Source organism: Flexilinea flocculi (genome assembly GCF_001192795.1).
In the GTDB taxonomy this organism is placed as follows: domain Bacteria; phylum Chloroflexota; class Anaerolineae; order Anaerolineales; family Anaerolineaceae; genus Flexilinea; species Flexilinea flocculi.
Genome location: NZ_DF968181.1, coordinates 337,475 through 452,817, shown reverse-complemented (window position 1 = coordinate 452,817; position 115,343 = coordinate 337,475). Strand labels below are relative to the sequence as shown.

Below are 115,343 nucleotides of genomic sequence, written 5' to 3'. Positions count from 1 at the left end.
CTGCCGGTTGTTCCGAAAGAAGGCATTGTCACTGCAACGACATCCGTCATCGGACGTCCCAATTCTTTCATCACGCGAACGCTGACCAGAAGCGCTAATGTAGAATCCAATCCTCCGGAGACTCCGACTACAGCGGATTTTGCCTGAACATGCGTCAAACGCTGTTTTAATCCGGCGCTTTGAATTGAAAAAATTAATTCGCACCGCTCCCGTAAATGAGCGGTATCTTCAGGGACAAAGGGATTCATACGAATCTTCTTCGTCAGCGGGGTCTGACGCAGCGGCATGGAAAATGGAATTACTGCATAATTCTCTGTTGAAAGCGGATGAACTGTATTGATTTTTCTGCGTTCAAAAATGATTTCTTGAAGATCGATCTCGCTGACAGCCTGAGCTCCTTCAAATGGTTTTGCTTCAGCCAGTATAACGCCGTTACCAGCAATCAGGTTGTGCCCGGAAAAAACCAGATCTGTTGAAGATTCACCCATTCCGGCATCCGCATAAATATAACCGCTGATTAGTTTTGCGGATTGTCCCTTGACCAACTGACGGCGAAATTCAGCTTTACCGATGACTTCATCGCTGGCAGAAAGATTTGCGATGAGCGTGGCGCCAGCTTGTGCATGTCGGTTTGAAGGCGGTTGATTCACCCATAAATCTTCACATATCTCTACACCCAATACAAATTCCGGCATCTCAAGACAGCGAAAAATCAATTGATTTCCAAACGGGACTTCTTCATTGTCAATAAACAATATACCATTTTTTACCGGAGCGGGAGAAAAATGACGCAGCTCGTAGAATTCCGAATAATTAGGTATTTCGGTTTTCGGTATAATTCCTAAAATCTTCCCTTGATATAGGACTGCTGCGCAATTGAATAATTTGGATTCATAAATCAGTGGAAGTCCTATGATGGTGATCATCGAAAATTTTTTACTTTGTCTGCTGAGTTCCACAAGCATTTTCTTCGCAGAATCCAGCAGTACATTCTGTAGAAATAAATCTCCGCAGGTATATCCGGTTAGACACAACTCAGGAAAGACCAAAACATGTACTCCATCCGACGCCGCTTTCTCCATCAAAGATAGAATCTGTCCGGCATTATAGCGGCAATCTGCCGTCTTGATTTCCGGAGTATAGGCAGCTGCTTTTATAAATCCATTTTGCATAGGGTTTCCCTCCATGTGGAAAATGCGGTTTCATTATACGCAAAAAACAGGATTTCTGAAAAGTTTTTTCAAGGTTTCTAATGATTGGAAAAAATTTTTCAGAAAAGGGAGAAAAATTCTAATTGTGGTATTTTTATGCAAAGTGCAAAAATACCACAACAACAATTTTTCTTTCTTTGTGCAATAGGTGTTACCGAATATAAAATGCTGTCAAATGCTGTATCCTTGTATTTGAATTAAAATTGAATGCATTCACAAATATTCTTCTGATGAAGAACCTGACAGGTACACACCAATGATTCTTAATAAAAATTCCAAGATCGCTGCAGCAAATCAGAAAAAAAATGGATTAATGTTTAAAGAATGGCTGTTGTGTCTCTGGTTCAGCCTTGCAATCAGTTTCTTCTCCTTTCTATATGTTACCAGAAAAGATGGTATCTTCAGCAGAAGAGAACAAATCCTGCTGTTCGTTGTATGGCTTGCGCTTCTCATGTTCTTTCGATTCGGTCTGTTGAATCGTCTTCATCCGGCATATCGTTATAAAGAAATATTCCTTTTTTCAATCCTTGTCAGCGCGTATGTCGTTTTACGGTTTTCGGATTCATTGCATCCGGTCCTTTACGCAATCAAGAATCTGGAAGTTACTGTGTCCGATTTGGAGGATCAATCCGTCATCGAAATGGATTGGGCTTATTGGGCAACAGAACCGCAGAAAATGACAATGGATCCAAAAGATTATCGGCATGCACAGGATATTCGTCTCGATCAGCTCTCAACCAATGAATTGTGGAATCTTTCCGAGAATGGTACGCTGATCACGCGATCCAATCGTGCAAAAATTCATTATCACGGTGATTTTATTCGTCTTTTTGTGCCCGTCTTTCATTTTAAGGTGACGAATGGCAGCGGAACAGTATCTGTCCGTTACAACGGTACGAGCAAAGATTTCATCCTTTCAAGCGATCATAACGAATCCATGCTGATTCTCGGATATACAAGCACGATTCTGTCACGTGTTATTTCTTCCCTTGTATTCCTGTTTGCCCTCACAGGATTATTGGCTTGTATTTCATTTTTTATCCAACGGATATACGCTCCAAAAATCATTCGCAAAGAATGGTGGATAGGCTTCGCCTCATTTGCGCTGCCGATTGTTATCTTGCTTGGCATTTGCGGGGTTCAAAAGATGTATCCTTTCGGTGAAAAGACGTTTTTTGTTGTCGACATGAATCAGATGTATTCCGACATGCTGGCGTATTTGAAATCGTTTTTTTCCGAAAAGAATAATTTACTGTACACATTCAGTAAAAACTTAGGCGGCGATATGCTGACTCCCTATGCTTTTTATTTAGGGAATCCGCTTAATTTTATCGTTTGTCTATTCTCTGCCGCAGATCTTCCAAAGGTTGTCTCGTTTCTGATAATTTTCCAGTTTGGCATCTGTGGTTTAACTTCTCATCTCTATTTTCGAAGAAGATTGCCCGCCAGTTTCTCTTCGCTGCTCTTTTCGACCAGTTATGCGCTAATGGCTTATAACCTTGTAAATGCCGAAAATATGCACTTTATCGCAGGTGTAGTCTGGCTCCCCCTCACTGCACTTGGGATCGAGTTGATTGTCGAAAAGAATCGGCCTTTCCTTTATATCAGCTCGTTATGGATCATCTTGCTGAGTAATTTCTATTTTGGCTATATGATCTGCATATTTTCTTTATTCTTCTTCTTGTTCACCATGCTCAGCGCTTCGGATCGAAAATCATTCAAGCAGAAAGCCATTATTCAGTTTTTCTCGGGAAGTATCCTGTCTGCAGCAGGTGCTTCCTGTCTGCTGCTGCCATCCTTTTTCAAACTGATGGAAGGAACGAAAGAGTTTAATCTGTCCAGGCTAAGTCTTTCACCGAATTTCTTCTTTCCGGATTTATTTTCAAAGCTTTTTACCGGAGCCCACAACGAATTTGAAATAGACAGCGGCTTGCCAGTCATCTTCTGCGGTATTTTCATCAATGCATTGGCTTTTCTTTTCTTCCTGAACAAACGAATCTCTGCGAAAGAAAAGCTCCTGGTTTTTTTCCTGTCAGCCATAATGATAATCAGTTTTGTTATCAGTGGTGTAAATCTTGTCTGGCATGGATTGAACAAACCAGTTTGGTGGCCATATCGTTATGCATTCATTTTCAGTTTTCTATGGATTATGACCGCATACCGCTGTTTCCTTCAACTGAAAGGAATTCATATCTGGTCGATTTTAATCTCCATTGCAGGATTCGCATCTCTTTCAGTTTTCATCATGAACCGCAGTTTTCCCTATTTATCATGGGAAAAAATCTTGTTGGATAACCTTCTGCTGTCTTTATTTTGTCTTCTTTTCTTTGTTTATCAGGGGGAAAGACCGTTTAAGAACAAGATATTTTCAAAAGATCTGATCCTTTCACTGATCATGATCCTCACTTTGATGAATCTGACAGAAAATGCAGATCAAATTTGGGAAATCAATTATGCCGATTCCGTTAAGACTCATGAGTATCGAGATTTCATCAACTCCGTCACACCGGTGATCCAGCGAATTAAGGAAGAAGATCAAAGTTTTTATCGGACTGAAAAGACTTTTCAAAGAGGATTGAATGATGCGCTGCAATTCAGTTATAACGGATTAACACATTATTCTTCGACAACAAATAGAAAAGTATTCGATCTTCTAACTCGTCTGGGTTTTGCTCATTATCATTATTGGACAAGATATGGGCAGGGATCAACCGCTGCGATTGACAGTTTGCTGGGTGTAAAATATGTTCTTACGCATCAAAAACCGATTACAAAGAATTTCGATCTGTTTTTTTCAGATCATGAGTATGCGGTTTACAGAAATCCGACAGCACTTCCGCTGGGTTTTTCGGTATCCGATCAAGTCAAAAATTGCCGTATTCCATCTGGAATCGATCTTTTTGAAGTTCAAAATCACATTTTCCATTGTCTGACTGATGATGATTCAGCGAATCTATTTACAATTCCGCAAACGATAAGATATTCACAAAACGGCAAGGATGAAAAGATCGATCAATCGGGCAAGATAGCCGATAATTCCGGCGATCCTGCCGAATCTTACGCCGAATGGATAATTACAGTCGAAAGAACCGATCCGCTATATGTTCATATACCCAATGCTCCGGATGTGACATCTGTTTATGAAGTCTATTTAAATGATCAATTCCTCATCCGAAATGAAAGCGTGATTGAAAGCGGAATTCTACCCCTTGGCAAATTTTCTCCCGGTGAGATAATCAAGTTGCGATTGAAATGGCTTGGTCCACAATTTTCCCTGAAAGATACTTTGTTCCGATATGAAAATCAGTCTGTTCTGGAATATTATGCTGCCGCGCTGAATCAGAATCCTGCATCCCTGGAGAAATTGAGCAGCTCACATTTGAAAGGTTCCTTTTCAATTCCCGATAAACATCATGTTTTGTTTCTCTCCATCCCATTTGAACGTGATTGGCAGATTTTTGTTGACGGAGAAAAAGTGAGCCCAATCGAAGTGATGGATGGGATGATCAGCATCAACGCCGAACCAGGATTGCATACGCTTGAAATGAACTATATCCCGACCGGATTGATTGCCGGATCAGGGTTGTCATTCTTAGCTTTGATCATATTCATTTTCTGGTTTCTTCAGGAAACCGCTAACGGGAATGAAAGAAGTCAACGGAAGCGGTAATTGGTAATTTAGAAAAGCCTAAAACGAATTTGTTGTGTTGTTATTGTGCAGAGCGCAATAACAACACAACGATAAAGCGTTCTTCCCTTATTTCGAATCGCCGAGAATCAGACCCCAGCACATCATAATATTATGCAAGTTCAAACATACCGGTATACAACTGGTAGTATCGCCCTTGTTCAAGCAGCAGTGATTCATGATCGCCGCGTTCAATGATCTCGCCTTTTTCAAGCACCATGATCGCATTCGAGTTTCGGACTGTCGAGAGGCGGTGGGCAATCACGAAGACAGTTCTGCCTTCCATCAGCTTGTCCATTCCTTTTTCGATCAAAGACTCAGTCCGGGTATCAATCGAACTGGTAGCTTCATCCAGGATTAATACTGGCGGATCTTTAATGGCAGCTCGAGCGATTGCAATTAATTGGCGTTGCCCTTGGCTCAAATTCGCACCATCAGCCGTAAGAACCGTCTGATAACCTTCGGGTAAATGCCGGATAAAGAAATCGGCATTCGCCAATTTTGCAGCTTTCACAACTTCTTCATCTGTAGCCGTCAAATTCCCGTATCGTATATTATCGGCCACAGTTCCTGTAAACAGGTGAGTGTCCTGTAAAACCATGGATATCGATCTGCGGAGATCATCCTTCCTGATTTTCTTGATGTCAATCCCGTCAAACGTGATCTTGCCATCGTTGATATCGTAAAATCGGTTTATGAGGTTGGTAATCGTTGTTTTTCCGGCGCCAGTTGATCCGACAAACGCGATCTTCTGTCCTGGTTTTGCATATAAACTGATCCGATTTAGCACATTCTGTTCCGTGTTGTACCCAAAATCGACATTTTCAAACCGGACATCCCCTTTGAGTTCCGTATACGTCAGATCTCCTGCACGATGTGGGTATTTCCATGCCCATTTGCCGGTGTGTTCTGACGTTTCTGTGATTTTTCCTTCCTCATCGATAATCGCATTCACCAATGTCACATATCCATCGTCAACTTCCGATGGTTCATCAATTAAAGCAAAAATTCGTTCAGCGCCTGCCAGCGCAGTCAGAATCGCATTGAATTGCTGCGACAATTGATTGATCGGCATTGTAAAACTGCGCGTATATTGAAGAAAAGAACCGATGGTACCGACATCCAGAATTCCGCGCAAAACCAGCGTTCCGCCTACAGCCGCAGCTAAAGCATACTGAACATAAGACAGATTACCCAGAATCGGCATGAGAATATTGGCAAAAGTGCTCGCATTGCTGGCAACTTCAAATAAACGATGATTCAGTTCAGTGAAGTCATTTTTTACTTTCTCCTCATGATTGAACACTTTGACCACTTTTTGTCCTTCGATCATTTCCTCAATATAACCGTTTACTGCGCCCAACTCCCGTTGCTGTTTAATGAAAAAATTAGCGCTGTTACCTCCGATTTTTCGAATGATCAGGAACATCACAAAAAGATGAATGATAACCAGAATCATCAATTGCCAACTCAGGATGGTCATCATGATAAAAATTCCGACCACAGTAATGATGGAAGTAAAAAATTGCGGGATACTCATCGAAATCATTTCACGCAGCGTATCCACATCATTCGTGAAGCGGCTCATGATTTCGCCGTGTGTATGCGAATCAAAATATTTGATCGGCAACGACTGCATATGGGTGAACATGTCAATTCGAATTTTTCGTAAGGTTCCGGTGCTGATATTTACGATCAAGCGGGAACTGAGATAGTTTGCCACAATACCAATGAGATAGATCCCTGCCATCAAAAAAAGTATGGAGATAAATCCGGAAAAATCAGGATTTTTATTCCCGATGAATGGAACAATATAGTTGTTAACGATCGGTTTAATAAAATAGGTTCCGCTGACCGATGACAATGAACTTATCAGAATACAAATACCGATCAGAATTAGCTGTAACTTATATTCAGCGATGTATTTGAGGATTCGGTAGATTGTCTTCCGTACATTCTTCGGTTTTTCTTTCGGTTTATTTCCACCACCCATTTTTCCGGACGGCGGATTCTTTGGTTGAAATTTTCTTTCCTCGTCAGACATTAATCCACCCCTTTCTGCTGTGATTCGAATACTTCGCGATAGATCGAATTTGAGGATAATAATTCAGCGTGTGTCCCCACTGCTTCAATTCTTCCATCATTCATCACGACGATTTTATCCGCCTCCATCACCGATGCCACCCGCTGTGCGATAATAATGGTAGTGATGTTAGCATGATATTTTCGAAACGCTTCTCGAATCCGTGAATCGGTCGCCATATCAACTGCACTGGTACTGTCATCAAGAATCAGCACTTTCGGATTTTTTAATAACGCTCTGGCGATGCACAACCGTTGTTTCTGTCCACCCGATACATTGACACCTCCCTGTCCGAGATCAGTATCATATCCTTTGGGAAATGACATCACAAATTCATGCGCTTGTGCTGCTTTGCATGCTTCAATGATTTGTTCATCAGTGGCATTTTGATTGCCCCACTTCAAATTATCGCGGATCGTACCCGAAAACAAGACATTCTTCTGCAGTACCATTGCAACCGCATTTCGCAGTGTTTCAAATGTATATTCCCGCACATCATGTCCGCCTACCAGAATTCTTCCGGAATAGACATCGTATAAACGAGGGATCAAACTGACTAATGTCGTTTTCGCTGAGCCTGTACCACCAATAATGCCTACTGTTTCTCCTGATTGAATTTCCAGATTGATGTTGGTCAGCGTCAGATTATCCGCATTTTTCACATAGCTGAAAGACACATTTTCAAATTTTACGGAACCATCCTGGACTTGCAATTTTTTATCCGCGTTCGCGTCGGATAAATCAAGTTTTTCATTTAATACCGCAAAGATCCTGTCTGCAGAAGCCTGTGATATAACAACCATCACTAAAACCATTGAAATGAACATTAACGACATCAAAATTTGAGTGTTATATGTGATGAAACTGAATAACTCACCGGTCTTCATGCCGCCGGCAATAACCTGTTTTCCCCCGAACCATGCAATTGCGATCACACTCATATTCATCGTAAGCATCATCATCGGCGAATTCAGTATTACGATTTTTTCCGCCTTTTTCTGAGCATTTTGTACATCAGTCGCTGAAAACTCAAATTTCTCATTCTCATATTGATGACGGACAAATGCTTTCACAACCCGGATTCCGATCAGATTTTCCTGGACAGATGCATTTAATGCATCATATTTCTTGAACATCTTAACAAAATAAGGATGCACTTTTATTGAAATGAACGCCAGGACAGATGCTAAAAACGGGATTGCAATCAGGAAAACAATTGCCAGGTCTTTATTGATGGAGATTGCCATAATCGTGGCACTGATCATCATGACAGGAGCGCGAACTAATGTGCGGATGATCATCATAAAAGAATTTTGCACGAATGTGATATCAGTCGTCAATCGTGTGATCAGCGAAGCCGTGCTGAAATGATCAACATTTCCAAAAGAAAAATCCTGGATTTTTTCAAACAACGCCTGACGAATATTCATAGCAAAACCCGTTGCGCCAACTGCTGCAAAGCGGGAGGATATGGCACCAAAAAACAGCGAAATTAGAGCAGAGCCGATCATTAACAAGCCCATTTTTACGATATACTGCAAATCTGAATTCGCAATTCCGATATCGATGATCTTAGACATCAATAAAGGAATAAAAATTTCAATCAGAACTTCACAGGCAACGGAAAGCGGAGCCAAAATCGCATATTTTTTAAATTGTCTGATATACGGAAAAAGTTTTATGAAATTCAATTTTTTTCCTTTCCTTCCTTTTCTGTTTTCATCTCTAAATGGATCAACGAGAATAAATCTACAGAAGAATCTTTTCCGGCGACATTATGAATCATTCTGTCAAGAAATTGCCCCAGTAATTCTAATTCGTTCTCCGAAAATCCTTGAAAAAACGATAGGTGAAATTCATCCATCATTTTGCAGGTTTTTTCTGTTGTTTTTTCACCTTCTTCCGTAAGATAAAGCATGTTTTGTCTCAGGTTGGTTTCATCAATTTTTTTACGGATCATTCCAGCACGCTGCAGGCGTTTGGTCGATGAAGCAACCGATGCAGCGGACACCCCCAATTGATTTGCCACTTCCTTCTGTGTACAACCTTCATTTTTTTGGATAAAAGCTAATACAGGCAGCTGACCTTGATAGAGACCGCTGCGGTGTGCAATCTTATAAAGAGAAATTCGATGCCACAGGAATAATTTGTTTAATTTTTCGGTGATCGAAAAATAATCTGGTTTCACCATACCTCCCTAAAGAAATAAATGCTAAATAATTAATCGATTACCTATTTTAGTCAAAACAGAATAATGTACCGATCCATGTCATAAAATCATGACATATTTAATAAAAAATTAAGAAAGGATCCTGAATTGTTCACATTCAGTAATTCGAAATATAGACTTGCTATTCAAACAATCGGGAATAACTTGTGTTGTGATATTTTACGCTGTGTTCAACCAATAAATCATAAAATCCACCAATATTTCGCACCGCCGATAATTATCCTGATGCTTTTCGATATAATGAAACCAGAAAATATTAACAGGAGCAGGTATGCCAAAAATTGAAATCATCCCGGTCCATTCCATTAACGAATTGTCGATTCTTCTATCTGAAAATGATTGCCGGATCATTGCCGGTGGGATAGCAATTCGCGACGAGATGGGCACAGTTGATTCAAAAATCAGAAAATTAATCGACATCAGCCCGCTGCATGAGCAACTTTCGTTCATAAGATTCAAGGGGAATCGTATTGAAATCGGCGCCCTTACCTCAGTTGAAGAAATCTTTGTCTCACCAATTCTTCAAACCTTTTCCCCTGCTCTGATTCGGGCTATCGCTTCCTGGGAGAGCCGCGCGTCATGCAGTCAGGCAACCATTGGCGGAAGCTTGGCATATCGATCATTATTCGATGCGTCAATTCCGGTAATGATTATCCATAATGCCAAAATCAGAATAAAAACCATAAATGATTTTCATGAAATAGAAATGGATCATTTTCTTAGTCAATCGCCAAAATACAGATTAAAAGAGGATGAATTCATATTTTCGGTTTCATTTCGAAAACCGCAAGGATTTTGGGGGTCTTCATGGTCATCCATCGTTGATGAAAGAGACAATTCATCGATTCAAGCTGCAGCCATGATTTCGCTTGACGAAGAACAGAAAATATCCGCAGCGCGGATTGCCGTTCAACAAAAAGGCCGAATGGTGTTCCGTGCCAGAGCTGTTGAGAAATTTATCATCGAGAATCATGTTGACGAACTGCAAATCGAAAATGCCGTTTCAAATGTAAAAAAAGATATCCCTTCTTCAGCTGTGAATCCACCCCTGAATATCATGGAAAGCGTCCTGAAAACTGTTCTCGCTGATTCTTTAAAGCAAGCGAACACTTTCCAAAAAGAATTATGACATGTAAGATAAGATTGCTTCGTCAGGCTGCCCCCTTGCAATGACAGATTTTCATGTTTTTTTAACCACCTGCTAATTTTTGTATATAATTGTATAAATCATTAAAAAGCGATGACAGCGAAAAGTAGATTGTTCGGAAGCCGACAGGGACGCACAGGCAAGGACTGAGACCGGTGCGCGGGAGAAGAAAATCGAAGTTCACGCTCGAGCTTCCCGGGGGAACCAGTTAATGCAGTAGTTCGGGACGCAAATCCGGCGTTATTGGAAGAATAAGTGGGTATATCGGTTGAATAAGCCTATATATCAAGCAGGGTGGTACCACGGAAATTGCTCCCGTCCCTTTCAGGGCGGGAGTTTTTATTATTGACATCGTGAGGGATTATGGCAGAAAATGAATTACTTCAACAAATGGAGAAATTTCAAGAGGAAGCAATTGCTGCTTTGGAAAAAGTCAAGGATGAGTCATCCTTGGCACAATGGCGCGTAATGCATCTGGGGAAATCAGCATTCATTTCACAAATCTTTACCCGATTGGCAGAAATCTCAAAAGAAGATCGTCCGAAAATTGGACAGGCTGCAAATCTGGTTCGGAATAAACTGGAAGCGGCGATTAATCAGCGCACAGAGGAATTAAAAGCAAAAGCACTTGCTGAAAGCCTTGAAAATGAAAAAATTGACGTCACTTTGCCTGGACGCCAACCGCATCCCGGACGTCTTCACCCGGCTACTCAAAATATGCGTGAAATCCTCGCAGTTTTATCACAGATCGGATTTGAGATTTTTCGTTCTCCGGAAGTTGAGTCAGACGAGTATAACTTTGAATTATTGAATATCCCGGCTTATCATCCTGCCCGTGATATGTGGGATACATTCTACACAACCGATCCAAACGTTCTTTTAAGAACCCACACTTCACCCGGACAGATTCACGCCATGCATTTGTTTGCTCCGGAATCCATCCGTGTCGCTTTACCGGGAATGTGTTACCGCTATGAACAGGTCAGCGCCCGTTCTGAAATTCAGTTTAACCAGATCGAATTGCTTGCCGTAGGGAAAAATATCACCTTTGGTGATTTAAAAGGAACACTGCAGGAATTTGCTTTCCGCATGTTCGGAAACAACGTTCGGACACGTTTTCGTCCATCCTATTTCCCATTCACGGAACCAAGCGCTGAAATGGATGTGGAATGCTTCCTCTGCGGCGGTAAAGGCTGCCCGATGTGTAAAAACTCAGGATGGCTGGAAATTTTGGGCTGCGGAATGGTTCATCCGACTGTTCTCCGTAATGGCGGTTATGATCCGGATGTATATTCCGGCTATGCAGCCGGTATGGGACCTGAAAGAATTACCATTCTGCGTCATTATGTGGAAGATATTCGCTATTTCTGGGGAAATGATATTCGATTCTTGGAGCAATTCTAATGAACATACCTCTTTCTTGGTTAAAAGATTTCATTGATATCGATCTTCCGTTGGAAGAACTTGCACGTGTCATGACAATGGCCGGTTTGGAAGTCGATGAAGTTGAACTTCGCGGATTAATGGGACCTGAAAACGATCACCACGGTTTCAAATTCACGGGGTTATCCTGGCCGGCAGACAAATTTGTGACAGCTGAAATTCTTGAAGTCAATCAACATCCGGATGCTGATCGTCTGGTTTTGTGCCAATTGAATGATGGCACAGGCGAACGAACAATTCTGACCGGAGCGCCGAACTTATTTCCATATATCGGAAAAGGCCGCCTGAATCCTTCTGTGAAAGTAGCTTATGTGCGTGAAGGCGCCATCTTGTATGATGGACATAAACCGGGGTTTGAACTTACAAAATTGAAAAAAACAAAAATCCGCGGTTTTGAGACAAATTCCATGGTCTGCTCCGAAAAAGAACTGGGGATTTCCGAAGAGCATGAAGGAATTATCATTTTTGAAGCGGATGCCCCGGTCGGAATTCCTTTAGCTGACTATATCGGAGATGCGGTTTTCGTGATTGACATTCTGCCAAATATGGCTCGAAACGCCTGTATCAAGGGTGTCGCCAGAGAAGTCGCCGCTCAATTGAATATTCCGATGAAAAAACCTCAGCGCCATGTGAAACCTGAGGGAAAATCCATCGAGGGCATGTGCAGAATCCAGATCAATGAACCTGAATTAAACAACCGGTTTATGGTTGGTTATGCGGAAGGGTTAAAATCGCAGCCCAGCCCGGCATGGGTTCAACGCAGACTGCGGGCAGCGGGAATGCGACCGATCAACAGTATTGTCGATGCAACCAATTACGTCATGCTGGAAACCGGGCAGCCGCTTCACGCTTTTGATTATGACACGTTATTAAAGCGCGCCGGGAATCAGCCTCCGACAATCATCACACGCCGGGCGTATCAGGGTGAGAAATTAGTCACCCTGGACAACATTGAGCGCGATTTGGATGAAAACATGATGCTGGTAACCGATCAGACTGGATCCTTGTCCATCGCCGGAATCATGGGTGGTTTGGAAAGCGAGATCGTGCCTGAAACTACAAACGTTTTACTGGAATCGGCTGTTTGGAATTTTATTAATATCCGAAAAACCGCCAGCAAGCTACGACTAAGTTCAGAGGCTGGATATCGCAACAGCCGTGGAGTTCATCCCGCCATTGCACAGGAAGCTTGTGAACAGTGTTTAGCCTTGATGGTGGAATGGAGCGGAGGACGCGTGGCTCCGGGATTCATCGATAATTATGCAAAAAAAGTAATCGATCCTGTGAATCGCATCACACTTCAGGACATTCAACGTGTGTTGGGAGTTGAAATTCCTCTGGAAAAAGCAGCAGAGCTGCTGCAACGGCTGGAATTTGAATGTACGCTGGAAAATGACGGAAACGTTCTGAAAGTGAAGACCCCTCCGCACCGCCTGGATATCGGTGAAGGCGTCATCGGCCGTGCCGACATTCTGGAAGAAATCGCTCGTCTGTTCGGTTACGATCACATTCCAACAACCCGTATGGAAGATGAACTCCCTCCTGCTTATGCCAATAAGATGATCTCTTTTGAAGAGAAACTCAAAGATGTGCTGGTCTCTCTGGGATTAAATGAAATAATTACCTATCGGCTGACATCGCCGGAACGAGAAGAACGATTGCTTGGAAAACCTGCTCCCGCCTATGTGCGGCTGGCAAATCCAATTTCACCAGAGCGGTGTGTAATGCGGACGAATTTGAATGTCTGCATGATGGAGATCATTGAAAAGAACATCCGACTGAGCGACCATCTGGAATTTTTTGAAGTCGGTCCGGTTTTTCTGCCCAGAGAAGGACAGCAGCTTCCTGATGAAGCATATCACCTCGCCATTGGAATTACCGGGAAACGCTATTCAGAAAGCTGGGATACCCATAATAAAATTTGTATGGATTATTTCGATCTGAAAGGCATCATTGAAGCCGTATTCGAAGGACTTCATGTCCCGAATATCAGTTATAGCCCATATGTCTGCGATTATCTCCATCCAGGCAAATGCGCAGCGATCTATTCAGGTGAAGAATTGTTGGGAGTGTTCGGTGAACTGCATCCTGCCGTCCGTCAAAAATATGACCTTCTTGCTGCCCCGATTCTCCTTCTGGATTTAGATCTTGGCAAAGTAGAGCCGCTGGCAGAACGAATCTACAAAGTCCAGTCCATCTCGCCTTTCCCCTCCATCCTTGAGGACATTGCAGTCGTTGTGGATGAGACTGTCACAGCGGATGAAGTGCTGGCTGTCATCAAACAGGCTGGCGGGAAAACCTTGAAAAGCGCTGAATTGTTTGATATTTTCCGCAGCGCGCAATTAGGTTCGGGCAAGAAAAGTCTGGCATATAATCTCGTCTACCAATCCTCTGAAAAGACATTGACCGATAAAGATGCCTCTGCCATCCGAAGCAAGATCATTAAACGGCTGGAACAAGTCCTGAACGCAAAATTAAGAAGCTGAAAAGCTGAATTAAATGAATCGAAAAAATCCTCTGGTAATGATTTGCCAGAGGATTTTTTTGTGGAAATGCACAAATTACTGAATCAATAATACCAAATATGGAAAGAATGTTTATATTTCGAATCGCCGCTGACGAGCAAAAATAATCATCCAGCAGTAAAATTTATATACTATGGACACCATCACCAGAAAAACTATGCTCTACAAAACACAGGTTCCGGGTCTGGATTACGCAATGAATCCGGTTCAAGGCTGCTCGCATGGCTGCCGATATCCTTGTTATGCCTATTTGATGGCGATGCGATTTGGAAAAGTCCATTCCTACGCTGAATGGATCAGACCCGTCATAGTGGAAAACACGCTGGATCTTATTAAAAAAGAATTAAAAAAATGGCAAAGCAAAATCCACTGTGTCCATTTTTGTTTTTCAACCGATCCATTTATGTATCAGCAACCTGAAATTCAGGCACTGACTCTGGAATCAATTCGGCTCATTAATGCCGCCGGAATTCCCTGCAGCATTTTAACCAAAGGGATCCTTCCATCGGATCTGAAAAATTTGGATCAGCGCAATCGATATGGAATTTCGCTGGTTTCATTGGACGAAGATTTTCGCAAACGTTGGGAGCCCGGCGCAGCACCGTATGCAGATAGAATTCGAGCGCTCAAAGAGCTCCATGCTGATGGAGCCATGACCTGGGTACACATGGAACCATATCCGACACCGAATCTGATTGCGCAGGATATCGATGGAATATTAAACACAATCGATTTCGTTGATCATATCGATTTCAGCGGGCTAAACTATAATCCAGTCGTCCAGAAATATCCTGATCCATCCGGATTTTACAGCAGTATGAAATCGCATGTTATTCATTTCTGCAAAGAACACCATATCCAATTTCAATAATTCCGCGCCAGTTGAATACGAGTACAGCAAGTAGAGACCAATCCTCCATCGGACAGTATTGGCACAGATATTGCACGAAAAACCATAGGATTATTTTTTTGGGTGGATTCAGAAGATCAAAAAAGGCAAAAAAACATGAAAAGAACATTCCGATTCGTAATCTGGTTAGTTTTAATTCTGACAGCGATCTTATTGTCCGTTTATCCGGCAGCAGCCAGTGCCAGTGATGTCCAGCTTGCCAAACCGGTAATGCGAGAGAACTATATCCCTTATGGCGAATATCTGAAATGCGGAGAAACGGCTGAAGCTTTTGTGATTCTTTATAATCCGACCGATGAGTCTTATCCAATCACCCTTCCATCTTCTGTTCGACTATCCGGCGGAGAAAGTCATCCTTTCACAAATTATTCGGCAGACCAGTTAACCGATACATCGGAATACTTTCGTAACAAATGGAAAAAAAGTGTGCAGTTTACCAATCCTTTTATCCTTCCGCCAAGATCGACCTGGCTTTTATCCGGGACAATCAGCAACATGGATCGATATAACATCCAGTGGACGGTTGATATCTTTATGACGATAAAAATCGGTGATTTGACTAAAAATCTGCAAGGAATGCTGTGGCAGCGCGGAAATGGCTGCGGCGCAGATGCCATTGTTCACAGCACTATCACAGAAGCTTATTATGACGATGATGGAAATAACGGGTCCGTCACGATGAGATTAGTCAATAAAATGCCGGATGTTGCATATATCACAATGTCCGACAAAATTCAATTTACTGCTGTCAACGCTACAGGTACTGCATCGAATGTGACCTGGAATCAGACTCATATCAATCTCGCACCAGAAGCGGCACAGGTTGTCAGGGCTTCTTTTTCACTTGAAAAAGGTGTTGCAGCTTCCAATGAGAGTTTATCCATCAAGACAATTTTAGATTACCCAACCAGCTTATTCTTCGGACATCTGGAAACTGACGGCACTGCTTTAAAAAGAGGAGATCTCAGCGGTGTTATCAACGCCAATTACCAGAGTGACGGGAGTTCCGGAAATGTGGAAGCGGTATTTTCCAATAAATCAGCAAATGCATTTACCCTTACACTTCCGGAAACCGGCGTCGTTTCGATTCCCGAAGCTGAAATCCTGCCAAAATCGGGAGGAATGAATGTTCAAATAACATGGAGAGATGGTTCCACCTTGACTGTTCCTGCCAATGGATCAACCACTATTTCCGGTACTTTTACATTTTCAGACCCCGTAATTACCGGCACAAATAAATATCTGTGGTTAGCGTTGGACATTCGTGCAACCGATGCCTCAGGCGCCAATTCTTCCATACACGCAGCCGGTGTAGCTGAAAGGAATCCTGATCCCAATCCGACGATCACTCCGGTCAGCTTTTGCCGTGATTATGCACTGACCTCGGCGAACACGTCCAGCACAACCATTACGTTTCAATATACAATACAAAATAACGCCCACATCAATATGATGGCGCAATTAGCGAAATCCATGGCGGTTCAAGGCGTCAAGAACCATGCTGCCATCCAATACAAAGCCTGTTCCAGCGGTTCCGCCAATTGTATTAATCGGATCGATGAAAACTATTATCTGACCTTGAATCCTTTGGAAATTGTTACCGTCACTGGTTCGATTTCAGTCCCGGGATCGATAACCGTGGACAATAAATGGATTTGGACTTCGATGATTTATTACTCTGAGGAATCCGAAGTAGAAGCATTTTCGTTGGGATATGCGACGAATTCCTGTCAAACGCCAATCGTAACCCCGACTCCAGGGGGTGATGATCCGAATCCGACAATATCCGCAATCAGTTTTTGCCGTTCGTATCAAACTGCAGCCGAGTCAGCATCCAGTACAGAAATCGTATTCCAATACGCAATTAAGAATAATTCCAAGTATGAGATGGCTGCACAACTGGCATCCACGATGGCTATTCAGGGAATCAGCACCTATCCGGTTGTCAGTTATACCGCATGCCTCAGCGATGAGACTGACTGCATCAAACGCATTGACCGCAGAAACAATATCACGCTAAACGGTTATGAAACGATCCTGGTCAAAGGGAAGGTGACCGCACCCATTGCTTTGACAACGCCTCATCAATGGATTTGGACATCCATGCTGTATTTTCCAAGCGGATCGGAAAAGAAAGCAATTGCCTTAGGCTATGCAAGAAATACGTGCGAGTCGGGCGGCGGAGGTACAGATCAGCCGGATTCGTCTGTATCTGCGCTCATTTTTTGCAGGGATTATCAGGTCGCAGCAGATGGAGACACAAAAACAGACGTCACCTTTCAATATACTATTCAAAATAATGCGCAAACAGAAATGCGCACTCAGTTAGCCACGACGATGGCGATTCAAGGGAATAAGGGCTATCCGCTGATTACATATACCTCTTGCGTCAGCGGTGAAAACAGTTGCAAGGATAGAATTGATGACAGATATTACATCACTTTGAACGCTACAGAAAAAATTACGCTTTCCGGAACTGTTACCGTCCCAATTGCATTGAAGAAATCCGACCAATGGATCTGGACTTCAATGGTATATTTTCCTGAGGGCGCCGGTACGAAAGCATTCTCGTTAGGTTATGCGAAAAGCGGGTGTGCTGGCATTTTCCAATGAGAATTTCAAAAACGAGTAAAGCCATGATTAAATCTGAAAAAACGTTGTTCGGTAGAGCATGAAAGAACAAAATAATGTCCCGGATTATTCCATTTTACGGGAAAAAGCCGGCTGTATATATGATCGTCTGGTTCAACATTTTGGTATCCCAGAATGGCCTGAATTGGCTCCGCTGGATGAATTGATTAACACGATACTTTCGCAAAATACGAATGATCGGAATCGTGATGTCGCATATGGAAATCTGCGGGATCGATTTTCATCCTGGGACGAAGTACGGGAAGCTCCGATAGCAGAGGTGATCGATTGTATTCGATCGGCTGGATTGGCAAATCAGAAGGGTCCCAGAATTCAAGCGGTTCTGAACCGGATTTATGCTGAAAATGGAAGTCTTTCATTGGATTTTCTGAGGACGTGGGAACCGGCAAAAATTCGAGAATGGCTGACAAGCCTGCATGGTGTAGGCATGAAAACCGCATCCATTGTCATGCTCTTTTCACTCGGAATTCCGGCATTTCCGGTAGATACGCATATTTTCCGCGTGACCGGCAGATTGGGTTTGCGCCCTTCCGATCTGAAGATGACAGCAGATCAGGCGCATGATCATCTTGCTTTGCTTTTCTCTCCTGAAAATTACCGCACAGCCCATATCAATCTCATCCTTCTGGGAAGAAGAATTTGCGCTGCACGAAATCCAAATTGCAGCGAATGTTTTCTAAATGATGTATGTGACTACTTTTTTTCAAATAAACATGAATAGAGAAGCCAGTAATTCGGACAGCAGATGAAAGAAATTACACATCCCATAATGAAAATTGAATTCTATTTTCATAGGAATTGCTATAAGGAACCTGTCATTGCGAGCCCCGAAGAGGGGCGTGGCAATCTCCCCGCCAAATGTAGGGCAGAGCGCCATCCGGAAAGAGATTGCTTCGTCGGGCTGACGCCCTCCTCGCAATGACAGGTCAATCAATATTTCGGACAGCAGATGAAAGAAATTACACATCCGATAATGAAAATTGAATTCTATTTGCATAGGAATTGCTGCAGAGAAGGAGACAGCCATTGACAATTCCACTCTTTTTGATCCTTGTTTGCGCATTAATCGTGATTGGTTTAAATAATCTCCGACCACTTACCTTAAAAAAATGGACCATTTCGCCATCAATCGAAACAGGGATGACACTTTTAATCTGCATCGTTTTTGTCGGATTTGTTTTTTTCTTGCTCTATTTTTTGATTTTTGGTTTAATCTCCTGGATTCCTGCAAAAACTGCAGAAAAAATCTGGCTGATTGCCACAATTCTCATGCTGCTTTCCGGAATGATCGGTGTTCTCTTGTTGCGCGAAAAACGGAAAGGTAACTTGTCCATGATCTGTTTTCTGACAGGATACCTCTCTTTATTCTTTTTTATTATGGGAAATTACATTTCGGAAGTTTAATCAACAAGAGCATCAGTAATTCGAAATATAAGAACAACAATTTATCTTGATTGATTCGAAAAGCTAATCCATATTTTGAATTACTGGCATGGATCAGCAAGGGTATTTCCAGTGTATAATCGAAACTTGATAAAGAGTTACTCAATAAAAACGATTGTCTGTTTTCATTCTTTGTACCTTGGCATATGTTCTTGATTGAGTTACTCTGATTTTAAAATTTTAATATTTTTTCATGCCTTTAGAAGGCATGCCTGATCGTCAGGAGGAAATCATGCAGCCAAGAGCTATCGCTGAAAACATTTACTGGGTAGGTTTAAATGACCGTCAGACAGAACTTTTTGAAGGTCTTTGGCCCATCAAACAATCCGGTGTGTCATTAAACAGTTACCTGATATTGGACAAAAAAAATGCTTTAATCGACCTTTCCAGTGATCTGATGAGTGAACGATATATTCATATGCTTGAACAGTTGATCGATCTGGCAAAAATCGATTACATCGTTCTTAATCATCTTGAACCGGATCACACAGGCGCTCTTCTGGAAATCAACCGTATGGCTCCTAACGCAATTTTTCTGGGGACAGCCAAAGCGCGTGAAATTGTAGCTAATTTCTATGATCTGAAGGAAAAATTCAGAATAGTCGCTGACGGGGAAGAAATCAGTCTTGGCAGCCGGACGCTGAAATTTGCTGCAATTCCATTTGTTCATTGGCCTGAAACAATGGTTACCTACGCAATGGAAGATCAAATCTTGTTTTCCTGCGATGCATTTGGCGGCTATGGATCGCTGCCGGGAGTCATTTTCGACGATCAGTGTCCCGATATGCCATATATGGAAAAGGAAGCTCTGCGGTATTACGCAAATATTGTCGCGGCGCATAGTTCCCATACAAAAAAAGCAATCGAAAAGTTAGCCAATGTTCCGATTAAAATGATCGCTCCTTCGCATGGCTTGATCTGGCGAAAAGAACCGGGGAGGATTCTCAGTTTATATAACAAATGGGCAGATTATGCCAATGGAAATCGCGAAAAAGCCGTCACGCTGGCTTTTGGATCTATGTACGGCAATACACGCCAATATGCAGAAGTCGTGATGCAGGCTGTTGCGGAACAGGGATTATCGGTCGAAGTATTTGATATCAATACCGTTCATATCAGCTACATTCTGCCTTCGATGTGGAAGAATCAGGGCATCATTCTTTGCGCTCCAACGTATGAGGGATCATTATTCCCGATCATGTCAAATGTAATGAATATGGCCAAAATCAAAAAAATAACGAATCGGACCACAGCTTATTTTGGCAGTTATGCCTGGGGCAGTATGGCAAAAAAGCAATTTGAAACGTATTGTGCCGAACAAAATTGGACTGTGATCGAGAATCTCCAGTTCTTCGGAAAGCCAAAGGAACCGGAATTTTCAGTAATTCCGGATTTTGCAAAAAGATTTGCCGAAGCAGTCCGAAACGCTGCATAGGATCTCATCAAATGTCAGCGGTTTTTATTCGCAAAAAAGAAGACTTTATTTGTGAAAATTGCGGGAAAAGTGTAAAGGGCAACGGGTACACCAACCATTGCCCTTTTTGTCTGTACAGTAAACATGTGGATATTCATCCCGGGGATCGTTCGGCGGATTGCGGCGGATTAATGAAACCCATCCGCATTGAAATCCATAAAGGAGAGAAGATCATTTATCATCAATGTCTGAAATGCGGATATGTCAAAGCAAACAAATCAGCTCCGGATGATGATTTTGATCGAATTATTGAAATTATGTCAACAGGCAGATAGAGAAACGAAATAACAATATATATTTCTTTTTCTAACTTAAAAGCTAGTTGATATTTTGAATTGCCGATAGAAAATGGATTTCGTGGTTAAAAGACGATTGAATTAAGACAGGCAATTTTTTTATTACAACATCCGCTTCATCAAATCCTGCATGAATTTTTCATGGTCAACGGCAAAATTACCGGTTACTGTTTGATCCGGTCTTACGCTGCCGATCACAACAGAACCGAGACTGATGCGTGCACGGTCTCCTACGCTCACTTCACTGGAAATTGTTGCATTCGGACCTACCCATACGTCATCTCCAAGAATTGCGGACCCTGCAATACAGGCTGAAGCTGCGACCAGATTTCGTTTCCCCATATGAACGCCATGCGCAATATGGACAAGGCTTTCAATTTTGCATTCATCACCGATGATCGTTGCATGCCACGGGAATAATGATTTTGAGACATTGCAATTATATTGAATCTCGACATCTCTTCCGATGATCAATTTCCCGCAATGAGTCACAGGTAAAATTCCTTCCTTGCCGTTGCGGATAAATTCCAGTCCGTCGCCGCCTAAGATGGATCCGGATCGGATGATACAATGATCGCCAATTGTTGTATTCTCTTTAATGCTGACAAATGGTTCGATAATTACTCCGTCACCGATAACGACATTCTTTTCTGCTATCTCACAAAGCGAACTGATGGAACACCCTTTGCCAATTCGGGTAGGAAACGAACTCCGCAGATAAGCGTCCCATTTTCCTTCTGCTGCCAACCGGTTATGCAAAGAGAAAAATGCAATCCGTAAATCCGGCACAGCACAGATTCCCCGATTTGAACTTTTAACTTCTTCTGTGTCCAGCAATTCGGTTGATATAAGGATACAGGAGACATCCGGATTTCGGAGAGCCCGTTTCAGATATTTTATATTCCCGGCAAAAGTCAGTATGGGGAAACCTGGTTCTGCATCACATAGTCCCAAAGCCTGAAATTCCCCATCTCGAACCAAAGTCCAGTGATCTTGAAGAATATGCAAAAGTCTCATAGTTGTTCAACCTGTCCAAACCTGTATCCATGCTCTTTTGCGCAACGTATGACACGTTTGAGAAAAGCTCTGGCGCCATTTTCAGGATCAGAATTCACAAATGCTTTTAATGCATGATCATCCTGACTGAATGCACGGGCATCATTATAGCGCTCGATTTTTTCCGTATTTAAGAATAAATGAATTGGATGAAAATTAAAAACCTTGATTCCGCAAATGGACGACAAGACATGCTCTTCCGGTGTCCGTTGATTTTTTTCAAAACAAAAAGCATCGTCCTCGTAAAAATAGGGGATTCTCTGAATGCCGCTGAAATGTTCAAATGGCGTCATCGGAATTCCGGAGCTGAAGGGAATAAAAAGATTCAAATCCGAACGGATTCCAAGCGCAAAAAATGCCAGCAAAATCGATGTCGAATCGATAAGTCCATGCGATCGTGCGCAGATCGCTTCAGGGACAATCGCTTTAATCTCCTCAATCACTGCCCGATAATCCTTATCGGATGTGCCATTCAACAGTGGATTGAAATTTGGATGAATACCCAGGGAGATCAATGGATCTTTTCGCATTCTGTTTAACAATTCTGTTTGATGCGTGACAAAGATGGTAACCGGTATCTCCAGTTCATCAATGAGATCCAACGTATCCGTGAGGACCGCATCACAAGCCCAATCAATATCCATCGTTATGAATACTTTTCTTGAAAAAGCATCAATCACGGAAGCTCCACAAAAGTTTCATCTAATCCGCGCATGATATAACCTTCTTTATAAGGAAAATGCGGTTCGATTGTCTCATGCAGTAAATATTTCCGAATCATAATATCCGGTTCATTATATCCAACCATTGCGCGGAAAGAGGATGTACCGGAATATCGCGGATTAATCTCAAAGACAAAACATTTTCCGTCAACAAAGCGAAGCTGAATATTCACTGCACTCCGACTGCCAATTTTTTGTGCGATCACCTCACATTGGCTGGTTACTTCCGGAAAGCGTCCAATCTGCCCTTGTGAGATTCCATTGCTGATTACCAGTAATTCATCGGAATAGCGGCTGCGGATCTTCAGTCGGTTGCTTAATGCTGACAATATATTTTTCTTGACCGCAATGGAATTGATCAAAACACCTTCCATATCCGATAAAACGCCAACCGTATACTCACAATCTGCATTACCAACATACTCCTGAATAATAAAGCGTGGATAGATATTCAACATCCAGTTTCCAAACAGCTCTAATTCTTTCTGATCCTGCGCAATAAATGTGTTGGCAGATCCTCCACCGCCAATCGACGGTTTCAGCACCACAGGAAACGTCGTTATTTCCCGTAAATCTTCCTGTTTTGTAACTGTTTTCGTTTTTGGGAATGAAAACCCGTTAGATTGCAGAAAATCCATGGTTTTTGATTTATCCATGCAGATATCGATCACCGATTTTGGGTTCATCGGTAAAAAAATGCCTTCGTTTCGTATCTGATCCTGCACATCGCTGACTCGTTTTAGTTCCGGCTCTGAACCTGTGAAAAGAACATCTGCCTTTGCTTTTTTACAGACTTCGACCAACGATTCAACATAATTAGGATCACTGGCAGGCGGAAGCACATATTTATCATGAACGAATGAAAATCCTCGTGAAACCGGAGTAATATCTGCTCCAATCAAATAATAAGGATTCTGGGAGAGCTTTAATGCTTTAATAAGCTGTTCCCCGTTTCCACCTCCTCCGATTCCAGTGATCATAACGCGTATTTGATCCATTTTTTATTCCCTTCTAAGGCAATCCAGGACGACCGGATGAATCTTCCCCGGCGCCTGCAGGATCGGCAGCGGATTAACCGTCAACCGAATAATTTCTGCTTGTCGTGTTATTGTATCAAGAACTGCATAGGACGGTCTGCTGCCATGATCACGCGGCAATCCGATGGATCCGACATTGACAACCGTTGTATGAAAATTTTTCCGAATCCAGGGACGATGGGTTTGTCCGATAAATAGAAAATCAATATCTGGCTGGTCAAATCCTGCCATTGCAGAATCTTCATATCCATACCCTTCCAACGGAGAATCCGGTGTTCCATGGACAAAGAAAAGATTGATATTGTCAAATTTTTCTTCAATTTTATCAGGCCACGACTGAATAAAATCCAGATTTTTCTTCCTTATATGCTGGCAAGTATCTTCGATCTGATACACTTCATCTTTATTCGCTGCGATCGGCATTGCACCTGTCAGCATCGCATCATGGTTTCCGCGGATACAACGAATATCATTCTCTTGCAGCCAATCCAACACCCAAACTCCATCTGGAAAATATCCAACGGCATCGCCAAGAAATATACATCGATCAAATTCGCTATTTTTCCATGTCTGCAAGACTGCTTGGAAATAATGGCGATTTCCGTGAATATCAGAAAAAACGCACAACTTCATGATTTTTGATATTTATTCTGGTACCAGTCCAAAGTCCGCCGCAATCCTGTTTTAAAATCAATCTCCGGTTCAAAGCCAAGAATACCTTTGGCAAGATTGGCGCTGGCACACAGGCGCTGAACATCTGCTGGACGACCAGGACGATATTCAATTTCACCTTTGTATCCGAAGAAATCACTGATGGCTTCAATCACAGCCTTCATGGAGATTTCCTTGCCGGAACCCAGATTAATCGTCTTTCCACGAGTTTCTTCATTTTCGTATGCCATCACAAATGCGCGGGCAGTATCGTCAACATAAATAAAATCACGGGTCTGTTCCCCTGTCCCTTCCAAGATTGGTGGCAGCCCATTCAGAATGCGCCGGGCATTTAACGGAATAATCGCTGCCAAAGCCAAATCATTTTGACGAGGTCCGTAATTGTTAAATGGACGAATGATCGATACATCCAATTTCAGAACGTTATAAAAAGAGGTGATCAACATGTCTGCAGACGCTTTACCGGCAGCATACGGGGTTGTCGGATGCATCGGATGATTCTCGTCCATCGGAGAATACTGCGCAGTTCCATAAGCTTCTGATGATGATGAATGGATCAATGTCTGATAGGCGCCATCTTGCAGCAAGTGCAGGAGTGTTTCCGCAATATCCACATTCACACGATAGGCGCCGTATGGATTAAAAAAAGAATAATTTAGAGCGATGGTTGCCAGATTGAAAACAACATCGATTTGTTCTTTATGAATGATCGCTTTCATTGTTCCAAGATCGCGCGCATCATCCCGATAGATGAAGATATTATCAAATGCTTGTCTGGCTTCTTCTAAATTTTCTTCTTTTCCAAGAAAAAAATTGTCAACCACAATGACTTTTCCTGCTCCTTTTTGCAGCAAGATGTCTGTCAGATGGCTTCCGATAAAACCCGCTCCGCCTGTTATTAATACGTTCTTCCCTTTGATGTCAGCCATTTCTAATTCTCCATAGATATTCCAGCAGCATTGAATATAAAATTCGTTGTCAGACATTTTTACTGAGTTCTGCCAGGTTCTCAATCACGTAATCCTGATCTTCATCACTCAATTCGACATATAAAGGCAACGCAATACTCAATCGATCACAGGCATACGCATTGGGCAAATCCATATTCTGATACCCATATTTCTTCCGATAATAACCCAGCGTGTGCGTTGCATGCGTCCCTTGTCGAGTGGCAATTCCATGATTCTCAAGCCGATCCATCCATTCGTTCCGGAACCGGTTCCCTTCTTCGATGGTGCCAAATCCGAGTTTTTCCAAGTCAATCATACAGGCATAAGTCTGATAAATGTGCGTATATCCCTGCGGAACAAAGGGAGTTTTCAGAAACGATACTGCATTCGGCAGCAAACGGTCATATCGAGCAGCTAATTCCGCCCGTTTCTGAGTGATGAAATCAATTTTTCGCATCTGAGCGACACCGACAGCGCCTTGAATATCTGTCATGCGGTAATTAAAACCAATTTCATTATATTCCGGCAGCAGATATCCTTTGGAATGATGACGCTGAATTTCTGAAAGGGAAGCTGCGTGACTCCGTAATTTACGGACATGATCGGCAAAATCCGGATCATTGGTCAGAATCATGCCTCCTTCACCCGTGGAAATAGATTTGCGCGGATGGAAACTGAGCGTGGACGGATTACCAAATCCGCCTTCATGTCGATTCCCAATCTTTGCACCAAAAGCACACGCGCTGTCTTCAATCACGCGCAGATGGTAATCGTTCGCAATTGCATTAACAGCAGGAATATCAGCACACAAGCCAAATTCGTTGACAGGTACTATCCCGGCTAATCGATTGCCAGTCGACCGGTTTCGATAGATGTCGCCTTGTCGTATATATTTTTTCTCAATCAAGGATCTGGTTTTCTCTATATCAATGTTATATGTCAGCAAATCCACATCGGTAAAGACTGCAGTAGCACCCGTATATTCAACCGCATTGGGCGTTGCGACAAACGTATAGGATGGAACAATCACATCATCACCTGTGCCAAAACCCATAGCAATCATACATAAATGCAGTGCAGTTGTGCAATTGGATGTGGCAATCCCAAAAGCCGCTCCTTCGTGAGCAGCTACTGCTTTTTCAAATTCTGCGACACGAGGACCCTGAGCGACCCAGCCGGATGCCAACGCCGCGGCGACTTCTTTCGCTTCATCATCATCAAAATAGGGTTTCATGATCGGAATATTTTTCATAACTGCCTCTGTCTGTTTGTTTATCAGTTTCTTTGAGGATTGTATCACGGAGAATTCGTTTTTCTTGATTTTTGATTTTATTTTGCAACGCGAAATATGGATTGACTTTTCGAATAAAGAAAGAAAATTGATAGCTCCCATGATTTTGCGCGGAGCGTAAAACCATAGGAACTATAAAGAATTCGATTCATATTTTGAATTACGGTTGAATTTATACATCAATTTTCATGAAGCAGTCAGTTAGTTGTAACTTTGAAAATTATCGAAAAACAGGGAACATTGTTATCATGTTGTTCTTTTCAAAAAGCGCGACAATGACATAATAACAAAAAACCCTTCGAATATTTCGAATCGCTGGAAATAAATCAATGCAAAGATACTTTCATTTTTCTGATACACTCATTGGTAAAAAAAGCCGAAAAAAATCGGCTTTCAATACCAGACCTCTCAATCAACAATTAAACGTAGGGAGACGATGGATTAAAATTTGCGTGATTATCAACGCAACAGAATTTGATCAAATCTTGCTTAAAATATTGATTCTAATCATTGATGATCAGTTTGCGTTTCGCTTCATCAAGAATGCGGATCACTTTCACGCCATGATCGCCATTCGAAATGGATTGCAGATTGTTTTCAACGCAATATGCAAAGTATTCTATGCTGTTCCTGAGGGCATCTTCCTGAGGAATATAGGGTATCGTGATATCACCTGAGCGAGCCTTAAACTCATATTGACCATATTCTTCAGAGGCATCCACGATTCCTTGATCGTAAATTGTCAATTTATCCACGGTTTTCATGTCATCAAAAATCACCATCTTTTTTGTTCCGCCGATCATTGTCCGCCGTTCCTTGATCGGGGAAATCCAACTGGATTTCACATGAGCCAAAAAGCCGTCATATTTGAGTGTCAGATAGGTCAGGGTTTCTTGATTTCCGTAATGCTTTTCCCCGATGGCCTCCACGTGATAAGGTTCTTTGCCACCCGAAATATAATCAATGACTGCCAGATCATGAACCGCCAAATCCAGCATGGCATTGACATCGAGCCGAATCGGTCCCAGATTCATGCGCGAAATGTCAAAATAAATCAGATCGCCTAATTCACCGGAATCATACATCTGTTTGATTTTCCGGATGATCGGATGATAAAGCATAATGTGATCCACATGCAATACAACATGTTTCTGTTTTGAAAGCTCATTGAGCGCAACTGCATTCTGAACATTGGAAGCCATTGGCTTTTCAATGAATAAATGCTTACCGGCATTCATGATTTTTTCAGCAATTTCAAATGATGGTTCGGTTTGAATAGCGAGAGCGAATGCGTCCACATTTGGATCGTTCAAATATGGCGTAAAGTCAGTTTGATATTCAACAAGATTCCGAAAATTCCGTTCAGCCAGTTGAAGACGGTCTTTTCGAGTGTCCACTAATGCACATAAATTGGTTTTTTCGGACGCAGCAATATTTCGGGCAACATTTGCACCCCAATATCCGTATCCGATTTGGACGATATTGACCATGAAACAAGCCTTTGATTTAGTTTAGATTTTCAATTGAATCGATGATATAAACGGGACGTTTTCTGGATGAATCCAATGTGCGCCACAAATATTCAGCAATCACGCCTAACGATATATTTGTGATTCCGAATCCAATCATCAGCACGCTGATCAACGATGGCCAACCCAGCGTGACTTCTTTAATTTGGAAAATTTTCAGAATAATCAGATAAAGCGCAGTAAGGAATCCGGCAAAAGCAAACAGAATTCCGATCAAGCTGACGAGACGAATGGGAAAAAATGAAAACGATACGATCGAATCAATCAGCAATTTCAATTTCTTCCGAAAAGACCATTTCGATTCACCGTGTTTCCGCTCATTATAGTCGACATTGATCACTGCTTTTCGAAAGCCCTGATTGAGCACTTGAAGCACAACCGATGAGTTGAGTTCCACATTCTGATTCAGTTGATTTTTCACCTTTTCATTAAAAAAGATCGTATTAACGCCTTTGCGCGGATATCCGGGAATTGCATACTTCCGAATCAAATTGGAATAAATTCGTGAAAAGCATTCTTCCGATTTTGATACCTTCACACTGTTCTTCTGAATGCAAATCAGGTCATAACCCTCTTTCATCTTCTCATAGGCTTTCCCGATGATTTCCAGAGGCTCCTGAAGATCCGCTCCCAGCCAGATACAATTAGGGGCAGTCGCATGCTGAAAACCCGCCCGGACAGCAGGATGGGAACCATAATTCTTTGAAAGAACAACAATTTTCGCTGCAAAACTACTGAATTTTTTTTGCCGTAACCATGCGACTGAACCATCCGTTGAACCGTCATCCACAAAGATCACTTCAACAGGAACCGGAAAGGTTTTCAAATATTCTTCCAAAGCGTTGGTCAGCTCCGGTAAATTTTCTTCTTCATTCAAAAAGGGAATTACGACAGAGATCTCAGGTTGTTGCATTTTGCATCTTTCCACGGGAAAAAATTTTACATCATTTTAATTATAGCATATTTGAAGATGGATCCGATGAAACCAAAAAAATTCGAATTATTGTTTTCGAATGGAATGAATTCCATGTAGTATAATTGCTGCAGTTTCATTTGGAGAGGTGCCGGAGCGGTTGAACGGGGCGGTCTCGAAAACCGTTACAGCCTCATGGCTGTCGTGGGTTCGAATCCCACCTTCTCCGCAAAACACAAACCACTTTTTGGCCAGAAATCTTGAGTCAACAGGTGGTTTTTTGTTACCTAAAACCTCCTCGCAGACGATAATCCAACTGATTCCAAGATACTTCTTCAGTTTTTTTAAAAGTTGTTCAATCTTGCGAATTACAGCGATTCATAACGCTGAGTACGAGAAAATTTGCTTGCAAAGTCTTCCCGACCTGTTTACAATATCCTAAAGAAGCACTGAGCAGTCATTTCACCATATTGATTAAAAATTGAACTAGTCAGTGGAATTTGAGTATTTCGACGATTTTTTTAATCATGCATTGACCTTTTATCCAAAATTTCAGCAGGAATTTGGAGTCCGCTATGCCCTTTACAATCATCCGTCAGGATATCACAAAAATGAAAGTTGACGCCATTGTCAACGCTGCTAACACCGATTTACAAATGGGAGGTGGTGTTTGCGGAGCGATCTTCAAGGCAGCAGGAGCCTATGAACTCCAGGCAGCGTGTGACAAGATCGCACCCATTAAAACCGGTGAAGCAGTGATTACACCGGGATTTGCATTGCCGGCAAAATATATCATTCATACTGCCGGTCCCATTTATCACCAATGGAAAGCGGATCAATGCCGTCAGGATCTGCGTTCTGCCTACCTGAATGCGCTCCGGATAGCCGAGGAAAATCATTGTGAAAGTATCGCCTTCCCGCTTATATCCAGCGGGATCTATGGCTATCCCAAAGAGGAAGCTTTAAAAGTAGCATCCGCAGCCATTCAAGAATATCTTGCTGATCAGGAACTGGAAGTGTATCTTGCTGTTTTTGATATGGCTTCTTTCGCAATCAGTGAGAAACTGCTGGGTGATGTGAGAAGCTATATTGATGAGCATTATGTCATAACGAATCACATGACAAGGCAGAAATTGACGGATTCAGAGCGGGTTGAACTCCTTGAGAGTGCTCAGTCTTTTAAATCCCTCGCGCCCTTGATACAAGCGCCGCCATGCGATCAAAATCTGGACTCTCTGATCAATGAGCTCGATGCATCGTTTTCTACCATGCTGCTGCGACTTATCGATGCGAAAGGCATGACGGATGTGGAGGTTTACAAACGCGCTAACATTGATCGGAAACTATTCTCTAAAATCAGAACCGGAAAAGGATATATGCCCAGCAAGCGAACGGCACTTGCACTGGCTGCAGCACTGAAACTCAATCTCAACGAAACCAACGATCTTCTGAATCGAGCTGGTTATTCACTCTCCCGTAGCCAGAAATTCGATGTGATTGTAGAGTATTTCATTATCAACGGACGATATGACATTTTCGAAATCAATGAAGTTTTATTCCAATATCAGCAACCGTTATTAGGCAGGTAACCCAATGGATATTTTTGAGATTTTCAGAAATGCAGCAGATCCCGTAAAAGCTGCACCAATGAGCGCGTATATGCGGAACCAGTTTTCTTACCTGGGTATATCGACTCCGGAACGAAAGAAATTGAGCCAAGAATTTTTGAAAACGTTGAAACAGAATGATATAGATTGGGCTTTTGTATTCTCGTGCTGGGAAATGCCGGAACGAGAATTCCAGTATTTGGCAGTGGAATACCTGACCAGACAAAAAGCAAAGCTAACCGACAGCGATATACCGAATCTAAGAATATTAATCATCACAAAATCCTGGTGGGATACGGTAGACGGCCTTGATGTGATTGTCGGAGATATTGCACTGCGGCATCCTGAAGTCAGCCAAATCCTGCTGACTTGGAGTACGGATGAAAATATCTGGCTCCGGCGCGCTGCAATTGATCACCAGCTCGGACGCAGAGAGAAGACCGATATCCGATTGCTTGAAAAGATCATTATCAATAATTTAGGACAGAAGGAGTTTTTCATTAATAAGGCAATCGGCTGGAGTCTGCGAGAATACAGCAAAACGAACCCCGAATGGGTTCGGGAGTTTATTGAACGCCATCGAGAAGCGTTGTCCTAATTAAGTATTCGCGAAGCCAGCAAGTATATCTGATTTGTCGCTTTGCAAGCGACCACGAACAGAATCACAGATGTTATTCTTGAGTCAATAAAGAAATTAAGGAGGACATCGTGATGAAAAAAGAATTAACCGAACTGGTATTTATACTGGATAAAAGCGGATCCATGAGCGGATTGGAAGCAGACACGATTGGAGGTTTCAACGCCATGCTGGAAAAGCAGAAAGCCGTTGAAGGTGAATGTCGGATTACAACGGTTCTATTTGATGATCGATATTATATTCTACATGATCGCATCAATATCCAAACCGTGAGCCCGATCACAGGAGAAGAGTATTTTGTCGGCGGTTCGACAGCACTGCTTGATGCAATCGGCAAGACCATTCATAAAATTGGCAATGCTCAAAAATACACGACCAGCGATTTGCGTGCAGACAAGGTGATGTTTGTCATCATTACGGATGGAGCTGAAAATGCAAGCCGTGAATATTCAGCCGAAAAAGTCAAGGCACAAATCAAACGGCAGAAAGAAAAATATGGATGGGAGTTTATCTTTCTGGGAGCCAATATCGACGCAGTTGAAACGGCCGACCGTTTCGGAATCAGTGCAAACAGAGCTGTCAAATATTGCGCTGACAGCAGCGGAACAAACCTTAATTTTACAGTAATCAACGCTGCCGCAGCAGAATTTCGAGAGAAAAGCACGATATCAGATAATCATCTGGAAGAAATCCGCAGAGATATGAGAAATCGCGGGAAGTAAAAAAAAGCGCCAGCCTCTGCGATTGGTCATCCTTAGCATCAGCGATTTAAAATAAGGGAGAATGAATTCTCCCTTATTTTAAAAGGTCATACAAATTTCGGATTAATTGTTTTCATCGTTAACAAACATCAAATTAATTCGAATTGCAAGTCAATATTTCAAATTGCTACATCACAGGTTCTTTAACTTCACTTTTATCTTTGCGCAGCAGTAATCGGATACCGAAATATATCAGGAAGACACCGACGAGTATATTCAAAATTTGAACAAACAGCAATGGCAAAAAGTCATTTAAGAAGCTTCCCAGTAGTGCAACACAGGATAGAAAGAATAACGTGGACAGCACACAACCGACAGCAAAGAATAACAATTGTTTCTGACTCCAATGATTTTCAATCATTTGTGCAGAAAACATACCGCTCCAGAACAGAATTGTCAACGGATTCGATGCTGTCAACAGCAAACCCTGAACAAAGAGATTTTGACTGGTGACTTCGGAAAACAATCCGATATTCGGCAGAAATGAAATCTTGAAAACGCCAGAGATCGTATTCAGTCCAAACAGAATCAGTACAATACATCCCCCAATTTTTATAAAAGTCTTAATCTCTGTTTTATCAATAATAGAAGCCGTTCCAATACAGGATAGTCCGATATACAATGCATCAATCAGTGCAATTGCAACAATCAGGCTGATACTATAGATAAAGCCGTAGGTTGCTGAAGTATTAAATACCATCAGACACATAGGTCCCACCGCAAGCTGTAACAACATTCCAAATCGAAACCCTTTTAGAATCATTCCAACACCTTTGCTTTTCTGATTTTTCAGCAATTCGAAGTATGGGGAGGATTCCTTGTTTTTCCTCTTTATCCGTATAACAAGTCTATATTTCGAATTATTGCTGATTTTTATTATTCATTTTGCACTTCAAGAAAGAAATGTATTTATTTCATTTTCGTTTTAACGTATCTGAATTCCCCGACATTGAATATCCAGTCGCTTTTAACAACTGACATCCTCTTTCAGTGTCATCAATGTAATGAAAGTATTTGAACTGGCAACACCGGGAATGTTTTTCAACTTTTTGGATAAAAAGACTTCTAATGCCTGCGTATCTTCCAGAACAACTTTTAATAAATAATCATAAGCACCCGCTACATGATGACATTCCAGCACACACCGTTCCTGAATGATTCTCTCCCGAAACTGATCAATCGTGTCGGTCTTTTCAATATTAATCAGAATGAATGCCAGCAGTTTCTGGCCGGTTTTTTGCCGATTGATACGAATGGTGTATTGCTGAATGATTTCTGATTGTTCCAATTTACGGATTCGCTCCGCTGCAGCTGGTATCGAAAGATGTATTTTTTTGCTGATTTCCGAAGCAGTCGCTCTGCCATTAGCTTTCAATTCATTCAGAATGGTGATATCAATTTCATCCATTTGCATCCTCTCTTTCAATAAATTTTCAAAGCACCTTTAATATTGCAGATAGATTCTATCATATGCTTAACTATTTTAATTTTATTTTTATATATTCAATATTTTATTAATATTTTCAAAATATTTATTAATTTTTTTTATTTTTAATAGCAAAATAAACAATAAAAATTTAAATCATTAAGCAAAATTCAGATCCCTGTCATATGAGAAATTGAATTTACTTCCTTCATGAAATAAATCCATCCGAAAAAAAAGGATTTTCATTTGATTGAAAATTCCTCGATTATTTTCCCAGCCCAGTGTAAAAGTACAGCCGAAAAAGCATGATAAATGCCTTCATCCAGATGATTCCAGGATTTTTGGGATAACAGGATCTCCAAAATTTGGTGATCATCCGGAGATAAGTGTGGCAGCAGATCTGTTTTCTTCTGCACATAGGAACCGGTTTGGTCGAAATATTTGGCTTGTAGGACAAAGGAAGCAGATTTATAACAAGATTTGAGGATTTCCCCGCTTTTTTCATGGACGAAATTATGCCCACACGAATGATAAATATTGCAGGCGCCAATCAATACAGCCCTCCGCACATCCATTTTTGAAAGCATCGATTTGATAAAATCGATACTCCCAAAAATTGGCTGGGAATCATAATAAAACTGGAACAGGTCGGACTTCTCCCAATGATATAGCTCATTCACTCCGGAAATGAAACCACACATTCTTCCAGGTTCCGGCGTCTGATCAATCAGATTCCGGTATTGAACCAGATCTTCGATTTCCAATTGATCCAGAATGACTACAAGGTCAATATCACTTGTATCGACACTTTCTCCGCGTCCAACACTGCCTTGCAATCCTAAAAAGACTACACGTTCCTGGAATATTTCCTTTACTTTCTGACAAAAATCCTGGATAAAGTTTTCCATAATTTCGTTCATAATATTCTCCCGTTTTGATACTTGTTTTCAGAAAATGAATAATTCGTAAAACTTTATGTTTTTAATCAGAAATAATACCTCTTGATCCAGCGATTCAAAATGTGCATTGACTTTTCGAATAAAGAAAGAATTATTTCTATATTTCGAACAGCAGATGAAATAAATTACACATCCGATAATGAAAATTGAATTCTATTTTCATAGGAATTGCTATAAGGAACCTGTCATTGCGAGCCCCGAAGGGGTGTGGCAATCTCCCCACCACATGTAGGGCGGAGCGCCATCCGGAAAGAGATTGCTTCGTCGGGCTGACCCCCTCCTCGCAATGACAGATCAATCAATATTTCGAACAGCAGATGAAAGAAATTATTCATCCGATAATGAAAATTGGATTCTATTTTTATAGGAATCACTGATGGATATTTCCCATGGAAAAATTTTATTAGGATTATGATATGGAAACAAGAAAATATCACAATTCGAGGGGAAACGCAATATGTACCATCCAAGACTGAAGGGCAACCATTATTCGATGGGTTTAAAAATGGGAGCAATGTTTCATAAAGGTAATGTCCATTTTCCAATTCATCTGGATTCATTCCAAAAAGATTTTGGCATAAAAAGCGGTAAAATCCTTCAAGAATTCTTTCCTGAAGCAGAAAAAGAAATCCGTGGTGTTACAGACAGCATAGGCGTTAACCATGAATTATTTACAGCCTGGATGATGTGTATGGGATGTTGTCTGTCGCCTGAAGAAGGTGATTCGATGGAAGCCAGAGGATGTACTGGTTTTGCTTTTTCTCACAACGGGCAAATATTTTATGGAAGAAATAACGATTTGCCGCCATATATGGAGAAAATCAGTAAAAGCATTTATTACCAGCCTGAAAATCAGGCAAAGTTTCTCTTGAATACATCCTCGTTCATCAATGGGGAGGAAGGCATCAATGAACATGGATTGGCTGTCGCGATGACTTTTGTCGTTCCAAAAATTGAGGAAATTCTACCTGGATTGAATTCGGTTTTTCTGGTCCGCTATCTTCTTGAAAAATGCGAATCGGTTCAATCCGGTATTAAAGCGCTTCACAGACTGCCGATCGCCTCCAACTGCAATATTCTATTAGCAGATCAAAGCGGAGATATGGCTGTTGTCGAATGCAATCCGAAAGATTTGAAGGTGAGAACACCAGAGACCAATCATTTTGGAGAGCGGTTCGTCCTCATCACCAACCATTTTACAAAACCCGAAATGAAAGCACATCATTCGGTGGATTATGACATTTTTTCATCGGAGATCCGATATCAGACAGTTTTGCATGCTTTAAGAACGTTGACCTTTGATAACGCAATTGCGTTCTCGAAAGACTTGTTGAGCGGGGAATTTGGATTTATTTGTCAGTACGATGAAACTTTAAATTTCACAACGATCTGGTCATCTATTTTTAACGTATCGCAAAACGTTGTTTTTCGTGCCGAAGGGAATCCGATGAAAACGAAATTTTTGCAGGATACGCGCCTGAAATGCTGAGTAAATTCAAGAAATATTTGCTGAAAAACTACCAGGATCCAGGGAAACGCAGCATTTCCGTATGTAATAATTCCACATCTTTTACTTCCGGAAGACAGGCATAAACGGAAATTGGATGGAAAAGGTACAGCCAGGGAGGTTGTTGATTTAGATGATTCAAGACTGCAGAATATTTGCGTTCGCGATTGGTTATGTCATCTTCTGTATTCGCTGCCAGTATTAATGATTGCGTCTTCTCATCCGTGTAGCCTTGCCACCATCTACCTTTTTCAGTTGACGATACACATTCCGATAAAATCCGATAGGTACTGTTGGAAGCAGAATGGAAAAGAGCGATATGGCCTGCCTGTTTTTTCTCAATCAGACGTAGATAATCCGTCTCATCCTCAATGATATGAAGGCAGGTTTGAATATGAATCTTTTCAAGCTGTTCCGCGATGAACGCCGCAATCTCCCTCGAACGCGGCGGGAATCCTTCGGAAGCAAAAATTTCCAATTGAGACGGCATTGCCACCTTTTCAAATAACTGTTTCGCCTTCTCCGGATCATAACCGACCGGTTTGATGGAATTGTCATAACCGCAATGAAAAGGGCTGCCAATCGTCGCTGCCGGAATTGCCAGATCGGAAAAAACTTCATGAATGATTTGATCGACATCAACTGCGTAATTAATCCCGATTCTTGCCCGCGGATCATTAAATGGCGGTTCAAAAGCGTTCAACAGCCCGACAGTTGATTTACTGCTTACACATTTCCACCAGGTAAAGTCCGGATCCTGTTTTTGTCTGGGAAGTTGTTCCAAATTGGCAGCAAAATGTATTTTTCCTTCTTTCAGCGCTGCAAGTCGTTCTTCCGGATCCGGAATGATATGAAACGTAATCTGATCATAAGCGGACAGATGTTTTAGTCCGGATCGTTTTTCCAGACGAACCGTTTTTCCGGCATAAAATTTAGCAAAAGTATAGTTACCTGTTCCGATTACAGGTTTTTCATTATGTTTGGTTCTGCGAATGTTGATACCGCTGAGAATTTCTGCTACATCGCCGCAAGGAGTTTCGCAAGTAACTTCCAAAGTTAAGCGGTTGATAATTCGGAAATTTAACGCAGAGAAATATCGTTCATACGGGCTTGGCATACCTGTCTTTGTGCTTTGTGATTTAATCTCCTCAAAGGAATCAATCACATCGACAACAGAACAGGGAGTGCTGTCATGAAACATAATATTTGGCCGCAAGTAAAATAACCAGCGATGGCCATCGTCAAAAGACTGCCAGCTTTGCGCAAGAGCAGGCCAAATTTTTCCGTCATACAGACGGATCAGAGGTTCAGAATAGAGATTCATCACAGTCAATGTACTGTGAGAATCAGAGATATCCCCGTACGAGGATTCCTCATAATCAGATATTCCAACACGTATCTTATCCATAGGCTTGTCTTAATATTATATATATTTTTTGTAAGAAATAATAAAATGACGCATCCTTCGATGATACGTGACTATTCGAACCGCAAATAGAAAAACAAACAGAAATATTTTCTTCCCAGAAAAAGCATATTCAAGAGGATTCAAAATACTTGGATATAGGAAAATTGAATCCTCAAACAAATTTTTCAGCAAGTAATCGTCAATTTGACAGTGATCGGAAATATGAGGAGAATTATTTATCGTTGTGTTATTTTTGTGCAGAGCGCAAAAATAACACAACAACAAGTTTGCTCGATTGACTTAAAAGGTTTGTTTCCATGAAGAATTATTGGCAATTCGAAAGATGGATTGACTTTCCAAATTCAGAAAAATTGAGAATCCTCCCCATATTTCGAATTGCTGGTGATTGATTGGCAATACGATCAATCATGGAATGGGATGTATGATTAAATTATTCCCATTTAAAATACCGTACAGCGATCACTATACAAAGTATTGCGATCACGATCATTACGATCAGAGAAAAAGAGACATTCACCAATGGCAATCCCAATGATGAGGCTTTCAGCAGTTTGATGCCATGTGTCAGCGGCATTAAATCGGCAATTCGCTGTAAAGAAACCGGCATTACCTCATAAGGCAGTGTTGAACCGGAAAAAATCAACATCGGGAAATAAAGGATGCTAGCGATGATGCCAGCGCTTTTTGTGTTTTTCGCAATTCCTCCGGTCATCAATCCGATGCTGAATATGGATAACAAGACGATGAAATAAAAGCCCAAAAATTGCAGCCATGAGCCTCGCATCTGAAATTCAAAGAAGAATACTGCTACGATTAAAAGAAGAATTAAGGAACACAACGCATACAACGTGTAGATCACAAGTTGTACAAACAAAATCATAGTCGGGCTGACAGGTGTTACTTGAAACCGCTTTAATATTTTTTTCTGCCGGTAATCTGAAATGACAAGCGGCAGTCCCATCACACCACCGCCACAAATTGCTATGGTAGCGACTGCTGCGAAAGACTGCTCAAAGAATGAGTATGCTGCCCCTTCAAAAGCAGGCTTATTCCCATAGATTATTCCCAATAAGATGAGAATAACCACCGGCATGCAAATTGCGAAAATCAACATATCAATTCCGCGTAGAGAAAGTTTTGTCTCAATTTTCAACATGGTCCTAAATGCTTTCATTTTCTGAACCCTCCTCATCTGTCAACCAAAGATAAGCATCTTCGAATCTCTGAAATGGACTGGCTGTAACCGCTTCCTGTACTGTCCCCATAAATACCGTCTTGCCCTTCTTCAGGATGCAGATTCGATCACACAACGTTTCAACTTCATCCATATAATGTGACGTCATCAGAATAGTCATCCCTTTTTGTTTCAAATCGGATAAACCATTCCAGACAGTCCTTCTGGCTCTGGAATCGAGACCGGTTGTCAATTCATCCAGAAAAACGACCTCCGGATTCGGCAGTAATGCCAGCACAACAAACAGCCGCTGTTTTTGTCCCCCGGACAACTCTGCTACAGCAGCTTTTTTCATTTCAGCCAATCCAAATTGCTTTAATAGTGCTTGATAATCTCCCGGATTTTTATATAACGCCTGTGTTTCCTCGCATAGTTCAACAACTTTAATTTGTTCCTGAAAACTTGATTCCTGAAACTGGACTCCCACTTTTTCGAAAAGTTTCTTGCGGTCTGAGGAAGGATTCATCCCCATGACAGAAATCGCCCCCTGGTCGGGTTTTCGGACGCCCAGAATACATTCAATGGACGTTGTTTTCCCTGCGCCATTTGCTCCCAGCAACCCAAAAACTTCTCCGCTGTGGATGGATATAGACAGATTTTCAACAGCGTTTACGCCATGATAGGACTTATAAAGTCCATCGACTTGGATCATTGAATCCATTTAATCAATCCTCCTCTGCATTTGTTTCGCAAAAGAATAGCACAAACAAATAAGTTGGTGATTAAGTGGAGGGTTTCAATATTAATTCGAAATTTGGTGAGGATTCTTTGTTGTTGTGATGGTTTTGCGTGAAACTTAAAACCATCATAATAACAAGTTTTTCTCAATTTATTCAAATAGCAAGTCTATATTTTGAATTAATAGGATTTTCATTTTTAATAGGATATCTGTAACAAACCATGAAAAAAGAGAGAATCCGATAAACTGGCATTTAGTATGAAAACATACTACTGATTTCAACGCATTTCGATAACGTTTACGATTTAGAAGAACTTTCAGAATGGAGAAGGGTACGGATCGTATGAAGCTGACCAAGCATGGACCGGGCATTTTCTTCTGCAGTTTGAAGTGACGTAATCAATTTATCGCAGACCGAGATAATTTCGTCATTCGGATCTGGTGTATCCAACAAATCCCTGATATTTTCGTCAGGAAAGTATGACAATCTGCGCACCATATTAAAAATTGCTTTATGAGAATAATTGGCGCAACGTAGAACCCGGATTATTTTAAGGCGTTTGATGTCGCTTTCAGTATAAATACAATAACCCCTGTGTTTTTTCCGTTCTGCGAGCAAACCGTTCCGTTCCCAATTTCTCAATGTATCCTCAGAAACTTGAAGCGCTTTGGCTGCCTGCCGGCGGGAAAAATATAACGATTCATTTTGATCTGTTTCGGATACCAGTTGTCTTACGATTCGTATTGCTTGTTCCGCCTTATTTTTTTCCTGGATGATTTGGTTTATATACTCTCCGGTCAGGTTGATCGCTTCATCGATCAAACCGCTGCCGGAAAGCAGGAGGATACGAATTATTTTTTTTCGCAGACCACTCTGCAGGATTTCGATTTGGAAACCCGTCCGCACGAGCCGGATCTGCGCTATATGAGCATCGGTGTATATCCGATATCCATTCTCCTGCCGATTCGGCTTTTGAATAAAACCGAGACTTTCATACAGTCGAACTGTATTTGGATGGATGCCGATAATTTTTGCTACTGTGGCAGTTCGGTAAACATGCACGATGATAAAAATCTCTCTTGAAATTGAATACGAACTTTGATATTTCCTAAAAATCAGCAGTATATGCCTGCGATGCGATTAACGGGATATCATTGATTTTTTGAAAAAAGTTAATTAATCCAATAATCAGTCAGCAATTCGAAATATTAACCAACCTGAAAAATCAAACGAGAAAACGTGGTGTCATGTTTTTTATTATAATCGCTCAATGATGAAGCACGAGACCAGTAATTTAAAATATAAGAATTAAGAAAAACAAATAAAAATTGTCGAAGAATATCAAAGACTAATATCTTCTTGCATGTTGATCCATATGAAATTATTTGAAAACAAGCCAAATGGAATAAATGAAACCTGTCATTGTTATTAACCTGTGGGGCCGAGTCCCATAGGGACTAAGCAATCTCCTGATAAATGAGAAAAGGTTGATACGCGAAAAAAAATAGCTTTGTCGGGCTAACGCAATTCTTGCAATGACAGATCGATCCATGAATCATTCTTCATATAAATCTTTAGCGTGGAGCGGAAAACCATAAGAACAACAAAGAATTCTATTGATGTTTCGAATTACTGTCATGAGACTAACAGTAATCATTAATTCGAAATCTGTATTTACTTTTTGTATTAATAATCGACAATTTAATAGATGATCTCTCGCTTCTCTATTGGTCTTCATATTTTTCGTATCACGGCCTGCGAACGTTAAAGCCGTCCTTCATGCTTCAGCCAGTCAACCGTATCACGTACGGTTTCTGAAAAAGGTCGAACATGATAATCCAGGTCACGTACCGCTTTTTCATGGGAATATATGGAATTTACAGAAATCGTATGGAGAGAATAGGCATTAAAAATCGGCGGCTGATTTCTGATTCGATAATACACCTCACAAAATGGAACCATCGCTTTTGCCAGCCACATCGGAACATATGTTTTTGTCTGCTTTTTTCCGGTAAATTGATGAAACAGATCCAGCATTTCAGGAATTGAAACATAGCGATTAGTCAGAATATACCCTTCTCCGGGTTTTCCTTTATCGCAACAAGAAATTACTCCGGCTGCGACATCCCGAACATCAACGAAGTCAAATCCACCTTCTATGCCTATCTGCATTCGTCCCTGATAAAAATCAATCAGAAGTTGTGTCATGTGACTTTTCCCAAAATCATAGGGACCGCAGATTCCGCCGGGGAAAACAATGGACGCATCCAAACCATTACTGGCAGCTTCCTGAACATAGGAGGTCGCCTCAGCTTTGGATTTTGCATAGGGCCCAACTACAGTTTCCGGTGAAAAATGGTTCACTTCCGCCATGGTTTCGCCTGCGGGTAACACCGGTATCGCATGCACGGAACTGATATAGACCAGTTTCCGAATACGGAAAGATTTACACAAATCCACAATATTCTTTGTACCGGTAACATTAACATTTCGAATGATCGGAAGAAACTTTGAGGAGGTTGTGACAATTCCTGCACAATGGATTACAGCAGCAATTTGATCCGATCCAGTATCTAAAAATTTTTTTAGCGATTCCGGCTCTAACAAATTCCCATAGAATTTTTCGACCTCCGCAGGGAGTCTGTCAGCGGCTTTATCTCCTGGCAAAACCAAAGCGCGCACTCGTTTCCCCTGTCTGATCAATTGGCGAGTAATCGTATTTCCGAGGTGACCTGCTGCACCGGTTACCAGATAAATTTCTCCCATTTTCCCTTTCATCAGTAGTAATTCGAAATATGAAAAAATTTCATTGCTATTGAAATGCTTTTACACATATTAAGAAAAACATCACATCAATAAGTTATTTCCTCTATAGTATGGATGGCAAGTTTATATTTCGAATTACTGACGCATTGATTTTTATCGAACAGAGTGTTGTTTTATCGAGTAAAATTATTATGATATAGAAGACAGAAATATTCAATGGTCAGTTTCTCGTTGTTTGATAATTTGCAAACTTTTTTTGAAAAAATGTATGTTATCGAACAAATGCGAAAAAATTATCCGATTGCGAAAATAGCATTCCAGGTAATTATCCTGGATACGATCATCAATTCGGAATGTGGATTGACTTACCAAATAATAAAAAACTCCATTCTAAATTTCAAATTGCCTGGATATAAAAGGAAAACACATCATGATGATCGAAAAAAAGACAGATAGAAGAATCAAAATAACCAAAATGTTACTCCGACAAAGCCTTCTGGAATTGATGAAAGAAAAACCGATCAATAAAATCACGATTACAGAAATATGCAGTCATGCTGATATCAATCGAAACACTTTTTATACATATTATTCAACTCCGGATGAATTACTCCATCAAATTGAAAATGATCTATATGATGAAATCCGGCATTCTGTTGAAAGTTCGCTCCAAATCAGTACCGTTTCTTCATCATTGCTTGAAATTTTTACTGCAATTTCGAAAAATGAAGATCTCTGTAAAATATTATTCAGTGAATTCGGAGATAAAGTATTCTTGCGAAAGATTATGGACATTGCTTATGACCGCTGCATTACAGAATGGAGCGAAATTGCTCCGGATCTGCCGAAAAGACAATTGGATTTAGTTTATACGTTTATTGCGAACGGATGTGCCGGTATTATTGAGTCCTGGATTCAAAGCGGATTTAAGGAAAGTCCGGAGGAAATTGCTCAGATTATTAACACAATCAGCAGCAACGGCCTGCAAACTTTTCTGATGAAATAACCAATGAAACATTTTTTTCTTGTAATTCGAAACATGAAAACGCCTTTTCAAAAAAAGACAAGATTCTTAAATCTTTCCCCTTTGGATATGTAAATCAATAATTCCAGATCAAAATTCAAAAAGGACTGCATCGTCAGAGACGTAGCAGTCTTTTTTGAATTTTACGAAAGGTCGATCAAGTAATCAAATACAGATTTCTATTCCAATGATAAAGGTATTCCGTCAAATGTTATGCTTTCAATATCGGCCGGATCCAATGGAACGCGGAATGTATACACAAAACGGATCCGATCCACCCATTGAGCAGCAATTGCTCCAGTAAAATGACCGCGCCAGTCAATGATTTTATTGTTCTTCAATTGGATTACCAGCAGATCGCCTATTCCGTTGTCCATAATTTTACGGCCGGTAATTTCATCAAATTCCAGTGTGCAGGATAACGGAGAAATTAATACCTGATGCAACATTCCGTCTCTAAAAGTTTGATTTTCTACCACAATTTTTGATTTACCAGTGAAAGTCAATGGAATTGAAAGCTCATAGCCATAGTTGAACAACTTTTCTGCTTTGTCAGTATCTACCGACGGCTGACGAAGACCTCGCAGCCGAAGTGTTAACGTCTTTCCTGATATTTGATCTGTACTAAGCAATTCAAACATAATTCGCTGACAATTTGAAGGCATATTTTCTGTTTCAACGGGAATTAAATCACTCATTCCTTGAAGCAGGACGCCATCCAACAACAGCGTATATTGATAATTCGGGAAGCTTAGATCTTTCAATTGTTTAAAAGTGATATCCAGCATGACATCGGCAACATTCTCGTTTCCGATGATACCCACGACATCGATTGCAATTTCATCATCATCAATGAGGCGGCCTGTCGGAGTACTTTGATAAACAGCCAATTGATCAAAATCCATATAAGTGAACAATTGCGGCATTTCGACAACTGCCGAATCCTTTGAAAAATAATTTCGGAAAACTTCATATCCTCCCAAGACGTAAGCGGCAAATCCTAAAATCATAATAATCAAAACGCCAAATCCAATCGACACAACTGTCCGCCGAATGGGAGAAACTTGATTTTTCCCGGATTCTCTCATCATCCGGTCAAGAATTTCGTTCGTGCATTCATCAGACATACGGATCTTATCCATCGCCTGCCGATAACTATTTAGATTCATCTTCAAATTCCTCTCTTATTTTTTTCCGAAGCATCATTCTTGCTCTCTGCAACTGCGTTTGAATAGCAGTCTCGCTGGTTCCAAGGATTTCAGCAATTTCTCTGATGGAATAATCCTCGTAATAATATAAATGGATTGGCATCCGATATTTGATAGGCAAGGAAAAAACTGCTTCTACGACTTCTGATTGATTTTCAGATTCATATCCGGCAATACAATCTTTTCCCCGAAAAAATGAAATCACCCATTTTCTGCGCAGAAAATCTTTGCATTGATTGATTGCAACACGGATCAGCCAGGCTTTTTCATGGTCCTGATCATTGAACCGTGATCCATGACGATAAAGCTTCAAAAATACTTCTTGACAAATATCTTCTGCATCGAAATGATTCCTGCAATATGCGTATGCTATACGAAAGATTGTATCTTTATAGAGCATTACTGCTTTTTGAAAATCATCATTTTCAGACACCCTTGAGTCCTTCTTTCATTATTTTTTTACGTTTCATAATGAACACGATTGAACGGATAAAAATATCACATACGCGTTGAAAATTTATTTCGATAAAAGAAAAACGATTGCGTATCCGCCTATAAGAAAAACCAGTAATTCGAAATATGAAAATAATTCTTTGTTGATTGATTCGAAAAGTCAATCGATATTTCGAATTGCTGAAGGGGGGAAAAAAACAGGCAAAATACACAAACGCAAATCCCGAACGAGACCTATCCATTTACTACGAGAAGCAGACTCAGGGAAAATAAAACCAGCAATTCGAAAAATGAGCGGGATTATTATGCCGCGGTATTGCTTAGAGCACAAAAACTGCAGAACATTAAGTTTTCTCGCTTGACTCGAATGTCCGGTGGTTATTTTGAATTGATGAAGAAAATCCGATCATTCTCCGATTCGGTGATATAGACGAATCAAGGATAAATCCGCAACCAGTGTATAGTTCTGTTCCAGAAGATCTCTCAATTCGATAAAAGGTACTTCATCAGATGAATTTTTGGCTATCCATTTGGGCGGATGTTCCGACAACATATCCACAATTTCCTGTTTCATCTGCGGATCGATTAAAAGATGCTGTTCCTGATTAATAAAGTATTTAAAGCAAGGCAGAATATCAGCCACATAATACCAGGCAGGGTTAATGTTATAACCCCATACACTATCCCGATCTTCCATTGGAATCATTTCAGCCAACTCGAGGTAGTCCTTTACAGAACCGAGATAAATCGGTTTTGTCTTATCATAGTACATACGGATCATGTATGCCTTTACCGGAGAAAAGTTCTGATAAACGGATAAAGCAATTCCTGTCAGAGCAAAAATATAGGCAATGGCAGATTTTTTTCTTTCAGGCTGTTTTTTACTGATTATTTCCAGCGTCATAGATAACGCAACCAAAAACAAAGGTGTTAATATCATGTAATAATGAGGATAATTCATCCCAACCAGCAATGAACCAATGGTAATCAAGATAGCAAATCCAAGCATTTTTCCCAAATTTCGATTCATATAACGGCTGTAGATCAGCGTAACTATCAGAAATCCGACAGCTGGGGAGATATTGTATAAAGCCATATTCCATTTCCATGCAGGACGCGCCAGGACACCCGCTTGTGCATAGGAAAACAGAAAAGTAAACGTTCCATAAAACATTTCTTTCAGCGAACCCTGCATCCAAAACAATACGATGATCGGGACGGAAATCATCAGCAGACCGATCTGGAAAAAAAGCAGGTTTTTTACAAACAGCTTCATATTTCCAGTAAAAACAATCGTCAGATAAATATAAAATGTAATCGCCATGACTGTAGCGCCGTTATTGATGCGCGTCCAGAGAAGAAGCCCCATGGATAATCCGTAGATCAGGCTGTAAATTGAAGGATGGAATTTTTTACCTTCCTTCCAGTATCGGCAGGCGCAAAACAGAGACGGGAAGATAAATGTCAGGCAGTATTCTTCCGTTAAATTTCCTCGTTCATATGTGGCTGTCATCACGATCAATGAGAGGAAAACGGCTGCCACTGATTTCATCCGGCTGATGAAGAGTCTGGCTGTTTTATACATACCCAGAACAGTTCCAGTCATAAACATAACCTGGACGAGAAATGTGCCAAATCGACCGTTATAAATGAACTGCCCCAAAGCATTGATGAAAAAGATCAACGGTCCCTTGATATCAAAGATTTCCTTATATAGGAGTTTCCCTTGTACGACAGCTCGTCCCATTGTCATAAAAATGGCAGAATCCGCTCCGTGAAATCCAGGATAAAACGGGCTGGTATATGCAGAAAAGAAAAATGGGAAAAAGAAACTCATCAACAGAAGCATGATGATCACGACATATTGGCTAAAGCTGATTTTATGAAATATCCGATTCATTGGTTTGCTAATCAAAAAATATTTTTCCTTTTCTTCATAAGAATATCATCGGTTCGAAATATAAAAAAAATTTCATATTGTTCTACAGCTCGATATGAACCACAGCTTTATTTTCAATAAATGTTGAAGAGACCTTTCTGGCAGAAGCCCGAATGATTTTCACACCAAATTCATCAATATTCGAACTTAATAAAATATCTTCTGACGCATTTTCATCGGCAATAAAGATTTCCATTTTCTCACCGGCAGATGTTGACCGTAATTTAAAATTGATTTCCTTTTGTGATCCCCGGTTCTTAATGAGTGGAAAAATCAATTCCTCATAGATCAGATTGATCGTATTCAGTTGCTTTGAGGTAAAACCATATTGGGAACAATAACTGCGTACTTCTGACATGAAAGAATAAATATCCGCATTGTATTCGTTAATATTTTTCTCAAACACATGCAGTTTATGAATAAATGCCTGTGTTTTTTCCCGACATGGGGATAAGAAGATCTGATCCGGAGTGCCCGTCTCATAAATTCCCATTTCATCCATATATACAACCTTATTGGATACTTTCCGTGCAAATTCCATTTCATGCGTCACAATGACGCACGTCATTTTTTCACGAATCAGTCTTTGGATGACACCTAAAACCTCATCAACCATCGTCGGATCGAGTGCAGATGTGGGTTCATCAAACAAGATCACGTCCGGGTGCATTGCGAGACAGCGAGCTATAGCAATCCTTTGTTTTTGTCCTCCTGAAAGTTGATTGGGCATATGAAAACTGCGATTTTGCAGCCCAACCAGCTTTAGGTATTCTAATGCTTCCTGAGCAGCCTTTTGTTTAGGTATATGATTAACGACCATGGGAGCCATCATAACGTTTTCAAGCACATTCAGATGGCTGAACAGATTGAAAGATTGATAGACCATACCCATTCTGCTGCGAATTTTTTCTAGTGAAGCTTTTGAATTTGTCAGATTCATTCCATCAAACCATACTTCGCCTTCCGTTGGCCGTTCCAATCCATTAATACATCGAAGCAGCGTACTCTTTCCGCACCCCGAGGGTCCAATTATGGCAACCGCATCTCCTCGATCGATTTCAAGATTCACATTTTGAAAAATGATCAGGTTTTGATAACGTTTGGAGAGATTCCGAATACTGATCATCGCGCCTCCTCAACTGTAAAATGTTTCTCTTTTTCAAAAAAAGAGAGCAAAAAGGAAGCCGTCCATCCGATCAAGAAATAGCTGACTGTAATAATGAACAATGAAATCAATGGATCTAAGGTACGACTTGCAATAATACTACTGGCACGCGTTAAATCCTGAATCGCGAGAAAACCAACAATCGAGGTCTCTTGCAACGTTGCAATAAATTGGTTTTTATAAAGCGGAAGCGCTGCCTTAACCGCTTGTGGAAAAATCACATGCATAAATGTCTGCATCCGGGATAATCCCAGGGAACGCGCTGCTTCTCCTTCACCGGGATTAACGGTGATGATGGCTGTGTAGAATAAATCGCTCATGGATGAAGAAGCTTTTAGAGAAAAAACGATTACAGCGACTACAACAGCGCTCATCGGTACATCTGCAAAAATCACATAACTAAAAACCATCAGCAGGACCAGGCAAGGGATTCGGATAAAAAATTGAGTCATGCCGGACAGAAATTTTTTTAATGCTCGTTTTCCACGAATTTTGCCATAACAAATAACCACAGCGGCAGTTGTTCCTAATAAAAAAGCCAAAACTGTAATCAGGAGTGTCATTCCAAGTCCTTCCAACAGAAATTGGTATCGATTTTCAAAAATCAAACTTGTATAAATCATTTTTTGTAAATAGGAAATAAATTCAGACATCATTCAATTCCTTTTCTAAAAAAAATCTGATCAGGACTCTAAAAAGCACAAATCCAATTAGTTTTCCGGAACAATCAGGACAATCGGCATCTCGGTATAGGTACGGCTGACTAGATAATCATTAGAAAGCTGTGCATATTTCTGATAAATTTCCGACAATGCTGTAATCATAATGTCAGCCTTTCCGGATTTAAGATTCATGATTTGTCCATCATAAGTGCTGGGAATAAATTCTGTCCGAAAACCATATTGATCTGCAAACAACCGAATCATATCCACATCACAGCCTTCAATCTCATGAGTAAGAAGGTCATAACCTGAATAAGGAGGCGATAATGGATCCACAGCAATTTTAATAACAGGCGCATCCTGTTGATGCGGAAAGACATACGATTCATAATTACCATCTTTCATCTGCATGATCTTTTTATAAATTTCTCGATACGCTTGCGACTTTTGGAAATCTGATGCAAATTGGTTAAACAGGTTCAGTAAATCCTTTCGGTTGCGATTCACAAAGATCACGAAATGATCATAGCCAATAGGTGTTTCAAAATAACGGAATCCGGGTTGAATACTGCAATAATAATTTGCAAAGAAGAGATCCATTGCCAATGCATCAATTTTTTTGTATTTCAAAGCAAGAATCGCATCAGCCATTTTATCGTATCGAAAAATATTGAGATCATCTCTTTTATCAAGCACATAATCGGAACTCCAGGCTAAAACGACACCAATTCTTTTCCCATTGAGATGGTGAATATCCAAAGATGACCCATGGTTATTTTGTCGGCACGAAGACAATGCCAGGAAACAAATAAGGATCACGATTGTCTTCGCAAATTTTCGATACATAATTAATTCCTTCGAAACATTTCGATTCATTATCATAGTCTTCGCATGCAAATCATCAAGAGCACATTCATCCAGAAATTCGAAATTTGGAAAAACCCTTTGAGAAAAGAGAGAAAATTTATTGACGTGTTGTTTTTTACGCTTCTCGTAAAAACAACACATCAATAAATAATTCTTTCAATATTTCGAATTGCTGACATGGAAAGAATTGTTAAGAGATAAATATTCTGAATAATTTAGCATATTATAACCGCGGGCAAAGAAAATTTCACCGGTTCCATTTCAGCAATTCGAAATTTGGAAAAGCCTTTAAGAAAAAAGGGAGATCTTGTTGTTGTGTTGTTGTTGCGCAAAGCGCAACAACAACACAACAACACTTATTCTTTTCTCTATTAAGAAATAAAAATTTATTTCCTGTTTTTTAAATCATTTATTCATTAAGCAGTAATTCGAAATATAGACTTGCTATTCGAATCAATCGGGAAAAACTTGTTGCTGTGATGTTTTTCGCGAAGCGCAAAAGCTATCACAACAACAAAGAATCCTCCCTATATTTTGAATTGCTGTTCATTAAGTCATGTGCGTACACAAATCGACAATTATCGTCTATAATTATATATAGTTGAATCCGTTCAAAAAAAAATTATTTCATTAGCATATTGAAAAATTTTTTATCTATATCTGTTTCCATCCTGTGCCATAACGGCCGAGTGGATCATTAGAACTTTTAAAACAGCAGAATAATGAAAGTTGATGCTGTCTATAGTTGCAGTAGCAATATCGAAAGGCTTGATCCGTTATTATCTGAAGTAAATTTTTTTCTCCTTGTCCAATTCAATATCCAAAAATCATTCCTGAATCATATAAGGTTTATGCAAAATAACACAATGAATTTCAAGAATCAATCTCGCTTTTTTCAATCTCCATTGAATGTGTTGGTTATCGATGATGATCCGTCAGATGCTGAGAATATGATCCAAATTCTCAGGGAACAAGGGATTGAGGTCCATTGGGTACGAGTAGAAGACGAAACAGGTTATGTGCAAGCTTTGGAATCCCCGAAGGACATCATTCTATCAAAATGGGTATTACCGCGTTTTAATGGAGCAACTGCTCTGCATCTCTTACGCAGCTACCAATCCGAAATTCCGATCATTTTTATCGTTGCAGATGATATCGATTTTCAAAAATCGCCAGAAGTGCTTCAGGATGGCGCTGTTGATTTTCTATTAAAGGATTGTCTGCGATTTCTTGGCCAGACCGTAATAAAATCATTGATTCTTTCCCAAATGAAACTGGAAAACGAGAAAACAGCCGAGGAATTGGCAATCTCCGAAGCAGAATTGCGCGCTCTGTTTTTATCCATGCGGGATGTCATTTTAGTGTTAAGCAGAGACGGTATCTATCTGCAGATTCCGCAGACAAATCCCGATTTATTATTTCGGCCGGCCGATGAACTTTTAGGCTGTCATCTGAGCGACGTTTTTCCGAGAGATCAAGCAGAAGAATACCTTCAAAAAATTCAAAATGCATTGGATTCACAGCAAACGCAATATATCGAATACGCTTTGTTAATCGGTAATAAAAAAATCTGGTTCGAAGCGTCAATTTCACCAATTTCAAATGAAAAAGCGATCTGGGTTGCAAGGGACGTTAGCTATCGAAAACTGACTGAAAACCAATTACAGCTTCAATCAGCAGCAATTTCATCTGCAGCCAATGCCATTCTGATCACAGATCAGAACGGTTCAATTGAATGGGTTAATGCGGCATTTACAAAATTAACCGGATATACGTTTGATGAAGCATATGGTAAGAAACCCGGTGATTTGGTGAAATCGGGTGTTCAGGACTCGCACTTCTATCAGAAAATGTGGGAGGATATTCTTTCCGGAAAGAGTTGGCAGGGTGAAGTTATTAATCGCAGGAAAGATGGTCAGCTTTATTCTGAAAAACTGACCATCACTCCGGTGATCCATGAAAATGGTGAAATCCGGCAATTTGTCGCAATCAAAGAAGATGTCACAGAACAACGGCAAAATGAAAACATTATGCAATCGCGGTTGCGTTTGCATGATTTTTCCATCAACCACAGTCTTCAGGAACTGCTTCAGGAAACATTGGATGAAATCGAAAAATTAACAGGAAGCCAGGTTGGTTTTTTCCATTTTCTTTCAGATAATCAGGAAAACATATCACTGAGAGCCTGGTCAAAACGTACGATCGAACAATATTGCCATGTTCAGAATTATCAACCTCGTTACAAAATCAGTCAGGCAGGTGTTTGGGTCGATTGTGTTTGGGAACGAAAACCAGTTATCCATAATCATTTTTCCGATCTGCCCCATAAAAAGGGCATGCCGGAAGGTCATGTAAATATCGAGCGCGAATTAGTTGTGCCAGTTATAAGGAATAATAAAATCGTTGCGATTATCGGCGTTGGCAATAAACCGGTTGATTATTCAGAGCGTGATGTTCAAATTGTCTCACGTCTCGCAGATTTGGCCTGGGACATCACTGAGATCAAAGCCTCCACGGAATCTCTAAAAGTTCACTTAAAACGTCAGGAACAGATCGCAGCATTAGGGCGAGAGCTTGCAAATTATCGGGAATTATCTCGAATCTGTAGTATCGCCGAGAATTTCTTTGTGAATATACTTGGCTGCAGGACTTTTTCAGTGGCATTAATTGATAAAGAGAATCAGAAACTGGAAATCATCCACACATCTGATCAACAAATTTTACTGAATCCGGAATTTTCCGCATCGACCGAATTTCATCAATCATCACCTGAATATCAACTGGCAATTGGTATGAGAAGTCCTATTGTTTTGGCCAGTCCGGAACAGATTCATAACGGAGTCTATTTTTTCAAAAATCCTGAAATTCATAATATTAAAATCATTTGCCAGCTGCCTTTGGTCATTGATGATCAACCGATCGGTATTATTGAACTGCAATGTCATCAGGAACGTGATTTTCAGTCTGAAGACATAGAATGGCTAAGTGTGGTTGCAAACCAGGTTGGCCTCAGTATTCAAAATGGGAAACTCTTTTCCGAAACGCAACAGAGGATTTTTGAATTGACGACACTGGCAACAATTGACACAGCCGTTATTGAACATATGGAAGCTCAAAACACGTACAGCATGATCATTAATCAGGTCGTTACTGGTTTAAAAGTGGATGCCGCAGTTCTCTTCCTGTACCGTTCGGAAGAAGAAATTCTGGAATGTGCCTGTCAAACGGGTTATTATGACGAATCGCACTTACCAAGAAGAATTCTCCTCGGAGAAAGCCTGGCGGGGAATACAGCCCTCAATCGTCAAATATTACACGTCAACTTTGATGAACCCGGCATTAACGAATTTCTATTAGACACAATGAATGAGGAAGGATTTCGAGAGTACTTCGGAATACCGCTGATAGCGGATTCGCAGTTAATTGGTGTTTTGGAATTATTACACCGCAGTCCACTACAGCCGGATACCAACTGGGTCCGATTTTTGAAAATTATCGCCAATCAAACTGCTATTGCAGTAAAAACTTACCAGCTTTACAACAGTGTTCAGCAAGCCAATCAGGAGTTGCTGAAGGCTTATGATTTGACAATTGAAGGCTGGTCAAAAGCAATGGACATGCGCGATGAAGAGACAGAGAACCATACGAAACGAGTAACCAATCTGGCAATTCACCTGGCAAATCGGCTTGGTTTTAAAAACGAACAACTGCTTTTCATTCAAAGAGGAGCCATGTTACATGACATCGGAAAACTTGGCGTTCCGGACAGAATTTTATCGAAACCGGGGCACCTTACGGAGGATGAATGGAGAATCATGCAGAGGCATCCACAATTTGCCTTTAATATGCTGGTACCCATTGAATACCTTCATACCTGCCTTGACATTCCTTACTGCCATCATGAAAAATGGGATGGCACCGGATATCCGCGTAAATTGAAAGGGGATCAGATCCCGCTGGCAGCCCGTCTGTTTGCGATCGTCGATGTCTATGATGCGTTAACCTCAGACCGACCTTATCGGAAAGCCTGGACACCTGAAAAAGCAAAAGAGTATATCCGAGAACAATCCGGGAAACATTTCGATCCGAATATTGTCGAGGTTTTTTTGGAATTATTGGAGGAATACTAACAGCAACTCGAAAAATGAGTAAAATCAAATCTTGTTATATACATGTATTTATGCTTTACATCAATACATGCATATAATAAGATCTCTTTTTTTGATTTGAAAAAACAATCTAAATATCAGAGTATTGGAATACGAATTATGTGGATTTTATTTGCTTTTGGATCAGCCCTGTTTGCAGGGATTACTGCAATTCTTGCAAAAATTGGAATCAGAAACACGGATTCAAATGTCGCAACAGCCATTCGCACCGTTGTCGTTTTACTTTTTTCATGGCTGATGGTTTTCCTGGTCGGTTCACACACCACAATACAAGACATTAATGGAAAAACCTATCTTTTCCTGGGTTTGTCCGGATTGGCAACCGGGGCTTCCTGGCTATGCTATTTTCGCGCTCTGCAGCTCGGAGATGTCAATAAAGTCACACCCGTTGATAAGTCCAGTATCATTCTGACAATGCTCCTGGCATTTGTTATCCTGGGAGAAAAAATCACGCTTATTAAATTGATCGGAATGATCGTCATTGGAATTGGAACCTACTTGATGATTACCAAAAAACAAAGCGAAGTAAAAGCCACAGATAAACGATGGCTGATTTATGCAGCACTCTCAGCGGTGTTTGCCAGTTTGACCTCCATCTTAGGGAAAATTGGTATCCAGGGAGTTGAATCCAATTTAGGAACAGCTTTGCGAACCATTGTCGTTGTGATTATGGCCTGGTTAATCGTTTTCATCACAGGAAAGCAGCATACCATTAAAACCATTGAAAAAAGAGGATGGATCTTTCTTTGTCTTTCCGGTATTGCGACCGGAGCATCCTGGCTATGTTATTATCGTGCACTTAAAGATGGACAGGCAAGTATCGTTGTGCCCATTGACAAGCTGAGTATTCTTTTAACAGTAATTTTTGCGTATATCTTCCTGAAAGAAAAATTAAATCGAAAAAGCACCATTGGTTTATTTTTGATCGTTGCAGGAACGCTTTCTCTTTTATTAACGATTTAATTTTTGAGAATCCCACTGCACAAAAAAGCGTATCGATAAAAGATAGAAAGAAATAAGGCAATTCGAAATATGATTGACTTTTCGAAATAATCAAGAAAATTTTTCTTTCTTATGATTTTGCGCTTCTCTCAGAATCATAAGAACAACAATGAATTTTTTTAATTTTCGAATTACTGCAAAAATAGAGGCAGACATGATTGAAATTCCGGAAGCAGTAACCCTATCGAAACAAATTGAAGCAACTGTCCTTCAAAAGACAATCACCAACGTGATTGTCAATACATCTCCGCACAAATTTGCTTTTTTCTTTGACGATCCAGCCAGATACCCGGATCGGCTTTTCCATAAAAAATTTTTAAAAGCGGAAGCGATTGCCGGATTTGTTCAGATTTCCTGTGATAATTTACGTTTGCTTTTCAATGACGGCGTGAATATACGTTACCTTGCAGAAGGGAATCCAGTTCCGCAAAAGCACCAATTGCATATCCAATTAGAGGATCATTCGAGCATTGTCTGTACCGTTCAGATGTACGGCGGATTATGGCTCTTTCAAGATGGAGAAAACGAGAGTCCTTATTACATTACGGCGATGGAAAAACCTTCACCGCTCTCGGATGCTTTTAATTTTATATATTTTCAGAAAATTCTTCACAACACAAAACAAACATTAAGCGCCAAAGCGTTTCTGGCAACAGAACAACGGATTCCGGGACTTGGTAATGGTTGTCTTCAGGATATTCTCTTCAATGCGCAAGTCAATCCGCGAACAAAAATAGAAAACCTGTCTGCTGCTGACATCGAACGTCTATACACCTCATTAAAAACCACGCTAAGAGAAATGACTGAGCTGGGTGGAAGAAACACTGAGAAGGATTTGTTTGGGCAATCAGGCAGATATCAGACACGCTTGTCCAGCTTGACCTTTCAGAATCCGTGTCCAAATTGCGGCAATCAGATTATTAAGCAAGCATATTTAGGCGGATCGGTTTATTTTTGTCCAACCTGCCAACCGGAAGTCTGAACATTTAAAAACATATCAGCACTCTCACAAGACTGTTGGAAAATTTGAAAAAATAAAATCGAGGCTGTTCCCTATATTTCATAGAAGTCCACATGTTACAAACGAATAGTCCGCCGCATAAAAAAAACGGCGGACTATTCGTTGTTTTCTCGAAATCCGAAATGGATGATTATTTAAAGATCAAATAGGGATAATCCTGACACACTGCTGACATTATCGCCATAATCGCAGAAGGTACTGAAGGATCACCTGCAACCATATCACGCTCAGTTCCATCCAGACGCAATTTGAACCGGGTTCCGGCAGGATCCAGCACGATAAAACCTTCATTGGTGCTGTTCTTCATATCCGCGTCATTCGCAAAAAGCGTGAACTTGTCTTTATAGGGAGCGCTGTCATATGGACAAAAAGTTCCGCAATTGCCGCACTCGTTGCACATTGAATCGATATGAACAATTTGAGCCATTTCCATTCCCGGAACAACAACAGAAATGTTCGCCCGATTCGGACAAACATCCACACAACGTTCACAAACGGTAGAACAGGACAGACAACGATCACTTTCCGGATGATCAGGTTTTGATTCTGTAATGACGCCTTTTTTCTGGAAAACCAATGCTTTTGTATTTTTCTGTGCACAATTTGAAGACGCCTTGTATCCGATGATCGCTTCGGCCGCCTTCATACTATCCCGAATGCCTTCCACAATCGTTGCAGGCCCATACAGTCCATCTCCCACAACATAAACATCGGACAAATTCGTTTCCAGTGTATCGGAATTTACCAACGGCTTCCCTTTTTGATCGACAGCAATACCATTCATCGTGTAAAATTCTGTCGGAACTTGCTCTCCAATAGCCGCAATGACAGAATCTGCAGGAATAGTAACCGTCTCAGTAGTTTCTATAACGCTCCTGCGCCCTGAGGCATCCAGCTCGCCTAAGGTCATTTTACGGCAAATTAATGCTCCTTGTTCCCATTTTGAAGGCGCCAGCAATTCCTTAAATTGGACACCATCTTCAACCGCCATCAACAATTCCTCTTCATCCGCGGGCATGTAGCGTTTGGTTCTCCGATAGACCAGATACACATTTTCGACTCCATGCGTTCTCTTTGCAGCCCGTGCGGTATCCATTGCCGTATTACCACCACCAATCACGACGACATTTTTACCCAAAGAAATTTTTCCCTGTGTTTGATTAAATTCTTCCATAAAAGTCAATGCATTCAGCGGTTCGCAGCCTTCAATTTTCAATAATCCCGGTTTGTAAGCCCCGACAGCGATGATAACCGCGTCAAATCCCTGTTTTTTCAAATCATCAATCGACCGGATTTCTGTATCGGTTTGAATTTTTACACCCAGTTTTTCAATGAACGCTACATCTTTTTCAACCACATGATAGTCAATACGGAAATCGGGTACTGTCCAAGTCACTATTCCGCCCAGTGTTTTTCGCTTTTCAAATATTGTAACGTTGACGCCTGCCCTTGCGAGATAGAAAGCTGCAGCTATACCGGCAGGACCACCGCCGACAATGGCAGCTTTTTTGTTGATTTTCCCAACTGGAGTCAATGCTTCTAAAACTTGTTGATAAGCTTTTTGTGCACATTCCAGCTTGACGTTTCGAATATGTACCGGAGATTCATAGAAATTTCGCGTACACATAGTCATACAGTTATGAGCACATACAGTGCCCGTAATAAAAGGCAGCGGATTTTTGTCCAGGATAACTTTCAACGCACCAGTATAGTCCTTTTCACTGGCCAGCTTCATATAAGTGGCAACATCCTGATGAATTGGACATCCCTGTTCACAGGGAGCGAAAAAACAGTCAACCAATGGAACTTGCGTCTTTGTTTTTCTGACAGGAGGGATCTTAATAGATTTTGTGTAATGCGGATCCGAAACAGACGCTTTTGCAATCTTCGTGATCGCCTCGACATCAATTCCCTGAAACGGCTGATATCCCTGATCTCTCAGAAGTTCAGCCAATTGTTTTAATCGCTGATATCCACCTGGCTTGAGCAAAGTTGTAGCCATCGTAACCGGCCATACACCCGCTTTGACGATTTTCGCAAGATTGAAAAAGTCGGCACCACCGGAATAAGATATCCGAAGTTTGCCATCCAAATCCTGAGAGAGTTTCGCTGCCAAAGAAATTGAAAGCGGGAATAGGGCTTTCCCGGACATATACATTTCATTACCCGGAAGTTCATTTTGCTTAATTTCTACAGGGAATGTATTCGTGATCTTAACACCGAATGATAGTCCTTGGCTGTCTGCCAAAGCCATCAGCCGCTTAAACATCGGGATGGCATCTTTGTATTGTAGATCATCGTTAAAATGGAATTCACCGAATACCAGATAATCGTATCCCATTGAATCCAATGTATTCCTGGCAAATTCATATCCCAGTAATGTCGGATTGCATTTCACAAAAGTGTTTAAATGTTTTTCAAGAATTAAATAATTCGCAATGCTTTCAATCTCCTGCGGAGGGCAGCCATGCAGTGTGGAAATAGTTGCAGAATTACAGATCGCTGAAGGAATAGCATCGATATCTTTTTCGGTTACCCGTGAGAATTTTTCCAGATTGTTTTTTGCATACGCAATTGCGTTTTTAAAACTGTCAGTGTCCTTGGCTTCCATCATGGAGTCGATGAACGTATTGATTTTTTCGGTTTTTATACCTGCCAAATCATATCCGACACTCATATTAAATTGAAAACCGTCCTGAGCCCCAAGCTGGAATTCCTTCGCGATTAGGTGAAGTATCACCCACGCTTTTATATATTCATCTTGAGCCTGAGGAACATATAATTCTGTAGACCATTCGACATTATAGCCTTCGTCATCGGCTTTAATACAAGGTTTCGACACCGGTAAATCATCGCCGTCTAATTTTTGTACTGTTTTAACCTCAAAGAAACGACCACCGGCAAAATAGGATGCAATGATATTTTGCGCTAATTGTGTATGAGGACCGGCAGCAGGTCCAATGGGTGTTTCCAATTTTCTGCCGAAAATTTCCAAGGGAGTTTCGCTGCCTGTCGTATACGGAGTATGAACACCAAAAACAGTTTCCTTTGTTCGAAATTCATCCAATACCCAGTTAAGTAACTGTGGAAAGGGTATGCAAGTCATTCGATCACTCATTGTATCTTCTCCTTTTTTTCTTTTTCAAGAATTCAGAACAGGGTTGGAGCAAATGCTCTCACCTGCGATTTGGAACTTACGAAATGATTTGTGTATGCGATATTAAAAAGGTATTTCACATTTTTCCGGACAACATCAAGAATTGAATTTATGAAAGATTATCAAACTCAGTTTATCATTACAAGATCGAAAATGCAATGTTTTTGGCTATTGTCTTACAATTAAAACACCTGCTTATAATTCCCAAAATCCTGATCCTCAACCAACAGTAAATCGAAATATCGATATGAAATTTATAATTTGATATATAGAAAGCTCAACACTGAAAAATATGAAAAGAATTTATTTATTGTCCTTTTGATTTTGCGCAAAGCGCAAAATCATTTCAACATCAACTTTTTCCCGATTGATTCGAATAGCAAGTCTATAAACCGAATTACTGGTTTAGAATTAAGCCTGAATAAATTACAGAATGAGGAGTATGGATGAATACGGTACTATTCGACCTGGACGGGACATTGCTCCCGATTGAAAATAAGGTCTTTTTCCATGAATACATGTCGAAGATCGCAAAAAAATTTGCACAATTGGGTTATGAACCTGATCGTTTTACCAAAGCGCTGCTTGCCGGAACGGACGCTATGATTTCAAATGACGGGCAAATGAAAAATGAAGAACGCTTCTGGCAAGTGTTCAGCACTTTATTAGATAACAAAATTCGTGATTATGAATCAGAATTCAACGCTTTCTATCAAAACGAATTTAATGAGATCCGCAAAGCAGCAAAACCGAATCCATTTGCACAAAAATGTATTCAAATTCTGAAAAAAAAGGGATATTCCATCGTAGCAGCAACAAATCCAGTTTTTCCATCCATTGCGACAAAACAAAGAATCAATTGGGCTGAACTGAATGCGGATGACTTTACGCTCATTACAACCTATGAAAACTCAAATTTTTGCAAACCGAATTTATACTATTATCGGATGATTCTCAGCCAATTAGGAAGAGACGCTTCAGATTGTCTGATGGTTGGCAATGATGTTGACGAAGATATGTGTGCAGCAGAAATCGGTATGCAGACCTATTTATTGTCAGACTTTGTCATCAATCCCTCTATGAAAGATATATCGAGAGTTCCTCAGGGAAGTTTTGATGACTTGTATCAATATTTTTTGACACTTCCAAAAGCAGAACCTGTCATTTAAAATAACTACAAAATATTTACAAAAATGAGAACCTGACAAAAGCGTTCCCACTTAGCCAACAGAAAGAAGAAGCATATGGATTACGCAAAAGAATCTTTAAGACTGCACAAGGAATGGAAGGGCAAGATTGAAGTTGTATCGAAAGTCCCTGTTAAAACCAAAGAGGATCTGTCTTTGGCATATACGCCGGGCGTCGCTCAGCCGTGCCTTGAAATTCAGAAGGATGTCAATCTAAGTTATGACTTAACCCGCCGTCATAATTTATGTCTGGTCGTCACAGATGGCACAGCAGTTCTGGGTTTGGGGGATATAGGCCCGGAAGCCGGTATGCCGGTTATGGAAGGCAAATGTGTTTTATTTAAATCGTTCGGTGATGTCGACGCATTTCCGCTCTGCATTAAAAGCAAAGATGTAGATGAGATCGTCAATACGATTTATCTGATTTCCGGCAGTTTCGGAGGAGTCAATCTGGAAGACATTTCAGCTCCGCGTTGTTTTGAAATCGAAAAGAAACTGAAAGAAAAATGTGACATTCCCATTTTTCATGATGACCAGCATGGAACCGCTGTCATCACACTGGCGGGTTTGATCAATGCGCTCAAAGTCGTCGGGAAAAAGAAAGAAGACGTCAACATCGTCGTCAGCGGCGCAGGCGCAGCAGCGATTTCCATAAGTCGGTTGCTGTTGGAATATGGTTTTCACAACCTGGTTTTATGTGATCGGAAAGGTATCATCTATGAGGGCAGGAAAGATGGCATGAATCCGATCAAAGAAGAAATGGCACTGGAGACCAATCGCGGCAAAAAAACCGGAAGTCTGGCGGATGCGCTGGTCGGTGCGGATATCTTTATTGGTGTATCAGCTCCCGGCGTTGTATCCACAGAGATGGTCAGAACCATGGCAAAAGACGCAATCATTTTTGCCTGCGCCAATCCGACACCGGAAATCTTCCCGGATGATGCAAAAGCTGGCGGTGCAAAAATCGTAGCAACAGGCCGCTCCGATTATCCCAATCAGATCAATAACGTTCTGGCATTCCCGGGAATTTTCCGCGGGACTTTTGATGTGCGCGCATCGGATATCAATGAAGAAATGAAATTTGCTGCTGCACACGCGCTGGCAGACTTGATCAGCGAAGAGGAACTGTCACCCGAATATATCATTCCGCGTGCGTTTGATCCACGAGTCGGTAAAGCCGTAGCAGCTGCAGTAGCCGAAGCTGCCAGAAGAACCGGTGTCGCCAGAATCTGAGGTTATCCATTCGGAATCATTTCCATCAGGCTGAGTAAGCAATCTCAATAAAAAGCTTACTCAGCCTGATAGATTAATAATACAAAAGCGGTGTCTATAATTATGTGATTTACAGTCACAGGCTTTGTGTTCCCTTATCATTCACTTCTTCCATAAGATTGTTGTGGCAAAATAAATCCATGATTTTTTCACCTTGCAATTCCAACCATGCTGAACCATTAATCTGCCATCCAAAGAATTCTCTGCGGGATGCCGCGATATTATTCTTGTTATTTCTGTCTGTGTTTTCATATTTTCTTCAGGATGGTTACTGGAATGCGAATTCCCGTTTCGGGTTGATCTTTTCAGTCGTTGAACAGGGTCACTTCTATATCGACAACTATTGCAACGAACCTGACACCTATACGGAAGACAGGTCCTATTACAACGGCCATTATTATTCGGATAAAGCTATCGGGCCGGCAATCCTGGGAATTATTCTTTATTATCCGTTATTCTGGATGCGCCAATTATTCGGTTTTCCCGATCCATTTACCGCCAAGGCGATTTTAACAATACTTCTTGTTGGTCTGCCATCGGCTTTTACAGGAAGTTTAATATATCTTTTCTGTCTGTACGTGTCGAAGAACCGTTTCCGGTCATTTCTAACGGCAGTTTCCATCGAACTCGGAACCATGATTTTTCCATATTCGATCGTTTTATTCAGCCATTCGTTTTCAGCAGCCCTTCTGTTCACATCTTTCTATTTGATTTTTTTCCTAAAAGAAAAACCTCAAAAAAAAGAAAAAGGATATTTCTTCCTGATCGGGTTACTTTCTGGATGGGCTTTGATCAGCGAATACCCAACTGCAATCATCATCGCTTTTTTGTGCCTGTATACCATTATCGTGATCAGGCAGCAAGAGCGATTCAGCCATTGGGAACCCATCGTCTTCCCGATGATAGGATTTTTGATTCCGCTTTTGCTGCAACTTTCTTATAACCGGTATTGTTTTGGAAGTTTTTTTTCAATGGGGTACGCTCATTTGGAAAATGAATTTTTTCAGACTTCCATGAGCCAGGGTCTGGCAGGGATTGGCTGGCCTGATTTTCAGGTTCTTTTCTATACAACTTTTCACCCGCTGATGGGTATTTTCTGGCAATCCCCCGTTTTGTTTGCCGCATTCAGTGGTATCCGGCATTTTTTTCGCACAAGACAATACCGTTTTGAAGCCACTCTGGCAGTCTCAATGATCATTTTTTACCTTGTCATCCTGTCAGGTTATTATATGTGGTGGGGCGGATACTCACTCGGGCCTCGACACCTGATCCCGGTCCTGCCGTTCTTCAGCCTGTTGATGATCTTTGTGCCTGAACGGTTTAAAGTCCCCTGGATTATCCTATGCATGATCTCATGCGGGCAGATGCTGGTTGCAGCAGCGAGCAATATGCTGGTTCCGGATGACATGGTCGCAAATATTGCATCCTCCGGTTTTTTTGCATATTCCAATATTTATAGCTATTGCCTTCAACAACTCCTGTCCGGGAAATTCAATCCAAATCTCGGCAAGCTATGGTTCAACCTGGACTCCTGGATGAGTCTGATTCCGCTGTTCATCATTATGGCAGGATGTCTGATTATTTTTTTCTGCGATGGGTGGAAAGTGACCTCTGAGTGCAAAGGGGAGAAATGCTGAAATCTGTCAATCGAAATGAATTTATCGCAACCATTTCTTATTGTGCTTTGCAATTTTCCGGTGCATTAGTATATGGATGTATTCCTCCCGTTGTTAATCGCCTTGCAGATCAAACCGGCGCATCCCTTTCGATGATCGCTGCAGCATTATCAATCCGCTATCTGATTTACGTGATCACTACACTATTTCTGGGAAAGCTTTTTGACAGATTCGCAGGCAATAAAATTTTGGCGCTCAATTGCCTTTTGCTGGTATTTTTTGCGTTTTTGTTTCCAAGAGTCGAGTTTTTTCCGTTTTTAGTAATTGCTCTGATTTTATCCGGATTTCTCAGCGCGATTATGGACATTGGATGCAATACCGGAATTCTATGGACTCTGAAAGATCGTGCCGGTCAGGCAATGAATCTAATGTTTGCCTGCTGCAGTCTCGGATTAATGATTGCACCAATACTGGTTGGATATTCGATCCGGAAATACGACCGTTTTTCCGAAATTGTTCTGATTTTTGGATTGATATCAATACCTTTTGGATTGATGATCGTCCGATTGAAAAATCCGACAAAAAACAATAGGATGTCCGTCGAATCGGTACCGGATGTCAATCCATCTTTGAAAAGAACAATCTTCAATCCGATTTTATTATCAGCAGCGATTTTTCTGTTTTTTGAAGTCGGCAGTGAATGCGGATTTTCAAATTGGGGACCTTCCCTGGTTTTTCGATCCGGAATATCGGATGAAGCTACTGCAGCGAGTATATCAACGGCATTTGGCGCCGGATCATTCTTTGGAAGATTGATCAATATTTACCTCATTCGAAAAATCAAAGCAGAAAAGATCCTTATCGGGGCTGTCATGTTAACATTCATCAGCAGCTTGTGCATTCCGATAATCCCGAATCTGATGATATTCCTGATTACAGCATTTCTGATCGGTTTCGGGACAGCGCCCGTTTATGCGACAATCTTAGTCTTTGTCGAAAACAAGTTACCGCTGACTGGATTGTCAACCGGATTTTTATTGGGGATGCTGGGCAGTGGAGCCATGGTGATCCCGCTGATTGCTGGCACTGCGTTTGATCGAGCCGGAATTGGCGCATATACGATCTTTTTATCCGGTTTTTTATTGCTTTCACTTTTCTTTCTATTACGAATGAAAAAAATTTAACGGGTTCAAACAAAGAGAATGATCTGTCGATTTACCAATGATCTCAGGAGAAAACCGATTCATGAACACTCAGACTTTATTACTGCAGATATCCAGCCTTCTTGAAGGTGAAACCGATCAAACCGCAGCGCTGGCCAATGCTTCCGCATTTATCATGGAAAATTTCCAGGATTTAAATTGGGTTGGATTCTACTTATTCAAAAATCAGGAGTTGGTACTTGGACCTTTTCAGGGGAGACCAGCATGCAGCCATATCCAGATTGGATCAGGCGTTTGCGGTAATGCGTTTTTGCGACAACAAACGATCAATGTGCCGGATGTCCATCAGTTTGAAGGCCATATCGCCTGTGACAATGCATCCAATTCGGAACTGGTGATCCCTCTGTATAACAAAAGCCATCGAATCATTGGTGTTCTGGATCTTGATAGTACACAATTTAATCGGTTTTCAGCAGAAGATGAGCGCACATTAGAAGAAATTGGGAAAATCATTACTGCCAATATTTTTTAATATATTCAAGGACAAATAACTGTTTCGGACAACTAAAAAGCCTACAAATCAGGTTTTCTGCAAAATAGAAACGACATGTACCCTGATAAATAGGCTATCAATGATTGAATCTCATGGCTGATCTGAACGTTTACTTTTCATTTCCTCCCTTCATGAGCTCAAACAACGCCTGTGCTTCATCAATGGTCTGCGTGCCATCAGGAAGAATAAAAAACGGAATTCCTATTTTATTGGTCAAACGGGCTTTATCAAAAACAGGATTTCCTTCCCGCAAATTGATAAAAGCTTTCAGATGGGCAATATCTGCAGTAATATCGCGGAAATCTACCATAATATCATTTTTCTCGAAAAGTTCCAGCATATTTCGGCTGTCAGGACATATCTTGCTGCCATACATGATCGTTCTCATTGTCTCATCTCCTTATTTTCTCTTGCAGCTTTTTCTGATTTGTATTTTTTATTATACAAAAGGATGGATTAATTTTAAATCAGAATATCCTTTTTTATGGAATAAATTCAGAGGAATTCTGATAAATCTGCAAACAAATGTGGTTTATAAGTATATTTCAAAATCTGGAAAAGGCTTTTTTTAAATATCGGATGACCGGGTAAAAAGAAAAAAAAAGCCTGTTTGTTTTCCGTCAAAACGGAATCCAAAAGCACTCACGCAAAACACGCATGAAGTGATAGCAATTCATGAATTGATTGATAAAGACAGCTTGAGGAATTCAAGCTGTTCAATGTATTTATTCTTTTTGTTGATCCTCGTAGGCGATGTCAACCATGCCTTCCAGAATAATTTCTAACGACATGGTATGGCTGCAGCGGCCTCTTGTTTGGAAAAAGCTGCAATCACAACTCCACTTCCCGCCATCATATGTGACAAGATGCGGACCGTTGGATCCCTCCACTGAAACTTGAAAGGATTTGAAAATAAAACGCTCCCTTTCCTTGGCATATTTTTTGGCTTTTTCCATTTTACTGATCATTGAATAATCCATTTCGTTGACACTCCCTTCAGATTTTTTCTGATTTTTTGACGTGTAAAATAACTATAAGCACTGCCAGGTTTTTCGTCAATTGTTATTTGTCTCGATTTTTAGATTACAGCCGACCTGAAAATCTTATCTGCTTAGTTCACGTAAGATCAAGGAATCTCATTCCATGCATCCCGAATTTTAGTCCAGGATATTTCCAAAGACTCGGGAATTACGCGCGTATTCGCCACGGCCGTCATGAAATTCACATCCGCATTCCATCTGGGCAGAATATGAAAATGCATATGCTGTGCAATGCCTGCGCCGGCAGCGGCGCCGATGTTAGCGCCTATATTGATCCCGTGCGGTTTATATACCTTGTTGAGAACGACCTCTGCTTTGATGATCAGATCCATCACCTCGCAGCGCGTTTCAGCATCCATCATTTCCGGTCTGCAGATGTGGCAATTAGGGATAATCATCATATGTCCGTTATTATACGGATAAAGATTTAGTATCACAAAGGCATTTTTCCCGCGATGAATGATATAGCGATCCCGATCTGCCTGGACCTTTTGCGCTTCGCAGAAAACGCATTCCTCAGATTTCGTCTTTTCATGATCCACGGTGCCGGTTATATAATCGCCTCTCCAGGGTGCCCACATCGTTTCCATATTTTCACCTGTTATTGTTCATTGATCAAGATTCCATCGATCCTGAAATCTGATCCAACGGCTGCGAATGTCTCACAGGATTAATCAGATTTTCGGAATAAGGTCAATGATCAATGAAAGAATTTGTTCTTATCATACCCTTTTTTTGTGGTTTGAAAAGAACCAAAAGAACTGTATTTCGAAATATGAAAAGAATTCATTATTGATCTTATAATTTGCACTAAGCGCAAACTATAAGATCAATAAATTGTTTTTTCGATTGAGGAGTAAAAAAAGTTCCCTCAGAGAGGGAACTCAATCGTTATTTACTTTCCAACAAATCTGCAGATGCAGCGGGGGTGTCTCCGCCAGCATCCAAGGTTTTCTTTTCTTTTTTCTTCTTCCAGGCATGCATGACCAGGGACATGGCGATCACACCATAGCAGATGAAGACGCGGAAATATTCACCGATCATCGCATCATTCATCAAGGTCTGACCTGCCAATGGGGACACAATAAACAAGGTATGGAATAACAGAACACCGACAATGGCTTGTTTGACAGTAGCTTTGTAAACCGAAGCTCCGCCTACCAGAAGCGCCGCGATGGAATACAGTGCGACGTTGGTATGAGCGCCGTACGTAGTGAAAACGCCCAGATTCTGGATGTATAACAATTGCCCATAGGAGGCAAGAACCGTGGAAATGATGATCGCGATCACACGTGTCCGGTCAACATCGATACCGGCAGAATTCGCAACGACACGATTCTGTCCGACAGCGCGCATGTTCTGTCCTAATCGTGTTTTTAAAAGCCACTCAATGAAAAGGCATAATCCGCCAATCAGGAGATACGTCACGACCGGGATTCGCAGGATTTCCGCGAATTTAATAAAAGATGGCAGAAATGACAAGCCGAAGAAAATGGTACTGACTGCCAAAAGCACCCAATACTTTGACGTAATAAGTTTCTTGCCTTTTACTTTCTGCAGAATTGCCATCACGATGCCATACAACACAACGGCTACGAATAAATATTTCAGACAATCCACCAGAGGAAGTTTGAGAATATTATCAACAGAATATTTCAAACCGGTAAACTTTTTGTTTGTCGCCAGATCGACAGAGTTCTTAACACCGATTCCAGTCGCCAGCATCAGCGTTTTATTGGCAATCGGAATAATGCCGCCTAATACAAACAGGAAGAAAAACTGATACAAACCATCCGAAAAATATCCGAGGATTAAACCGCCGATCATCTCAGCGCCTTTGATCTTGTTGAACAGTTTTCCTGCCAGCCAGCCAAATAGAATCGCAAGCGGAGTGCATAAAAGCACGCACAACAGAAAAGCCAGAGGAGCTGGACAGGTTGGAATCCCCGTCTGAAGCCAGTTTGTTACGAAGAAAACAGCGACTTGGGCAGCCATCGCCCCGACAACAATACTGAAGTTTAAACCCATTCCGGTAATTACCGGGATAATCAGCGCAATTACAAGAAACGTATCGCGGCCAAATCGGGCAAGCAATTCTAAAAACAAAAAGTTTAACGATTGTTTCGATACTAAGACGCCAGCAACGCTGAGTGCCAGGAACAAAATCGGAACTTTATAATCAAAAATAAAATTAATAATGCGTTTTCCTGTTGTGTTATTCATTTTTTCCCCCTTGTGATTTTGTGAGGGCATAAAGAATGATGCCATTCGATACAATAATTCGAATCACTTCCGACAGATTTCCTTCAGGCATCAACTGGTTCGCAACAGGCAAACCCAGTACTAATAAACCCTGGAACAGAAACGTTCCGATCAGAACATGAAAAATCTTCGAGCGTGTGACACTTGCCCCTCCGATCAAGACACCGGCGGCTGCCGCAAAACTCATCATCAAAGGTGCGTTATAAAGCTGGTAGAAGCCATAACTTTGCGCATAAACGATAATACCTACTGCAGAAAGCGCTGTGGATAATGTGGTTCCCAGAATCCTGGTTTTATTCTCATTGATACCGGCTGCCAGCGCGAATTTTCCGTTAATTCCGGCAGCGGACATCGCGATTCCAGGCTTTGATCGCAGAAACAGCCAGACAAGAAAACAGCATAACGCTAAAAAGAGATACAAGCCAGTCGGGAAAGTGATGACGCCGGATGGCGTATTGATATTGAATGCGAGAAAATCATTTAATATGTGTTTATAAAAAGAAGAAAGATCCACTGTGACGCGTAGTCCGCCACCAATGGCGAAAATCAGGGATGGACTATTAAACGGGATCAACAGCCAGAAGATGTTCATCAGTGCAATGACTGAAAAACCGACATAGGTTGAGACGGTCATCTCCGCGCCTTTAATCCGGTTCAACAACATGCCATATAAAATTCCAAGCGGAATCGAAAGCAAAACACCGAGCGCTATCGCAAAAGTAAATCCGGTAAACCCTGTCAGTCCTAATTGAATACTTGTCACACCGCCGAGAAGACCGGCAATAATTCCGATGGAAAGTCCAAAATTCAATCCAATACCGCATTGAATTGAAGGAATCATCGCCAGAACAAGGACGCCATTCATTCCAACCCGAACCAGGACATCTCCAAACATGGATGGAACATTCAAGCCGAGCAAACCCGCGCTGATCAATAAAGCGAAGAAAAACAGGATAATAATGATACGGGGCAAACCCAGACTTTGGTAAACTGATTTGAGTCGATCAGTCATTTGCAACCTCCTTTGTGTGTGTGCCAGACATCGCAAGACCAAAATCGACATCGCTGGCATCCGGAGGAAGGATCTGGACCAATTTGCCATCGGAAACGATGGCAATCCGATCGCAGATTGATCGCAATTCAACCAGTTCACTGGAAATCATCACAATGGTAACCCCTTTTTCCCGATTCAATTTTAACAATTCATTTAAAACCAGTTTTTTTGCACCAATATCGATGCCACGGGTCGGTTCTGAGACAAACAGTATACGCGGATTTAACGCCAACGCTTTTGCCAGACATACTTTTTGTTGATTTCCGCCGGATAAGCTTCCAACGTGCTGTTTTGAACCCGTACAACGGATATCCAGCGTTTTGATCATTCGCTGGGCAAAATCATGAATTTCGGTCTTATTGATCTGTGTCAGAAATCCAATTTTTTTCAGGTATTGGTTTTGCGTCTGCATTGCAGAAAAGACGATGTTTAACTCAATGGAATCCTCCAGCAGCAAACCAACGCCACGCCGATCTTCGGACACAAAGGCAGCTTGATTCTTTAATGCTTCACCCATGTTGTTCAGGTTCAGTTCTTTGCCAAACAGTTTCACCTGTCCTTCTGCAGGAAACAATCCCATAATTCCGTTGGGGATACCAATTTTCCCTTGGCCAGCTAATCCGCCGATACCGAAAATTTCTCCCTGCCGTACTTCGAGATTAATCCCTTTGACATATTCTCCGGGCATGTCGACATAAAAATTTTTCGTTTCAAGAGCCAGTTTATCAAAACGGATATCACGATCGGTCGTTTCCTTGCCTGCCATGCTTTCAATATGCCGCCCGATCATCATCTCAGCCAACTCTTCCACGGATGTTTCGTGATTCTTGCGTATTCCCACCAGTTCGCCATCGCGTAGGACAGTGATCGTATCTGCGACAGCCATCACTTCTTCCAAACGATGCGTTATGAAGATGATTGAAATTCCTTCGGAGGCAATTCTGCGCATCACATTCATTAACTGATTGGCTTCGGATTCAGTCAACACTGCGGTCGGTTCATCAAAAACCAGGACTTTAATTCCGGTTTTGTCAATTTCCCGTGCAATCTCAATAAATTGCTGATAACCAATCGGCAGACCGGCAACGCGTGCGTATTCATCAATTCCCATGCCAACATGATCCAGAGCGATTCTGGAATCTTGAGCCATTTTCACCATATTGATTTTTTCGAGATATTTTGTACGCAATAATCTGCTTGCAAATCCCGGATTGCAGATTTCGCGGCCTATTTTGATATTCTCGGTGATTGTGAAGCTGGGAATGAGCATGAATTCCTGGTGAACCATGCCAATACCATTTTCCATCGCTGCCAGCGGCGAAGCAATTTCAACCGGTTTTCCATCCAAACTGACAGAGCCATTAAATCCTCCCGTTGAATGAATTACCGGCATTCCGAATAAGATGTTCATCAGTGTCGATTTTCCTGCCCCATTTTCACCGACCAGGGCGTGAATTTCACCTTTTTTAACCAGCAGCGAAACATTTTTCAACACTTGATTGCCAAAATATTCTTTGGAAATTTTTTCCATTTTCAGGATATATTCAGGTTCCAAAGGATACCTCCAAAACAAAAGATAAAGAATTTTATTTTTATTTATTGAAGCGCTTTTTTTTACTGTCAAAAAAAAAGCTTCAATGAATAAAAAACTTATAAAAATTTAAGATACTTACCCCACAAAAAGATTTATATCCGTCCGAAAACGGACGGATATAATCATTTTTAAAAATCAGACAATTTATTGAGGATTTACTCTTTTTCTTAGAAGGTAATATAGTCAGACAACAGCATGAAGTAGTTGTCATAAGTTACGCCATCTAAGGTCAAAGGTGAAATCTTAATCTTGCCTTCTCCACCGGCTTGTTCATCCAGCAGTTTCTTCCAATGATCCATGTCAGCCAAGGAGTCGATTTCGCCATTCAAATAATCGAAACCATATTCAACACCAGCGCCAATCATAGCCATATTGATCGGAACCGGCCAGGTTGAAAAGTGACCCGTCATACCGGCTTCAGCAATTTTCTTGGTGATTTGTTCGACGATGAATTCGACATTACCCTGTTTGTCTTCCGGAATTTCGATTCCCAATGCATCCGGATAACCATGGTACGGGGATGGGCAGCACTGCTGCGGATAGTAGGCTCCGGTTGCAAGAACAGCTTGAATCATTGCAGGCTGCATACCGCAGTTGGTATTGAAGAATGCTGTCTCTTTACCGTATTTTTCCACCTGGCGAGGAAGGTCTTCAAGAATGAATTGCTGTGCACCAGTCACACCTGCATCACCGGTAGGATCCGGGGCGGTTGCATCGACGAATTGAATTCCAAGCTCTGCGCATTTTTCCTGCATCAGTTTATGGCGTTCCACAATGGTTGGGTAGCTCATATGGCGGGCGAAGGAATAATGAACAAATGTTTTTGCGCCCATTTTCGCTGCCTGCTCAATAATGGTCGTTCCCATGGCAATTTCATCAGCGCTGAGGATAACGCCGGCTTTGGGTGAAATTACTTCCGGAGCTTCTGCCGGAACACCAGTGATGAACGGGAAATCCGGATAAATTTCATGAACTTTATCGATCGCTGCTGCAGTACCCGGAACAGATTGAACAAAAACGATTAAATCTGCACCATTGGAAGCCAATTCCAGGGTTCGAGCAACAGTCGTTTCAACTTCGCTGGAGAAGTTGTCAGGGTACGTTGCGGTAATGATTTTGCCGGGGTACTTCGCTGCGGCATTTTGAGCAGCGCGGAATTCTTCCTCTCCTTGAGAGACCGTTCCTGTCATGATCCCGATGACAAAGTCATCTTGTTTTGCCGGAGCAAAACCTGCCAATGCTGCAACCAGCATAACCGCAATTATTGAAACAAAAATTGCTTTTTTCATTTTTTCTTTTCCTCCGATAGAATTTTTGAAATGTTAACATGGTGTCTGATACACCATTAATTACCTGAAATATCTGATGTTCTGATCGTAATCCATCTCAGGGATAATACACTTCATGATCATCCGATTTGCCACCAATAAAATCTTATTATACCGAATTCAAGTATCAATCCGTGAAGTAAATTCCGGGACAGTAAAATAAATCGTCATGTCGAAAAAACACTTTGAATGTAAGGAAAAGAAAATGCAGTGATAGCTCAGGTTGATCAATAAAAGCATTTCGCTTTCCAATTTATAAATGAGAAATATTAATTTCTTCGTATTACATAAAGAAACTCATTGATTAAATTTCAGTATACCATAAATCATGATTCTCTACTTATCAACAATTCAATATTTTGATTGACTTTTCGCATAAAGAAAGTAATTATTGCTGTTCTTATGGTTTTGCGCATTTCGCAAGAACGACACAATCATGATATTTCTCTTTTTTCTCAACAGGCTTCTTCAATTGTCAATTTACCGCAAATTTGTACCGCAATTCGAAATATGGGCAGGATTTTTTATGTTGTGATGATGATAACGCTTCACGTAACATCATCACAACATCAAGTTTTTCCTGATTGATTGGAACAATAAGTCAATTTTTCGAATTACTGAAATTTGTAATCGCATCGATTTTTCATGATATAATTTTTTTTAAATTATATCTTTAAGCGCGATACTGTGATATCGGCAAGATTGAAATAAGCCTTTTGCGAGTTTGGATTCAGAAAATCTTGCCAGATCATAGTTCATCTGACAAGATTTTTTTTGTACCAAAGCTGTGACGAAGGGTGTTTTTTATGACGAACATTAAAGCGGTCATTATGGATGAAGCCGCCATCAACCGGGCGCTGAAAAGAATCGCTCATGAAATTATTGAGCATAACCGCGGAACGGAATCTCTGGCGCTCGTCGGGATTAAGCGCAGAGGTGTGCCGCTGGCAAAAATAATCTCCAATAATATTTTCGAAATCGAAAGTGTTGAAATCCCTGTGGGCGTTCTGGATATTACATTCTATCGTGACGATCTGTCAAACATTGATCCGATGCCCCGTCTGAACAACACCGAAATTCCATTCCCAGTCATTGATAAAAAGATCATCCTTGTGGATGATGTTCTATATACCGGCAGAACTGTACGCGCGGCAATCGACGCAATTTTCTCATTAGGACGCCCGGCTGCAATCCAGCTTGCCATCCTGATTGATCGTGGACATCGCGAGCTGCCGATCCGTGCTGATTATGTCGGCAAAAATATTCCGACATCTCAGAATGAATTAATTGCCGTCAACCTGCCGGAGTTTGACCAGAAAACCTCTGTAGAAATACATGACATCGGTCTCGACAGTCATGATTGATTATTTTCGTTTTAAATCGATTGAGGAGAAAGTATGATGAAACAAAATGTTCAGACCTTAGGTTATTTGCCGGACGAACGTCCCCCCTTTATCAAGCTGGTATTATATGCGCTCCAGCAAGTCGTCGTAATGTTCCCGGCAACCGTTGCCGTGGCTCTTATTACCAACTTCCGAATTTCAACAACAATTTTCGCCAGTGGTCTGGCAACGCTTTGTTTCATTCTGATCACCGGAAGACAACTGCCGCTTTATTACGGATCCAGTTTTTCATATATTTCCGCAATTGCAGGAATTATGGCAGCCGAAGCAGCTGCCGGCGCGGATTTATCCGGACAGATCCGGGTTGCACAATTCGGTATTGTAATGTCTGGTCTGGTTTCGATTGTTGCCGGTATTATCGTCAAGCGATTTGGCAGAGAATCCATTGAAAAAGTACTCCCGGCTACCATCACCGGTCCGATTGCCATGGCAATCGGTTTGACACTGGCAGCCAATGCACTGAAAGATGCCTGCGCAGTTCCGACCGGAGTAGCGGAAACATCTGCAGCGCTTGCCAGCAATCTGGCATGGATCATTTCACTGGTAACATTACTGACAACAATCCTCCTTTCCGTTTATCTAAAAGGTTTTGGCAGCCAGCTCACGCTGCTCTTCGGACCGATTGCCGGATGTATTGTTGCCTTCGTTCTGGGGAAAATTACCGGAATTAATTTCTTTCGCTCACTTTCAGAAAGTGTAAACAGTGGCATTTTTGCCCTCCCGATTTTCACACTGCCCAAACCGTCCTGGGCGGCAGTAGCGGCAATCATGCCGATTGCGATCGCAACAATCCCGGAATCCACAGCGCATGTCTATCAGTTGGATATTTATGTCAATAATCTGGCAAAAATCAAAGGATCCGGAAAGCGCTACAATATTGCGGATAAATTAGGCTTAAATCTGATCGGCGACGGTATCGGTGATATTGTTTCTGCCATGATCGGCGGTCCTGCCGGAACAAATTACGGTGAAAATATCAGCGCGATGACCATCACAAAAGTTTTCTCCGTACCGGTTCTAATCGGCGCTGCCATTATCGCCATGGTCATTTCCTGCTTCACACCGTTGATCAACGCGATTTACGCAATCCCGACAGCCGTTATCGGTGGGTTGGAAATCTTTCTTTTCGGTGCCATCGCTGCCCAGGGTATTGCCATCATGGTCGACAAAAAGGTCAGCTTTTTTGAATCGAAAAGCATTGCGCTCATCGCAAGCATCATTGTCATCGGTGTCGGTGGACAATATGCATTTGGCGGAAGCATTCCGTTCTTCGGCCTTCAGGTTCCATGCATTGCCGGAGCCGCCATTTTCGGAATTTTACTCAACCAGATCCTCAATATCGGGCAAAAATCCGCTCCGGTTTCAGAAAATGAGAATGCCTAATCATTCCTCTGATTTTCATATGGATTAATTGACAGTATGGATTTTCTTTGAAGTCTATAAGAGAATCCATATTTTTTATTAATGAATCAGATCGAATCAATTTTCCCGGGCAGTTTCATTGTATGTTTCACTGGAATTTCGTATTGGAATGATGTTTTTGCGCTTTGCACAAAAACATCATTCTATAAAAACCCCTCCCCATATTTCGGATGGATTAACTGCCTTTGACAAGATGAACTTATTCAAATAAAATTGATTGGCTAAGAAATATATCATTTGACTGCTTGCCAGTTAATATTTTCAGAAGGACGAAATAATGAAAGAGTATTCAACCGAATCGATTCGTAACATCGCACTCGTATCCCACAGCAGTGCCGGTAAAACCACGATGTCTGAAGTTTTTCTTCATTTTACAGGCGCAACTACCCGTATCGGAAAAATTGAAGATGGAACAACGGTTTCAGACTTTGATGATGAAGAGAAACGTCGAACGATTTCGCTTTACAGTTCTGTAATTCCAGTAGAATACAAAGATACAAAAATCAATGTGCTGGATACCCCAGGATACAACGATTTTATTGGCGAAGTGATTTCGGCTCTAAGTGTTGCAGACGGCGCATGTATCTTATTAGACGCTGTATCAGGACGGGAAGTCGGAACAGAGATTGCCTGGAAATACACTGAAAAATTCAATCTGCCGCGAATTGTCGTCATCAATAAAATGAATCGTGAAAATGCTGACTTCAAAAAAGCACTGGCAACCCTGGCTGAATATACCGATGTTCGCCTGATTCCAACACAAATCCCATGGGGTGAAAAGCTTGAATTCAGAGGTGTCATCGATATTCTATCCATGAAAGCATATGATGGAGCCTCTAATCAGGTGGTTGAAATTCCTGAAGAATATCAACAGGAAGCGCAAGAACTTCATACGGCATTGACAGAAGCTGCTGCTGAAGGCGAAGAAGAATTGATGGAAAAATTCTTTGAAACGATGGAGCTGACAGATGAAGAGATTTTGCGCGGATTTTCAAAAGCTGTGAAAGCCGGCAGTTTTGTCCCGGTTTTCTGTGCTGCAGCAGGAGCTGAACTTGGGATTGCGCCGATTTTGGATGCATTTGTCAACTTGATGCCCAATCCGACAGAAGCAAAACAAGTTATCGCAAAGGGAAAAAATGATGCGGATGTCGTGCTGAAATGTGCAGACTCCGGTCCGTTAGCTGCCTATGTATGGAAAACCACAGCAGATCCATTTGTTGGAAAGCAGACATATCTGCGCATTTATTCCGGTCAATTGACTTCGGATTCCAGAATCTGGAACAATTCCCGATCCGTCGAAGAACGGTATGGCAACCTCTATGTTCCATCCGGGAAAGACAATTATCCAGTCAAAACAATTCATGCCGGAGATATTTGCTGCGTTTCAAAGCTCAGTGAGACCGTTACCAGCAATACATTCTGCGACAAGAACAATCCGCTGATCCTGCCGATTCCACAATTCCCAAGCGCACTATATCGTGTCGCTGTATTTCCGAAAACACAGGCTGACTCTACGAAAATCAGCCCGACGCTGACTCGTCTTTGTGAAGAAGACATGACCCTTTCCTGGTACAACGAAATGGCTACCAACCAAACTGTTTTACAGGGTATGGGCGATCAGCATATTGATGTTGCAATCCGCCGTGCTGAAAGCAAATTCCAGGTAAATTTACTGATTAAAGAACCGCGTGTGCCATTCCAGGAAACCATTACAAAAGAAGCATCAGCGATGTATCGCCACAAGAAACAATCCGGTGGTTCCGGCCAATTCGGCGAAGTTCATCTGCGCATAAAACCGAATCGAGAAGCTGAATTTGAAATTCATAATGACATCTTCGGTGGAGCCATCAGCGCCAGCTATATTCCTGCTATCGAAAAAGGTATCCGCAACGTCATGAAAGAAGGTGTTCTTGCCGGATTCCCGATTCATGGAGTGTATGTTTCCGTATTCGATGGCAAGGAGCACCCGGTTGACTCGAAACCGATCGCTTTTGAAACAGCAGGACGCGAAGCCTTCAAACTGGCTTTTGCTGATGCCGCCCCTGTTTTGGAAGAACCGATTTACACGGTACGGATTACGGTCCCTGAAGAATATATGGGCGATGTGATGGGCGACCTAAATACACGCAGAGCGCGTATTCTGGGTATGGATACTGTTAAAGGGGCAAGTACTGTAACAGCTTCTGTTCCGCTGGTTGAGATGCAGCGATATACAACGCAACTTCGATCAATGACCGGAGGCCGCGGCGTATTTGAGATGGAATTTTCATCCTACGAAAATGTACCGCCTCATATTACACAGGAAATTATCAGCGCTCAAGAAAAAGAAAAGAAAGAAAGCGAAAAATAACGATCAAAAACAGTCCGGCAAAAACCGGACTGTTTTTTTATCTTTGATAATTCCTAAGTAATTCGAAATAAAGCAGAAGTTTACTCAATGTGCTTTTTTCGAAAGGTTCGTTAAAATATCGATTAACTCGTTATTCCAGCAAATAATTCTGCAATTCAATCATCGCAGTGCCGGCTAATGTATATTCGTCAAACATTTTTGCAATCCGGCTGAATTCCTGACCTGGCCAGGTTTCAATCATTTCTTCAAACCAGACTACAATCAGACCATTATCCAGCATTTCTGGAATTTTCCGAGGATTTTGAACCAATTTTCCCAGCATAGCTTTATTGCGTAAACTTTTATATCGTTTTTGCGCATTCGCATGCGATTCCATCAATGTCTTTAAGAATTCATCTGCTGTATAAATTTTATAACGGTCAAGACTATATATTTTTGCCGCAGTTTCGAGGCCATAAATTACATCCAGGTTAAAATTTTCTAATAGTTGACGAAAAGATCTCGGAGAAAAGAAATAATAGTGACCCTGAAGTTTTTGGAATGCGCGTAATGTGTCCAGATAACCCATCTTGAGATTTCGTTGAATTCTTTCCTGATCAAAATCAAAGGTTCCGCCTAAATCCTCGCTGCAGCGAATCATTTTCACGTAAACATCCTGATTTTTCTCAAGTTTTCTGCGAATCCCCATCCCCGCAATATCGATTACGATTATTTTTTTATATCCTTTTTTCAGCAGCATATTAATCGGCATATTATCATAAACACCACCGTCAATAAACCGCTTCCCTTCCAATTTTTGAGGTTTGAAAATCGGGAAACTCGCAGAAGCTAATAAAAATTTAACCATTTCTTCTTTAGGTATTTCATTTTTAAATCTTTCAATTGCAGTTAATTCTTTAATGGAATAAGTGACAATACCAAAGTCGATTTCTGATTGATAGATTTTGTCCAAATCGATATTCGTCCGGATCATTTTTTCCAAAGGGGCTGTGTCCAATCCTCGTTGCAAAACATACTCTTTGATCAAGCCGCGTATATTGTCCAGACTGAATAAACTTTTTGACGGGTCGATAGCTTCACTGGTTTCAAAGATATCAGACATTTGAATCTTCGAATATATTCTTTCAATTTTTCGCTGATCATCCTGAAGCATCAATGCACCGTTAATTGCTCCAATCGATGTTCCCACAATTGCTGAAATGGGAATATTCATCTTTTTCAACGCTTTCCAGGCGCCAACTTCATAGGCACCCTTTGTTCCGCCGCCTGAAAGCACCAATCCGTAACCGTCTTCCATGAGTACTTCCTTATGATTTAAATAGATTTAAATAGATTTAAAATGATTATATAGATGAATACCAGTAATTTTTTATGAAAATATAATTCCATTTTCAGTATTCGATGTGTAATTTTTTTATCGTTTGTTCGAAATATGGAAAGGATTATTGATTGTTTATTCTTTCGTCGTATTACTCAAATAACTGATCAACAATCCTTTTTCGCTAATCGATTTGTTTAAAAAAGTGGTTGACTCATAACCATTTTTTCGAATTTGTTTTAATTAAGTCACACGCTTTTTCAATCATATGGATATCTTTGGCAAAACAGAACCGGGCAAGCGTTTTTCCGACTGTGTCTTTATAAAATGCTTCACCTGGAACGGATGCAATTCCAGTTTCTTTTAGGAACCACATCGCCTTATCCTTGCTGTTTTCACCGGGGATTTTTGACATATCAGCCAGTACATAATAGGCACCCTGTGGAACATAGGGAGTCAGTCCGACATCTGACAGCATTCCGCAAAACAAATCTCTTTTTTGTTGATAGCCTATGCGCATTTCTGCATAGAAATCATCCGTTAAATTGGAGATAGCAGCCGCTACCGCATGTTGCAAGGGAGCCGGGGCACAGACGTAGATAAGGTCATTGGCGCTGCCAATCAATGCAGTCATTGCCTCATCGGCGATTGTATACCCGATTCTCCAGCCGGTAATGCTGAAAGTCTTCGAATAGCCGGAAACCGTAACCGTCCGTTCAGCAGCGTTCTTCAGGCTTCCTAAACTGACATGCTGTTTTCCGTCATAGGTAATATATTCATAAATCTCATCGGTAAATATCAATAAATCCTTCTCAATTGCAAAATCGGCTATCTTCTCCAATTCATCTGCTGAGAAGACCTTACCACATGGATTCGACGGTGTATTGATCAAAATGGCTTTTGTTTTCTCAGTGATCAGTGATTCTAATTGGTCAAAGTGAATGTCCCATTCCGGAGGAGTTAATGTCGCATATACAGGAACAATATCCAACGCGATCAGAGTGGCTTCGTGATATCCATAATAGGGTTCAAAAAGGATCATCTCATCGCCCGGGTTTAACAGTGCAAAACAGGCGCTATAGAAGGCGCCAGTGGCACCAGCACTGACAATAATATTTTTTTTAGCATCAACCTGTATATGGTTAAATTTCATTGATTTTTGCGCAATTTGCTCCCGCAGTAAATCAATACCGTCAAACCGCGTATAGTGATTATGATCGTCCAATATGGCCTGATACGCGCTGCCTGCCAGAATATCCGGCAGCTTAAGATCACATATACCCTGGGAAAGATTAATTCCCCCCACTCGTGCACATTCCAGCGACATATTTCTAATTTCAGACTGCGACATCTGAGTCATTTTGCGAGATTGAAAACGATTCATAAAGTTCCTCCAGAAAATCAAACATCCTCCTTTTTATATCATGAAATTTTGGTATCCTGAAAAAAACAGTAATTCAAATATCAGCTTACTATTTGAATCAAAAAAAATATTGTTGAAATATTTTTGCGTAAGGCTCAAAAGCATTTCAACAACAATGAACCCTTCCCATATTTCGAAGTGCTGGGTCCTGATGAATAAATTTTTTCCAATGGTAAAATTCAGCATAATTGGAAAATAACAAAAGGAAAAAAACATGGATAATCAGGAAGAAGAACAATTAGAACAGTTCTGGGCTGCCATCTTTTCACGAAATCCGGAAGAAATAATGAATGCATTTCTGACGGTCCCGCCAGCCATTCAAAAACTCTGTATAGAACATCTTCAAAAAATGACCTCAGAAAGCGGATGGTACGCTGAACAAGTCAAATCGGCTCAATTCGCGCTGGAAATACTAAAATAATAAAACTCGTTATTGGTTATCCGAATCATTAAAAAATTTCGGCATACTTGAAGATTTTCAGCAGGCTGATACCAGACTCTTGTCGATATTTCAAACAATCCGTGCGATATGGATGAAAAATCATCGATTTGAAATTTCGATTGACTTTTCGAATAAAGAATGGAAATTTGTTGTTCCAATGGTTTTGCGCTTCTCGTAAAACCATTGGAACAACTATGAATTCTTTTCATGTTTCGAATTAAGACAGTAAATCCGCTGATCAAATTGAAAGTATAATGGTTTGAAAATTCAAAGAATAAATGGGTAAAAAAATGGCTGAAGAAAAATTAACTCCCAGAAATGAGAATTATTCCGAATGGTACAATCAGGTTGTATTAAAGGCAGACCTGGCTGATTATGCTCCTGTTCGCGGCTGCATGGTTGTGAAACCATATGGATGGGCTATATGGGAAAACATGCAGAAAGAATTAGATCGGCGTTTTAAAGAGACCGGACATGTCAACGCTGCTTTCCCGATGTTGATTCCCAAATCTTTTTTTGAGAAAGAAAAAGAACACGTAGAAGGGTTTGCTCCAGAATTGGCGGTTGTCACAGTCGGCGGGGGACAGGTACTGGATGAACCACTGGTCATTCGTCCGACTTCAGAAACTGTAATCGGATATATGTATTCCAAATGGATTAAAAGTTACCGGGATCTGCCAGTTCTGATCAATCAATGGGCAAATGTTGTTCGATGGGAAATGAGAACAAGATTATTTCTCAGGACATTGGAATTTTATTGGCAGGAAGGTCATACAGCTCACAGCTCTGCAGAGGAAGCTCAGGAAGAAACAATCCGCATGCTGAATGTATATGCGGATTTTGCGATCAATGAAGCTGCCGTACCAGTTATCCGGGGCGTAAAAAGTGAAACGGAAAAATTTGCAGGCGCGGTAAACACTTATTCCATTGAAGCCATGATGGGTGACACGAAAGCGCTCCAGGCAGGAACCAGCCATAATCTTGGACAAAATTTTGCGAAAGCCTTTGACATCAAGTATTTGGATCAAAATAATACACAACAATATTGCTGGACAACATCCTGGGGACTCTCCACACGTTTCATCGGCGCCATCATCATGACGCACGGGGACGACAATGGATTGATCCTGCCACCTCGTCTGGCTCCATACCAAATCGTCATTGTGCCGATTTATAAAAATGACGCAGAACGATCCAGTGTGATGGAAGCTGTTGAAAAAGTCCAAAAACAACTTATCCAATTCCGTGTCAAATTGGACGACCGCACAGAAGTCACGCCAGGATTTAAATTCAACGAATGGGAACTCCGCGGAGTTCCGCTTCGGCTTGAAATCGGGCCGAAAGATGTTGAAAAAGGTTCGGTAATGGCGGCCCGCAGAGATATTCCCGGAAAAGCAGGAAAAAGCATCCTGCTTCAGGAAAATCTTGCGCCGCAGGTGCAAGCAATGTTGGATACAATTCAGGCATCCATGCTGCAGCGCGCCACTGATTTCAGAGATGCAAATATTCATAATGCGAACACATATGATGAATTAAAAGAAATCATCCAAAACGGATGGGCTGAAAGTTGGTGGTGCGGTTCAGCAGATTGCGAGGCTAAGATTAAAGAGGAAACGAAAGCGACAACACGCTGCATGCCATTCGACCAGCCGAAAACCGAAAAAGGAAAGTGTGTGTATTGCGGCGCTGAAGCAGTCAAAAAAATCTATTTCTCAAAAGCGTATTAATTCGGGAACTGCTGCAGAAAGAGAAAACTGACTGCAGCAGTTTTTATTTTTCTTATGACAGCTGTAAATCTTCTTCAATTAAAAAAACAAATCAATGCTCTTCTCTGGACTTTTATGGATCCGGAAGCTTTCCGAAAAGACTTGAAAAAGTTAATCGAACAGTATTCGAATCTTTCGTATAAACCCGGAAAAGGTGCAGCTTCTTCAATTCAATCATCAGAGTTGCATGTCCCACCGCTAGTTTTACGCGCTTTGGAAGTAGATCTTTATCAGACTGTTCGTGAGCATCCACAGGCGGCGTTGAATAATTGTGACTTTTTATGGAAAGACCCTAACAATGAAATGCACATTGTCGCATTTAAGATGTTGGGGAACATTCCACTGGATCATCAACAAGAGGTTTTCCAAAGAATTGAACAATGGGCAAAAGAACCCTCCGAAGTTTACTCAGAAAAAACGATTTTACTGAACGCAACATTGACCATTCGCAGAAATGAACCAGACAAACTATTGGAAAAAGCAAAAGAATGGTGTCAAAGCACATTCTTAAAAGACCAATCAATCGGATTGAAAGCACTGATCATTCTGGCAGAAGAACCTTCCTATATCAACCTCCCCGGAATTTTTCACACGCTGGAAGGCATCCTGCCGAAAACACCGCCGGTTTTACAGTCTGATCTTTTTGATCTATTGCTGGCTTTATTGGAAAAATCTGAAATAGAAACAATTTTTTTTGTTCGTCAGAAACTGGAACAGGAACCATCCAAACCAATCATTCGAACAGCCAGAAAACTGCTGCCTTATTTCCCCGAATCAACCAGACAGTCGATTCAGACAGTATTGCGAAATCATCCCATTAAGTGAGGAAATGGTAATATCTCTTTCAGATTATTTTTATTATTTTTATTGGCATTCAATCCAATTCGTCAAGACCGAATCATCTGTTATCGAGTATCAGTTATTTTCCCCATTTGTAGATTAGCTGAATTGAAATATGGGGAGGTTTCTTAGTTGTTTTGATATTTTTATTCAAATAGCAAGTCAATATTTCGAATTGCCGGGCTGTAATAAGTCTGCCGCCTTTTTATGGTATACTAATGGCTATTGACTGGTCCTTCTTCAGGAATCCCTTGAAGAATGGAGACTTGCAAAAAATATTTTATCAGGAGCAATGTCATGGCTTTGACAAAGGAACAAAAACAGGAATTTTCGAATAATTTCGGAAAACACGAAGGCGATACTGGCTCGGTAGAAGTACAGATTGCCATGTTAACGAAGCGAATTGCTGATTTGACGCAGCATCTTCGTTCCAATAAAAACGATGAATCATCGCGTCGCGGACTTTTAAAAATGGTCGGACACAGACGCCGGCTGCTGGCTTATTTACGCCGATCAAATTATGCCAGTTACGTTGCGTTGAATGAAAAACTCGGACTGCGTCTAAAATAGTTTTATGAGATGAAAGAGCAGATAAAATTTCAAATATCTGCTCTTTTTTAAACTCCAGGGGTTTTCCCCTGAAAATTTGGTGCCTCGTTTCGGTTAGGCATTGAAATTAGATTGGAATTTCGAAAACATCCTTGAATTCATGGTTAGAAATTCAGGATGTTATATAGTTTAATGATCTTCCCGTCTGTTTTCAGTCCCTGACCAAACGAGAGAAATAGGATAAAGAATGAAACCAGAAGTAAAAAAATTTACCGCTGAAGTAGGCGGTAAAACGATCACGTTTGAGTCCGGAAAATTAGCCGGACAGGCAGGCGGAGCAGTCACGATTCAATTAGGCGAATCGGTTGTTTTCTCCGCTGCGACCATGAGTTCAGAAACGAAAGAGGGTCAGGATTTCTTCCCGCTAACTGTTGAATATGAAGAAAGAATGTACGCCGGCGGACGCATCCCCGGTTCATTCTTCCGTCGTGAAGGCAGACCGGCTGGTGATGTAATTTTAACCAGTCGTCTGATTGACCGTCCTCTGCGGCCGCTTTTTTCGGAAGATATTCGCAATGAAGTGCAGGTCATCCTGTACAGTCTTTCCGCTGATTTTGACAATCCATTGGATGTGTTGGCAATCAACGCTGCATCCGCATCTCTTATGATTTCGGATATCCCCTGGAATGGACCAGTTGGCGCAGTCCGCGTCGGAAGAATCAATGGCGAATACATCATCAACCCGACTTACCCTCAGATGGAGGATTCTGACCTTGATTTGCGGATTGCCGGAACCAGTGATGCGATCTTGATGGTCGAAGCCGGATCCAACGAGATCAGTGAAGCGGATATGATTACAGCGATTGCTTTGGGACACCAGGCAATTCAACCGCTCGTAGAAGCTCAGCTGCGAATGGCTGCAGAAATTGGCAAACCAAAACGCGAAGTTACGCGGTTCTCGATTGATCCAGCATCCATCGATGCTGTATTCGAAAAATATAATCTGGCAATGGAAAACCTGCTGGATTCACCGCATACAAAGGCAGAACTTGCTGATGGATTGAAAGATCTCAAAAATGATACCATCGAATTTTTTGCCGGTGAAGATGAGGAAAAAGCAGCTCAATATGCAGAAGCCTTTGAAGAGGCATACAAAAAAGTGGTTCGCAGCCGAATCCTGGATCGCCATTTGCGACCTGATGGCCGCGATTTGACCGAAGTACGTCCAATCTGGTGCGAGGTCGGTGTTCTTCCTCGGGCTCATGGAACCGGATTATTTACTCGCGGAGAAACGCAGGTTCTAACAATTGCCACCCTTGGCACGCCTCGGGATGCCCAGGAAATCGATACGCTTTCTCCAATTGACAACAAACGGTATATGCATCATTACAACTTCCCGCCATTTTGTACTGGCGAAACCAAGAAGTTAGGCGGACAAAGCCGACGAGAAATCGGTCACGGTGCATTGGCTGAACGCGCTTTAGTTCCAGTAATTCCAAGTGAAGAAGAGTTTCCTTATACAATCCGGCTTGTTTCGGAAGTATTAAGCTCAAATGGTTCCAGCTCGATGGCATCCGTCTGTGGATCGACATTGGCATTGATGGATACGGGTGTACCGATCAAGGCACCAGTAACCGGTGTCGCCATGGGATTGATCAAAGAAGGTGATAATTATGTCATTCTGACAGATATTCAGGGCGCTGAAGATCATCTTGGCGATATGGATTTCAAAGTGACCGGTACAGAAAAAGGAATTACCGCTCTGCAAATGGATATCAAGATCCGTGGAATTACCACAGAAATCATGACCAAAGCGTTAGCTCAGGCAAGAGAAGGACGGAAACTGATTTTAGAAAAAATCCTGGAAGTGATTCCTCGTCCCAATCCGGACTTGAAACCGCACGTTCCCAGAATTACATCGGTGCAGATTCCGATTGAAAAAATTGGCGCAATCATTGGACCAGGCGGAAAAAATATACGAGCGTTACAGGAAAATACCAATACAAAAATCGATATCGATGATAATGGGTTGGTTTATATTTCAGCAGCGAATTCCGGTGATTCTGAAACCGCGCGTGATCAGATTTTATCGATGATTGAAACTGCAGTTTTAGGCAATATTTACACAGGCAAAGTTGTCCGTACAGCAGATTTTGGCGCTTTTGTCGAAATTCTTCCCAATGTAGACGGAATGGTACACATTTCTCAGCTTGATTCTGAGAGAGTCAACAAAGTCGAGGATATTGTTTCAGTCGGAGACGAATTAACCGTCATGGTGACCGGAATTGATGATAACGGCAAAATCCGACTTTCTCGTCAGGCAGTCCTGGAAGGATGGACGCTGGAACAAGCCATCGCCGCTGATTCAAAGAAATCAGGCGGCAGCCGAAATGGCAGCGGCGACAGAAATGATCGCGGAGGCCGTAGCGGAGGTGGACACAGCGGAGGCGATCGAAGCAAAGATCGCAGAAGAAATGACTCGTTTCCGAAAAGATAGGGACGAAAAATAACTGAATAAAAGATGGCTCGACATAAAATCGAGCCATTTTTTATGTTTTTTCATTTGGACTGATTCAGTGAAAATCGCGCAGAATTTTCTCAGGTGGAATGAATCAGGATTCTCATCTCAATGAGCACTCAGCCATCATACTGCTATGTTTTTAGTCGTTCTCGCAGCACATTCCTCAGGATTTTGCCGGCATTATTTCTTGGGATCTCATCAACAATGATAAATAATTTTGGCGTGGCTATCGGAGATAGGTGGCTGGTCACTGCAATCCGCATTTTACTTTCCAGTTTGTCATTCCATATAAAACCATTTTTAAGAACAATGAAAGCTGCCACTTTCTCATACAAGAGATCATCCGGCGCTGCCACAACACCGACATCAGCGATTTCATCCTGAGACAGCAATACGCTTTCTACTTCAAAGGGACCGACCAGATGGCCGGAAGTATTAATCACATCATCATCCCGACCCACAAAACAAAAATAACCCTCATCATCCTGATAAGCCAAATCTCCGGTTTCATAATAACCGGATTGGAATTTTGAAGCGAATGCAGATCGCTGTTCAAAATAATCAATAAAGCAGGATTCCCAACCTTCTTTAAGACATAACCTGCCAACCTCATTGGGAGGAACTGATTGATTATGCTCATTCAGAATTACAGGAAAAGCGTCATCGACAGCTTTTCCCATAAATCCAGGTTTAATGGCGTTTCCAGGGATGTTGGCAATTCGGATCGTTCCAGCTTCTGTCTGAAACCAGGTATCATGAATGTCACGATTGAAAATTGCTTTCCCCCAAAAAAACACAACCGGATTTAATGGTTCACCAATACTGAATATTTCTTTTAGAGCGCTGAAATCATATTCTTTGTAGAAATCCGGTGATTCTTGCATTAAAGACCGAAAAGCCGTTGGAGCCGAATACCAGACAGCTACTCTTTGATTCTGAAGAATGGGCATCCAGCGTTTTGCATGGAAATTACCTGAATACTGTACCGATTCGATTCCACAGAGCAGAGGACCTAAAATACTGTAAACGGTTCCGGTAATCCAGGCAGGATGAGCCGTGCACCAAAACAGATCATCCTTTCCAATTTGAAGTACGTTCCGCATGCTCCGCTGTATGGATTCAGCGATTCGATGCGCATGAATCACAGCCTTCGGGAATCCGGTAGATCCCGATGTAAATACCATAAAAGCAGGATCATCCGGATTTACGATTGTTGAAAAGAAATTATCAGGGATGATGGTAGATTCTCTATCAAAGTGATGAAGTCTTTCATGTTTTGGCAGCGGTTTTTCCGCACCATCAATATACACAATTGTACGAATCGTTGGAATCGATAGAAATAATTCTTCGAATTTTGCAAAAGATGAATCAGTGATCAGATACGCAGCCTTTCCGATGATCAATCTGGATCGAATCGCATCCTCTCCAAAATTCGGGAATAAAACACAAGGGACAGCGCCGCACTTTAAAGCTCCGAGGAAAAAGAACCAGATTTCCGGAGAGGATTGCAGAAAAATAAAGACGTGATCACCTTGTTGGCATTGCTTTTTCGCCAGAAAGGCAGCTCGTCGATTGCTTTCCTTCTCGATTTCATCCCAGGTAATCTGCTGACAGGTCAGAGAAGAATTGATCCAGCGAATTGCTGTATCAGTCCCATTCAATGTCCTTTTTTGTTTATCATAGAGCGATAGTATTGTTTCCATATCAATCCTGTGTACTTCCATGGAAAACTAATTCAGTCATCGACCACAAAAAGCGATCGGATTGTTCCGTGTTTTTCATTTTTAGAAACTTCATCTGTTTTTGATTAAAAGTATAATCGGTCAAATCCTCGCTGACGATATCTATGGGTTCCCATAGAATTCCATCCATCGAAGAAAACATTTGCAATGAACGGGGAAAATCGGTCTCATCACTTGCCAAATAATAGGTCATACCCCACAAAGTGACAGGATTTTTAAATTCAATTTCCAGATAATCCGAATTGTTTTGAAGTCTTCCAGTAGTCCATGCAGTGCTGAAATCGTTATCAAACAGATTCGCTGCAATATCCTGATGAATATTTGTTTGTATATGAAATACAATATTTCCGGCAGGTAATTCATCTTCAACGCTGCGCTGGTATACAGAAGAAAGGATCATATCATCCACTTTGACGTTATAAATTCGATCATAAAATGGAAAATTCAAATCATTACCAATTATTCGAGAGTAATTTGCAGCCAGATATGCTGGAGGTTGTACCCCTTTTCGATATTGTTTAATAATCAACCGATCTCGATCTTTCTTCCTGAGTGAATATTGGGTAAAATCGATCGATGATTGATAATCCCCGACGAATAATGCAGGATCTTTCTCATATTTTAATAAAAATTCCAGGCTTTCCCGCGTCGATAAAGCCCAATAATCGCGTTCAAAGAGTACATCCGCTGAATTCCTGATCAGTTCATTAAAATAAATCATCTGATATGGATGATTGATGACCATCCATCTGGCGTTGATAAGCAACGAAAACAGACATGCAGCATATAGAGGATAACGGAACCGCTGTTTGGATACATTTTTAATAAATAAAAATCCGTATAAAACGAAATACATAAATGGGCAATAAATAAAATAGAAATGACGCCAGCCGTTATATAGTGTAGATTTTTTAAGAATTGCGATCAAGATTGGAATCAATAAAAAGCAGATGAAGCTGAGATCAATCCAGCGATTTTCAATTTTTAACTTTTTTTGTTGTTGAAAAAATGAAAAGATTCCCAAAAAAAAGAGAACCAAATAAATAATTGGAGTTGTAATCCCAATCCAAACCGGCAAGTAATGCCAGGGTTTGGCATTGCTTGGAATGAGTTTCCCAAAATACAATTCTTGAAGATCAAAATCATATCGACTGAAGTGCTGATAAGAATCCATTAAAAAACGAATCGGATTGTCCCATGAAGCCGGCAGAAATAATATCCAGAAAAAGACAGTCACTCCAATCAACAAAGCAGCCTTAACGAGTAGCTGGGATAAACGAATCCGTTTTCTGATGAATAAAAAAAGCAGATAAAAACAGGAAAACGGTAAAACGATGATTCCGATAATCCGGACATTCGATGAAATCGCGATGACCAACGCCAGGAGAAGACAATGGAGAATTCCTGGCGAAAGAATGAATTCGATATAGATGAACAACGTAATCGTAAACCACGAAAAGAACATCAAATCCTTGATGTTGTAGAATGCATCCGCGAAAATTCGCGGCGATATGATTAAAAAGACAACGCCAAGAAACGATAAAGTCCAACTTGAAAATCTTCTTTGAGTCATTTTGCAGAAACAGACTAAAGCAATAAAAAAATTCAGAAAAATCCATAGATGCCGAATCCGAAACACGGTATTCAAATCGAATCGAAACTGATTCGCGTATTCGAAAAGTAAAACGGGCATTTGCAGCAAAACGCCATAATCTTTATCTTCATAGGATAATAAGTCACCTGCATTTTCGATTTGCTCAGGCAATGATTCAATATTCAATTTTTCTTTTAATACGTACTTCAGGGTAATTAATCCAGTATTCCTTTCAAATACTTCATCAATACTCATGCCATAATCGTCATAAATCGATAAACCGATGATGAAGATTAAAGCAAAGCATAAAATCATGAAAATTCTTTGTTTAGTTATTCCATTTTTTGACATTTTGTATACTTGCTCTTCTTATAAAAATTGATAAGGTTTTGCTTTTTCGATAAAAAATATGACTTTGTCAGTCCGTTTCTCGTGTTCCATGAAATAATAATTCATAGACAGCCCAAGAATGCTCTTTGGAAGGTTCCGAGTTTTTTAGTCGTAAATATTTGGTCTTTGTCTTAATAAATTTATAGTCAGATACTCCACGATAAGTTATTTCAATGGGTTCCCATGAAATTCCATCCTCTGAAGAAAAAAGTTGTAAAGACCATGGGCATTCATTATCATCTGTTCCTAAATAAAAGGTGATCCCATCTAAAGAATAGGAAGCATTAAATTGCAGATCCAAATAATCATTATTGTTTTGTAATTTGCCTGTTGTCCAACCTGTACTCAAGTCACCATCATATGCATAATGGGATTCGCTATCGTTAACATTAGTTCTGCTTGCTGTCACCATATCTTGTGACCACAGTTCATCGGAGTGATCCCTTTGAAAGACAGAAGCTATTTTCATTTGATCTACAGTTATATGATAAATCGGCGTGTAAAAAGGGAACTGCAGTTCATTTCCAATAGTATTCGTATAATTAGCAATTACATATTTTGACGGATGACCACCAAACCCATAGGATGTTGTTGACAATCGATTACGATCCTGGATTGGAAGAGCATATTTTGCAACATACAGTACTGCATCATAATCAATGATATCGATTCGCAAATTATTGTCCTGGGCGACAATAAATTTCAAACATTCGCTTGAAGACAAACTCCAATAGTCCTTCTCGAAATTATTTTCAGCATATTCTCTTGCTAAAAAATTGAAATAAACCATTTGGTACGGATGATTCCTGATCATCCACGAACCAGTAGTAAGAAATGATACGATCAGTAGCATATATAGACCAATTCTTATACTTCTGGAAGTTCTTTTAGCTATTACTGAAAAACCATACAACGAAAAATACACTATCGGACAATAGAGGAAATAAAAGTGCCGCCAGCCATTATAGAGAACCGGTCGAAATACCATTATAGTTGTCAGAGTTAAGATCAAAATGATAATTTGTGAGTAGTCAAGTATATGATTCTTTTCAAAAACCTTTTTGGATTTATCTCGTAAAAAAGTATAAATACCACTAATAAACAAAAGAATATATACCATCGGTGTTGTGATAACTATCCATACCGGCAAATAATACCAGGGCAGGTCAGACTCTAAAACCCATTTTCCCATGAATAAGGTAATACCTGTCCCTTTCGTTTCAGAAAGTCTTTGATGAGAAAATACGAAATTTTCTATCGCAGCGGAGAATACTTTGACCGGATTTTCCCATGCAACCGGTGTCAGTAAATACCAGGTTAGGATACAAGTTATCAGAATAACCACAATTTTTCTTATGCATTTTTTTCCGGTTGAAAAGGCATAGATAATCAACGGAATAATAAAACAAAGTCCAAAATAACGGATCGTGATTGATATGGCAATTGAAATTCCTAGGAGAATGCTAAACCAAATGGAGGATTTATTGATAAAACAGTTCAATAAAAACATCGTAATCATAAACCAGGATAAGAACATGAGGTCTCGATCGTTATAAAAAGCATCCGCAAATATTCGCGGAGACAGGATTAATATGACAATACCCGTAATAGTCACTTTCCAATCAGAAAACCGTTTATGAATTAATAAGGAAAAACAAAGAATTGCAAAGTAGTAGTTTAAAAAATTCCAAAGATGACGCACTCGTAAAATCGTGCTAGTATCCATCGAGAATCCTTTTATTGCTTCAAGGATTACTGTTGGAAATGTAACAGCCTGGCCATAATACTTGTTGTAATAATTGTGAATGTCCGGCAAATCACTAAAATCTGTGTTATTTATTTTAAACAGTTCGGATACATACTTATAAATCACATGTCCGGCATCGACCTGTTTCAACTCATCAACACTCACACCATAATCATCATAAATCAATAAACCGATGATGAAGATCAAAACAAAGCATAAAACCAAGAAAATTCTTTGTTTGGCTATTTCATTTTTTGACATTTCTTTTTATTTGCTCTCCTTAGAAAGATTGATGAGGTTTTGCCCTTACGACAAAAAATATGATTCTATCAGTCCGTTTCTCGTGTTCCATGAAATAATAATTCATAGACAGCCCAAGAATGCTCTTTGGAAGGTTCCGAGTTTTTTAGTCGTAAATATTTGGTCTTTGTCTTAATAAATTTATAGTCAGATACTCCACGATAAGTAATTTCGATGGGCTCCCATGAAATTCCATCCTCTGAGGAAAAAAGTTGTAAAGACCATGGGCATTCATTATCATCTGTTCCTAAATAAAAAGTGATCCCATCTAAAGAATAGAAAGCATTAAATTGCAGATCCAAATAATCATTATTGTTTTGTAATTTGCCTGTTGTCCAACCTGTACTCAAGTCACCATCATATGCATAATGGGATTCGCTATCGTTAACATTAGTTCTGCTTGCTGTCACCATATCTTGTGACCACAGTTCATCGGTGTGATCCCTTTGAAAGACAGAAGCTATTTTCATTTGATCTACAGTTATATGATAAATCGGCGTGTAAAAAGGGAACTGCAGTTCATTTCCAATAGTATTCGTATAATTAGCAATTACATATTTTGACGGATGACCACCAAACCCATAGGATGTTGTTGACAATCGATTACGATCTTGGATTGGAAGAGCATATTTTGCAACATGCAGTACTGCATCATAATCACTGATATCGATTCGTAAATTATTGTCCTGGGCGACAATAAATTTCAAACATTCGCTTGAAGACAAACGCCAATAGTCCTTCTCGAAATTATTTTCAGCATATTCTCTTGCTAAAAAATTGAAATAAACCATTTGGTACGGATGATTCCTGATCATCCATATCAGCGTTATGGTAAGTGAAAGGAATGTCACTGTTCCGATAATCAGTTTGATCAAATGAAATTTGGAATGCAATAAATTTTTAAAACCGTAAATAGCGATATATAGAAAGGGAACATAAATAAAATACAGATGCCGCCAACCGTTATATAATGTGGAATGGAATAAAATGGCACTTATGATTGGTATCAAGAACATCGATAGCATACAGATATCAAGAAAAAAGTCTTCAGAAAATTTCTTTTCCCCAACAAAAACTATAAAAACAAGACCGATGAGAAATAAAAATAAATACAATATCGGTGTAGTAATCCCGATCCATACCAGGATATAGTGCCACGGTAATGCATCACTTGGCACTAATTTTCCAAAATATACTTCTGGTTCGATATGGTCAAAATTTGAGAAACTTTTAAACACGTTAAGTAAATACTTAGCTGGATTCTCCCAGGATGCCGGTAAAAAGAGGATCCAAAGGGACACTGTTACTCCAATCAATAAGCAAGCTAATAGAATAAATCGGCTGAATTTGATTTTTTTTCTGATCAATTTAATCAAAAGGAATAAACAGGAAAAAAATAAAATCATCAATCCGACAACTCGTATGTTCGATGATAATGCAATGGTAATACTCAGGAAGAAGCCATTTAAAATCGTCGAAGAATAAATAAACTGCACAAAAAAATACAATGAAATGATGAACCAGGATAAGAATAGCAAATCTTTATTGTTATAAAAAGCATCAGCAAAAATTCGGGGAGACAGAACAAGGAAGATGACGGCAATGATTGAAAAAAAAGGATTTTGAAATCGCTTTTTAATGAACATATAAAAAAATATTGTTGCTACGTAAAAATTTATAAAAAGCCAAAAATGCCTAATTTTGAATATGGTTTTCTCATCAAATCGAAAATTCATAAAATATTCAAAAAGGACGGTTGGCATTTGCAACACTACGCCATAATCTTTGTCTTTATAGGATAATAAATCTTGCGTTAATAACAATTCCTCGGGTAATGAAGGAACTTTTAATACGTCGTTTAATACATATTTAAGTGTAATCAAACCTGTATTTCGCTCAGCTAATTCATCGACATGAATACCATAATCATCAAAAATACTTATTCCGACTATAAAAATAATTAAAAATTGAAATATGCTGACCAGAACACTTTGTTTTCGGAAAAAATCATACATGTTTTAAATTCCTCAAAAATTTTCGTTAATAAAGAAAGTACAAAACAATAGGGATTCCTTTGTGATGCCTGGATAACTCTTACAATTCTGAAAAAAATCATGAATATGAATCATTCGAAAAATATTTTCATTTCATGATTCAGAGTTTTTTCACAAGAATTATTTAGAAAAATTTGTAATTCGAAATTTGAAAAAATTTTATAATTATAAAAAAAAAGTAGTTATGCTGTTTTTGCGCAGTACGTAAAACAGCATAACTACAAATAATTCTTTTCATAATTCAAACCACTAGTCAATTCTTGTGAATCAATCATACTATGATACATTGAATTTTTTTATCTTTTCCGCCAATTCAGAAAATTCACAATAAGGAATTAATGGAACTATCTGTTTTCAAAGTGAATTTTCAATAATATTTTACAAAAAGAATTTTGAAAATTTTCCTGCTCAAAGAAAAACGGTATAATCCTCAATTATACACAGGAGATCTCATGAAATCGAAATCAGTCATGTTGCTTTCATTCCTCATCGTTTTATTATTCGGCAGTCAAATAGTATCTGCAAATCAGACTTTGACTCATTATGATATCGATACTGGTTTCAGACCGAATATCAATGGATTCAGTTTTGAAAACTATGGAAATTACGGATGCAGTGATTCCTATTGCAATCAGACATTTTCCATTGAAAATCTCACTTCAGTCGAAATGCGGAGAATGTTTGGCGATCAGGTATGCCGCAAATTGAACATCGACGGCAGCTGTGAACTATTGAAAGTAGCAGAAAGCTGGATGGACGAGGTCAATGAGTCCATGGAGAATGGCCATTGCGAGGGTATGGCGGTTTTGAGTTCGCTTTTTTATGCCGGAATGAAGAATCCGATCACTTTTGGCGATTCATCCGTACATGATCTCAACCTGAAGGGAAATAAAGCCCTCCAAAATGAAATTGCCTACTGGTATGCAACACAATGGTATATGGATGACCATTTAATTGAAGAGGATCCAAATTCACAGCTTCAAAGGCTGATTGATGCATATCAAAGCAATCCGAACATATTAATCCCGATTGGTATTTACAAACGAGATTTCAGCGATGGCCATGCGATTACTGCATATGCAATTGAAGAAAAGGATGACGGTATTTATTGGATTATGGTTTATGACAATAATTATCCGGATGAAGAACGCTATATCATCATCGATACAGAACAAAATTCATGGCAATACTCAGGGGCGACAATGTCCGATTTAGCTGAGGATCTTTACGATGGAGAAGGGAATACAAATCCTTTTCAACTTGCTCCGATAGATTCCCGCCTGGGACAATTTGAATGCGATTTCTGCCCCGCAATTTCCGCGTCCTCATGGGGAGGAGGCGCCGATGCTGAATCAACGCAAGAAAGTCCAACAGCAATGCCAGTCAGACCGTCACCGTGGGATCAAACCGAAAGCGAACCGACGAAACCAGTCAGTCCCTGGGGTAGACCGACAGCGACACCACAGAAAAGTCCCTGGCAAGATGATTCAGCCTGGGAAGTTGGGGCGCCAGATCTTTGGGGCAATCCGGAAATCGATTTTAATAAAATCGGTGTAAACTCCGCTATTAATATCTATATTGAAACAGAAGACGGTCTAAAATCCGGCTACGATTGGGAAGACGAGAAAAATTATGATCAAATTCCTAACGTCGAAATTAAAAGATCCATGCAGCGCAGCACAGCAAAACTGCCAACGGATCTGGTTTATTACTTATGGATGAATTCTCCGGAAAAAGAAGAATGGACAACATTCGATGTCGATATCACTTCGCCCGGAACAATTCTCTATTTGACGGATGTTTTGGAATCCTACGAATACCCCAATTTTGTTTATACGCCTCCAACCTATGATGAAGAAAATGATGTTCGTTATGAATCATTTGAAGTGGTTGCATCGCCTGCTTACCTGCCAGGTGTTGAATTCGTCATCAGTGATGAATTTGGTGAATATCGGTTTGCATTTCAAACCGAATTTAATGGCAGTCAAGAAATCGAAAACAATATCGATTTTCTGATCTATCATGATTATGACTCAGGTCAGTTAGGAATTGAAATTTATGCAGCGGATGATGCTGAAACTGAAATGTTTAAAGACACTTCTTTCCTGATCAGCGGTGAATTTTTCATCTATGATGAGAATGGAGAAAAACAAATATCCACAAACCCGGATAATCCAATTGAACTGGATGTAAACGGAGCTTTTTATATCAATTATTTAGACTGGCAGGACAGCGGAATTTTGACGATCGAGCAAGATGCTGATGGTGATTTTGAGTTGGAAACAAGCATAACTCTGGGCTAAAACCAGTAACTCGGAATTTGGAATTGCCCTTCGATCAAATGAGATGACTTTGATTCGCAGTGCGAAAACAGGATGGTGAAAATGAAACACAAATTATTCTTGCTGTGCGCTTTTCTTTTATTGATCGGAATTGCTTTTTCAGCAGTCTCCGCCAAAAACTACGATGTAGACACAGGATTCCGTCCCGAGGCTGACGGCTTTGGATTTGAGAACTATGGCGGTCAGATCTGCAGTAATTTCTGGTCATGTTCCTCAGTGCAGAACTTGACCTCGATTGAAATGCGTCGAATGTTTGGCGATCAGGTGTGCAAAAAAATAAATGCGGATGGCAGTTGTACACTGCTGAAAGTAGCGAAAAGCTGGATGGATGAAGTCAATCGGACGATGTCCGGAGGACATTGCGAAGGAATGGCTGTCCTTAGCACACTTTTTTATGACGGGATCAAAAAACCTGAAGACTTTGGCGCAAAAAAAGTCAACAATCTTCAATTAGAAAATAATTCACCACTGCAAAGGGAATTGGCTTACTGGTTTGCCACGCAATGGTTTATGGATGGGCATCTAATCGAGGAAGATCCAAATACGCAATTAGAAACACTGATTAAATGGTTTAAAAAAGATCCAAACAGAACTGTTCCCATCGGAATTTTCAAAAAGAATCTGACGGGCGGACATGCGATTACTGCCTATGCGGTCGAAGAACGAGGTAACGGAATCTATTGGATTATGGTTTATGACAATAACTACCCGGATGAGGAACGATATATTACAGTCGATACCAAAAAGAATTCCTGGTCTTACTCCGGTGCGACAATGGCTGGAATGCAGCAAGATGTCTACGATGGAAAAGGAAATAAGAATCCTTTTCAGCTTTCTCCTGTTGATTCCAGATTGGGAAAATTCGATTGCGATTTTTGCCCGGCTTCTTCATCGGAGGACTCGGGAGCCGACATTCCCGATTCGATCCCGGATGTATCAATCCCATGGATAAATCCTGACGTTGAAACTCCTGACGAAGACAGCTCCTCATCGGATTCCATTTACGATATTTTTGGTCCATGGTTGTTTCCTGATGAACAGGATTCATCCAAATCACCGGATGACTCAGAATCATCATCTTCTATCTATGATTTGCTGATGCCTTGGTTATTTCCAGATACGGTTCAGCCAACTGAACAAACTGAATTTGAACCGCAGCGAATTTCGACTGCTACTCCTAAACCGATACCATCAACTCCGACACCGAAACCAGACAATAATACGGATAAGAATAGTTACAATAAAATTTATGTTGATAAAGACATCAATATTTATGTCGAAACAGATGCTGATCAAAAAGCCGGATATGACTGGGAGAGCGATACAAAATATGACAGTATTCCTGGTGTAACGGTAACCCGGTCTGTCTATCGATCGTCAGCACTGCTTCCAACGGACTTGAAGTATTATCTTTGGATCAACTCTCCCGAAGAAAGGAGCAATCAGGCCGTTTTTGATGCTGAGATCACTTCTCCGGGGACGGTGCTTAAACTAAGAAACGTATTGGAGTCTTACAAAGAACCCAATTTCGTTTATAATCCGCCGGTACATAGGGAAAACAATGATGTGGAATATGAAGCGTTTGAAATCATGTCCGACCCTGCGCATTTACCAGAAATCGAATTCACAATTTCGGATAAAAACGGTGAGTATAACTTGAAATTCTTCACTGCGTTCGATGGTGATGAAAAAATCAAAGAACCGATCGATTTTGTAATATTCCATGATTATGATTACAGTCAAGTCGGAATTTGGATTACCGCTGCAAACGAAGAGAACGCTTCAAAATTTAAAAACGCTAAGTTTCAAGTTAAAGGAGAGTTTTATCTCTGGGATGAAACCATGGAGCGGTATGTCGCGACAAATAAATATCCAATAAAAATGGGTATCGACGGTATGTTCTTCTTCAATTATAAAAACTGGTTGGATGGAGATGGCTATTTCTTCACCGGTGACCTGGATGGTGACAGCGAATTTGAAACCTGGAAGGAAATCGGCAAAAAACTTTGATATAATTTTAGGTTGTATAGATTCTTAATAGATTTCTGCTGCGCCGTTAATGTTTTTCAAACAATTGGCTGGTATGATTAGGGGTCAGAATATACAAAGTGTGAACTTATATTGAGGAAGAACAAATGCCAACTTACACGTATGAATGTGATAATTGCAATAATAAATTCGAAGTATTTCAACATTTTTCGGAAGATGCATTAAAAGTATGTCCGCGGTGTAAACAAATGACCTTAAGAAAAGTCTATTCCCCGGTAGGAATTGTTTTCAAAGGATCCGGTTTTTATGCGACAGATCACCGCTCTCCTTCTGGAATGACATCTTCAGGTAATAATCATGACGGATCTGCTGCTGAAACGGAAAAAAAGACGGATACTGGCAAGAAAGCTGAGAAAACTGTGAAAACAGAAAGCGCCAATATTCCTCAGTCGACTGCAGCAAAATCTGCCGAACCGGTTGCGAGCTCAAAATAAGCTGCCTTTATTCATTGAACTATAAGACTGATGCACTCTCCCAAAAAACATATCCCGATTATGACCTTCAGGGAATTTTTTCGCAGAAATCATTAAAGGGATGATGAAATCGATAATCCAGAGGTAACATAATGAACAAGAAAGTAACAAAACAGGACAAGATTCAACGCGAAAAAAATCAGCAAAAGAATGCTCAGAAAAAAAGAGCCCGTACAATGAGTATTATAGGGATTGTCATCGCTTTACTCCTTGTATTTTCGATGCTTTTATCCAGCCTCCGATTCTAATTTTCCGATCCCGTAACTTGTCAAAATCTCATTCTGTCATGTGAATGAGATTTTTTTGCTTAATGAAAATCACATGGATCAAGTAACTTCTTACAATCTTTCATTTTCACAACTTTTTCATAAAGCTTTTCTCAAAAGAGAAAAACAAATTTTTGAAAACGGAAAAAATGCTTTAAGAATATTCAACGGTTTTACAGAAGGTTTCCCGGAAATATCGATCGATCTTTATGGTCGCACACTCGTAATTCACTCTTTCAATAAAACGGAGGGAAACGCTTATCCATTGAGTACTGCAATCGGTGAAGATGCAGCAAACTGGATCCCCGACTTGAAATGTATCCTGCTGAAGGAACGTTTTTCAAAAAACCCGAAAAAGCAACAGGGAACAATATTATTTGGGAATCAGCCAGATGTTGAGATTGCTGAATGGGACACTCGTTATAAAATCAATTTGCAGCTAAATCGGGATTGCAGTTTTTACCTGGACAGCAGTCTTCTCCGAAAATGGCTGTTAGAAAACGCTGCCGGTAAAAGGGTTTTCAATACATTTGCTTACACGGGCAGTTTGGGAATGGCTGCTTTAGCTGGCAATGCGAAATTCGTAATCCAAACTGATCTGAATCCTCATTTTCTGCAAATTTTCTCGGAGACAGCAAAAATCAATCAAATCGATCCAAAAAGATATCGGATAATTCCCGGCAATTTTTTTCGGGTTGCTTCCGATTTACGACAAAATAACAATTTGTTTGATACTGTGATTATCGATCCGCCTTTCTTTTCAAAGACGGATGACGGAATTGTCGATCAGCTGCAAAATGGAATCAAATTGATCAATAAAATTCGCCCCTTAGTTGCAGAGGGCGGAAATATTATTACGATCAATAACGCCTTATTCCTTTCCGGCAAGGAGTACTTAGCCCAATTGGAGAAAATCTGCACAGATAGCTTTGTACAAATCAAAGACTTCATCCCTGTGCCAACCTCTTTTTTTGGAGGGGAATTCAACCAGGAACATATGCCGGCAGACCCAGCTCCATTTAATCATTCAACGAAAATTGTGATTCTTGAAGTTCATAGAAAAGATGGCCGCTATGAATAATATCAAGTTGATAAAAACGGTTGATCCGATTAAATCCCGACGAAAATTTCTCAAAATTCAGTTTGCAGGAGCCATCCTTGCTTCCCGTAAATTATTTATCAAAAAAGATATTGCAAAGAAATACCTTTGTCTTCATAAACCTTTAAGCTTTTTTTTGTTCGTTGTCTTATTTACCATTTCAATTTCCGGTTGTAAGGTCCGAATATTTGATCTGCAGCCGATCATTCCAACAATTCCTTCACCAACCGTTTATACGACACCGACAATCGTGATGCGGCAGACAAATCCACCCGAACCAGCAATCACGAATACGCCGCCTATTCATCTTGCGCCGACACAGATTTTGCAAATGACTGCAATTGACATTCTTGATCTGGTAATGATTAATGGCGCTGAAGGGTGGGGTATCGGAAAAATTCCCCAGGGTGAAGGAAAAATTGTTGTCAGAACCTCCGATGGAGGAGTCAATTGGAAGAATGTAACGCCTTATGAAGCAATTTATGCAAATGTGGGGAAAGATGTAGAAATTTCCACTTATTTTTTAGATGCGAATCGAGCATGGATACTATTTTGGGAAACCAATCAGTGGACACCGCAAACAGGGATGGATGTTTGGATGACAGCGGATGGTGGTGTAACGTGGAATTCTTCAAAATTGCCGGTTACCGGTTATACCATCCAATATTTTAATAATGCCGCAATCGGTTTTATCGATGCATCCATAGGATGGATTTTCGCCAATTTAGGTAAGAATCAGGATCGCGAATATATTGGTTTATATACTACCCATGATGGCGGTGAAAGCTGGACGCTGCGAGTCTCATCCGATTCGATTAATCTTCCGTCTAAAGGTGGAAAAAATGGCGCTGTTTTTCGGAATGCGTTGGAAGGTTGGATCAGCGGCAGTAACTCACGCGATGAGCCTGACACATTTTTATGGCAGACGACGGATGGCGGTAACACCTGGACGAAAGTAAATCTTCCAAAACCGGAAGGTGACAACATTCCCACCGATTTGTTTTCCAGCGGCGCCTATACATGTTCTTTAACCACTCCAAAATTTGTCGATTTTCAATATCAATATGCCTGGACGAAAATGACTTGCACCGGCGGTTCCCTTGAAAAGGCATTATCGGTGATTTATTGGACCTATGATGCGGGAAAATCCTGGCGGACAATGCAGCTTCCCAAAGCAGATGGTTCTCTCGAATTCTACGGAATTTACCAGGGGTGGTATTCTCAGCTTGCAGATCCGGGAGCAACTTCGGATTATGAAATACTTTATACCAGCAACGGCGGTGTCGACTGGAATGTCATCTCCCGCACTGCCTGGAAAAGTAAACTGCATTTTATTACACCGGTCATAGGTTGGGGGATTGTGGAATATCAGGGCAGAAATGCCATGGTAAAAACCGAAGACGGCGGGTTTACCTGGTCACAGATTCTGCCAATGGTCAATCCCTGATTCGTTTTCGCAGCAATTCGAAAATTGCATCCTAAGTATCGAGCTTATAACAAAATAAAGACATTTTTACGCTCAATATTTGAGTTATCAAGTTTTCAATCAGCCCCAAATTAGTATCAGTTAGTCGTATTAAAAGGCAATTTGACGAATCTTTATATTCCGTATAAGGATTGAATTCAATAAAATTCTTAGTCTCAGACCATTTATAGGTGCCTAACAACCTTTCCGCTCTGGTATCATCACAATCGATGAATAAGAAGCAAAAAACTTTCATGGGCAGTAATTTCAAAATTCAGGTATTCTTTACTATCTTTATTTTTTTGAAGATGAAAATAAATCCAGAATTGCTTTAATTATGGAATCCTTGTCGGATTTATCCGAAAGATTCTTGATGACCTCCATAACCTTGTCAATGAACTGATTTGATAGTCTTGAATTCAAAAGGTTTTTCACCCATTCAATATCTTCAACGGTTTTCTTCCCCAAGTAAACCTGTTCAAACGCATAAATTGATCCTTCGCCCAAAGCAGCGACGATGCTTCCAGCGATAATCGCATTCAACACGGCTGCTCCAATGTTTATTCCTGGAATTGCTTTAATTGCGCTGATTGCAGTTTTAGCGGCAATGCTTGCTGTCCCGACATTTATAATTGAATCAAAAAAATCCTTCGATTTCTCGTCTTTTTTGATTCCATAAATTTGAGAAAGCCCATAAATTAAACCGGTTTCTGTTGGACCTAAAATTAATCCGTCGGAAAAAGGAAGCGATACAGCTCCCACAACAACTGCCCCAGCTGTAACAACCCCAACAATACTATGGGCAAAAACTCTTTTACGATCGAGGATAAATTGTGCAATATCTATTTTAGCAGCCTTCATTCCTTCTGGCAGCAACTCATTTGTGGCTTCCAATAAGTCAGTAATTCCTTCTGGTGCCGCGTACGCATTGTCATTGATTGTAAATGTTTCTGCTACGACAGGGATGACTTTCTTAAGATTAATTGAATTGCGATTCTGCTTCGCAAAAGCATTATGCACCATTTCGGTATTCTTAATGCGATCAGGAACAGAGTAGGATTTTGTGATAACAACAATAACGGGAATCGATGGCCACATTTTTGTGGCCTTAGAAAGGTTATTTATTGTTTCCGGGAATAACTTGCTTGATGTTCCTTCAATGCAAAACCAGATCACATTTATCTGTGTATCCTTGTTTCCTTCTTTGACACTCTTTTTCGACCATTTTTCTACTGCTTTAATTGCCATTCTACTTTTCAACCATGATGGTTCAAATCCAACTGTATCGATAAGACGAAACGGAACAACATCATTTTGATAAATCTTTAATTCTCCAGTTGAGCCAGAAGTGCCAAAACCAGTTTTGGCACGATCTTCACCAAGAACTGAATTAATTAGGGTGGATTTACCAACGCCAGAATTACCAATTACTAATACATTACCTTTTTCCATATTTCTATCTTTCTCTAAAGTATTTTGTTATGTTAATAGACTGTAAACCAATGATTTTAAAAGACACGGTTTTTCCCGGTGAGTTGTCATACTCGAAGCAAAATATATTAGAATATTATTTCTGTTTTGACTTCATTCAATTTTTCGATTCAGTGTTTTTTGCGCATAAGCGCAAAAAACACATCGATATATGTCGATATACATCTATATCGCTTGCAAATTATTGCGTCAAATAATAAATACTGTGGATGCTTATTTATGAACCTCTTCAACATAAAGTTCAATTTTTTCGATGAGCTGTTCTTTTCAGAAACCTTCAGGTTTAACTTGATCGGTTGTACCGAATCTATGATGTGTTCATAAATCAATGTACTCTGAAAGAGAATCACATAGCTTCAATGGTGGCATATTGGGAATTGATTGGAATATTTCACCTGTTTCCGTTTGCCAAATGACAATGCTATCGATATGTGTTTCTTCAATAACATACCAATTCAACGGAACAGATGGATTATCCACACGTTCAGATATCGTAACCTCGATAACGTTTAAACGCGATAGGGTACAAATTCCGGTTAGTTCATGTCCAAAGACCGAAGCTGCTCCATAAGCGGAAAGATATTCCCTGTATTCAGGCGAAAATTGCACCCCTAACCTTTGTTCAGCAGTTGTTATTTGCTCATCTGTAGCTGGCATCATTCCTTTGAATGACCGCATGGCAGATATCTTTGATACGATTTTTGACACAATTAACTCCCTTTCAAAGATGTATCAAGCAGGCTTTTCCAAAACGAATTTTTTTGTTTTATCCAAGCAGTTCCATGATCGACTTCACTTACAGTATTTGATAAATTCTTATGAAGAATTCCTAAATTTTTATGATGTTGTTTTTGAGTCAGTATCGCAAGTGGAGAATCTGCCTTCTGTCCGATGTGATGTAACTCGTACGGGATTCCTTCTGGATCTAACGGAGCCAAGTCAGCAAGCACTCGTTCAACATTGGTTCTTCCATCAGGGCCAACATAATTCCAATCGATATCTTGTAAGTATGCCCAATTGCCATTGACCTTTGCAATTTTCAAATTCGCTTCCTTATACACAGTATATTCTTTCACGGAATGAAAATTCTTGATAAAAGGCAATGGAAGTTTTGATTCCCGTTGAATTATTGCAGCTTGATTCATGGTCAATCCATTTCGTGCTGCTCCATAAAGCGCATTTGCACCGCTGATTCCTCCTGAAAATGTTCCGGTAATCGCTCCCCATTTGAAACTTTCACTACCTGTAAGCACGGCAGACTTAAGCATCTCATCGAAGTCTTTGGTTTCTATCCCTGTCACAATTCCTGCGGCAACACTGCTGAGCACGCCAGAAGACAAGGCCACTGCAGTACCTGTTTTAGCCGACATGGCTAAAATAACACTGACAGCTGGAGCTATTCCACTTGTAACAGCCGAGACAGTAACACAGACGAGTATGATACCGGCACCGGTTGCCAAATTTCTTATGACTTGTTCGTAAGTATCATTGTAATTTTCAAATTTCTGTACAATTGTCCGTCCGTCATCACCCAATGTAAAAATAAACTTTTCACCTTGGAACTGGGCTTCAATTTCTTCGAGAGTATATCCAAAATAGATATTCTTTCGAGAATTAGAAGTCAGATCATCAAGGTATTCTTTTGAAACATAGATTGCCTGGACATTTTCTACAAAATAAGAATCACTTTCAAGCTCGGTTACCAAATCATTGTAAACAGCCTCCTCCACATATGGTAAAAGAGCAGAATCGCGCAAATTTGGAAAACTTACAGCAGCAGTCTGTGTCTCTGACTCATTTTCAGATAGAGAGACCTCTGTATCTTGAAAAAACAATGTGTTCTCAGGCGTCGGAACAATTGTTACTATATGTGCAGTTTCTTGTGTTATAGATTTTTGTGGTAAACAGCCAGTCAAGAGGAAAATAAAGACTAAGAGTAAAGAAATGATTCTTTTCATTTGTCGAATTCCTCTTTTTCATCATTTGATAAGTCATTGATCATTGTCTCGTTCACTGTATCTTCCACAATCGTTATATCATTTGATAAATCTTTTTTTAAACCATTTCGTTTTCGAATAAAAAATATGCACAGTACACAAACAGGTACAAGGATCACAATAGACCAAATCACACGATTCCTCAATCTTTTTTCGCTGTCTGGTTGAAAATCAGTTTTTAATTGGGTTGTTCTCTCATAAATTGGGGATTGAGTTACTTTGGCACTTACTGTTTGTGCATCGGTTGTTGTTACAGTAGGGGGCACAATTTGTGGTGGAATGATTGAACCATCATCAGCGACTTGAGCTCCAGCCGCAAGTTGTTCTTTTATTTCATTGAGTGAAAGATTTGAGGTAACAAGAGCTTTGAGAACATTATTGGTACCCACATATATTTTCTTCGTGGTGGTCTCATTGGTATATCGATTTTTAACCGTAATAGTGTAGATTCCTTCTTCTGTATATTGATCTCCATCTTTTGCAGGTATGTTGAATCGAACCTCTTCAGTTAATCCATCAGCGCTATCGTTCAGAACTTCCTTTTTGATATTGATATCAAGATAACGAGATTTTGCCAGATCAAGAAAGAATCCATCTTCGGTAATCGAACTATTCATTAATTCACTATTTGTAATTACATCTAGTGGGTAAATCATGCAGTTTCCATTGCGAACAGAAAAACTAAAGAAGATTCTATAATTTGTATAAGTCGGCAAAATAGAATGCCCTGCAATGGCCATCGGGCTCTTCTTTATTTCATAGTTCAATGCAATTTCATAATCACCCTCTTCGAAAAGTTCTACCTCGGTATCTGATAGCAATGAAGTTTTTGCCGCCAAAAAATCTGTATAAAGAACAGGATTCCCAGGCAAATTCTGATAATCCGTATGCCTTGTTATTAAAGTGCCTCTACCAAAATTGGTTTTGGTGATTCCAAAATATTCATCAAAACCATTTTGATCTTCGGCGATAGAAAGTGTTGAATCGTTATTCAGCATATCCATGTCTTGCTCAAGGTTAAACCAAAGAGTAACTTTATCAGCAGGATTTTTAAGAAATACGGGATTGTCTTTGTCATCTTTTGTTTCCCGTGTGTATCCACTTACAAAAAATTTACCAAGTATCCAGCCAAAATGGGGATCTTTATATTCGATCTTGTTTGTTTCCGAATAACCGTCATCCCAACCTGTATTTACTGGGGAACCGAGATAATATCTAACCGCATTATTCTGATTAGTTAAGTCTTCAGCAAAAGTCTGAATCGGATAAAACGTTCCCCAGAATACGAACAATCCTATTAAGAAAATTAGTGTACAGATAATTCTTTTCATAATTCTCTCTTTTGAAAATTTTTTGTAATAACGTTATTCCATTTTGCAATTTGCAGGTAAAAAGCGTTTCGGTTTCTTATTATAACCGAATAATAAACCGACAAGAAACTTTTCGAATAAATCTAAGAAGTGAAAGACAATTTTGTGAAATTCTCAGATTCTTCAATGGAACGTAGGGGATGACTCCGGCAAATGTAATTTTTGGAGGAGTTTATAAGAAAAAGATTGTTTATTCTTTATTGGTAAATTTTATTGATGGAATTAATACTAAATGTGATCAAAGAGACACTTTTGAGCGGAACATACAAACTAAAGGGCTATAAATATTTCTTCTTATAGTTTTGGAAACATCTCATTTCGTTGAATGATTACCCGTATAAAGAAACTTTTTCCAATGCCCTACGTATTTATATTAATACAAATAAATTTTTATTAATATTAAATTCGGAAGCCGAATATAAATGAACGTTATTTTGTCATTACTTTTTCTTTTATTTACAATGCTGTCAGCGATCAGTTTATTAGAACTGGACAAATTCGATTCATATCGTGACCAGAATGACAAAATTTAAACACTGTAACGTACTGTATTATTCTCCGGTTTGACCTGAAGTGACTTTCTCATGCCCTCGGTGTAATATTGACTTTTGTGTAACGTAAGCCCCCAGGAACAACAAAAAACTGCACAGAACAACATCCCATCGTAAAGGAATTTTCAAAATTACCGATGATGAAATGGTTGACAGGACAACCGTGAAAAGTGAAAAGAATCGTACGAGATTTGAATTTCCTCTGCTGATACCGAGATCCCAAAATAGATACGCTAAAAGCGAAGGGAATATGATTGTATAGAGCAACGGAAACCATATTTCAATCGTCCAATTCGATTTTTCCCGAAACACAAGGCTTAGAATCAGAGCAATAATGCCATCGAACAGCATAAAAAGCGGCAGCGCCGTTTCGCTCTTTTCTCTTCCTGCAAGAAATTTGGTCACAAACGCAGAATAAAAAGCCCAATCGACCGCTGCAATGAAAGTACTCAGATAAGCGATCCACGAACGATCAGAAAAAATCGAACGCTGATCCAATGAGCCACCCTGAAGCGAGATGTAACTTGTAGAAAAAATCGTAATCACAACACCTGCGAAAAAATATAGCTTTCGAAACCGGTTTTTCAAGATCGGGATTGAGACAATAATCGTTAAAATCGGCCAGAGGTAATTTAATGCGGTGATGATTAAAATTTGTGAACGGTTTTCACATAACGCAATACCGTAATTCAGAGCGAGATGGTTGATTGTGAATAATATACTGCAACTGATCAGATAGGCCTTTGGAAGCTGTAGCAGCGAAGCAATGCTTTTCCGCTGAAAAAGCATTAAAAGGATTAATACCCCGCCGGAAAAAATCATCTCGATGCTGCTTGTCATGAACGGGCCTAAAGATTCCAGCAATATTCTGGAAAATCCCATGTTGGAACCCCAGAGCAATACTGCGATGATACCGAATGCTGTATTTTTTTTGCTCACAAAAAGAATCCACCTTTTCAGTCATCATCCAGAGACCAAAAAATGGATCATGACAAGTTTATTGAATAAAGAGTCTGTTTTATGCGATCCAATAATAATTAATCCAACCGCTGAAAAAGAGAATTTGCAGGATAATAAAGATTCCGCAAATCGCCGTGAATACTTTTTGATTGGACAAAAAGTGGCCGGCGAACAGGAAAATGGGGAAAATTGCAGCCGTATAACGCGTCATCGAAAATAAGTTGCCGGTCAGAATCAGGATCAATGTTGCGCATAATGCATAAATGCCATATGCTTTTTGGGGAATTTTTATCAATAAGACAATACTCAGGATGAATGACAGCGTAATCATCAGCGTATCGATCACGGCAATACGATTGAAACGATTAAAAAGTGGTTCAAAATAACTTGAAAAGAATGAAACCCCTATGGAACGTCCCCAGGAACCTTGTGCTTCAAAAAATACAAAGAAATTACCTGTCAGGCGATACAATCCAAAAAAGAATACAAGAATACCCATTGGCGCCAGGAGCAGCCAGCAGATGTCAGAACGAATTGATCTGAATTTCCAATTCTTTTTGGAGAGATAGATCCATCCCAGGGGAATCAGGATCAGGATTCCATGCGGCCGCGTCAATGCGGCGAACATGGAAAAAAATCCTGCCGCTCTCCATTCGTTTTTTTCAGCAAACACGAGGGAAAAAACGATCAAAAATAAAAACAAGCTTTCCGTGTAAAAAGCTGAGAAGTAGAATCCGGCAGGAATGCACAAATAAAGCAGTATAGCTTTTTTGGCTGATTCTTCTCCGAATAAAGTTTTTCCTAATTCGTATAAACCAAACAGAGCCAGGATAAAACAAATATTCGAAATCATCAGTCCGGTCAGAAGGAAAAAGCTTTCAGTCTGCAGAGAATCAGGAAGCCAGAAAGTGAATATTTTAATGAGATACGGGTACAACGGGAAAAAGGCAATATTACTGTATTGCGAGCTGATATCCTGCGGGATCGTATACCCATATTGCACAATAGAAAGATACCATTTGCTGTCCCATCGACACCAGATATCAATCCACCACTTTGGGGATAAAAAATAACCTTGATCGATGTATTTCTGATAGATCGGATTACCCGCAAAATATGGAGAAAACCATGCAATGATCAGAAGCAATGCTCTTGACAGGCACCAGCTTTCAAGTATTCTGATAAAGACAACTTGATGGGAACGAATCCATTGGATAGCTGCGGTATCCTTGATTTTTCGTGCGATCTTTGAGCTTGTCATAATTAGCTACAATTTTACCGCTGAAAAAGCAGCAATTCGAAATATGAACATACTTTTTGACTGATTGATTTGAATAACAAGTCTTTCATTCGAATTTCAGAATCCAGACAGAAGGCATAAATCATTGTAAAATTATCAGATATTCGTAGACTTTTTGACAGGAAACATTAACGATATAACGCAATGAAGATCCGAACTGTATTCTTTGATCTTGGGAACACCCTCTTATACAACCAGCGGTTAAACAGCAACAGCATTCGCATTGCCTGTGAAAAATTAGCCGAAGCATTTCAAGCATTCAATTATCCTGTCCATCCCAATGAGCTGGCGGAAAAGCATTTTCAAAACCTGATGAATTATTACAATTTGCGAGAAATGGATTATATCGAACATAGCGCAGATATCATTCTTTCTCATACTCTCGAGGAAATGGGTTTCAGCCATGTTCCAGAAGAACACATTTTAAAATCTTTAAAAGCTTTTTATGCAAGTACTGAAGCGAATTGGTACCTTACTGATTATGCAATAGACACTTTGGAACTGCTGCAAAACCAGAATTTAAAAATCGGTTTGATCACCAATGCAAGCTATGCGGAAGATATCCGACAGCTTCTACAAAAATATCATCTCGAAAAATACTTCCAAAGTGTGATCATTTCTGCAGAGACAGGATACCGAAAACCTCGACAGGAGATTTTTGATTTAGCGTTATATTCATTGGTAAGCAGTCCCGCAGAAAGTGTGATGGTCGGAGATTCCTTTATGGCTGATATCTGGGGCGCATACAAAAAAGGGATGCACACAATCTGGTTCAATCGATATGCGGTTTCATCGCAATTAATGCTACCATTATGCAAACCGGATGCTGTAACATCTTCTTTGAAAAAGGTCCTCGAAATTATCAAAACTTTTGAAAAAATCTTTTAAATCTGACAATTTGGACAAAAATGCGCAGATCGCTGTCCAATGACCGATCTTTCTATGAGAGTGCCACAACGATAACAAGGCTTACCGCTGCGATGATATACCTGAAAATGGTTTTGAAAATTTCCACCCCGATAAACCCAATCAATACTGGCTCCGTTTTGCGCAATACCAGCCTGCAGGACATTTTGAATGGCATGTGTCAATTGATCTATTTCCGCATCGGATAAATCATCTGCTTTTCGATTGGGATGAATTCCCGCCCGGTATAAGGCTTCGTCTGAATAAATATTGCCAATACCCGCAATGAAAGTCTGATCCAACAGTAACGTCTTGATCACTTTCTTTTTCTTTCGGGCATTTTCTTTCATCCACGCTGCTGTAAAAGAAGAAGAAAACGGTTCGATGCCAAGCTTTTGAAATACATATTCCGGATGATTGATAAGCCAGATGCGTCCAAATTTTCGCGGATCATTAAAGACAAGCCGGTAACTGTCACAAAATTCGATAAGAAAACGGTCATGTTTTTTGTTGATTTGAGAGTTTTGCGATTCCACACGAAGATCGCCGCTCATTCGCAGATGAATGATCAGGAATTTCGGGGGAATTGAAAGAATTATGTATTTGCCTCTGCGCGTAATGTCTTCAATCGTTTTTCCAGGGAACCATGACAGAAAATTATCTCCTTCATCGGAGAAGGCTAACGTTCGATACCAAAATAAATCGGCATGTTGTATCAGCCGATTTAGAATTGGTTCTCCGGTCATTCCACCAAACTTTAGAGAACGAACAAATGTTTCAACTTCAGGAAGTTCCGGCATTGGATTTTATTCGTTAAACATTGCTCCCACACTGATGCCGCGATTGGCACGTGCAATTACTTCGCCTAATAAATCTGCTACGCTGAGGATTACTAATCGGTCGCCAAATAAGAGTTTCGATGCTTCCGGTATCGGGATTGTATCCGTTGTGATAAACCTTTTTGCCGGAGAAGCAGACAATCGTTCCGCAGCATTTCCAGAAAACACCGCATGAACAAAAGTCACATATACATCTTTCGCACCCATTTTGGTTAATATGCGAATCGCATTGTCCATCGATCCGCCAGTATCAATTTCATCATCGACCAGAATGACATCCCGGTTTTGGACATCGCCGATAACCGTCAACGCTTCTGCTTTTGCATCGTTGCCTGTTCGTCGTTTCTCAACAAAAGCAAGCGGTAAATCCAATACTTCAGCAATATTCCTTGCTTTTTTTGCAAATCCCAGGTCTGTTGAAACGACAACTGGGCTCGTCAAACCTGGTTTCAATTTTTTCAGATATTCCAGTAATTTGTGATAAGCGGTTAATGCATCGCCAGGAATGCTGAAAAAACCCTGTATCTGACCCGCATGCACATCCACCATCATATAGCGGTCTGCACCTGCAACTTCGACAATATCCGCAATTAATCGAGCTGTTATCGGAACACGAGGCTGATCTTTCTTATCCGATCGTGCATAACATAGGTATGGAATGACAGCAGTAATTCTGGCGGCAGAATCCAATCTTAATGTCTGGATTAATATCAATAATTCCATCAAATTTCGATGAACCGGTCTGGATGTTGTTTGAATCACGTAGCAGTCCTGGCCACGTACACTGCTTTTCAATTGCACAAACAGATTTTCATTGGGAAATTCAATAATATCCCGATCACAAAGCGGAACTTTCAAATATTCTGCTATTTTTTTTGCCAACGGGATACAGCTTGTACCAGTAAATAATTTAATATCACCATACATCAAATCATGTCGATGACTCAGCATTTATTTCTCTCCGGTTCATTTTTTATTTATCACGCATATGAAAAAGTATAGCATTATTATCTACTAATTTTTTCAGAATAATTTAATGTAGTTACTAATTCAATTTTTTCACAAGCAAAACGGGGGGATATATGGGGGGGATGGTATTAACAAAAAAAAGTCATGTTGGCAATGACCTACTCTCCCAGGAGGTCGCCCTCCAAGTACCATCGGCGTTGACGCGCTTGACTTCCGGGTTCGAGATGTTTCCGGGTATACCCACGTCCCTCTGGTCACCAACATGACTTTCTATTTCTTCTTTCACTGAATCTCAGTATGTAGTATCCTTTTTTCCTTTTACAGAAAACCGACCTGTTCCTTACATCACGTCTCAAGCCTTCGATCATTAGTACTGGTTTGCTCAATCCATCACTGAACTTTCACTCCCAGCCTATCTAGCACGTAGTCTCCGTGCGATCTTATTCATTCCTGATAAGAGAACTTATCTTGAAGCAAGTTTCCCACTTAGATGCTTTCAGCGGTTATCTCTCCCAAACGTGGCTACTCAGCTATGCAATTGGCATTACAACTGACACACCAGAGGTTTGTCCACCCCGGTCCTCTCGTACTAGGGGCAGCCCTTCTCAATTCTCTTTCGCCCACAGCGGATAGAGACCGACCTGTCTCACGACGGTCTGAACCCAGCTCGCGTACCGCTTTAACCGGCGAACAGCCGGACCCTTGGGACCTTGTACAGCCCCAGGATGCGATGAGCCGACATCGAGGTGCCGAGCGAAGTCGTCGATGTGAACTCTTGGACTTCACCAGCCTGTTATCCCCGGGGTAGCTTTTATCCGGTAAGCCACGACCATTCCACTCTGTATCGTGGGATCACTAAGCCCTACTTTCGTATCTGCTCGACGCGTTGGTCTTGCAGTTAAGCTCCCTTCTGCCTTTACACTCTCCGACAGGTTTCCATTCTGTCTGAGGGAACCTTTGGGCGCCTCCGTTACCTTTTTGGAGGCGACCGCCCCAGTCAAACTGCCTGCCTGACACGGTCCCCTACCCGGTTTACGGCGTAGGGTTAGAGCCCAAATATCATCAGGGTGGTATTTCACTGGCGACTCCACCAAGGCTGGCGCCCTAGTTTCATAGTCTCCCACCTATCCTACACAAATTATACCTAAACTCAATGCCAAGTTACAGTAAAGCTCCACGGGGTCTTTTTGTCCTGCTGCGGGTAGGCCGCATCTTCACAGCCATTTCAATTTCACCGGGTCTATCGTTGAGACAGTGTTCTAGTTGTTACGCCGTTCGTGCGGGTCGGAACTTACCCGACAAGGAATTTCGCTACCTTAGGACCGTTATAGTTACGGCCGCCGTTCACCGGGGCTTCATTTCTGAGCTTCGTGTCTTTCAACACTAACCCCTCCACTTAACCTTCCGGCACTGGGCAGGCGTCAGCCCCTATACTTCGTCTTTCGACTTCGCAGAGACCTGTGGTTTTGCTAACCAGTCACTAGAACCCTTTCACTGCGACTCATGATCCCTATTTATCAGAATCTTGAGCACCCCTTCTCCCTAAGTTACGGGGCTATTTTGCCTAGTTCCTTAACGATAGTTCTCCCGTTCGTCTTAGTATTCTCTACTCATCTACCAGTGTCGGTTTGCGGTACGGGCAATATCATTTCATCGTTTAGAAGTTTTTCTTGACAACAAGGTCCATCTCAGTTCCGGCTTGCGCCTCCTGACTTCCCTCGGCTCAAACTGGGCTTTTCACTCCAGCTCTCTTCACCTACCGTTCATCCACCTAAATCCACTAATAGGCTGGACTTCCTTATTGTGTCTCTCCATCACTCCCTGATATCGGTGCTGGATTATTAACCAGCTGTCCATCGACTACGCTTTTCAGCCTCGCCTTAGGCCCCGACTAACCCGACGCAGATTGACTTGACGTCGGAAACCTTAGATTTTTGACGAACATGGTTCTCACATGTTTTACGCTACTTATGCCTGCATTCTCACTTCTGTACGCTCCAAGACTCCTTCCGGTATCCCTTCTCCGCATACAGAACGCTCCCCTACCGATCGTCTTCTTCAGACAATCCCATGGCTTCGGTACTATGCTTAGCCCCGTTACGTTTTCCGCGCAGAATCACTTGACCAGTGAGCTATTACGCACTCTTTAAAGGGTTGCTGCTTCTGAGCGAACCTCCTGGTTGTCTTTGTAACTCCACATCGTTTCCCACTTAGCATAGATTTGGGGACCTTAGCCGATGATCTGGGCTGTTTCCCTCTCGACTACGAATCTCATCACCCGCAGTCCGACTATAAAGATTCCATCTGTGGCATTCGGAGTTTGTTTGGATTCGATAAGTCTTTGACCCTCTTGTCCAGTCAGTGCTCTACCTCCACACATTATTCTTTACGCTAGTCCTAAAACTATTTCGGGGAGAACAAGCTATCTCTGAATTCGTTTGGCATATCACCCCTAACCACAAGTCATCCCTCAACTTTGCAGCGTTGAAAGGTTCGGTCTTCCACGAGGGCTTAATCTCGCTTCATCCTGCTCATGGTTAGCTCATCCAGTTTCGTGTCTAATCGTTGCGACTCTTTCGCCCTATTCAGACTCGCTTTCGCTTCGGCTCCGGGTTTCTCTCCCTTAACCTCGCCACAACTATTAACTCGCAGGCTCATTCTCCAAGAGGCACGCCGTCAGGCTTTGTCTTTCGACCATTGCCCTCCGACTGCTTGTAAGCTTACGGTTTCAGGTTCTTTTTCACTCCCCTTATCGGGGTACTTTTCACCTTTCCCTCACGGTACTTGTCCTCTATCGGTCGCTGTGTGTGTTTAGCCTTGGGAAGTGGACTCCCCAGCTTCATACCGTATTAGCGTGCACGGTACTACTCAGGTGTCAGTACGGTGTGCTCCCTATTTCGCGTACGGGGCTCTCACCCCCTCTGGCTGACTTTCCCAAGTCATTCCGCTATAGTTCGCCTTTTTTCACTTTTTGTACTGATCCTACAACCCCTCCATGAATCTCTTCATCTCGGTTTGGGCTTCTCCCATTTCGCTCGCCACTACTTTGGGAATATTCTCTTTTCCTCCGGGTACTTAGATGTTTCAGTTCCCCGGGTTCCCTTTCTCATACTATCTTTTTCATATGAGAATAACAGAGGTTCTCTCTGTTGGGTTTCCCCATTCGGATATTCTGGGATCGGCGCTCGTTCACAGCTCCCCCAGACTTTTCGCAGTGTCCCACGTCCTTCTTCGGCACTCAGCGCCAAGGCATCCTCCGTAAGCTCTTAGTAGCTTTTCACGTGATGTAAGGAACAGATCTTTTTTCTGTTCTTTTTCTTTCTTACTTCACTCGGTTTTTGCTTTGACTTTCGTCTTTTTTTGTTTTTTTCTTTTCGTTCAGCTTTTATGC

At 40.7% G+C, this 115,343-nt stretch carries 85 protein-coding genes, 1 tRNA gene, 2 rRNA genes and 1 other annotated feature (1 of these 89 cut by a window edge); of the genes, 38 read left to right on the top strand and 50 right to left on the bottom strand.

What is annotated here, in order from left to right; genetic code table 11:
- Nucleotides 1–1,172, bottom strand: the 5' portion of a protein-coding gene (locus ATC1_RS06875) for an NAD(+) synthase (protein WP_062279627.1). Its footprint begins 739 nt before the window's first position; the window shows 1,172 of its 1,911 coding nt (coding positions 1–1,172); it begins with the start codon at nucleotides 1,170–1,172; its stop codon lies off the left edge, out of view.
- A gap of 295 nt (nucleotides 1,173–1,467) precedes the next feature.
- On the opposite strand from ATC1_RS06875, the gene ATC1_RS06870 reads away from it, so the two are divergent.
- On the top strand, nucleotides 1,468–4,881 hold the full coding sequence (locus ATC1_RS06870; RefSeq protein ID WP_062279626.1) for a YfhO family protein: 3,414 nt from the start codon (nucleotides 1,468–1,470) through the stop codon (nucleotides 4,879–4,881).
- A 130-nt stretch (nucleotides 4,882–5,011) separates the two neighbouring features.
- Here ATC1_RS06870 and ATC1_RS06865 read toward each other — a convergent pair whose 3' ends face one another.
- The 3 genes from ATC1_RS06865 to ATC1_RS06855 are packed head-to-tail and all read right to left on the bottom strand — an operon-like array spanning nucleotide 5,012 to nucleotide 9,173.
- Nucleotides 5,012–6,943 carry an ABC transporter ATP-binding protein gene (locus ATC1_RS06865; RefSeq protein WP_062279624.1) on the bottom strand — a complete coding sequence of 644 codons (1,932 nt, stop codon included), beginning with the start codon at nucleotides 6,941–6,943 and terminating at the stop codon, nucleotides 5,012–5,014.
- A complete protein-coding gene (locus tag ATC1_RS06860; protein WP_152024251.1) occupies nucleotides 6,943–8,673 on the bottom strand; it encodes an ABC transporter ATP-binding protein in 1,731 nt (576 codons plus the stop codon). Before ATC1_RS06860 ends, ATC1_RS06865 begins: the two co-directional genes overlap by 1 nt.
- Nucleotides 8,670–9,173 carry a MarR family winged helix-turn-helix transcriptional regulator gene (locus ATC1_RS06855; RefSeq protein WP_062279622.1) on the bottom strand — a complete coding sequence of 168 codons (504 nt, stop codon included), beginning with the start codon at nucleotides 9,171–9,173 and terminating at the stop codon, nucleotides 8,670–8,672. Before ATC1_RS06855 ends, ATC1_RS06860 begins: the two co-directional genes overlap by 4 nt.
- 310 nt (nucleotides 9,174–9,483) lie before the next feature.
- On the opposite strand from ATC1_RS06855, the gene ATC1_RS06850 reads away from it, so the two are divergent.
- The 9 genes from ATC1_RS06850 to ATC1_RS06805 all read left to right on the top strand — a co-directional run bounded on the left by ATC1_RS06850 (nucleotide 9,484) and on the right by ATC1_RS06805 (nucleotide 21,081).
- Entirely contained in the window at nucleotides 9,484–10,341 is an 858-nt protein-coding gene (locus tag ATC1_RS06850; RefSeq protein ID WP_062279620.1) for an FAD binding domain-containing protein, read from the top strand.
- A 102-nt stretch (nucleotides 10,342–10,443) separates the two neighbouring features.
- Nucleotides 10,444–10,685: a binding site (T-box leader), on the top strand.
- A gap of 37 nt (nucleotides 10,686–10,722) precedes the next feature.
- The gene (gene pheS, locus ATC1_RS06845; RefSeq protein ID WP_062279618.1) at nucleotides 10,723–11,763 is read left to right on the top strand and encodes a phenylalanine--tRNA ligase subunit alpha; all 1,041 of its coding nucleotides are present in this window, start codon (nucleotides 10,723–10,725) and stop codon (nucleotides 11,761–11,763) included.
- Complete coding sequence (gene pheT, locus ATC1_RS06840) at nucleotides 11,763–14,288, top strand: phenylalanine--tRNA ligase subunit beta (RefSeq protein WP_062279616.1); 2,526 nt, start codon at nucleotides 11,763–11,765, stop codon at nucleotides 14,286–14,288. Before pheS ends, pheT begins: the two co-directional genes overlap by 1 nt.
- Before the next feature lie 196 nt (nucleotides 14,289–14,484).
- Nucleotides 14,485–15,198 (top strand): radical SAM protein, encoded by a 714-nt coding sequence (locus ATC1_RS06835; RefSeq protein ID WP_201777253.1) that lies wholly within the window; start codon nucleotides 14,485–14,487, stop codon nucleotides 15,196–15,198.
- Between the two features lie 135 nt (nucleotides 15,199–15,333).
- The gene (locus ATC1_RS06830; RefSeq protein ID WP_152024250.1) at nucleotides 15,334–17,850 is read left to right on the top strand and encodes a hypothetical protein; all 2,517 of its coding nucleotides are present in this window, start codon (nucleotides 15,334–15,336) and stop codon (nucleotides 17,848–17,850) included.
- 58 nt (nucleotides 17,851–17,908) lie between these two features.
- Complete coding sequence (locus ATC1_RS06825; protein ID WP_062279610.1) at nucleotides 17,909–18,610, top strand: endonuclease III domain-containing protein; 702 nt, start codon at nucleotides 17,909–17,911, stop codon at nucleotides 18,608–18,610.
- A gap of 305 nt (nucleotides 18,611–18,915) precedes the next feature.
- Nucleotides 18,916–19,293: a hypothetical protein gene (locus ATC1_RS06815; protein ID WP_062279606.1), complete on the top strand. Its 378-nt coding sequence runs from the start codon at nucleotides 18,916–18,918 to the stop codon at nucleotides 19,291–19,293.
- Between the two features lie 271 nt (nucleotides 19,294–19,564).
- Entirely contained in the window at nucleotides 19,565–20,767 is a 1,203-nt protein-coding gene (locus ATC1_RS06810; RefSeq protein ID WP_062279604.1) for an FprA family A-type flavoprotein, read from the top strand.
- A gap of 11 nt (nucleotides 20,768–20,778) precedes the next feature.
- Nucleotides 20,779–21,081 (top strand): RNHCP domain-containing protein, encoded by a 303-nt coding sequence (locus tag ATC1_RS06805; protein ID WP_062279602.1) that lies wholly within the window; start codon nucleotides 20,779–20,781, stop codon nucleotides 21,079–21,081.
- A 123-nt stretch (nucleotides 21,082–21,204) separates the two neighbouring features.
- Here the strand turns inward: ATC1_RS06805 and ATC1_RS06800 are convergent, their stop codons facing one another.
- The 8 genes from ATC1_RS06800 to ATC1_RS06760 form a co-directional block, all read right to left on the bottom strand.
- Nucleotides 21,205–22,119, bottom strand: coding sequence for an LbetaH domain-containing protein (locus tag ATC1_RS06800; protein ID WP_062279600.1), 915 nt, complete (start codon nucleotides 22,117–22,119; stop codon nucleotides 21,205–21,207).
- Nucleotides 22,116–22,838 carry a polysaccharide deacetylase WbmS family protein gene (locus ATC1_RS06795; protein ID WP_062279598.1) on the bottom strand — a complete coding sequence of 241 codons (723 nt, stop codon included), beginning with the start codon at nucleotides 22,836–22,838 and terminating at the stop codon, nucleotides 22,116–22,118. Before ATC1_RS06795 ends, ATC1_RS06800 begins: the two co-directional genes overlap by 4 nt.
- The gene (locus ATC1_RS06790; RefSeq protein WP_062279596.1) at nucleotides 22,835–23,878 is read right to left on the bottom strand and encodes an ATP-grasp domain-containing protein; all 1,044 of its coding nucleotides are present in this window, start codon (nucleotides 23,876–23,878) and stop codon (nucleotides 22,835–22,837) included. The genes ATC1_RS06795 and ATC1_RS06790 overlap by 4 nt, the downstream gene beginning before the upstream one ends.
- Nucleotides 23,879–23,881: 3 nt before the next feature.
- Entirely contained in the window at nucleotides 23,882–24,550 is a 669-nt protein-coding gene (locus ATC1_RS06785; RefSeq protein WP_062279594.1) for a metallophosphoesterase family protein, read from the bottom strand.
- Nucleotides 24,547–25,518, bottom strand: a complete 972-nt coding sequence (locus ATC1_RS06780; RefSeq protein WP_172667730.1) for a GDP-mannose 4,6-dehydratase — start codon at nucleotides 25,516–25,518, stop codon at nucleotides 24,547–24,549. Before ATC1_RS06780 ends, ATC1_RS06785 begins: the two co-directional genes overlap by 4 nt.
- A gap of 49 nt (nucleotides 25,519–25,567) precedes the next feature.
- Nucleotides 25,568–26,791: a DegT/DnrJ/EryC1/StrS family aminotransferase gene (locus ATC1_RS06775; protein ID WP_062279591.1), complete on the bottom strand. Its 1,224-nt coding sequence runs from the start codon at nucleotides 26,789–26,791 to the stop codon at nucleotides 25,568–25,570.
- 542 nt (nucleotides 26,792–27,333) lie between these two features.
- A complete protein-coding gene (locus ATC1_RS06765) occupies nucleotides 27,334–28,320 on the bottom strand; it encodes a Gfo/Idh/MocA family protein (RefSeq protein ID WP_062279588.1) in 987 nt (328 codons plus the stop codon).
- 16 nt (nucleotides 28,321–28,336) lie between these two features.
- A complete protein-coding gene (locus ATC1_RS06760) occupies nucleotides 28,337–29,272 on the bottom strand; it encodes a glycosyltransferase (protein ID WP_062279585.1) in 936 nt (311 codons plus the stop codon).
- 142 nt (nucleotides 29,273–29,414) lie between these two features.
- Between ATC1_RS06760 and ATC1_RS06755 the strand changes: the two genes are divergently transcribed.
- The 4 genes from ATC1_RS06755 (at nucleotide 29,415) to ATC1_RS06740 (ending at nucleotide 32,238) form a co-directional block, all read left to right on the top strand.
- Nucleotides 29,415–29,501 (top strand) — tRNA-Ser (locus ATC1_RS06755).
- Between the two features lie 346 nt (nucleotides 29,502–29,847).
- A complete protein-coding gene (locus ATC1_RS06750; protein ID WP_062279583.1) occupies nucleotides 29,848–30,861 on the top strand; it encodes a macro domain-containing protein in 1,014 nt (337 codons plus the stop codon).
- A 4-nt stretch (nucleotides 30,862–30,865) separates the two neighbouring features.
- Nucleotides 30,866–31,477 (top strand): DNA alkylation repair protein, encoded by a 612-nt coding sequence (locus tag ATC1_RS06745; protein WP_062279581.1) that lies wholly within the window; start codon nucleotides 30,866–30,868, stop codon nucleotides 31,475–31,477.
- 113 nt (nucleotides 31,478–31,590) lie between these two features.
- Complete coding sequence (locus ATC1_RS06740; protein WP_062279578.1) at nucleotides 31,591–32,238, top strand: vWA domain-containing protein; 648 nt, start codon at nucleotides 31,591–31,593, stop codon at nucleotides 32,236–32,238.
- Nucleotides 32,239–32,404: 166 nt separating this feature from the next.
- Here ATC1_RS06740 and ATC1_RS06735 read toward each other — a convergent pair whose 3' ends face one another.
- The 3 genes from ATC1_RS06735 to ATC1_RS06725 all read right to left on the bottom strand — a co-directional run bounded on the left by ATC1_RS06735 (nucleotide 32,405) and on the right by ATC1_RS06725 (nucleotide 34,623).
- Nucleotides 32,405–33,040, bottom strand: a complete 636-nt coding sequence (locus ATC1_RS06735; protein ID WP_062283988.1) for a LysE family translocator — start codon at nucleotides 33,038–33,040, stop codon at nucleotides 32,405–32,407.
- A gap of 204 nt (nucleotides 33,041–33,244) precedes the next feature.
- The gene (locus ATC1_RS06730; protein WP_062283986.1) at nucleotides 33,245–33,685 is read right to left on the bottom strand and encodes an Lrp/AsnC family transcriptional regulator; all 441 of its coding nucleotides are present in this window, start codon (nucleotides 33,683–33,685) and stop codon (nucleotides 33,245–33,247) included.
- A gap of 260 nt (nucleotides 33,686–33,945) precedes the next feature.
- Complete coding sequence (locus tag ATC1_RS06725) at nucleotides 33,946–34,623, bottom strand: nucleotidyltransferase domain-containing protein (protein ID WP_062279576.1); 678 nt, start codon at nucleotides 34,621–34,623, stop codon at nucleotides 33,946–33,948.
- Nucleotides 34,624–35,119: 496 nt separating this feature from the next.
- On the opposite strand from ATC1_RS06725, the gene ATC1_RS06720 reads away from it, so the two are divergent.
- Nucleotides 35,120–36,151: a C45 family autoproteolytic acyltransferase/hydolase gene (locus ATC1_RS06720; RefSeq protein WP_062279574.1), complete on the top strand. Its 1,032-nt coding sequence runs from the start codon at nucleotides 35,120–35,122 to the stop codon at nucleotides 36,149–36,151.
- Nucleotides 36,152–36,179: 28 nt separating this feature from the next.
- Here the strand turns inward: ATC1_RS06720 and ATC1_RS06715 are convergent, their stop codons facing one another.
- From ATC1_RS06715 to ATC1_RS06695, 5 genes are all read right to left on the bottom strand, one after another.
- The gene (locus ATC1_RS06715) at nucleotides 36,180–37,577 is read right to left on the bottom strand and encodes an ABC transporter substrate-binding protein (protein ID WP_062279572.1); all 1,398 of its coding nucleotides are present in this window, start codon (nucleotides 37,575–37,577) and stop codon (nucleotides 36,180–36,182) included.
- Nucleotides 37,578–38,028: 451 nt separating this feature from the next.
- Nucleotides 38,029–38,772, bottom strand: a complete 744-nt coding sequence (locus ATC1_RS06710; RefSeq protein ID WP_062279570.1) for an ABC transporter permease — start codon at nucleotides 38,770–38,772, stop codon at nucleotides 38,029–38,031.
- On the bottom strand, nucleotides 38,759–39,493 hold the full coding sequence (locus ATC1_RS06705; RefSeq protein WP_062279568.1) for an ABC transporter ATP-binding protein: 735 nt from the start codon (nucleotides 39,491–39,493) through the stop codon (nucleotides 38,759–38,761). Before ATC1_RS06705 ends, ATC1_RS06710 begins: the two co-directional genes overlap by 14 nt.
- Before the next feature lie 316 nt (nucleotides 39,494–39,809).
- Nucleotides 39,810–40,574, bottom strand: coding sequence for a MerR family transcriptional regulator (locus ATC1_RS06700; RefSeq protein WP_062279566.1), 765 nt, complete (start codon nucleotides 40,572–40,574; stop codon nucleotides 39,810–39,812).
- A 702-nt stretch (nucleotides 40,575–41,276) separates the two neighbouring features.
- Nucleotides 41,277–42,278, bottom strand: a complete 1,002-nt coding sequence (locus tag ATC1_RS06695) for an NAD-dependent epimerase/dehydratase family protein (RefSeq protein ID WP_062279564.1) — start codon at nucleotides 42,276–42,278, stop codon at nucleotides 41,277–41,279.
- A 430-nt stretch (nucleotides 42,279–42,708) separates the two neighbouring features.
- Between ATC1_RS06695 and ATC1_RS06685 the strand changes: the two genes are divergently transcribed.
- Nucleotides 42,709–43,284 (top strand): TetR/AcrR family transcriptional regulator, encoded by a 576-nt coding sequence (locus ATC1_RS06685; protein ID WP_062279561.1) that lies wholly within the window; start codon nucleotides 42,709–42,711, stop codon nucleotides 43,282–43,284.
- Between the two features lie 197 nt (nucleotides 43,285–43,481).
- Here the strand turns inward: ATC1_RS06685 and ATC1_RS06680 are convergent, their stop codons facing one another.
- From ATC1_RS06680 to ATC1_RS06655, 6 genes are all read right to left on the bottom strand, one after another.
- On the bottom strand, nucleotides 43,482–44,471 hold the full coding sequence (locus ATC1_RS06680) for a hypothetical protein (RefSeq protein WP_062279559.1): 990 nt from the start codon (nucleotides 44,469–44,471) through the stop codon (nucleotides 43,482–43,484).
- A complete protein-coding gene (locus ATC1_RS06675) occupies nucleotides 44,458–44,943 on the bottom strand; it encodes an RNA polymerase sigma factor (protein ID WP_062279557.1) in 486 nt (161 codons plus the stop codon). Before ATC1_RS06675 ends, ATC1_RS06680 begins: the two co-directional genes overlap by 14 nt.
- Before the next feature lie 426 nt (nucleotides 44,944–45,369).
- Nucleotides 45,370–46,863 carry a hypothetical protein gene (locus ATC1_RS06670; RefSeq protein WP_062279555.1) on the bottom strand — a complete coding sequence of 498 codons (1,494 nt, stop codon included), beginning with the start codon at nucleotides 46,861–46,863 and terminating at the stop codon, nucleotides 45,370–45,372.
- Between the two features lie 82 nt (nucleotides 46,864–46,945).
- Nucleotides 46,946–48,028 (bottom strand): amino acid ABC transporter ATP-binding protein, encoded by a 1,083-nt coding sequence (locus tag ATC1_RS06665; protein ID WP_062279553.1) that lies wholly within the window; start codon nucleotides 48,026–48,028, stop codon nucleotides 46,946–46,948.
- Complete coding sequence (locus tag ATC1_RS06660) at nucleotides 48,025–48,723, bottom strand: amino acid ABC transporter permease (RefSeq protein WP_082174696.1); 699 nt, start codon at nucleotides 48,721–48,723, stop codon at nucleotides 48,025–48,027. The genes ATC1_RS06665 and ATC1_RS06660 overlap by 4 nt, the downstream gene beginning before the upstream one ends.
- Before the next feature lie 54 nt (nucleotides 48,724–48,777).
- Nucleotides 48,778–49,575: a transporter substrate-binding domain-containing protein gene (locus ATC1_RS06655; RefSeq protein WP_172667729.1), complete on the bottom strand. Its 798-nt coding sequence runs from the start codon at nucleotides 49,573–49,575 to the stop codon at nucleotides 48,778–48,780.
- A gap of 872 nt (nucleotides 49,576–50,447) precedes the next feature.
- On the opposite strand from ATC1_RS06655, the gene ATC1_RS06650 reads away from it, so the two are divergent.
- The 3 genes from ATC1_RS06650 (at nucleotide 50,448) to ATC1_RS06640 (ending at nucleotide 55,749) form a co-directional block, all read left to right on the top strand.
- The gene (locus ATC1_RS06650; protein ID WP_172667728.1) at nucleotides 50,448–53,726 is read left to right on the top strand and encodes a GAF domain-containing protein; all 3,279 of its coding nucleotides are present in this window, start codon (nucleotides 50,448–50,450) and stop codon (nucleotides 53,724–53,726) included.
- 138 nt (nucleotides 53,727–53,864) lie between these two features.
- A complete protein-coding gene (locus ATC1_RS15040) occupies nucleotides 53,865–54,728 on the top strand; it encodes an EamA family transporter (RefSeq protein ID WP_062279544.1) in 864 nt (287 codons plus the stop codon).
- Nucleotides 54,729–54,921: 193 nt separating this feature from the next.
- Nucleotides 54,922–55,749: a formamidopyrimidine-DNA glycosylase gene (locus ATC1_RS06640; RefSeq protein WP_062279542.1), complete on the top strand. Its 828-nt coding sequence runs from the start codon at nucleotides 54,922–54,924 to the stop codon at nucleotides 55,747–55,749.
- Nucleotides 55,750–55,918: 169 nt separating this feature from the next.
- On the opposite strand, the gene ygfK is transcribed toward ATC1_RS06640, so the two are convergent.
- The gene (ygfK, locus tag ATC1_RS06635) at nucleotides 55,919–58,906 is read right to left on the bottom strand and encodes a putative selenate reductase subunit YgfK (RefSeq protein WP_062279540.1); all 2,988 of its coding nucleotides are present in this window, start codon (nucleotides 58,904–58,906) and stop codon (nucleotides 55,919–55,921) included.
- Between the two features lie 485 nt (nucleotides 58,907–59,391).
- Here ygfK and ATC1_RS06625 point away from each other — a divergent pair, with 485 nt between their 5' ends.
- From ATC1_RS06625 to ATC1_RS06605, 5 genes are all read left to right on the top strand, one after another.
- Nucleotides 59,392–60,114, top strand: a complete 723-nt coding sequence (locus ATC1_RS06625; protein WP_062279536.1) for an HAD family hydrolase — start codon at nucleotides 59,392–59,394, stop codon at nucleotides 60,112–60,114.
- Nucleotides 60,115–60,189: 75 nt separating this feature from the next.
- Complete coding sequence (locus tag ATC1_RS06620) at nucleotides 60,190–61,365, top strand: NAD(P)-dependent malic enzyme (RefSeq protein ID WP_062279534.1); 1,176 nt, start codon at nucleotides 60,190–60,192, stop codon at nucleotides 61,363–61,365.
- A gap of 179 nt (nucleotides 61,366–61,544) precedes the next feature.
- On the top strand, nucleotides 61,545–63,041 hold the full coding sequence (locus tag ATC1_RS06615) for a hypothetical protein (protein WP_062279532.1): 1,497 nt from the start codon (nucleotides 61,545–61,547) through the stop codon (nucleotides 63,039–63,041).
- On the top strand, nucleotides 63,035–64,204 hold the full coding sequence (locus ATC1_RS06610) for an MFS transporter (protein WP_062279530.1): 1,170 nt from the start codon (nucleotides 63,035–63,037) through the stop codon (nucleotides 64,202–64,204). The genes ATC1_RS06615 and ATC1_RS06610 overlap by 7 nt, the downstream gene beginning before the upstream one ends.
- 61 nt (nucleotides 64,205–64,265) lie before the next feature.
- Nucleotides 64,266–64,715, top strand: a complete 450-nt coding sequence (locus ATC1_RS06605) for a GAF domain-containing protein (protein WP_062279528.1) — start codon at nucleotides 64,266–64,268, stop codon at nucleotides 64,713–64,715.
- Between the two features lie 130 nt (nucleotides 64,716–64,845).
- Here the strand turns inward: ATC1_RS06605 and ATC1_RS06600 are convergent, their stop codons facing one another.
- From ATC1_RS06600 to ATC1_RS06565, 7 genes are all read right to left on the bottom strand, one after another.
- Nucleotides 64,846–65,124: a hypothetical protein gene (locus tag ATC1_RS06600; protein ID WP_062279526.1), complete on the bottom strand. Its 279-nt coding sequence runs from the start codon at nucleotides 65,122–65,124 to the stop codon at nucleotides 64,846–64,848.
- A 337-nt stretch (nucleotides 65,125–65,461) separates the two neighbouring features.
- Entirely contained in the window at nucleotides 65,462–65,716 is a 255-nt protein-coding gene (locus ATC1_RS06590; RefSeq protein WP_062279522.1) for an SWIM zinc finger family protein, read from the bottom strand.
- A 146-nt stretch (nucleotides 65,717–65,862) separates the two neighbouring features.
- Nucleotides 65,863–66,366, bottom strand: coding sequence for an HIT domain-containing protein (locus ATC1_RS06585; RefSeq protein ID WP_062279520.1), 504 nt, complete (start codon nucleotides 66,364–66,366; stop codon nucleotides 65,863–65,865).
- Nucleotides 66,367–66,667: 301 nt separating this feature from the next.
- Nucleotides 66,668–67,999, bottom strand: a complete 1,332-nt coding sequence (locus tag ATC1_RS06580) for an ABC transporter permease subunit (protein WP_062279518.1) — start codon at nucleotides 67,997–67,999, stop codon at nucleotides 66,668–66,670.
- A complete protein-coding gene (locus tag ATC1_RS06575) occupies nucleotides 67,992–69,050 on the bottom strand; it encodes an ABC transporter permease subunit (protein ID WP_062279516.1) in 1,059 nt (352 codons plus the stop codon). Before ATC1_RS06575 ends, ATC1_RS06580 begins: the two co-directional genes overlap by 8 nt.
- Nucleotides 69,043–70,647, bottom strand: coding sequence for a sugar ABC transporter ATP-binding protein (locus ATC1_RS06570; protein WP_152024248.1), 1,605 nt, complete (start codon nucleotides 70,645–70,647; stop codon nucleotides 69,043–69,045). The genes ATC1_RS06575 and ATC1_RS06570 overlap by 8 nt, the downstream gene beginning before the upstream one ends.
- Before the next feature lie 206 nt (nucleotides 70,648–70,853).
- A complete protein-coding gene (locus tag ATC1_RS06565; RefSeq protein ID WP_062279514.1) occupies nucleotides 70,854–71,975 on the bottom strand; it encodes a DUF3798 domain-containing protein in 1,122 nt (373 codons plus the stop codon).
- A gap of 845 nt (nucleotides 71,976–72,820) precedes the next feature.
- Between ATC1_RS06565 and pyrR the strand changes: the two genes are divergently transcribed.
- From pyrR to fusA, 3 genes are all read left to right on the top strand, one after another.
- Complete coding sequence (gene pyrR / locus ATC1_RS06555) at nucleotides 72,821–73,378, top strand: bifunctional pyr operon transcriptional regulator/uracil phosphoribosyltransferase PyrR (protein WP_062279510.1); 558 nt, start codon at nucleotides 72,821–72,823, stop codon at nucleotides 73,376–73,378.
- A 33-nt stretch (nucleotides 73,379–73,411) separates the two neighbouring features.
- On the top strand, nucleotides 73,412–74,800 hold the full coding sequence (locus ATC1_RS06550) for a uracil-xanthine permease family protein (protein ID WP_201777251.1): 1,389 nt from the start codon (nucleotides 73,412–73,414) through the stop codon (nucleotides 74,798–74,800).
- 316 nt (nucleotides 74,801–75,116) lie between these two features.
- Nucleotides 75,117–77,189, top strand: coding sequence for an elongation factor G (fusA, locus tag ATC1_RS06545; protein WP_062279508.1), 2,073 nt, complete (start codon nucleotides 75,117–75,119; stop codon nucleotides 77,187–77,189).
- Between the two features lie 130 nt (nucleotides 77,190–77,319).
- Here the strand turns inward: fusA and ATC1_RS06540 are convergent, their stop codons facing one another.
- Together ATC1_RS06540 and ATC1_RS06535 are read right to left on the bottom strand one after the other, a co-directional pair.
- Nucleotides 77,320–78,486, bottom strand: coding sequence for a patatin-like phospholipase family protein (locus ATC1_RS06540; RefSeq protein WP_062279506.1), 1,167 nt, complete (start codon nucleotides 78,484–78,486; stop codon nucleotides 77,320–77,322).
- A gap of 235 nt (nucleotides 78,487–78,721) precedes the next feature.
- Nucleotides 78,722–79,891: a pyridoxal phosphate-dependent aminotransferase gene (locus ATC1_RS06535; protein ID WP_062279504.1), complete on the bottom strand. Its 1,170-nt coding sequence runs from the start codon at nucleotides 79,889–79,891 to the stop codon at nucleotides 78,722–78,724.
- Nucleotides 79,892–80,144: 253 nt separating this feature from the next.
- On the opposite strand from ATC1_RS06535, the gene ATC1_RS06525 reads away from it, so the two are divergent.
- The 5 genes from ATC1_RS06525 to ATC1_RS06505 all read left to right on the top strand — a co-directional run bounded on the left by ATC1_RS06525 (nucleotide 80,145) and on the right by ATC1_RS06505 (nucleotide 86,024).
- Nucleotides 80,145–80,351, top strand: coding sequence for a hypothetical protein (locus ATC1_RS06525; protein ID WP_062279500.1), 207 nt, complete (start codon nucleotides 80,145–80,147; stop codon nucleotides 80,349–80,351).
- Between the two features lie 311 nt (nucleotides 80,352–80,662).
- Nucleotides 80,663–82,099 carry a proline--tRNA ligase gene (gene proS, locus ATC1_RS06520; RefSeq protein ID WP_062283978.1) on the top strand — a complete coding sequence of 479 codons (1,437 nt, stop codon included), beginning with the start codon at nucleotides 80,663–80,665 and terminating at the stop codon, nucleotides 82,097–82,099.
- Nucleotides 82,100–82,153: 54 nt separating this feature from the next.
- Nucleotides 82,154–82,963, top strand: coding sequence for a DNA alkylation repair protein (locus ATC1_RS06515; protein WP_062279498.1), 810 nt, complete (start codon nucleotides 82,154–82,156; stop codon nucleotides 82,961–82,963).
- 312 nt (nucleotides 82,964–83,275) lie between these two features.
- On the top strand, nucleotides 83,276–83,548 hold the full coding sequence (gene rpsO, locus ATC1_RS06510; protein WP_062279496.1) for a 30S ribosomal protein S15: 273 nt from the start codon (nucleotides 83,276–83,278) through the stop codon (nucleotides 83,546–83,548).
- A gap of 226 nt (nucleotides 83,549–83,774) precedes the next feature.
- Nucleotides 83,775–86,024, top strand: a complete 2,250-nt coding sequence (locus ATC1_RS06505; protein ID WP_062279493.1) for a polyribonucleotide nucleotidyltransferase — start codon at nucleotides 83,775–83,777, stop codon at nucleotides 86,022–86,024.
- A 155-nt stretch (nucleotides 86,025–86,179) separates the two neighbouring features.
- Here the strand turns inward: ATC1_RS06505 and ATC1_RS06500 are convergent, their stop codons facing one another.
- The 4 genes from ATC1_RS06500 to ATC1_RS06485 form a co-directional block, all read right to left on the bottom strand.
- The gene (locus ATC1_RS06500) at nucleotides 86,180–87,751 is read right to left on the bottom strand and encodes an AMP-binding protein (protein ID WP_062279490.1); all 1,572 of its coding nucleotides are present in this window, start codon (nucleotides 87,749–87,751) and stop codon (nucleotides 86,180–86,182) included.
- Between the two features lies 1 nt (nucleotide 87,752).
- Entirely contained in the window at nucleotides 87,753–89,699 is a 1,947-nt protein-coding gene (locus tag ATC1_RS06495) for a discoidin domain-containing protein (RefSeq protein WP_152024247.1), read from the bottom strand.
- A gap of 103 nt (nucleotides 89,700–89,802) precedes the next feature.
- Nucleotides 89,803–91,782, bottom strand: a complete 1,980-nt coding sequence (locus ATC1_RS06490) for a discoidin domain-containing protein (protein WP_062279486.1) — start codon at nucleotides 91,780–91,782, stop codon at nucleotides 89,803–89,805.
- A 68-nt stretch (nucleotides 91,783–91,850) separates the two neighbouring features.
- Nucleotides 91,851–93,836 (bottom strand): discoidin domain-containing protein, encoded by a 1,986-nt coding sequence (locus tag ATC1_RS06485; protein WP_062279484.1) that lies wholly within the window; start codon nucleotides 93,834–93,836, stop codon nucleotides 91,851–91,853.
- A 491-nt stretch (nucleotides 93,837–94,327) separates the two neighbouring features.
- Between ATC1_RS06485 and ATC1_RS06480 the strand changes: the two genes are divergently transcribed.
- From ATC1_RS06480 to ATC1_RS06460, 5 genes are all read left to right on the top strand, one after another.
- A complete protein-coding gene (locus ATC1_RS06480; protein WP_062279482.1) occupies nucleotides 94,328–96,178 on the top strand; it encodes a hypothetical protein in 1,851 nt (616 codons plus the stop codon).
- A gap of 81 nt (nucleotides 96,179–96,259) precedes the next feature.
- On the top strand, nucleotides 96,260–98,227 hold the full coding sequence (locus ATC1_RS06475) for a hypothetical protein (RefSeq protein WP_062279480.1): 1,968 nt from the start codon (nucleotides 96,260–96,262) through the stop codon (nucleotides 98,225–98,227).
- A gap of 125 nt (nucleotides 98,228–98,352) precedes the next feature.
- Nucleotides 98,353–98,700, top strand: coding sequence for an FmdB family zinc ribbon protein (locus tag ATC1_RS06470; RefSeq protein ID WP_062279478.1), 348 nt, complete (start codon nucleotides 98,353–98,355; stop codon nucleotides 98,698–98,700).
- A gap of 360 nt (nucleotides 98,701–99,060) precedes the next feature.
- The gene (locus ATC1_RS06465; RefSeq protein ID WP_062279476.1) at nucleotides 99,061–100,086 is read left to right on the top strand and encodes a class I SAM-dependent methyltransferase; all 1,026 of its coding nucleotides are present in this window, start codon (nucleotides 99,061–99,063) and stop codon (nucleotides 100,084–100,086) included.
- The gene (locus ATC1_RS06460) at nucleotides 100,079–101,551 is read left to right on the top strand and encodes a beta propeller repeat protein (protein WP_062279474.1); all 1,473 of its coding nucleotides are present in this window, start codon (nucleotides 100,079–100,081) and stop codon (nucleotides 101,549–101,551) included. The genes ATC1_RS06465 and ATC1_RS06460 overlap by 8 nt, the downstream gene beginning before the upstream one ends.
- 312 nt (nucleotides 101,552–101,863) lie before the next feature.
- On the opposite strand, the gene ATC1_RS06455 is transcribed toward ATC1_RS06460, so the two are convergent.
- The 6 genes from ATC1_RS06455 to ATC1_RS06430 all read right to left on the bottom strand — a co-directional run bounded on the left by ATC1_RS06455 (nucleotide 101,864) and on the right by ATC1_RS06430 (nucleotide 109,199).
- Entirely contained in the window at nucleotides 101,864–103,021 is a 1,158-nt protein-coding gene (locus ATC1_RS06455) for a GTPase (RefSeq protein ID WP_062279472.1), read from the bottom strand.
- A 357-nt stretch (nucleotides 103,022–103,378) separates the two neighbouring features.
- Entirely contained in the window at nucleotides 103,379–103,768 is a 390-nt protein-coding gene (locus tag ATC1_RS06450; protein WP_062279470.1) for an SMI1/KNR4 family protein, read from the bottom strand.
- A 2-nt stretch (nucleotides 103,769–103,770) separates the two neighbouring features.
- Complete coding sequence (locus ATC1_RS06445; RefSeq protein ID WP_062279468.1) at nucleotides 103,771–105,018, bottom strand: HNH/ENDO VII family nuclease; 1,248 nt, start codon at nucleotides 105,016–105,018, stop codon at nucleotides 103,771–103,773.
- Nucleotides 105,015–106,388 (bottom strand): hypothetical protein, encoded by a 1,374-nt coding sequence (locus ATC1_RS06440; RefSeq protein ID WP_062279467.1) that lies wholly within the window; start codon nucleotides 106,386–106,388, stop codon nucleotides 105,015–105,017. The genes ATC1_RS06445 and ATC1_RS06440 overlap by 4 nt, the downstream gene beginning before the upstream one ends.
- A 590-nt stretch (nucleotides 106,389–106,978) precedes the next feature.
- Entirely contained in the window at nucleotides 106,979–107,917 is a 939-nt protein-coding gene (locus ATC1_RS06435) for an EamA family transporter (protein ID WP_062279465.1), read from the bottom strand.
- 79 nt (nucleotides 107,918–107,996) lie between these two features.
- On the bottom strand, nucleotides 107,997–109,199 hold the full coding sequence (locus tag ATC1_RS06430) for a glycosyltransferase family 39 protein (RefSeq protein WP_062279463.1): 1,203 nt from the start codon (nucleotides 109,197–109,199) through the stop codon (nucleotides 107,997–107,999).
- A 183-nt stretch (nucleotides 109,200–109,382) separates the two neighbouring features.
- Between ATC1_RS06430 and ATC1_RS06425 the strand changes: the two genes are divergently transcribed.
- The gene (locus ATC1_RS06425) at nucleotides 109,383–110,126 is read left to right on the top strand and encodes an HAD family hydrolase (RefSeq protein WP_062279461.1); all 744 of its coding nucleotides are present in this window, start codon (nucleotides 109,383–109,385) and stop codon (nucleotides 110,124–110,126) included.
- On the opposite strand, the gene mutM is transcribed toward ATC1_RS06425, so the two are convergent.
- The 4 genes from mutM to ATC1_RS06405 all read right to left on the bottom strand — a co-directional run bounded on the left by mutM (nucleotide 110,123) and on the right by ATC1_RS06405 (nucleotide 115,232).
- The gene (gene mutM / locus ATC1_RS06420) at nucleotides 110,123–110,944 is read right to left on the bottom strand and encodes a DNA-formamidopyrimidine glycosylase (protein ID WP_062279459.1); all 822 of its coding nucleotides are present in this window, start codon (nucleotides 110,942–110,944) and stop codon (nucleotides 110,123–110,125) included. The two genes, ATC1_RS06425 and mutM, sit on opposite strands and share 4 nt — an antisense overlap.
- 6 nt (nucleotides 110,945–110,950) lie before the next feature.
- Entirely contained in the window at nucleotides 110,951–111,934 is a 984-nt protein-coding gene (locus tag ATC1_RS06415) for a ribose-phosphate diphosphokinase (protein ID WP_236688122.1), read from the bottom strand.
- 163 nt (nucleotides 111,935–112,097) lie between these two features.
- A 5S ribosomal RNA gene (gene rrf / locus ATC1_RS06410) occupies nucleotides 112,098–112,214 on the bottom strand.
- An 86-nt stretch (nucleotides 112,215–112,300) separates the two neighbouring features.
- A 23S ribosomal RNA gene (locus ATC1_RS06405) occupies nucleotides 112,301–115,232 on the bottom strand.
- Nucleotides 115,233–115,343 lie beyond the last annotated feature (111 nt).

Bases quoted from the DNA above. Each gene is read 5' to 3' on its own strand.
- ATC1_RS06870 (WP_062279626.1), top strand. From the start codon at position 1,468: ATGATTCTTAATAAAAATTCCAAGATCGCTGCAGCAAATCAGAAAAAA.
- ATC1_RS06865 (WP_062279624.1), bottom strand. From the start codon at position 6,943: ATGTCTGACGAGGAAAGAAAATTTCAACCAAAGAATCCGCCGTCCGGA.
- ATC1_RS06855 (WP_062279622.1), bottom strand. From the start codon at position 9,173: ATGGTGAAACCAGATTATTTTTCGATCACCGAAAAATTAAACAAATTA.
- ATC1_RS06850 (WP_062279620.1), top strand. From the start codon at position 9,484: ATGCCAAAAATTGAAATCATCCCGGTCCATTCCATTAACGAATTGTCG.
- pheS (WP_062279618.1), top strand. From the start codon at position 10,723: ATGGCAGAAAATGAATTACTTCAACAAATGGAGAAATTTCAAGAGGAA.
- pheT (WP_062279616.1), top strand. From the start codon at position 11,763: ATGAACATACCTCTTTCTTGGTTAAAAGATTTCATTGATATCGATCTT.
- ATC1_RS06835 (WP_201777253.1), top strand. From the start codon at position 14,485: ATGCTCTACAAAACACAGGTTCCGGGTCTGGATTACGCAATGAATCCG.
- ATC1_RS06830 (WP_152024250.1), top strand. From the start codon at position 15,334: ATGAAAAGAACATTCCGATTCGTAATCTGGTTAGTTTTAATTCTGACA.
- ATC1_RS06825 (WP_062279610.1), top strand. From the start codon at position 17,909: ATGAAAGAACAAAATAATGTCCCGGATTATTCCATTTTACGGGAAAAA.
- ATC1_RS06810 (WP_062279604.1), top strand. From the start codon at position 19,565: ATGCAGCCAAGAGCTATCGCTGAAAACATTTACTGGGTAGGTTTAAAT.
- ATC1_RS06805 (WP_062279602.1), top strand. From the start codon at position 20,779: ATGTCAGCGGTTTTTATTCGCAAAAAAGAAGACTTTATTTGTGAAAAT.
- ATC1_RS06800 (WP_062279600.1), bottom strand. From the start codon at position 22,119: ATGAGACTTTTGCATATTCTTCAAGATCACTGGACTTTGGTTCGAGAT.
- ATC1_RS06790 (WP_062279596.1), bottom strand. From the start codon at position 23,878: ATGGATCAAATACGCGTTATGATCACTGGAATCGGAGGAGGTGGAAAC.
- ATC1_RS06785 (WP_062279594.1), bottom strand. From the start codon at position 24,550: ATGAAGTTGTGCGTTTTTTCTGATATTCACGGAAATCGCCATTATTTC.
- ATC1_RS06780 (WP_172667730.1), bottom strand. From the start codon at position 25,518: ATGGCTGACATCAAAGGGAAGAACGTATTAATAACAGGCGGAGCGGGT.
- ATC1_RS06775 (WP_062279591.1), bottom strand. From the start codon at position 26,791: ATGAAAAATATTCCGATCATGAAACCCTATTTTGATGATGATGAAGCG.
- ATC1_RS06765 (WP_062279588.1), bottom strand. From the start codon at position 28,320: ATGGTCAATATCGTCCAAATCGGATACGGATATTGGGGTGCAAATGTT.
- ATC1_RS06760 (WP_062279585.1), bottom strand. From the start codon at position 29,272: ATGCAACAACCTGAGATCTCTGTCGTAATTCCCTTTTTGAATGAAGAA.
- ATC1_RS06750 (WP_062279583.1), top strand. From the start codon at position 29,848: ATGCCCTTTACAATCATCCGTCAGGATATCACAAAAATGAAAGTTGAC.
- ATC1_RS06745 (WP_062279581.1), top strand. From the start codon at position 30,866: ATGGATATTTTTGAGATTTTCAGAAATGCAGCAGATCCCGTAAAAGCT.
- ATC1_RS06740 (WP_062279578.1), top strand. From the start codon at position 31,591: ATGAAAAAAGAATTAACCGAACTGGTATTTATACTGGATAAAAGCGGA.
- ATC1_RS06735 (WP_062283988.1), bottom strand. From the start codon at position 33,040: ATGATTCTAAAAGGGTTTCGATTTGGAATGTTGTTACAGCTTGCGGTG.
- ATC1_RS06730 (WP_062283986.1), bottom strand. From the start codon at position 33,685: ATGGATGAAATTGATATCACCATTCTGAATGAATTGAAAGCTAATGGC.
- ATC1_RS06725 (WP_062279576.1), bottom strand. From the start codon at position 34,623: ATGAACGAAATTATGGAAAACTTTATCCAGGATTTTTGTCAGAAAGTA.
- ATC1_RS06720 (WP_062279574.1), top strand. From the start codon at position 35,120: ATGTACCATCCAAGACTGAAGGGCAACCATTATTCGATGGGTTTAAAA.
- ATC1_RS06715 (WP_062279572.1), bottom strand. From the start codon at position 37,577: ATGGATAAGATACGTGTTGGAATATCTGATTATGAGGAATCCTCGTAC.
- ATC1_RS06710 (WP_062279570.1), bottom strand. From the start codon at position 38,772: ATGAAAGCATTTAGGACCATGTTGAAAATTGAGACAAAACTTTCTCTA.
- ATC1_RS06705 (WP_062279568.1), bottom strand. From the start codon at position 39,493: ATGGATTCAATGATCCAAGTCGATGGACTTTATAAGTCCTATCATGGC.
- ATC1_RS06695 (WP_062279564.1), bottom strand. From the start codon at position 42,278: ATGGGAGAAATTTATCTGGTAACCGGTGCAGCAGGTCACCTCGGAAAT.
- ATC1_RS06685 (WP_062279561.1), top strand. From the start codon at position 42,709: ATGATGATCGAAAAAAAGACAGATAGAAGAATCAAAATAACCAAAATG.
- ATC1_RS06680 (WP_062279559.1), bottom strand. From the start codon at position 44,471: ATGAATCTAAATAGTTATCGGCAGGCGATGGATAAGATCCGTATGTCT.
- ATC1_RS06670 (WP_062279555.1), bottom strand. From the start codon at position 46,863: ATGAATCGGATATTTCATAAAATCAGCTTTAGCCAATATGTCGTGATC.
- ATC1_RS06665 (WP_062279553.1), bottom strand. From the start codon at position 48,028: ATGATCAGTATTCGGAATCTCTCCAAACGTTATCAAAACCTGATCATT.
- ATC1_RS06660 (WP_082174696.1), bottom strand. From the start codon at position 48,723: ATGATGTCTGAATTTATTTCCTATTTACAAAAAATGATTTATACAAGT.
- ATC1_RS06655 (WP_172667729.1), bottom strand. From the start codon at position 49,575: ATGTATCGAAAATTTGCGAAGACAATCGTGATCCTTATTTGTTTCCTG.
- ATC1_RS06650 (WP_172667728.1), top strand. From the start codon at position 50,448: ATGCAAAATAACACAATGAATTTCAAGAATCAATCTCGCTTTTTTCAA.
- ATC1_RS15040 (WP_062279544.1), top strand. From the start codon at position 53,865: ATGTGGATTTTATTTGCTTTTGGATCAGCCCTGTTTGCAGGGATTACT.
- ATC1_RS06640 (WP_062279542.1), top strand. From the start codon at position 54,922: ATGATTGAAATTCCGGAAGCAGTAACCCTATCGAAACAAATTGAAGCA.
- ygfK (WP_062279540.1), bottom strand. From the start codon at position 58,906: ATGAGTGATCGAATGACTTGCATACCCTTTCCACAGTTACTTAACTGG.
- ATC1_RS06625 (WP_062279536.1), top strand. From the start codon at position 59,392: ATGAATACGGTACTATTCGACCTGGACGGGACATTGCTCCCGATTGAA.
- ATC1_RS06620 (WP_062279534.1), top strand. From the start codon at position 60,190: ATGGATTACGCAAAAGAATCTTTAAGACTGCACAAGGAATGGAAGGGC.
- ATC1_RS06615 (WP_062279532.1), top strand. From the start codon at position 61,545: ATGATTTTTTCACCTTGCAATTCCAACCATGCTGAACCATTAATCTGC.
- ATC1_RS06610 (WP_062279530.1), top strand. From the start codon at position 63,035: ATGCTGAAATCTGTCAATCGAAATGAATTTATCGCAACCATTTCTTAT.
- ATC1_RS06605 (WP_062279528.1), top strand. From the start codon at position 64,266: ATGAACACTCAGACTTTATTACTGCAGATATCCAGCCTTCTTGAAGGT.
- ATC1_RS06600 (WP_062279526.1), bottom strand. From the start codon at position 65,124: ATGAGAACGATCATGTATGGCAGCAAGATATGTCCTGACAGCCGAAAT.
- ATC1_RS06590 (WP_062279522.1), bottom strand. From the start codon at position 65,716: ATGGATTATTCAATGATCAGTAAAATGGAAAAAGCCAAAAAATATGCC.
- ATC1_RS06585 (WP_062279520.1), bottom strand. From the start codon at position 66,366: ATGGAAACGATGTGGGCACCCTGGAGAGGCGATTATATAACCGGCACC.
- ATC1_RS06580 (WP_062279518.1), bottom strand. From the start codon at position 67,999: ATGAATAACACAACAGGAAAACGCATTATTAATTTTATTTTTGATTAT.
- ATC1_RS06575 (WP_062279516.1), bottom strand. From the start codon at position 69,050: ATGACTGATCGACTCAAATCAGTTTACCAAAGTCTGGGTTTGCCCCGT.
- ATC1_RS06565 (WP_062279514.1), bottom strand. From the start codon at position 71,975: ATGAAAAAAGCAATTTTTGTTTCAATAATTGCGGTTATGCTGGTTGCA.
- pyrR (WP_062279510.1), top strand. From the start codon at position 72,821: ATGACGAACATTAAAGCGGTCATTATGGATGAAGCCGCCATCAACCGG.
- ATC1_RS06550 (WP_201777251.1), top strand. From the start codon at position 73,412: ATGATGAAACAAAATGTTCAGACCTTAGGTTATTTGCCGGACGAACGT.
- fusA (WP_062279508.1), top strand. From the start codon at position 75,117: ATGAAAGAGTATTCAACCGAATCGATTCGTAACATCGCACTCGTATCC.
- ATC1_RS06540 (WP_062279506.1), bottom strand. From the start codon at position 78,486: ATGGAAGACGGTTACGGATTGGTGCTTTCAGGCGGCGGAACAAAGGGT.
- ATC1_RS06535 (WP_062279504.1), bottom strand. From the start codon at position 79,891: ATGAATCGTTTTCAATCTCGCAAAATGACTCAGATGTCGCAGTCTGAA.
- ATC1_RS06525 (WP_062279500.1), top strand. From the start codon at position 80,145: ATGGATAATCAGGAAGAAGAACAATTAGAACAGTTCTGGGCTGCCATC.
- proS (WP_062283978.1), top strand. From the start codon at position 80,663: ATGGCTGAAGAAAAATTAACTCCCAGAAATGAGAATTATTCCGAATGG.
- ATC1_RS06515 (WP_062279498.1), top strand. From the start codon at position 82,154: ATGACAGCTGTAAATCTTCTTCAATTAAAAAAACAAATCAATGCTCTT.
- rpsO (WP_062279496.1), top strand. From the start codon at position 83,276: ATGGCTTTGACAAAGGAACAAAAACAGGAATTTTCGAATAATTTCGGA.
- ATC1_RS06505 (WP_062279493.1), top strand. From the start codon at position 83,775: ATGAAACCAGAAGTAAAAAAATTTACCGCTGAAGTAGGCGGTAAAACG.
- ATC1_RS06500 (WP_062279490.1), bottom strand. From the start codon at position 87,751: ATGGAAACAATACTATCGCTCTATGATAAACAAAAAAGGACATTGAAT.
- ATC1_RS06495 (WP_152024247.1), bottom strand. From the start codon at position 89,699: ATGATTTTATGCTTTGCTTTAATCTTCATCATCGGTTTATCGATTTAT.
- ATC1_RS06490 (WP_062279486.1), bottom strand. From the start codon at position 91,782: ATGTCAAAAAATGAAATAGCCAAACAAAGAATTTTCTTGGTTTTATGC.
- ATC1_RS06485 (WP_062279484.1), bottom strand. From the start codon at position 93,836: ATGTATGATTTTTTCCGAAAACAAAGTGTTCTGGTCAGCATATTTCAA.
- ATC1_RS06480 (WP_062279482.1), top strand. From the start codon at position 94,328: ATGAAATCGAAATCAGTCATGTTGCTTTCATTCCTCATCGTTTTATTA.
- ATC1_RS06475 (WP_062279480.1), top strand. From the start codon at position 96,260: ATGAAACACAAATTATTCTTGCTGTGCGCTTTTCTTTTATTGATCGGA.
- ATC1_RS06470 (WP_062279478.1), top strand. From the start codon at position 98,353: ATGCCAACTTACACGTATGAATGTGATAATTGCAATAATAAATTCGAA.
- ATC1_RS06465 (WP_062279476.1), top strand. From the start codon at position 99,061: ATGGATCAAGTAACTTCTTACAATCTTTCATTTTCACAACTTTTTCAT.
- ATC1_RS06460 (WP_062279474.1), top strand. From the start codon at position 100,079: ATGAATAATATCAAGTTGATAAAAACGGTTGATCCGATTAAATCCCGA.
- ATC1_RS06455 (WP_062279472.1), bottom strand. From the start codon at position 103,021: ATGGAAAAAGGTAATGTATTAGTAATTGGTAATTCTGGCGTTGGTAAA.
- ATC1_RS06445 (WP_062279468.1), bottom strand. From the start codon at position 105,018: ATGAAAAGAATCATTTCTTTACTCTTAGTCTTTATTTTCCTCTTGACT.
- ATC1_RS06440 (WP_062279467.1), bottom strand. From the start codon at position 106,388: ATGAAAAGAATTATCTGTACACTAATTTTCTTAATAGGATTGTTCGTA.
- ATC1_RS06430 (WP_062279463.1), bottom strand. From the start codon at position 109,199: ATGACAAGCTCAAAGATCGCACGAAAAATCAAGGATACCGCAGCTATC.
- ATC1_RS06425 (WP_062279461.1), top strand. From the start codon at position 109,383: ATGAAGATCCGAACTGTATTCTTTGATCTTGGGAACACCCTCTTATAC.
- mutM (WP_062279459.1), bottom strand. From the start codon at position 110,944: ATGCCGGAACTTCCTGAAGTTGAAACATTTGTTCGTTCTCTAAAGTTT.
- ATC1_RS06415 (WP_236688122.1), bottom strand. From the start codon at position 111,934: ATGCTGAGTCATCGACATGATTTGATGTATGGTGATATTAAATTATTT.